The sequence below is a fragment of the Maribacter stanieri genome (genome assembly GCF_900112245.1).
Classification (GTDB): domain Bacteria; phylum Bacteroidota; class Bacteroidia; order Flavobacteriales; family Flavobacteriaceae; genus Maribacter; species Maribacter stanieri.
Genome location: NZ_FOYX01000003.1, coordinates 230,687 through 346,029 on the forward strand (window position 1 = coordinate 230,687; position 115,343 = coordinate 346,029).

At 33.6% G+C, this 115,343-nt stretch carries 100 protein-coding genes and 1 tRNA gene (2 of these 101 running past the window's edge); 29 read left to right on the top strand and 72 right to left on the bottom strand.

Annotated elements, in window-relative coordinates:
* Together BM296_RS14830 and BM296_RS14835 are read right to left on the bottom strand one after the other, a co-directional pair.
* Positions 1–468: the 5' portion of an MBL fold metallo-hydrolase gene (locus tag BM296_RS14830; RefSeq protein WP_091904102.1), read on the bottom strand. It extends 354 nt beyond the left edge of the window; the window shows 468 of its 822 coding nt (coding positions 1–468); the start codon lies at positions 466–468; its stop codon lies beyond the left edge, outside the window.
* 10 nt (positions 469–478) lie between these two features.
* Positions 479–937, bottom strand: a complete 459-nt coding sequence (locus BM296_RS14835; RefSeq protein ID WP_091904103.1) for a GNAT family N-acetyltransferase — start codon at positions 935–937, stop codon at positions 479–481.
* Positions 938–1,089: 152 nt separating this feature from the next.
* Here BM296_RS14835 and BM296_RS14840 point away from each other — a divergent pair, with 152 nt between their 5' ends.
* On the top strand, positions 1,090–1,977 hold the full coding sequence (locus BM296_RS14840) for a DUF8428 domain-containing protein (RefSeq protein ID WP_027066541.1): 888 nt from the start codon (positions 1,090–1,092) through the stop codon (positions 1,975–1,977).
* 70 nt (positions 1,978–2,047) lie between these two features.
* Here the strand turns inward: BM296_RS14840 and fumC are convergent, their stop codons facing one another.
* On the bottom strand, positions 2,048–3,448 hold the full coding sequence (gene fumC, locus BM296_RS14845) for a class II fumarate hydratase (protein ID WP_091904105.1): 1,401 nt from the start codon (positions 3,446–3,448) through the stop codon (positions 2,048–2,050).
* Positions 3,449–3,620: 172 nt separating this feature from the next.
* Between fumC and BM296_RS19450 the strand changes: the two genes are divergently transcribed.
* Entirely contained in the window at positions 3,621–3,794 is a 174-nt protein-coding gene (locus tag BM296_RS19450) for a hypothetical protein (protein WP_091904107.1), read from the top strand.
* A 64-nt stretch (positions 3,795–3,858) separates the two neighbouring features.
* Here BM296_RS19450 and BM296_RS14855 read toward each other — a convergent pair whose 3' ends face one another.
* The 7 genes from BM296_RS14855 to BM296_RS14885 form a co-directional block, all read right to left on the bottom strand.
* Entirely contained in the window at positions 3,859–6,351 is a 2,493-nt protein-coding gene (locus BM296_RS14855) for a TonB-dependent receptor (RefSeq protein WP_027066543.1), read from the bottom strand.
* A gap of 4 nt (positions 6,352–6,355) precedes the next feature.
* Complete coding sequence (locus tag BM296_RS14860) at positions 6,356–6,871, bottom strand: hypothetical protein (protein ID WP_051638292.1); 516 nt, start codon at positions 6,869–6,871, stop codon at positions 6,356–6,358.
* 86 nt (positions 6,872–6,957) lie between these two features.
* Positions 6,958–7,302 carry an arsenate reductase (glutaredoxin) gene (gene arsC, locus BM296_RS14865; protein WP_091904109.1) on the bottom strand — a complete coding sequence of 115 codons (345 nt, stop codon included), beginning with the start codon at positions 7,300–7,302 and terminating at the stop codon, positions 6,958–6,960.
* 66 nt (positions 7,303–7,368) lie between these two features.
* A protein-coding gene (gene prfB / locus BM296_RS14870) for a peptide chain release factor 2 (protein WP_143099084.1) occupies positions 7,369–8,470 on the bottom strand; the annotation gives its coding sequence in 2 pieces (ribosomal slippage) (positions 7,369–8,403 and positions 8,405–8,470; 1,101 coding nt in all).
* A gap of 64 nt (positions 8,471–8,534) precedes the next feature.
* Complete coding sequence (locus BM296_RS14875; RefSeq protein ID WP_091904110.1) at positions 8,535–9,386, bottom strand: transglutaminase-like domain-containing protein; 852 nt, start codon at positions 9,384–9,386, stop codon at positions 8,535–8,537.
* A 29-nt stretch (positions 9,387–9,415) separates the two neighbouring features.
* On the bottom strand, positions 9,416–10,363 hold the full coding sequence (locus tag BM296_RS14880; RefSeq protein ID WP_091904112.1) for an alpha-E domain-containing protein: 948 nt from the start codon (positions 10,361–10,363) through the stop codon (positions 9,416–9,418).
* Positions 10,364–10,372: 9 nt separating this feature from the next.
* Complete coding sequence (locus BM296_RS14885) at positions 10,373–11,836, bottom strand: circularly permuted type 2 ATP-grasp protein (RefSeq protein ID WP_091904114.1); 1,464 nt, start codon at positions 11,834–11,836, stop codon at positions 10,373–10,375.
* A 194-nt stretch (positions 11,837–12,030) separates the two neighbouring features.
* Here BM296_RS14885 and BM296_RS14890 point away from each other — a divergent pair, with 194 nt between their 5' ends.
* A complete protein-coding gene (locus tag BM296_RS14890) occupies positions 12,031–14,439 on the top strand; it encodes a zinc-dependent metalloprotease (protein WP_091904116.1) in 2,409 nt (802 codons plus the stop codon).
* A gap of 21 nt (positions 14,440–14,460) precedes the next feature.
* Positions 14,461–15,483, top strand: coding sequence for a threonine aldolase family protein (locus tag BM296_RS14895; protein WP_091904118.1), 1,023 nt, complete (start codon positions 14,461–14,463; stop codon positions 15,481–15,483).
* Here the strand turns inward: BM296_RS14895 and BM296_RS14900 are convergent.
* Positions 15,469–15,795, bottom strand: a complete 327-nt coding sequence (locus tag BM296_RS14900) for a YegP family protein (protein ID WP_027066552.1) — start codon at positions 15,793–15,795, stop codon at positions 15,469–15,471. The two genes, BM296_RS14895 and BM296_RS14900, sit on opposite strands and share 15 nt — an antisense overlap.
* Before the next feature lie 183 nt (positions 15,796–15,978).
* Here BM296_RS14900 and BM296_RS14905 point away from each other — a divergent pair, with 183 nt between their 5' ends.
* Positions 15,979–17,079, top strand: a complete 1,101-nt coding sequence (locus tag BM296_RS14905; RefSeq protein ID WP_091904880.1) for an OmpA family protein — start codon at positions 15,979–15,981, stop codon at positions 17,077–17,079.
* A gap of 414 nt (positions 17,080–17,493) precedes the next feature.
* Here the strand turns inward: BM296_RS14905 and BM296_RS14910 are convergent, their stop codons facing one another.
* Both BM296_RS14910 and BM296_RS14915 read right to left on the bottom strand, forming a co-directional pair.
* On the bottom strand, positions 17,494–17,946 hold the full coding sequence (locus tag BM296_RS14910) for a thioredoxin family protein (RefSeq protein ID WP_091904885.1): 453 nt from the start codon (positions 17,944–17,946) through the stop codon (positions 17,494–17,496).
* Positions 17,947–17,987: 41 nt separating this feature from the next.
* Positions 17,988–18,314 carry a YbaB/EbfC family nucleoid-associated protein gene (locus tag BM296_RS14915; protein WP_091904120.1) on the bottom strand — a complete coding sequence of 109 codons (327 nt, stop codon included), beginning with the start codon at positions 18,312–18,314 and terminating at the stop codon, positions 17,988–17,990.
* A gap of 125 nt (positions 18,315–18,439) precedes the next feature.
* Between BM296_RS14915 and BM296_RS14920 the strand changes: the two genes are divergently transcribed.
* The 3 genes from BM296_RS14920 to BM296_RS14930 all read left to right on the top strand — a co-directional run bounded on the left by BM296_RS14920 (position 18,440) and on the right by BM296_RS14930 (position 22,994).
* The gene (locus BM296_RS14920) at positions 18,440–20,497 is read left to right on the top strand and encodes a S9 family peptidase (protein WP_091904122.1); all 2,058 of its coding nucleotides are present in this window, start codon (positions 18,440–18,442) and stop codon (positions 20,495–20,497) included.
* Positions 20,498–20,575: 78 nt separating this feature from the next.
* Positions 20,576–21,616: a cysteate synthase gene (locus tag BM296_RS14925; protein ID WP_027066557.1), complete on the top strand. Its 1,041-nt coding sequence runs from the start codon at positions 20,576–20,578 to the stop codon at positions 21,614–21,616.
* Between the two features lie 118 nt (positions 21,617–21,734).
* Positions 21,735–22,994: a cysteate-C-fatty acyltransferase gene (locus BM296_RS14930; RefSeq protein ID WP_027066558.1), complete on the top strand. Its 1,260-nt coding sequence runs from the start codon at positions 21,735–21,737 to the stop codon at positions 22,992–22,994.
* Positions 22,995–23,061: 67 nt separating this feature from the next.
* Here BM296_RS14930 and BM296_RS14935 read toward each other — a convergent pair whose 3' ends face one another.
* A complete protein-coding gene (locus tag BM296_RS14935) occupies positions 23,062–24,180 on the bottom strand; it encodes a GTP cyclohydrolase (RefSeq protein ID WP_091904124.1) in 1,119 nt (372 codons plus the stop codon).
* Between the two features lie 88 nt (positions 24,181–24,268).
* Entirely contained in the window at positions 24,269–25,354 is a 1,086-nt protein-coding gene (locus tag BM296_RS14940) for a transporter (protein ID WP_091904126.1), read from the bottom strand.
* 143 nt (positions 25,355–25,497) lie between these two features.
* Here BM296_RS14940 and BM296_RS14945 point away from each other — a divergent pair, with 143 nt between their 5' ends.
* Genes BM296_RS14945 through BM296_RS14960 form a run of 4 tightly spaced genes read left to right on the top strand, consistent with a single transcriptional unit; the run spans position 25,498 to position 30,888 of the window.
* Entirely contained in the window at positions 25,498–25,695 is a 198-nt protein-coding gene (locus BM296_RS14945; protein WP_316930013.1) for a DUF4834 domain-containing protein, read from the top strand.
* Between the two features lie 32 nt (positions 25,696–25,727).
* Complete coding sequence (locus tag BM296_RS14950; RefSeq protein WP_091904128.1) at positions 25,728–28,163, top strand: YfhO family protein; 2,436 nt, start codon at positions 25,728–25,730, stop codon at positions 28,161–28,163.
* Complete coding sequence (locus tag BM296_RS14955) at positions 28,163–29,434, top strand: glycosyltransferase family 4 protein (RefSeq protein WP_091904130.1); 1,272 nt, start codon at positions 28,163–28,165, stop codon at positions 29,432–29,434. Before BM296_RS14950 ends, BM296_RS14955 begins: the two co-directional genes overlap by 1 nt.
* A complete protein-coding gene (locus tag BM296_RS14960; protein ID WP_091904132.1) occupies positions 29,434–30,888 on the top strand; it encodes an oligosaccharide flippase family protein in 1,455 nt (484 codons plus the stop codon). The genes BM296_RS14955 and BM296_RS14960 overlap by 1 nt, the downstream gene beginning before the upstream one ends.
* On the opposite strand, the gene BM296_RS14965 is transcribed toward BM296_RS14960, so the two are convergent.
* Positions 30,889–31,926 (bottom strand): AI-2E family transporter, encoded by a 1,038-nt coding sequence (locus BM296_RS14965; RefSeq protein ID WP_091904134.1) that lies wholly within the window; start codon positions 31,924–31,926, stop codon positions 30,889–30,891. It abuts the gene before it with no gap.
* A 132-nt stretch (positions 31,927–32,058) separates the two neighbouring features.
* Between BM296_RS14965 and BM296_RS14970 the strand changes: the two genes are divergently transcribed.
* Positions 32,059–32,928, top strand: coding sequence for an RluA family pseudouridine synthase (locus BM296_RS14970; RefSeq protein ID WP_091904136.1), 870 nt, complete (start codon positions 32,059–32,061; stop codon positions 32,926–32,928).
* A 73-nt stretch (positions 32,929–33,001) separates the two neighbouring features.
* Here the strand turns inward: BM296_RS14970 and BM296_RS14975 are convergent, their stop codons facing one another.
* Together BM296_RS14975 and uvrA are read right to left on the bottom strand one after the other, a co-directional pair.
* Positions 33,002–34,216, bottom strand: coding sequence for a hypothetical protein (locus tag BM296_RS14975; protein ID WP_091904138.1), 1,215 nt, complete (start codon positions 34,214–34,216; stop codon positions 33,002–33,004).
* Between the two features lie 151 nt (positions 34,217–34,367).
* The gene (uvrA, locus tag BM296_RS14980) at positions 34,368–37,148 is read right to left on the bottom strand and encodes an excinuclease ABC subunit UvrA (protein ID WP_091904139.1); all 2,781 of its coding nucleotides are present in this window, start codon (positions 37,146–37,148) and stop codon (positions 34,368–34,370) included.
* 242 nt (positions 37,149–37,390) lie between these two features.
* Between uvrA and BM296_RS14985 the strand changes: the two genes are divergently transcribed.
* The 3 genes from BM296_RS14985 to BM296_RS14990 all read left to right on the top strand — a co-directional run bounded on the left by BM296_RS14985 (position 37,391) and on the right by BM296_RS14990 (position 39,182).
* Entirely contained in the window at positions 37,391–37,972 is a 582-nt protein-coding gene (locus tag BM296_RS14985; protein ID WP_027066571.1) for an RNA polymerase sigma factor, read from the top strand.
* A 74-nt stretch (positions 37,973–38,046) separates the two neighbouring features.
* On the top strand, positions 38,047–38,190 hold the full coding sequence (locus BM296_RS19455) for a hypothetical protein (RefSeq protein ID WP_177214965.1): 144 nt from the start codon (positions 38,047–38,049) through the stop codon (positions 38,188–38,190).
* A gap of 410 nt (positions 38,191–38,600) precedes the next feature.
* On the top strand, positions 38,601–39,182 hold the full coding sequence (locus BM296_RS14990; protein WP_027066572.1) for an RNA polymerase sigma factor: 582 nt from the start codon (positions 38,601–38,603) through the stop codon (positions 39,180–39,182).
* Positions 39,183–39,413: 231 nt separating this feature from the next.
* Here the strand turns inward: BM296_RS14990 and BM296_RS14995 are convergent, their stop codons facing one another.
* Positions 39,414–40,076, bottom strand: a complete 663-nt coding sequence (locus BM296_RS14995; RefSeq protein ID WP_091904141.1) for an endonuclease III domain-containing protein — start codon at positions 40,074–40,076, stop codon at positions 39,414–39,416.
* Between the two features lie 55 nt (positions 40,077–40,131).
* Between BM296_RS14995 and bcp the strand changes: the two genes are divergently transcribed.
* Positions 40,132–40,584, top strand: a complete 453-nt coding sequence (gene bcp, locus BM296_RS15000; protein WP_091904143.1) for a thioredoxin-dependent thiol peroxidase — start codon at positions 40,132–40,134, stop codon at positions 40,582–40,584.
* A 77-nt stretch (positions 40,585–40,661) separates the two neighbouring features.
* Here bcp and BM296_RS15005 read toward each other — a convergent pair whose 3' ends face one another.
* On the bottom strand, positions 40,662–42,116 hold the full coding sequence (locus BM296_RS15005) for a nucleotidyl transferase family protein (protein ID WP_091904145.1): 1,455 nt from the start codon (positions 42,114–42,116) through the stop codon (positions 40,662–40,664).
* Positions 42,117–42,286: 170 nt separating this feature from the next.
* Between BM296_RS15005 and BM296_RS15010 the strand changes: the two genes are divergently transcribed.
* Together BM296_RS15010 and BM296_RS15015 are read left to right on the top strand one after the other, a co-directional pair.
* Complete coding sequence (locus BM296_RS15010) at positions 42,287–43,063, top strand: MBL fold metallo-hydrolase (RefSeq protein ID WP_091904147.1); 777 nt, start codon at positions 42,287–42,289, stop codon at positions 43,061–43,063.
* Positions 43,064–43,065: 2 nt separating this feature from the next.
* A complete protein-coding gene (locus tag BM296_RS15015; protein WP_091904148.1) occupies positions 43,066–43,581 on the top strand; it encodes a hydrolase in 516 nt (171 codons plus the stop codon).
* On the opposite strand, the gene BM296_RS15020 is transcribed toward BM296_RS15015, so the two are convergent.
* The 5 genes from BM296_RS15020 to BM296_RS15040 all read right to left on the bottom strand — a co-directional run bounded on the left by BM296_RS15020 (position 43,578) and on the right by BM296_RS15040 (position 48,888).
* Entirely contained in the window at positions 43,578–44,237 is a 660-nt protein-coding gene (locus tag BM296_RS15020; RefSeq protein WP_091904150.1) for an alpha/beta hydrolase, read from the bottom strand. The two genes, BM296_RS15015 and BM296_RS15020, sit on opposite strands and share 4 nt — an antisense overlap.
* A gap of 3 nt (positions 44,238–44,240) precedes the next feature.
* Positions 44,241–44,570 carry a hypothetical protein gene (locus BM296_RS15025; RefSeq protein ID WP_027066579.1) on the bottom strand — a complete coding sequence of 110 codons (330 nt, stop codon included), beginning with the start codon at positions 44,568–44,570 and terminating at the stop codon, positions 44,241–44,243.
* 2 nt (positions 44,571–44,572) lie between these two features.
* Positions 44,573–45,832: a dihydroorotase gene (locus BM296_RS15030; protein ID WP_091904152.1), complete on the bottom strand. Its 1,260-nt coding sequence runs from the start codon at positions 45,830–45,832 to the stop codon at positions 44,573–44,575.
* A 25-nt stretch (positions 45,833–45,857) separates the two neighbouring features.
* A complete protein-coding gene (locus BM296_RS15035) occupies positions 45,858–47,774 on the bottom strand; it encodes a BatA domain-containing protein (protein ID WP_091904154.1) in 1,917 nt (638 codons plus the stop codon).
* Positions 47,775–47,880: 106 nt separating this feature from the next.
* On the bottom strand, positions 47,881–48,888 hold the full coding sequence (locus BM296_RS15040) for a glycosyltransferase (protein ID WP_091904156.1): 1,008 nt from the start codon (positions 48,886–48,888) through the stop codon (positions 47,881–47,883).
* A gap of 158 nt (positions 48,889–49,046) precedes the next feature.
* Between BM296_RS15040 and BM296_RS15045 the strand changes: the two genes are divergently transcribed.
* Positions 49,047–49,131: transfer RNA gene (locus BM296_RS15045), tRNA-Ser, on the top strand.
* Between the two features lie 112 nt (positions 49,132–49,243).
* Here the strand turns inward: BM296_RS15045 and BM296_RS15050 are convergent.
* Together BM296_RS15050 and BM296_RS15055 are read right to left on the bottom strand one after the other, a co-directional pair.
* A complete protein-coding gene (locus BM296_RS15050; protein WP_091904158.1) occupies positions 49,244–50,755 on the bottom strand; it encodes a reverse transcriptase domain-containing protein in 1,512 nt (503 codons plus the stop codon).
* 474 nt (positions 50,756–51,229) lie between these two features.
* Positions 51,230–51,862 carry a hypothetical protein gene (locus BM296_RS15055; protein WP_091904160.1) on the bottom strand — a complete coding sequence of 211 codons (633 nt, stop codon included), beginning with the start codon at positions 51,860–51,862 and terminating at the stop codon, positions 51,230–51,232.
* A gap of 215 nt (positions 51,863–52,077) precedes the next feature.
* Between BM296_RS15055 and BM296_RS15060 the strand changes: the two genes are divergently transcribed.
* A complete protein-coding gene (locus BM296_RS15060) occupies positions 52,078–53,409 on the top strand; it encodes a GAF domain-containing sensor histidine kinase (protein ID WP_091904162.1) in 1,332 nt (443 codons plus the stop codon).
* Here the strand turns inward: BM296_RS15060 and BM296_RS15065 are convergent.
* From BM296_RS15065 to BM296_RS15120, 12 genes are all read right to left on the bottom strand, one after another.
* On the bottom strand, positions 53,381–54,415 hold the full coding sequence (locus BM296_RS15065) for an adenosine deaminase (RefSeq protein ID WP_091904163.1): 1,035 nt from the start codon (positions 54,413–54,415) through the stop codon (positions 53,381–53,383). The two genes, BM296_RS15060 and BM296_RS15065, sit on opposite strands and share 29 nt — an antisense overlap.
* A 125-nt stretch (positions 54,416–54,540) precedes the next feature.
* On the bottom strand, positions 54,541–54,924 hold the full coding sequence (locus BM296_RS15070) for a DUF3037 domain-containing protein (RefSeq protein WP_091904165.1): 384 nt from the start codon (positions 54,922–54,924) through the stop codon (positions 54,541–54,543).
* Positions 54,914–55,693 carry a HipA family kinase gene (locus BM296_RS15075; protein ID WP_091904167.1) on the bottom strand — a complete coding sequence of 260 codons (780 nt, stop codon included), beginning with the start codon at positions 55,691–55,693 and terminating at the stop codon, positions 54,914–54,916. The genes BM296_RS15070 and BM296_RS15075 overlap by 11 nt, the downstream gene beginning before the upstream one ends.
* A 44-nt stretch (positions 55,694–55,737) precedes the next feature.
* Positions 55,738–56,073, bottom strand: coding sequence for a hypothetical protein (locus tag BM296_RS15080; protein ID WP_143099085.1), 336 nt, complete (start codon positions 56,071–56,073; stop codon positions 55,738–55,740).
* 17 nt (positions 56,074–56,090) lie between these two features.
* Positions 56,091–56,768 carry a hypothetical protein gene (locus BM296_RS15085; protein WP_091904171.1) on the bottom strand — a complete coding sequence of 226 codons (678 nt, stop codon included), beginning with the start codon at positions 56,766–56,768 and terminating at the stop codon, positions 56,091–56,093.
* Positions 56,769–56,879: 111 nt separating this feature from the next.
* Positions 56,880–57,617, bottom strand: a complete 738-nt coding sequence (locus BM296_RS15090; RefSeq protein ID WP_091904173.1) for a YoaK family protein — start codon at positions 57,615–57,617, stop codon at positions 56,880–56,882.
* Positions 57,618–58,134: 517 nt separating this feature from the next.
* The gene (locus BM296_RS15095) at positions 58,135–58,572 is read right to left on the bottom strand and encodes a hypothetical protein (RefSeq protein ID WP_143099086.1); all 438 of its coding nucleotides are present in this window, start codon (positions 58,570–58,572) and stop codon (positions 58,135–58,137) included.
* Positions 58,573–58,641: 69 nt separating this feature from the next.
* Positions 58,642–59,877, bottom strand: coding sequence for an NADH:flavin oxidoreductase/NADH oxidase family protein (locus tag BM296_RS15100; RefSeq protein WP_091904178.1), 1,236 nt, complete (start codon positions 59,875–59,877; stop codon positions 58,642–58,644).
* Positions 59,878–60,048: 171 nt separating this feature from the next.
* Positions 60,049–60,516, bottom strand: a complete 468-nt coding sequence (locus tag BM296_RS15105) for a type II secretion system protein GspG (protein ID WP_091904180.1) — start codon at positions 60,514–60,516, stop codon at positions 60,049–60,051.
* A 34-nt stretch (positions 60,517–60,550) separates the two neighbouring features.
* Positions 60,551–61,828, bottom strand: coding sequence for an APC family permease (locus BM296_RS15110; RefSeq protein ID WP_091904182.1), 1,278 nt, complete (start codon positions 61,826–61,828; stop codon positions 60,551–60,553).
* A 224-nt stretch (positions 61,829–62,052) separates the two neighbouring features.
* Positions 62,053–62,703, bottom strand: a complete 651-nt coding sequence (locus BM296_RS15115; protein ID WP_091904184.1) for a peroxiredoxin-like family protein — start codon at positions 62,701–62,703, stop codon at positions 62,053–62,055.
* A 323-nt stretch (positions 62,704–63,026) separates the two neighbouring features.
* Entirely contained in the window at positions 63,027–63,707 is a 681-nt protein-coding gene (locus tag BM296_RS15120) for a hypothetical protein (RefSeq protein WP_091904186.1), read from the bottom strand.
* A gap of 317 nt (positions 63,708–64,024) precedes the next feature.
* Here BM296_RS15120 and BM296_RS15125 point away from each other — a divergent pair, with 317 nt between their 5' ends.
* Complete coding sequence (locus tag BM296_RS15125; RefSeq protein ID WP_091904188.1) at positions 64,025–64,561, top strand: DinB family protein; 537 nt, start codon at positions 64,025–64,027, stop codon at positions 64,559–64,561.
* Between the two features lie 69 nt (positions 64,562–64,630).
* Here the strand turns inward: BM296_RS15125 and BM296_RS15130 are convergent, their stop codons facing one another.
* The 6 genes from BM296_RS15130 to BM296_RS15155 all read right to left on the bottom strand — a co-directional run bounded on the left by BM296_RS15130 (position 64,631) and on the right by BM296_RS15155 (position 69,306).
* The gene (locus tag BM296_RS15130; protein WP_027066646.1) at positions 64,631–65,020 is read right to left on the bottom strand and encodes a nuclear transport factor 2 family protein; all 390 of its coding nucleotides are present in this window, start codon (positions 65,018–65,020) and stop codon (positions 64,631–64,633) included.
* A 68-nt stretch (positions 65,021–65,088) separates the two neighbouring features.
* Complete coding sequence (locus tag BM296_RS15135) at positions 65,089–65,928, bottom strand: MBL fold metallo-hydrolase (protein WP_245787031.1); 840 nt, start codon at positions 65,926–65,928, stop codon at positions 65,089–65,091.
* Positions 65,929–66,068: 140 nt separating this feature from the next.
* On the bottom strand, positions 66,069–66,647 hold the full coding sequence (locus tag BM296_RS15140; protein WP_091904192.1) for a Crp/Fnr family transcriptional regulator: 579 nt from the start codon (positions 66,645–66,647) through the stop codon (positions 66,069–66,071).
* Positions 66,648–66,882: 235 nt separating this feature from the next.
* The gene (locus tag BM296_RS15145) at positions 66,883–68,010 is read right to left on the bottom strand and encodes an epoxide hydrolase family protein (protein ID WP_091904194.1); all 1,128 of its coding nucleotides are present in this window, start codon (positions 68,008–68,010) and stop codon (positions 66,883–66,885) included.
* A gap of 254 nt (positions 68,011–68,264) precedes the next feature.
* On the bottom strand, positions 68,265–68,741 hold the full coding sequence (locus BM296_RS15150) for a cupin domain-containing protein (RefSeq protein WP_091904197.1): 477 nt from the start codon (positions 68,739–68,741) through the stop codon (positions 68,265–68,267).
* 145 nt (positions 68,742–68,886) lie between these two features.
* Positions 68,887–69,306, bottom strand: coding sequence for a winged helix-turn-helix transcriptional regulator (locus BM296_RS15155; protein ID WP_091904199.1), 420 nt, complete (start codon positions 69,304–69,306; stop codon positions 68,887–68,889).
* Positions 69,307–69,401: 95 nt separating this feature from the next.
* On the opposite strand from BM296_RS15155, the gene BM296_RS15160 reads away from it, so the two are divergent.
* A complete protein-coding gene (locus tag BM296_RS15160; protein ID WP_143099087.1) occupies positions 69,402–69,845 on the top strand; it encodes an SRPBCC family protein in 444 nt (147 codons plus the stop codon).
* A 270-nt stretch (positions 69,846–70,115) separates the two neighbouring features.
* Here the strand turns inward: BM296_RS15160 and BM296_RS15165 are convergent, their stop codons facing one another.
* The 7 genes from BM296_RS15165 to BM296_RS15195 form a co-directional block, all read right to left on the bottom strand.
* Entirely contained in the window at positions 70,116–70,841 is a 726-nt protein-coding gene (locus BM296_RS15165; protein WP_091904203.1) for a DUF6090 family protein, read from the bottom strand.
* Positions 70,842–71,047: 206 nt separating this feature from the next.
* Entirely contained in the window at positions 71,048–71,527 is a 480-nt protein-coding gene (locus BM296_RS15170; RefSeq protein WP_091904205.1) for a hypothetical protein, read from the bottom strand.
* 17 nt (positions 71,528–71,544) lie between these two features.
* Complete coding sequence (locus BM296_RS15175) at positions 71,545–71,991, bottom strand: hypothetical protein (RefSeq protein WP_091904207.1); 447 nt, start codon at positions 71,989–71,991, stop codon at positions 71,545–71,547.
* Between the two features lie 213 nt (positions 71,992–72,204).
* The gene (locus BM296_RS15180; protein ID WP_091904209.1) at positions 72,205–72,879 is read right to left on the bottom strand and encodes a hypothetical protein; all 675 of its coding nucleotides are present in this window, start codon (positions 72,877–72,879) and stop codon (positions 72,205–72,207) included.
* A gap of 220 nt (positions 72,880–73,099) precedes the next feature.
* Positions 73,100–74,671, bottom strand: a complete 1,572-nt coding sequence (locus BM296_RS15185) for an Ig-like domain-containing protein (RefSeq protein ID WP_091904212.1) — start codon at positions 74,669–74,671, stop codon at positions 73,100–73,102.
* 274 nt (positions 74,672–74,945) lie between these two features.
* Positions 74,946–75,572, bottom strand: coding sequence for an HmuY family protein (locus BM296_RS15190; protein WP_091904214.1), 627 nt, complete (start codon positions 75,570–75,572; stop codon positions 74,946–74,948).
* Between the two features lie 37 nt (positions 75,573–75,609).
* Complete coding sequence (locus tag BM296_RS15195) at positions 75,610–77,727, bottom strand: TonB-dependent receptor plug domain-containing protein (protein ID WP_091904216.1); 2,118 nt, start codon at positions 77,725–77,727, stop codon at positions 75,610–75,612.
* A gap of 114 nt (positions 77,728–77,841) precedes the next feature.
* Here BM296_RS15195 and BM296_RS15200 point away from each other — a divergent pair, with 114 nt between their 5' ends.
* From BM296_RS15200 to BM296_RS15215, 4 genes are all read left to right on the top strand, one after another.
* A complete protein-coding gene (locus BM296_RS15200; protein ID WP_091904218.1) occupies positions 77,842–78,747 on the top strand; it encodes a DUF6607 family protein in 906 nt (301 codons plus the stop codon).
* 4 nt (positions 78,748–78,751) lie between these two features.
* Entirely contained in the window at positions 78,752–80,254 is a 1,503-nt protein-coding gene (locus BM296_RS15205) for an ankyrin repeat domain-containing protein (RefSeq protein WP_091904220.1), read from the top strand.
* A gap of 51 nt (positions 80,255–80,305) precedes the next feature.
* Complete coding sequence (locus BM296_RS15210) at positions 80,306–80,791, top strand: DUF2271 domain-containing protein (RefSeq protein WP_091904222.1); 486 nt, start codon at positions 80,306–80,308, stop codon at positions 80,789–80,791.
* Positions 80,792–81,026: 235 nt separating this feature from the next.
* Entirely contained in the window at positions 81,027–83,222 is a 2,196-nt protein-coding gene (locus BM296_RS15215; protein WP_091904224.1) for a PepSY domain-containing protein, read from the top strand.
* 351 nt (positions 83,223–83,573) lie between these two features.
* Here the strand turns inward: BM296_RS15215 and BM296_RS15220 are convergent, their stop codons facing one another.
* The 10 genes from BM296_RS15220 to BM296_RS15265 form a co-directional block, all read right to left on the bottom strand.
* Entirely contained in the window at positions 83,574–85,544 is a 1,971-nt protein-coding gene (locus tag BM296_RS15220) for a heavy metal translocating P-type ATPase (protein ID WP_091904887.1), read from the bottom strand.
* A 44-nt stretch (positions 85,545–85,588) separates the two neighbouring features.
* Positions 85,589–86,005, bottom strand: coding sequence for a Fur family transcriptional regulator (locus BM296_RS15225; protein WP_027066666.1), 417 nt, complete (start codon positions 86,003–86,005; stop codon positions 85,589–85,591).
* A gap of 395 nt (positions 86,006–86,400) precedes the next feature.
* On the bottom strand, positions 86,401–87,372 hold the full coding sequence (locus BM296_RS15230; RefSeq protein WP_091904228.1) for a succinylglutamate desuccinylase/aspartoacylase family protein: 972 nt from the start codon (positions 87,370–87,372) through the stop codon (positions 86,401–86,403).
* A 175-nt stretch (positions 87,373–87,547) separates the two neighbouring features.
* A complete protein-coding gene (locus BM296_RS15235; RefSeq protein WP_091904229.1) occupies positions 87,548–88,567 on the bottom strand; it encodes a glycoside hydrolase family 43 protein in 1,020 nt (339 codons plus the stop codon).
* A gap of 2 nt (positions 88,568–88,569) precedes the next feature.
* The gene (locus BM296_RS15240; RefSeq protein WP_091904231.1) at positions 88,570–90,021 is read right to left on the bottom strand and encodes an MFS transporter; all 1,452 of its coding nucleotides are present in this window, start codon (positions 90,019–90,021) and stop codon (positions 88,570–88,572) included.
* A gap of 23 nt (positions 90,022–90,044) precedes the next feature.
* Positions 90,045–91,199, bottom strand: coding sequence for an endo-1,4-beta-xylanase (locus BM296_RS15245; protein WP_091904233.1), 1,155 nt, complete (start codon positions 91,197–91,199; stop codon positions 90,045–90,047).
* A gap of 207 nt (positions 91,200–91,406) precedes the next feature.
* The gene (locus tag BM296_RS15250) at positions 91,407–95,567 is read right to left on the bottom strand and encodes a two-component regulator propeller domain-containing protein (protein ID WP_091904235.1); all 4,161 of its coding nucleotides are present in this window, start codon (positions 95,565–95,567) and stop codon (positions 91,407–91,409) included.
* A gap of 65 nt (positions 95,568–95,632) precedes the next feature.
* A complete protein-coding gene (locus BM296_RS15255; protein ID WP_091904237.1) occupies positions 95,633–97,804 on the bottom strand; it encodes an alpha-glucuronidase family glycosyl hydrolase in 2,172 nt (723 codons plus the stop codon).
* A 465-nt stretch (positions 97,805–98,269) separates the two neighbouring features.
* On the bottom strand, positions 98,270–99,781 hold the full coding sequence (locus BM296_RS15260) for a RagB/SusD family nutrient uptake outer membrane protein (protein WP_091904239.1): 1,512 nt from the start codon (positions 99,779–99,781) through the stop codon (positions 98,270–98,272).
* 20 nt (positions 99,782–99,801) lie between these two features.
* Positions 99,802–102,801: a SusC/RagA family TonB-linked outer membrane protein gene (locus tag BM296_RS15265; RefSeq protein WP_091904241.1), complete on the bottom strand. Its 3,000-nt coding sequence runs from the start codon at positions 102,799–102,801 to the stop codon at positions 99,802–99,804.
* 391 nt (positions 102,802–103,192) lie between these two features.
* Here BM296_RS15265 and BM296_RS15270 point away from each other — a divergent pair, with 391 nt between their 5' ends.
* Together BM296_RS15270 and BM296_RS15275 are read left to right on the top strand one after the other, a co-directional pair.
* Positions 103,193–105,331: a thioredoxin domain-containing protein gene (locus BM296_RS15270; RefSeq protein ID WP_091904243.1), complete on the top strand. Its 2,139-nt coding sequence runs from the start codon at positions 103,193–103,195 to the stop codon at positions 105,329–105,331.
* A 124-nt stretch (positions 105,332–105,455) separates the two neighbouring features.
* Positions 105,456–106,649 carry a DegT/DnrJ/EryC1/StrS family aminotransferase gene (locus BM296_RS15275; protein ID WP_091904245.1) on the top strand — a complete coding sequence of 398 codons (1,194 nt, stop codon included), beginning with the start codon at positions 105,456–105,458 and terminating at the stop codon, positions 106,647–106,649.
* A gap of 4 nt (positions 106,650–106,653) precedes the next feature.
* On the opposite strand, the gene ribB is transcribed toward BM296_RS15275, so the two are convergent.
* From ribB to nhaC, 10 genes are all read right to left on the bottom strand, one after another.
* Complete coding sequence (gene ribB / locus BM296_RS15280; RefSeq protein ID WP_091904247.1) at positions 106,654–107,790, bottom strand: 3,4-dihydroxy-2-butanone-4-phosphate synthase; 1,137 nt, start codon at positions 107,788–107,790, stop codon at positions 106,654–106,656.
* A 2-nt stretch (positions 107,791–107,792) separates the two neighbouring features.
* Positions 107,793–109,232, bottom strand: a complete 1,440-nt coding sequence (locus BM296_RS15285) for an LptF/LptG family permease (RefSeq protein ID WP_245787032.1) — start codon at positions 109,230–109,232, stop codon at positions 107,793–107,795.
* A gap of 74 nt (positions 109,233–109,306) precedes the next feature.
* Positions 109,307–109,951 (bottom strand): outer membrane lipoprotein periplasmic chaperone LolA1, encoded by a 645-nt coding sequence (locus BM296_RS15290; protein WP_027066679.1) that lies wholly within the window; start codon positions 109,949–109,951, stop codon positions 109,307–109,309.
* Between the two features lie 13 nt (positions 109,952–109,964).
* A complete protein-coding gene (locus tag BM296_RS15295; RefSeq protein WP_027066680.1) occupies positions 109,965–112,337 on the bottom strand; it encodes an FtsK/SpoIIIE family DNA translocase in 2,373 nt (790 codons plus the stop codon).
* A gap of 63 nt (positions 112,338–112,400) precedes the next feature.
* Positions 112,401–112,766: a diacylglycerol kinase gene (locus BM296_RS15300; RefSeq protein ID WP_027066681.1), complete on the bottom strand. Its 366-nt coding sequence runs from the start codon at positions 112,764–112,766 to the stop codon at positions 112,401–112,403.
* Positions 112,767–112,781: 15 nt separating this feature from the next.
* Complete coding sequence (gene tpx / locus BM296_RS15305) at positions 112,782–113,285, bottom strand: thiol peroxidase (protein ID WP_027066682.1); 504 nt, start codon at positions 113,283–113,285, stop codon at positions 112,782–112,784.
* Between the two features lie 121 nt (positions 113,286–113,406).
* Entirely contained in the window at positions 113,407–113,664 is a 258-nt protein-coding gene (locus tag BM296_RS15310; protein WP_027066683.1) for a DUF6952 family protein, read from the bottom strand.
* A complete protein-coding gene (locus BM296_RS15315; RefSeq protein WP_027066684.1) occupies positions 113,645–113,959 on the bottom strand; it encodes a thioredoxin family protein in 315 nt (104 codons plus the stop codon). The genes BM296_RS15310 and BM296_RS15315 overlap by 20 nt, the downstream gene beginning before the upstream one ends.
* 69 nt (positions 113,960–114,028) lie before the next feature.
* Positions 114,029–114,673: a peroxiredoxin gene (locus BM296_RS15320; RefSeq protein ID WP_027066685.1), complete on the bottom strand. Its 645-nt coding sequence runs from the start codon at positions 114,671–114,673 to the stop codon at positions 114,029–114,031.
* 217 nt (positions 114,674–114,890) lie between these two features.
* On the bottom strand, positions 114,891–115,343 hold the 3' end of the coding sequence (nhaC, locus tag BM296_RS15325) for a Na+/H+ antiporter NhaC (RefSeq protein ID WP_027066686.1). It continues 1,032 nt past the right edge of the window; 453 of the gene's 1,485 nt are visible here — the last part of the coding sequence; its start codon lies beyond the right edge, outside the window — the gene reads right to left on this strand; it ends in the stop codon at positions 114,891–114,893.

The window sequence follows — 115,343 nt, forward strand, 5'->3', positions numbered from 1 at the left end:
CATTGGTATGGCTTCAATGGTAATATCGATTAATTCTTTACTTGTGCCATTCTCCATAATCTCTAATTGTTTGGAATATTTTTTAGGTAACTCATCTGCAACAGCCTGTGGTACTACAAATGTGGCATTAGAGGTGTCTAGAGCATCTAGGGTTTCAACATTTAAATGGTCGCCATGAATATCTGTTATTAAAATTAAACTAGGTGTCTTCTGCCCTTCAAAAGCTGCTTTTCCGCCAGTTGGGTCTATGTATATTACAACATCGTTCCACTCAATAACTGCCGTCGCATGTTCAATTGGTTTAATTACAACATCATCTGTCTTGCGTTGGTTCTTCATACTTGTCGCTGACATATTTTCCTCAGTTTCTGTTGAAGTATTCATATCACTGTCAGATTTCTTTTCCTCTTTACAAGAAAAAGATAGTGCACCTATGAATAGTAAAACAAGTAATTCTTTTATTTTCATTATAGTATGTTTAAAGTGTTAGTTCCATTTTAATATCTGATCTAAGATACTCTAAATTATCCTCTAGTGGAACATTAATAAATCCGTATTTCTTATATATATGCAGTGCGGTGTCAAGTTTAGTGCTCGAATATAATTCAAGGGTATCCCAATTTTTGTTTTTTGCAAAATCAATGGCGTACATTAATAATTTTTGACCGATTTGTAAACCGTGATGAGATTTGTTGACTGCCATTTTTCCTAATTCAAAACGCATATCGGTTTTTTTGATTAAAGCAAAGCACCCTACGGGTTCATTCTTCCATAATCCCATAAAAATATAGCCTCCTTTATCAATAATAGAATATTGGCTAGTTTCTAACAGCTCTCGATCTTTATCTTCAACTATAAAGTATTCGGTAATCCAAGCTATATTAAGATCTTTAAAGTTTTGAGTATATTTAGTCTCAAAAGGTACGATAGTAAGCATGAGTTATATTTGATATATTAGTGCCTCCTAAATTATATCATATTATATAGTATTTACTATGATCAATTATTTATTTTAACACCAAGAAATCTAAAATTTGAATTACCACGTATATAAACTGAACAAACAGACACTTTATTAAATTTAAAATTATGACTGAAACAAAAAACAACAATGGTTTAAAAGTTTTGACCGCTCTTTTAGGTGTTGTGCTTTTAGGAACTATCATTTATACAGTAAGTCTTTACCAAGATAAAAAGAAGACTGAAGTTGTTCTTTCTAAGGAGAAAGAATTGGTAGTTGAAGATTTAAATAGCTTAAAATCTGAATATGATAAAGCTATTTTGGAAAGTAATGCAACTAACGAAGAGTTGGTAAGTGCAAGAGATAATATTGCAAAATATATTGACTCTGTAAAAACGATGAAAGCTGACATTGGATCTTTATCAAGATACAGAAGACAAGTTGGTGTTCTTAAAGCTGAAAGAGAGCAGTTATTGAAACAAGTTGATTCTTTAACTCGTTCTAACTCTATGATCGCTATGCAACGTGATAGTACTTATGTTGAATTAGAAAAGCAAACTGTTTTTAATGATTCATTAGTAGTACAAAATACAAACTTAGCTCAGGTAGTTGAAAAAGGTTCTGCTTTAAACTTATCTAAGTTTAATGTTGATGCTGTAAAAGAGCGTAACAGTGGTAAATTAGTTTCTACACAACGTGCTAAGGCAACTGACAAGTTTAAAATTTGTTTTACTGTTGCTGACAACGTAATTGCACAAGCTGGTGATAGAGAATTTTTCTTAGAAGTTTTAGATCCTCAAGGAAATGTACTTGGTGGTAGTAATTCTATGACAAATGATAATGGAGCTTCTATTACTTACAGTAAGCAAACTGGTTTCTACTATGAGAACAAGTCTTTAGATGTATGTGATTATATTAGTAAGCCTTCTGGAGATTTCAAAGATGGTAACTACATGGTTAACGTTTATGATGATCAATTAAAATTATTGGGTACTTCTAAATTCATGTTGAAGTAAGATTACCTTATTGCGTATAAAAAAAATGGCGACCAATTGGTCGCCATTTTTCATTTCTATTATTTTTGCTTTAGTCTTTTAAACTACCTACCATATTTTCCGGTTTAACCCATTCATCATAATCTTCAGCTGTAACATAGCCTAGATTAACAGCTTCTACTTTTAAGGTTGTACCATTTTTATGAGCAGTGTTTGCAATTTCAGCAGCCTTGTAATACCCTATTTTGGTATTCAACGCGGTAACCAGCATTAATGAGTTATTCAATAATTGTTTAATAACTTCATGATTTGGTTCTATACCAGCAGCGCAATGTTCCTCAAAACTTACACAAGCATCTCCAATTAATTGAGCCGATTGTAAAATGTTAGCGGCCATCATCGGCTTGAATACGTTCAGCTCGTAGTGTCCTTGAGTACCCCCAACGCTTATAGCAACATCGTTACCCATTACTTGAGCACATACCATGGTAAGAGCTTCACATTGTGTAGGGTTAACTTTTCCTGGCATAATTGAACTACCTGGTTCGTTTGCAGGGATAATGATTTCGCCAATACCAGAACGTGGACCAGAAGCCATCATTCTTATGTCATTTGCAATCTTGTTCAAAGAAACTGCCAATTGTTTTAATGCACCGTGACTTTCAACAATTGCATCATGGGCAGCTAATGCTTCAAATTTATTTTCTGCTGTAATAAAGGGTAACCCTGTAAATTCAGCAATATATTTAGCAACCAATACATCATAGCCTTCTGGTGTATTTAAACCTGTACCAACTGCTGTACCACCAAGAGCCAATTCACTTAAATGTGCCAGTGTATTGTTAAGTGCTTTTAATCCGTGATCTAGTTGCGATACATAGCCAGAAAATTCTTGACCTAAGGTTAGGGGAGTAGCGTCCATTAAATGGGTACGACCTATCTTAACAACATTTTTAAATTCTGCAACTTTTCTATTAAGTGTGTCTCTTAGTTGAGTAACACCTGGTATAGTAACTTCTACTATTTTTTTATAGGCAGCAATGTGCATTCCAGTAGGAAATGTGTCGTTTGATGATTGTGATTTGTTTACATCATCATTTGGTTGTATGGTCTTTTCACCTTCGCCAATTAATTTACCAGCTATTTCATGGGCTCTATTAGCAACAACTTCATTAACGTTCATGTTACTTTGTGTACCAGAACCTGTTTGCCAAATTACCAATGGAAATTGATCATCAAGTTTGCCTTCTAAGATTTCATCACAAACTTGTGCAATTAAATCTCTTTTCTCTTCAGCCAACACACCAAGCTCGCAATTTGCATAAGCTGCAGATTTTTTTAAATAAGCAAAGCCGTAGACGATATCTAAAGGCATTGATGCAGAAGGACCAATTTTAAAATTATTACGCGAACGTTCTGTTTGTGCTCCCCAGTATTTGTCTTTAGGTACTTCAACATTACCCATGGTATCTTTTTCGATTCTGAACTCCATAATCTTATAATTTATATGAATCTTAAGTTAACTTATTAATATTGCCTCAAAAATAAGGTTTACATTTATTTTTATTGTGACAACTTTGTTGTGAAAAGTAAAATTAATTTTGCAGAACGTTTGCAAAAAATAATTCGTTTATGGTATCTTTGTAATATATAAGTAAAAGGATATGTTTGATTTTGACCAATATTTAGGATTTTTAGCGTTTTTAACCATTTTAACCATCGGTTTTTGGTTAATGATGTTTTTGTTATTATTTGTTGTCCCTTACTGGTTAGGTGGTAACATTATAGAATTATTGAAAGAAAGACGCGACAAGAAAAAAGCTGCACGAGAAGTATAGAAAAAGATAAGTATAAAAAAAGAAGCCAATTGGCTTCTTTTTTTATGTCTTGTTTTAATTATTTCTATCCTTCAATTTCTTCGCCACCTTCATCTCCGCCATTTCCTCTAGAACCTTTATTACGTTCTTTTGGTTGGTTGAAACGATATACAAAGCCCATGGTTATTTGTCGTCTTCTCCATTGAAACTCACTATCTGAAGTAAAAAATTCTGTTTCTGTATAAGAGCTTCTTTTTCTAGAGTTCAATAAGTCACTTACGTTTAACGACAGTGTTCCATTGTCTTTCATTATATCTTTACTGAAAGCTAAGTTTAAAGAGAATATACCACTATTTTCGGTCTGTGCAGTTGATGACGGACCTCTATAAAAAGCATTCGTTTGCCAATCTATCTTTTCTGGTAAAGATACCTTAGAGCTGAACCTTGCAAACCAGCTGTTATTTGTAGTTCCATAATCTACATCGTTAAATATGCCTTCTGTTGAAAACCTGAAAAAGTTGAAACTGGAATTTAATCGTAACCATTTAGTAGGACTGTACATCATACCAGCTTCTGCACCAATTCTGTTGTTAGTAGAAAGGTTAATAGGAATGGTTCTAATGATTTCAATACCATCAGTAGTAGTTTGACCTGTCTCTTCCTGTACACGCTCAAAAGAGTCTGTTTCTCTTTGGTAGTAGATTGATGAGGTTAGGGTTATTTTATCCCATCTTTTTAAATATCCTAAATCAAAGGCATTGGAAAATGCAGGATTTAAATCTGGATTACCTTGAAAGATGTTTGTTCTACTTGACCTTGACGGAAAAGGATTTATGAACCAACCTCTTGGTCTGTTTATCCTTCTGTTATAACCCAATGAAATATTCTCATTTTCGGCTAATTCATATATAAAATTAACGGTAGGGAATAAACCTAAATAGTTCTTGTCAAAATTGACATCAACATCAACGCCTAATTGTTCTTCAAGTTGACTGGTATCAAACTCAGAATCTAATTGACCTTTTAATTGCGTATTTTCTAATCTAAGTCCAAGTAAAAATGAAAACTTTCCAATTTTGTTTCCGTATTGGGTATATAAAGCATTTACATTTTCATTGTAAGTGAATTTATTGGTCAAGTCTTCATTGATGTTAAATTGACCTGTAGCTTGGTTTAAAGAATCTAATCTATAGTCCGTAACCTCTTCTTCAAATGTGCCTCTGTAACCTATTTCAAATTGGGCATCTCCCATAGGCAATACATAATCTGCTTGAACTAAGTACTCATTTTGTAATTCAGTTTCAAATACATTCTCTAAAACAATTAAGTTCTCATTAGGGATAGTATTGTTTTCCTCAATGATAGATGTTTTTGTCTCTTCTCCCTTAGAGTATTGAAGGTCTACCGTTAATTTCTGACCATCGTCATTTAAATTATTAACGTAGTTAAGTGAAAATTGATAATTATCATCATCTTCATTCTCATCTTCAGTTCTAAAGGTCTCGCTATTTAGAGAATTACTAATAAATCTCTTGTTGGTGTTTTCGGTACCATCTTCACTTTTAGATGTTCTATAAAAAACACTTCCTGTTAAGGAAGATTGTTCGGTGAGGAAATATTCTAAACCTAAGTTGGTGTTGAATCCTTTACGTAATCTACTGTATTCTCTATCTTCAAAAATTCTGTCAAAAGAACCTGAAGAATAAGTGTTATCGAAAAAGGCATTTCCAGGGGCATCTCTGTAGCTGTATCCTGTAGTATTAAATAAGTTGAATTTATCTGTACGCAAATTTGCGTTAACAGAAATGCCACTATTAACAGGATAGCCAATAGTTGTATTTACAGATCCATTAAAACCGAGAGTTTTTTCTTTTTTAAGTATAATGTTCAAAATACCAGCAGTACCTTCAGCATCATAACGTGCAGAAGGACTAGTAATAACTTCAACTTTTTCAATTGCATCTGCTGGTAGTTGCGTAAGGGCATCTGTTGATCCAAACCCTGCAAGTGCTGATGGTTTACCATTTATTAATATTCTAACATTTTCGTTACCACGTAAGCTAATAGCTCCTTCAACATCTACATCAACAGAGGGTACATTGTTTAGCGCATCTGTAATCGTTGCTCCACTATTGGTTAAATCTTTACCAATGTTATAGATTTTCTTATCTAACCTAACTTCTACGGTAGTTTTTTCGCCAACAACTTCTACAGCTTCTAGCTGAGCAACATCTAAAGCAAGTTTTATGGTACCTAAATCTGTAGACTCACTTAGAGTTTGATTAGGTAATTTATATGTTTTGTATGAGATGTATTCAATGGAGATATTGTATTTGCCAGCTTTTGCTTCAACTTCAAAATTTCCATCTATATCAGTAATACCACCTGTAATTTGATCAGGATTGCTTACACTTTGTAGAACTAATGTTGCGTATTCCAAGGGAAGGTTATCATCTTTATCTAAAACCTTTCCGGTAATAACAATTGGACCTCTTTCCCGGTCTCCTCCCGGTCTTTGACTATTTACGTAATTAAATGATAGTGCTAGGAGTAGGAGTAAAGGGAAAAGTTGTTTCATTAAGTCAGTTTTTGGATTTCTTTCGTTTTTCTTTTTTCTTCTTTTTATTCTTCTTCAAAGTTTTTGCAACACCATCTTTTTGAAGTGCTACAAATGCTTCGTACTTTTCTATTGGCAGACCTGCTTTTAATTCAACATCTTGCCTTTTTGTAATATTCTCATAAACTTCAGCCATTTTTTCTGGTGGAAGTTTTAATATTTGAGCTTCTATTCGCTCTTGCACATACTTCTTTAAAACAGAGCTTAATACAGCTTGTTCAAAATCATTTAATGCAAGCGCTTCGGTAATTCTAGGCATTTCGCCATCAACCAGTTCCTCTGCGGTTTTTGGTTTAGGTTCTTCAGCTGGTGTTTGGGCATCTGGAATAGAACTTCTTTGTCTACTGCCGTAACCGTAGCCACCTCTAGATCCATATCCGTTATTCCCATAACCATATTGTGCATAAATTTCAGAACTTCCTAATAGAATTAATAGCAGTACTAAAAACTTTAGACCGCTATATTTTATTACTTTTTTCATATGATTAGATTATAAAGTTATACTATGGTTTAACTGTAAATGGTTAATTCTTTGTTAAGATAATTATAAGGAAATTATAATAAATTCTACTTTAATAAAGAATTTATGTTTGATGCAGGTCTCCCTATCACAGCGCTATTTCCGTTAATTATAATTGGTCTTTCAATTAACTTAGGATAAGTAATCATTGCATCAATTAATTCCTCATCATTTAACGGTGAATTTTTGAATTTTTCTTTCCAAATTGCTTCAGATTTACGAACTAGATTTATTGGTTTAATGTCAAGACAACTTATTACATTTCTTAACTCATCTTTTGTAGGTATATCTTCTAAATAATTTACTACTTCAAATTTCTTGCCAGAATTTTCAAGTACTTTAAGTCCTTCTCTAGATTTGCTACATCTAGAATTATGATATATTTTAATCATGATATGTTTTTGTTTTACATATAGACATTCCTACTCATGAATATTCATGAGTAGGAATGTCTTGTTTTATTCTTCTTCTTTCTGTCCCATCATCATTAGAAAAGCTTTTAAAAACTGATCAATGTCTCCGTCCATAACGTTATCCACATTACCCGTTTCTTGACCTGTTCTAACATCTTTTACTAATTTGTATGGGTGCATTACATAATTTCTAATCTGTGAGCCCCATTCAATTTTCATTTTAGAAGATTCAATTTCTTGACGGGCTTCCATTTTTTTCCGAAGTTCAATCTCATACAATTGAGATTTTAGCATTTTCATAGCTGTAGCTCTATTGTCATGTTGACTTCTACTGTCTGAACATGAAATTTGAATTCCAGAAGGGTGGTGTGTCAATTGAACTTTTGTTTCTACTTTATTTACGTTCTGTCCACCAGCGCCACTAGACCTTGCGGTAGTAATGGTAATATCCGCAGGGTTTACATCTACTTCTATACTATCATCTACTAAAGGATATACATATACGGACACAAATGATGTATGACGTTTTGCATTACTATCAAATGGTGAAATACGTACCAGTCTATGCACGCCATTTTCACCTTTTAACCAACCGAAGGCAAACTCACCATCGATTTCTAATGTAACAGTTTTAATACCCGCAACATCACCTTCTTGGTAGTTAAGTTCTTTGATTTTGTATCCATTCTTTTCTGCCCACATCATATACATGCGCATAAGCATGGCTGCCCAGTCACAACTTTCGGTACCACCTGCACCTGCTGTAATCTGCAGTACAGCCGGTAATTCATCACCTTCCTCTGAAAGCATGTTCTTGAACTCCATTTTTTCAAGAGTACTTACCGCTTTCTCATATTGACTCTCTACTTCGGCTTCGGAAACTTCCCCTTCTTGCTGAAACTCTATAAGAACTTCTAGCTCCGCAACTAAAATTTGGGCAGCATTATAGTCGTCTACCCATTGTTTTTTAGACTGGATAAACTTCATATGAGCTTGAGCTTCTTGAGGATTGTCCCAAAAATCGGGAGCCAAGGTTTTCTCTTGTTCGTTTTCTATTTCTATTAATTTGGCATCAATGTCAAAGATACCTCCTTAACGCACCAAGGCGATCTATAAGACCTTTGTAATGGTCTATATTAATGTTCATACAATTCTATTTTAGGTAAAAATAATACTCTTTTGAATACTTTGAGAAGTTAATTTGGGAATCCCTATTGCTGACTTTGAACCATTACTGTGTGCGTGGTTTTATTTTGTCCTCCAGTATGTATAATACCCTTTAAGGGTGAGCAATCATTATAATCTTTTCCATGGCATACTTTAATATGATTTGTGTTTGCCAAAATATTATTGGTTGGGTCAAAACCTTTCCAGCCAATACCAGGAATATAGCATTCTACCCAAGCATGCATTTGAGAGTCGCCCATATAACCACTGTTTTGATTCAGATAACCAGATACATATCTTGTGGGTATACCGTTTGTTCTTGCCAACGCACAGAATAAATGTGCAAAATCTTGGCAAACCCCTTGTTTATTCAATAGCAAATCTTTTAATAGTGTACCTACTTTGGTAACGCCGGTTTTAAATTGAATGAATTTATAAATCCAATGATTTAAATTTTCAAGATTTTGAAAAATAGAAACAGTAGTATCGAATTTATAAAGCAGATCTTGGATGCTATTTAATTTGGTATATATAGTTTGTTTTAAAAAACGCTCGTGAGTTATTTTAAAGTCGAAATGCTCTAGTTCATTGTATTCAACTGATAAGTCTGAATTTATATTAAAATCATAAGGATCAATTTCTTCCTTCTTGAATTTGAATTTCGCTTCAAAAGAAATTTGCTTGAATTTTTTCTTCGGATGAACTCTTAAGGTCTTAAAGCCAAACCCGTTAATAGAGAATTCAGTATTGGCATAAAGTGAATTGGAAAATTCAATTTGCACCTCATGTTGACTCTCGTTTTCAAAGGGAATTATTAAAAATTGCCAATGTGCATCATGTACCCAATCGTCATAAATATTTTCGGCCTTATACGTTACTTCAAAATCTCTTGGCATAGTCTTCAAAGATACCTTTTTTAACTTGTCTAATAGTTAAAAAACTCCTCATCTACCTTGTCACTAATGTCCACAAGACTTTTAAGAATATTCTCTATAAATGATTTAATATCCTTGTCTATTTCTTCAATGTATTTAAACTCATATTCAGACCTGACTCTGCCAATTAAAAAAGCAGTTGAATCTTTATTATATCGCTTTTCGGGGTTAAGCATCCTTACATGCTGGTTAACCTGATTTAAAGAGTTCATTACAGATCGCGGGCAATTTGGATTAAGAATTAGAAATTCTAAGGTAGAAATGCTTGTTGGGGTCTTTTTATAATATCTACGCATCATATCATAAGACTCTGCACATTTTAATAATGTTGTCCATTCGAAACTCTTACTGAACCTATCATTTTCCTCACCTTGAGAAAGCAATGCATCATTGAATTTAGCATTGATCATTCTTGTAATTTGAGTGGCTCGCTCAATATTTATGCCCATTGAAATTACAGCATATGTAGCATCATGTAACAATGTTCCGCGTATTTTTCCTCTTAAGATATCTGTCATTTCAGCTACATGGGTTGTGAAATCATGCAATCCGTTCTTAACAAAAACATCTTTATTGTAATTGATTACGAAATGATAAAACTTGTTGATGGCCTCATAGAGTTCTGTTGAAATTAAATCTCGAGCACTATTGGCATTTTCCCTTGCGAATTTAATATTGTTGATAATTGATGCGCCATAGGTTGGGTCCAACCCAATTTTATAAAGTACGTCTTCTTCTTTTAAAAATTTATCCGCATCTTCTTCTGGATCTCCTACCATAAATAGCATAGACCTTAGAACAAATTGTCGGTCTTGAGATTTAAGATTGGGTGCGTCTAAAGAAGAGAAATAATTTACGTTTAAATATCTTGCTACGTGTTCTGAACGTTCTATATAACGTCCCATCCAAAATAGGTTATTTGCTACTCTTGCTAACATATAGTTTCTTTATTTTTTTAGGACCCAAGTATCTTTAGATCCGCCTCCTTGAGATGAGTTTACAATTAAATTTCCCCTTTTTAAGGCTACACGTGTCAATCCACCCTTTAAAACAAATTCTTTGTCCTTTCCTAGAACCGTAAATGTTCTTAAATCAACATGTCGTTGTTCAAAAGATTCGGTGTCGTCTATATACGTAGGGTGCACCGATAAGGACATTATGGGTTGTGCAACATATTTTCTTGGACTTTCCTTAATTTCAGCTTTTACTTTTTCTATTTCAGCCTTGGTAAGAATATTTCCTATGGAAATTCCATAACCTCCAGCTTCATCAACTGGTTTAATAACAAGTTCATGAATATGTTCTAGCACGTATTTTAATTCGTCTGGTCTACCACAGTGATAGGTATGTACATTATTTAAAATAGGCTCCTCGTTAAGATAGTATTTAATAATCTGAGGCATATAGGTATAAACAGCTTTATCATCTGCTACACCTGTACCTGGTGCATTGGCCAAAGTAACATTTCCTTTTTTATATGCGGCGAACAATCCAGGGACTCCAAGAACGGAATCTGGATTAAATTCTAAAGGGTCAATAAATTGGTCGTCAACCCTTCTGTAAATAACATCTACTTTTTCTGGTCCTTTTATGGTTTTCATATAAACGAAATCATTCTCTACAAACAGATCACGACCTTCTACAAGTTCTACACCCATAGTTTTGGCTAAATAAGAATGTTCATAGAAAGCGGAATTGTACATACCTGGCGTAATAACTACAACGGTTGGTACATCTACACCCTTAGGCTTAACAGATTCCAATAGCTCTAATAAGTTTTCGGCATAATTAGTTACTGTATGGGTTTGGTAGTGATTAAATACACCAAAGAGTGCTTTTTTAAGCGCAGTACGGTTACAAATAACATAACTTACTCCAGATGGGCACCTTATATTATCTTCAAGAACGTAATACTTGCCGTCTTTGTGTTTTATGACGTCTGTGCCAGAAATATGGTTGTAAATGCCACCTGGCGGATTTACACCGTTCATTTGATCTAAGTAATTTGCAGAAGACGTAATTAAATCTATAGGTACAACCTTATCCTTTAGAATTTTCTTGTCATGATAAATATCCCAAAGAAATAAATTAAGTGCTTTACTTCTTTGTATAGATCCTCTTTCTATAATATCCCATTCCTCTTGATCAATTATTCGAGGGAATAAATCGAACGGAAAAATCTTTTCCTGCACATTGTTTTCTCCATACACTTGAAAAGTAATTCCTTGATTGAAAAAAGAAGATTTGGCTTTATTGTTTAATGAAACATAGTCATTGATTGAATGTTCGCCGTAAAGGTTGAATAGCTTTTGATATACCTCCTTTATTTTTCCATTCTTATCATAGATTTCGTCAAATAAATCTGGATTTCTTTGATAAGAAGAAAATATTTGATTTTCAATGTTGGTCATAGATATTCTTTTGTTAAAAGGTACATGATAAAAACCAATAAACAAATGTCATTTTTACAATAATCGGTAGTATTTTTCTTTATTCTATAATAATTCAATAGCTTTTTTAACAAGTATGGTATTTATAATTTAGTTCATGGTTACTGTTTTTCATTCGTTAGTTTTTCTATACTTTTAGGGAAAACTAATAGAGAATGAGAAAGAATTATGTACTTCTAGTTGGGTTGGTAATACTGTCCTTTAATATGTTATCTGCTCAGTTCAGCGATAAGAAGAAAGATTTTGTAAAGTATGAGGGACTTTATGACTTTTACTATGATGAGAATACGGACAAGATTTATCTTGAAGTTGATAATTTAAATAAAGAATTTTTATACGTATACTCTTTAAGTAGTGGTATTGGTAGTAATGATATAGGCTTAGATCGAGGTCAATTAGGAGATGAGCAAGTAGTATTTTTTAAGAAAGCTGGTAACAAACTATTGTTGGTTCAACCGAATATGAAATATAGGGCGATTACCGATAATGTATTAGAACGTAAATCTGTAGAGCAAGCTTTTGCTAAATCAGTTTTATTCGGTTTTCCTATTGTAGAAGAGAAAGGCGGTACGTATGTTATTGATATTACCGATTTTTTAATGCAAGATGCTCACGGTGTGTCTAACCGTTTAAAAAGAACAGAGCAAGGTTCGTATAGCTTAGATAAATCTAAAAGTGCATTTGCATTAGATAGAACTAAAGCATTTCCTAAAAACGTGGAATTTGATGTTACCATGACTTTTAAGGGTGAAGCAAAAGGAGCGTATATAAGAAGTGTATCCCCAAATGCTAATTTGGTTACTGTAGCTGAACACCATTCTTTTATAGAGTTGCCAGATGATAAATATGAAAAACGTGTGTTTGACCCAAGATCAGGTTCTTCTCCCTTTAATTATTACGATTACGCAACGCCGGTAGAATCTAATATTTTAAAGCAATTTATTAGAAGACACCGTTTAGAGAAAAAAGATCCAACAGCAGCAATTAGTGAAGCGGTTGAGCCAATTATTTATTATTTAGATAATGGTACGCCCGAACCTGTACGTTCTGCACTTTTAGAAGGTGGTCGTTGGTGGAACCAAGCTTTCGAAGCAATTGGCTATAAAGATGCTTTTCAATTAAAAATGTTACCAGACGATGCTGATCCTTTAGATGTTCGCTATAATGTTATTCAATGGGTACACCGTTCAACCAGAGGATGGAGCTATGGTAGTAGTATAACCGACCCAAGAACTGGCGAGATCATGAAAGGTCATGTAAGTTTAGGTAGTTTAAGAATTCGTCAAGATTTCTTAATTGCCCAAGCATTAGTGAACAAGCCTTTTGCTGAGCGAGATGATAACTATCAGCCAATGTTAGAAATGGCAATTGCCCGTATTCGTCAGCTATCAGCTCATGAAATCGGACATACTTTGGGTTTTGCACATAATTATGCGGCGAGTACGACTGATAAGTCATCGGTTATGGATTATCCGCATCCGCAGTTTTCATTAATAAATGGTGAAGTTGATTTTGCAAAAGCCTATGAAGTAGGAATAGGGGATTGGGATAAGGTTACAGTGGCTTATTCATATCAAAATTTTAATGACGGTGAAAATGAAAAAGAAGGTCTGAACAAAATTTTGGATAAAGCCAAGGCTGATGGACTACGTTATATTACAGATCAAGATGCACGGCCACAAGGTAGTGCCCATGTATTGGCTCATCTATGGGATAATGGAACTGATGTTAGTAAAGAATTAAATGATATGCTGAAGCTGCGGAAAGTAGCTATAGCTAATTTTTCTGCAGATAATATTCAAGAAGGTACGCCGTATTCGGTTTTAGAAGATGTATTTGTACCACTTTATTTCTTTCATAGGTACCAGACGGAAGGTGTAGCGAAGGTTATAGGAGGGTTAGAATATAACTATGCCATAAAAGGTGATGGACAAGAAGTTGTTGCTATTGCAGATAAAGCAATGCAAGAAGAAGCGTTAAAAGTTGTTTTAAAGACTTTAGATGCAAATGAAATAGCAATACCTAAAGATAAATTAAGCTTGTTTCCACCACGTGCTTTTGGTACGCCTAGAACAAGAGAATCTATTAATGGTAAAACTGGAGTTTCTTTTGATGCGCTTTCTGCCGTTGAAACTGCCTCAGATATGACGTTGACGTTTTTATTACATCCAGAGAAAGCATCAAGATTAATTCAACAAAAAGCAATTGCTATAGATAATGTTGGTTTAGATGAGGTTTTAGATAAATTGATTGCAGCCACTATTAATAAGAAGCAGAAAGATGCTTATTTAAGTGAAGCCCAGACCATTATTAATTTTAGAGTGTTATTTCATATAATGAATTTGGCAGGGCATACAAACGTTCATCCGCAGGTAAATGCGATTGCTTCTCAAAAATTAAATGAGTTGAATATTCAATTGATTAAAGATTCTGGCTCAAATGCAATTAGTGCAGAAATGGTTAAAAGAATTAAAACATTTAGAGAGCATCCAGAATTGTTCAAAGTAATACCTTCGCCTAAGATTCCTGATGGTTCGCCAATTGGAATGAGTTGTTTCCATTAATTCAATTTTTACAGTTTATCTATGCAAATTAATCTTATCAGTGATACGGTAACTAAACCTACTGCAGGTATGCTAGACGCAATGATGTCGGCTGTTGTTGGTGATGATGTTTTTAAAGAAGATCCAACAGTTAATGCTTTAGAAGAAAAAGCAGCTAAACTATTTGGAATGGAATCTGCGTTATTTTTTCCTAGTGGTACCATGACCAACCAAACTGCAATTAAATTGCACACCCAGCCTGGCGAGCAGTTAATTTGCGATAAGTATGCACATATCTATAATTATGAAGGTGGCGGAGTAAGTTTTAATAGCGGTGTTTCTTGTAGGCTTGTAGATGGTGATAGAGGTACAATGACTGCATCTCAAGTTGCGTCTGTAATCAATCCTCCAGATTTTTATCATAGTCCATTAACAACTTTGGTATGTGTTGAAAATACTGCCAATAAAGGAGGTGGTACATGTTGGGATTTTAATGAGCTTAAAAATATTAGAAAAATTTGTGACGAGCATAAATTAGGGTACCATTTAGATGGTGCTCGTTTGTGGAATGCCATGGTCGAAAAAAATGAAACAGCACTGCAATACGGTCAACTTTTCGATACAATTAGTGTTTGTTTAAGTAAAGGATTAGGTTGTCCTGTAGGTTCACTGCTTTTAGGAAGTAAAGAGCAAATGGATAAAGCTATTCGTATTCGTAAAATATTTGGTGGTGGTATGCGCCAATCTGGATTTTTAGCTGCAGCTGCAATTTATGCCTTAGATAATCACGTAGATAGATTGGCAGAAGATCATAAAAAAGCGAAAGAAATTGGAAAAACGCTAGCTGCTAAATCATTTATAAAAAAGGTAGAACCTATTGAAACGAATATTGTCATATTTGAGATAGATGAAACTTTTATGACAAGTGATCAGTTCGTAAATAAATTGAAGGAAAAAGATATTCTGATTATTGGAATGGGGCAAGGTAAACTAAGAATGGTTACTCATTTAGATTATACAGATGATATGCATGAAGAATTACTAAAACAATTACTGTCTATCTAGTTTTGTTACTTTATCAATACTATTAGAAATATTTAAAATTCCATTTTCCATACCGGCTTCAGAGGAGTACAATCCACTGGAGCCTATTATTTTTCCAAAAGAATTTTTTAATTCTACAAGAAACTTACCATCGGTGTTTGTTCTACGTTCAAAGAATTTTCCGTTGGAATCTTTTAGCGCCTTAATATCTTTTAAAGTCTTATCTAGCTCATTTTCACTGGTAAAGGTTATACTTTCCAATAAAGTTTTACCATTATTAGACTTCAGCATAAACTGAAATGACCCTCCCTCTTTTTTATTGATTTTAATCATATCATTAAAGATAATTAATTATTTCTCTGCTTTTTAGTGACTTTTCAATTAATACTGTGTCTTAATCATTGAGGCAGTTGTTGAGGTTTCAAAATAAACTTTATCTCTTGGCTGAAACGACAAACTCAAATGTTCAAACAAATAAATATAAATAACCAATTATTAATTTTAAACACTATCAAAATGAAAAAAGTATTATTTCTAGCAGTTGCATTCACAGCTTCTTTTGCAATGGCACAAGATTTGCCATCAAACCCAGAACCTGGTAAATGTTATGTACGTTGTACCACTCCTGATGTTTATGTAAATGAAGTAACTACCGTTACAACTAATCCTTCTTATAAAGTTTTAAAGACGGTTCCTGCTACTTTTAAAACGGTTACAGAGCGTGTACTAGTAAGACCAGAAGAAAAAGTTCTTACAGTTGTTCCTGCAAAGTGGGGTACTGAAACTGTAACTTATGTATCTAAAGGTGGAGGAAACTCTTTACAGGTTATACCTGCTTCTTTTGCTCCAAGTACACAAACTTTAGAAATTAAGCCGGCTTACGCACAATGGGAATTGGGTGTTGCAGCTCCTGATTGTGAGTCAGGTAATCCAGATGATTGTAGATACTGGTGTTACAAAGGTTATCCTGCACAATTTGAAACAGTTTCAACTCAAGTTCTTGCAAATGCCGCTTCTACAACTAGTACTCCATTAGGTTCTAAAAATGGTTCGTATACTAAATCAGTATTAATTTCTCCTGCTACTGTAGTTGAAAAAATTATTCCTGCTGAATACAGAGAAATTACTAAAACAGTTTTAGATAAAGATGCTTACACAGTTGAGGAATTAGTTCCTGCAAAAACTACTACTATCTCTAAAGAAGTTTTAAAAGAAAAAGGTGGTTTAACTACTTGGAAAGAAGTAGAATGTGCTTTAGTTGAGTACCAAGCTTTACCTATCAATTGGGAGTCTGGTAGCGCAACGTTAACTGCAGAAGCTAGAAACTTAATCGATAACAGATTGTTGCCGGTATTGGCTCAAAACCCTGGAGTAAAAGTTGAATTAGCTTCTCATACAGATTCTCAAGGTGGTGCAGCTTCTAACCAAGATCTTTCAGAAAGAAGAGCTAAAGCAGTTGCAGATTACTTAATTACTAAAGGTGTTAACTCAAGTCTTTTAGTAGCAAATGGTTACGGTGAAACTAAATTATTAAACAGATGTAAAGATGGTGTTTCTTGTACAGCAAGAGAGCATGCAGTAAACAGAAGAACTCAATTTAGATTAATCAATAACTAGTATTTAGTACATTGAAATTATAAAGGGCTTACATAAGTAAGCCCTTTATTTGTACACATGTTTTAAATGGTAATCAATTATTGTGTAAAATTAAGACATTAGTGTTCTTGTTCTATATACTTGATCCTATTGATTAATAATAATGTAATGATAGCTATTCTAGCGGGGAAATGTCATGGCTTATAAAGCACATCTTTTACAAAAGTGATGTTGTTATTAGCTGGTAACTGTTTATATGGAACAAATAGTAGTATTAAACGTAGTTTAGGCATATTATGAATTATGCATTGGTACATGGTTTTAATTACAGTTTGAATGAATTATAATCAGTTAAATTTTTAAAAATAAAACTCTAAATCAAAAAGAGGGCTTACCTATTGTAAGCCCTCTTTTTATTCGTTAAACTAAATTAGTCTATTTATTCTTTTCTAGTAGTTTAATATGTGAATCAATAACACCGTTCATACTATAGCCCGATAGTTGATCTAACTCTTTTCCTTTATCATCAATAACCTTTAGCAAAGGAAAAACTTTTTTCTTATTTAATTTGGTAAGCAATTCCTTGTTATGGGTCATTTGTTTTTCAGTCAACAAGTCTCTGTTTCTTGGAACATCAATATAAAGAAGAATGTAATTGCTTGATAATTCTTGAAACTCACTTGTGTCAAACAAATCAGTTTTAAGCATTTTACAAGGTGGGCACCAATCGCTCCCTGTAAAATAAACGAGTACATTTTTATGTTGTTTTTTTGCTTTTGAAATAGCAGTATCATAATTAGTAAGCCATTTAGAATCATCTACGGTATTAAAATCTGCTTGTGCAGAAGCTAATAACGGGATCATCAGAAAAAAAACAAAGTACTTCATAATCATTATTTTAAAGGTTAATTGCAAATAACCTGCCAATCTTACTTAAATAACGAGTCCATTCCTGGAATATTGGGCATGCCTTCTTTTGCAACGGCTCCAAGTTCAGTTTCATTAACTCTAGTTGCGTTTTGTATGGCTTTGTTTAAAGTTAAGATTAAGTAGTCTTCTAATTGCTCTTTATCTTGTAAAAGACTGTCATCTATTGCTATTTTCTTTATTTCTCTGTTGGCAGTAATAGTCACAGCAACGAAACCATCATTAGATTTTTCTTCTAGTGTTACCGTATCTAATCTTTTTTTTGTTGCTTCAACTTTTTGTTGGGTCTCTTTGAGTTTTCCCATCATGCCCATCATATCTCCAAACATAATTTCATTTTTAATTTAGGATGTAAAAATACTAAAAATACGAGTATTTCAGTTTTTGCTTCCAATAAAATGGGGGTCTATGAATTAAGCTTATTTTTGCTTTCTTATTTTATAATGAAGTTTGTATGAGTATTAAACATCCGCCAAAGGCGAAAAAAATCCCGAAAGAATTAGTTATTCATAATGATGTTCGGGTAGATGATTATTATTGGCTAAATGAAAAGGAAAACAAAGATGTTATCTCATATTTAGAGGCAGAGAACGATTACTACAATGCTTTAACAGGACATACTAAAGATTTTCAAGAATCTCTTTTTCAAGAAATGAAAGGGAGAATTAAAGAGGATGATTCTTCTGTTCCTTATAAATTGAATGATTATTGGTACAGTACTCGTTATGTAATAGGAGGGGAGTATCCTCTTTATTCTAGATTTAAGCATAGTTTAGAAGCTACTGAGGAAATTATGTTTAATTGCAATGATATGGCAAAAGGACATGATTATTTTAGTCTTGGTGGTATCGCAATAAGCCCAGATAACAAACTTGCGGCTTTTGGAGTAGACACTGTTTCTAGAAGACAATACACCTTACAAATCAAGAATCTTGAAACAGGTGCAATTTTAGAAGATAAAATTGAGAATACAACTGGTGGTGGCGTTTGGGCGAATGATAATGAAACTTTATTTTATACAAGAAAAGATCCAGTAACGCTACGTTCAGATAAAATTTATAAACATAAATTAGGAACACCAACCTCTGATGATGTGTTGATTTTTCATGAAAAGGATGATACGTTTAGTACATTTATTTACCGTACTAAATCTAAAAAATATTTGGTAATTGGTTCTTTTAGTACATTAACTTCTGAATTTCAGATACTATCTACTGATAATCCTGATGGTAAGTTTGAGGTTTTCTCTCCCAGGGTAAGAGGTTTGGAGTATACTATTTTTCATTATGAGGATAGTTTTTACATCTTAACGAATAAGGATAAGGCAGAGAATTTTAAGTTGATGCGCACATCAGAAGAGAAAACATATTCTGAACATTGGATAGAGTTTATTCCCCATCGTCAAGAAGTGCTTCTAGAAGATATCGATATTTTTAAAGAGTACTACGTATTATCTGAACGTGAAAACGGACTCAATAAAATTAGAATTGTTAGGTGGGATGGTGCTGAAGAATATTTTTTACCATTTAAAAGTGAAACCTATACTGCTTATGTTGGCAGTAATCCTGATTTTGATACAGAGATTTTAAGGTATTCTTACAACTCGATGACAACGCCAAGTTCTGTTATTGATTTTAACATGAGAACTAAAGCGAAGGAAGTTAAAAAGGAACAAGAAGTTCTTGGTGGTAAATTTGATAAAGAAAATTATAAAGAACTTCGTTTATGGGCAACTGCTAGAGATGGAGAAAAAATACCAATGTCGGTCGTTTATAGAAAAGATACGATATTAAATAAGGATACTCCTATTTTGCAATATGCCTACGGATCATACGGTTCTACTATAGACCCTTATTTCTCTACTGTTAGATTAAGCTTGTTAGATAGAGGTTTTGTATTTGCTATTGCACATATTAGAGGAGGCGAATATTTAGGTCGTAGATGGTACGAGACTGGTAAATTACTTAAAAAGAAAAATACATTTACAGACTTTATAGATTGTTCTAAATATTTGATAGAACAAAATATGACGAGTGCAAATCATTTATACGCTATGGGTGGTTCTGCCGGTGGTTTATTAATGGGAGCTATTATAAATATGCAGCCAGATATTTATAATGGTATTATTGCTGCAGTGCCGTTTGTGGATGTTGTAACTACGATGTTGGATGATTCTATTCCGCTTACTACTGGCGAGTATGATGAGTGGGGCAACCCAAACGAGAAAGAATATTACGAGTATATGAAGTCCTATTCTCCTTATGATAATGTAATTGCTCAAGAATACCCTAACATGTTAGTTACAACAGGTTTGCATGATTCTCAAGTGCAATATTTTGAGCCTGCAAAGTGGGTGGCTAAATTGAGGGAGTTAAAAACGGATAACCATTTATTGTTATTAAATACCAATATGGAAGCAGGTCATGGCGGTGCTTCAGGTAGATTTGAATCTTTGCGAGAGGTAGCAAAGGAATATGCCTTTCTTTTAGATTTGGAAGGAAAAATCGCATAGTGGAAAAAAAATGGTAACTTTGCCTCGGAAATTTTAACAAATTTCGATTTTAAAAATAACTAAACATTGATCCCCCTTATGAAAAATGAGATCAGGGCTTACAACAATATTTTAGAACTAGTTGGTAATACTCCATTAGTTAAATTAAATAGAATAGCAGAAAACCTTACAGGTAATTTTTACGCCAAGGTAGAAGCATTCAATCCAGGTCACTCTTCTAAAGATAGAATTGCGATTCATATTATTGAGCAGGCAGAGAGGGCGGGTTTACTGTCTGAAGGCAGTACGGTAATAGAAACAACTTCAGGTAATACCGGTTTTAGTATTGCAATGGCTAGTATCATTAAAGGGTACGATTGCATTTTGGCGGTTAGCTCTAAATCATCACCAGACAAAATAGATATGCTCCGCTCTATGGGCGCTAAAGTATATGTTTGCCCAGCACACGTAAGTGCAGATGATCCAAGATCTTATTATGAGGTGGCTAAGAGATTACATAAAGAAACAAAAGGCTCCATTTACATAAATCAGTATTTTAATAAACTGAATATGGAGGCACACTATAAATCTACAGGTCCTGAAATTTGGGAACAAACAGGTGGACAAATAACACATTTAATTGCTTGTAGTGGTACAGGTGGTACAATTTCAGGTACTGCTCGTTTTCTAAAAGAACAAAACCCTAATATTAAAGTTATTGGTGTTGATGCTTTTGGTTCTGTATTGAAAAAATATCATGAAACAGGAAAGTTGGATACCAATGAAATTTACCCTTATAGAATAGAAGGGTTAGGTAAAAACTTGATTCCTGGTGCTACGGATTTTAGTGCTATAGATGAGTTTATCAAAGTAACCGATGCTGAAAGTGCACATACTGCAAGAGAAATTTCTAAAACAGAAGGTATTTTTGTTGGTTATACAAGTGGTGCGGTAATGCAAGCTATTAAACAATTAGATGAATTAAATACATTTAACAAGGATAGTAATGTTGTATGTATTTTTCCAGATCATGGCTCACGTTATATGAGTAAAATTTACAGTGATCAATGGATGGAAGATCAAGGTTTCTTGAATAATAATACAGTTGAGGAGACGCAGGAAATTCAATACATAAAATAATTAGTATTCAAAATATTATATAAAAAAAGTGGGTTTATAGCCCACTTTTTTGCATTGTAAATAATTTATGAATTTTTATCAAATTTATTTACTTTTGCAGACAGATCCAAATTAAACAATGAAAGACTTATTTGATAGAATTTTAGCGAATAAAGGCCCTTTAGGTAAATGGGCTTCACAAGCAGAGGGATATTTTGTTTTCCCTAAATTGGAAGGTCCTATTTCTAATAGAATGAAATTTCAGGGAAAAGATGTTATCACCTGGAGTATCAACGATTATTTAGGCTTGGCGAATCTTCCTGAAATTAAGAAGGTTGATGGAGAGGCGGCTGCTGAATATGGTTCTGCATACCCAATGGGTGCAAGAATGATGAGTGGTCATACGGAGTTTCATGAGCAATTAGAGCAAGAGTGTGCCGCTTTTGTTGATAAAGAAGCTTCTTATTTGCTGAATTTCGGGTACCAAGGTTTTATGTCTGTTATTGACGCCCTTGTTACTAAAGATGATATTATAGTTTACGATGTAGATTGTCATGCTTGTATTATTGATGGTGTGCGTTTGCATATGGGTAAGCGTTTTACCTTTGTTCATAATAATGTTGAAAGTCTAGAAAAAAACCTTGAGCGTGCTACCAAAATGGCAGAACAAACTGGTGGGGGTATATTAGTTATCTCTGAAGGTGTTTTTGGTATGCGTGGCGAACAAGGCATATTAAAAGAGATCGTAGCTTTAAAAGATAAGTTTACTTTTAGATTGTTGGTTGATGATGCACACGGTTTTGGTACTTTAGGTGCAACGGGTGCAGGAGCAGGTCAAGAACAAGGTGTACAAGATGGTATTGACGTTTACTTAGCTACGTTTGCTAAGTCTATGGCAAGTATTGGTGCATTTGTTGCTGCTGATCAAGAAATCATAGATTACTTAAAATATAATTTACGTTCGCAAATGTTCGCTAAGTCATTACCAATGGTTTATGTGAAGGGAGCATTGAAGCGTCTTGATATGTTACGTACCCAACCAGAGCTTAAAGCTAAACTTTGGGAAAACGTAAATGCGTTGCAAAACGGATTAAAAGAAAAAGGTTTTGATATTGGTACTACTACAAGCTGTGTTACACCAGTTTATTTAAATGGTAGTATTCCAGAAGCTATGGCTTTGGTAAAAGATTTACGTGAAAATCATGGTATTTTCTGTTCTATCGTAGTTTACCCAGTTATACCTAAAGGATTAATTCTTTTACGTTTAATACCAACGGCAACACATACTTTGCAAGATGTAGAAGAAACGTTAACAGCATTCTCTTCTATTCGTGAGCGTTTACAAAACGGTACATACAAAAGATTGTCTGCGGCTGTAGCTGCTGCAATGGGAGAATAAAAGCTCCATGATATTATAAAAAGCCCGGAATCTAATTTTAGATTCCGGGCTTTTTATTTATGCTTTATTAAAGTGATTTTCTATAGGTTCTTCTTCGTTTGTAAACCACAGGGTCAAAGTGCTTCCACATTTGTTTTATAGCAATATTTTCTTCTAGCTCTGGTGTTCTGTAGCACATATCAATTCCTTTATCCGTAAAGGTTTTGTGGTACTCATTGAAAATAACAGCTGTTACTCCTTTGTTTTGGTATTCTGGGTCTATGCCAATAAGGTAGAAAATAACATCTTTGCTATTTTTTTTGGCTTGTAGCAAATGGAATAACCCGAACGGAAATAATTTACCTTTAGCTTTCTGTAATGCTTCAGAGAAAGCAGGCATTACAATGGCAAATGCAATTAATTTATCTTCTTTATCCTTTACAAACTTTATGTATTCAGGATTTATAAAACTTATGTATTTCTTCTTAAAATAAGCTTTTTGTATTTCTGTAATAGGTACGAATGAAGAAAGGTTTGCGTATGTTGCATTAAAAAGGTCGAACATCTCGTCTGCCATAGGCATCACCTCTTTTGTTTTGGTAAAGTTTACTTCTTTGAGTCCGTAACGTCTTTTTACCAAATCATTCAATTTTGTAAAAAGTTTAGGGTCTGCATTTTTAGCCGGAAACTTATTTTCCATGTATTCCTTTTCCTTTACAAAGCCTAAATTTTCATAATGATCTTTATAGTAAGCGTGGTTGTACCATGTAATCATAGTACCAATATGGTCAAAACCTTCCACGAGAACTCCTACTTTGTCCAGGTTAGAAAAGCCTACGGGCCCTTCCATATATTCTAGGTTGTGTACTTTGCCTATTTCAGCAACTTTGTCCAATAAAGCTTTTGATACTGCGGGATCGTCAATAAAATCGAACCAACCAAAACGCATTTTTTTTACATTTTGCTGATTTATTTCTAGGTGGTTGATTACCGCAGCTACACGACCAACTATTTTGCCCTCAACCATGGCAAGAAAAAACCATGCTTCAGCATCTTTAAATACAGGATTTTCATCCCTGTCAAAGCTCTCTAATTCATCATTGATGATAGGAGGTACCCAATACTTGTTATTTTTGTATAGGGAGAAAGGAAAGGTTACAAAGCGTTTTAAATCTTGCTTTGTTTTGGCTTCATGTAGTGTGATCATTGAACTTCTTTAGAAGTGCCAATATTAGTAATATTAATCAACAAAGTAAAGTAGTTGAATGTGAAAAATAGAATGTGAAAGCTAAGAGTTAAAAGTCTATCTCGCTACTATCTTTCTTTTTCTTCTTTTCTGCTTTTTTTAATTTCTTAAGTTGCTTTTTTGAAGGACCTAAGTCAATATCTTCAGCTCCGTTACCTTTTTCTTTGTCAGCCTTCTTTTTCTTTTTCATGGCCTTCTTATCTATAGCTCCGCCATTTTGATCAGCTTCCTGGTCTTCAATTGGTTTAAGACTATCCTTGTGAAAATCCATACGGTAAGATCCACCTAATCCAAAGAATATACGAGAAGGTGTGTTTTTTAAACTGGCACCCATATTAAAATCTAACTGCAAATTTTCTTTAAGTAAATGAGCTATACCGCCACGTATTAATAAATCTGCATATCGATCGCTTTGTATGCCTTGGTGCTCAACAAAAACACTCCATTTTGGATTTCTAAATGCATGTGATAATGAAATGGTGTAACTCAATTCTGGGTCATCGGTACTTATTCTATCATATGCAGTATTTGTAATTAAAACAAATCTTGGAGTTATACGACTTTGGGTAGCGATCATACCTCGGTAAGACAGTGTTGGTTCTCCAATATAGAAAGGGTTGTCTCCTAGCACAAAATTTACACCTCCGTAAAGAGAAACGGCTGGTAAAAGATTTTTAAACTGGAATTTATTATTAGCTCTCCAGCTATAAAGATTTGGTTTGTTGGCTTCAGGGTTTTTGAAAGGGTCATAAACGAGAAACTTTAGTCCTAATCGATTTCTTGAGAAATCTCTTCTTTTGGCTAGTAAATCAAAATTGGAATAGGTGATGTTTTGATCTTGAAATGTGCCTTCATAATTCAATTCTAATCTTTCAAACAAAAGTCCGTAGCGTAACGAAATATCGGTGCCCCAAATATCAGATTGGGTGTTTAATAGACTATGGTCTTGTTGTTCGTAAAACAAGCCCATTTCTGCCTGTACTACATTTTTTCCAACGGCATAAGCACTAACAGAAATTCCTGGTCTATTAGAATTTATAACATCTGTATATTGAGAAATACCTACCAGAGGTAGAAGAAAGATGAAGCTTAATACGTATTGATATGATTTAGTGTAGGCAAAAAGACTATTCATGAACACGATTTTATATTTATTTTAATAGTATGATTCTTTATATACAACGTGATAATTGTATTTTTGATATATATAAGTTGTAATAAATGGCTTTTTTAAAAACTATATTAATTATTCTTTTGGTGTATTACTTGCTAAAATTTTTGGCAAAGTTATTTGCGCCGAAAATATTGAATTACGCAGCAAAGAAAACCGAATCGCATTTTAGGCAAGCGTTTGATAATCAACGCCCTTTTGAAGAACAAGAAGAAGAGAGTGTTATTATCAATAAAAAACCGTCAAGAAAAAAGGCAGATTCTGAAAAAGTAGGTGAATACATTGATTTTGAAGAGCTAGACTAGTTATCTTTGTAAAAACACTACTTATTTAGCAAATGAAGCAAGGCTTAAAATTCTTTTTCATCCATTTTTTTGTTGTCGTATTTTTTATCATTGCTGCATTGGCATACTTTAGTCCTGTTCTTCAAGGGAAAGTGATGTATCAGCATGACATTGCCCAGTATACGGGAATGGCGAAAGAACAAAATGATTTTAGAAAATCTAAAGACCAAGAACCATACTGGACAAATAGTGCCTTTGGCGGTATGCCAACTTATCAATTAGGGGCAAATTATCCACATAACTATATTAAAAAATTAGACCGTGTCATTCGTTTTCTACCAAGACCGGCAGATTACCTATTTCTGTACTTCATAGGTTTTTATATTTTACTCTGTTGCTTAAAAGTTGATTATAAACTAGCAATAGTAGGGGCCTTAGCTTTTGGGTTTTCTACCTATCTTATTATAATTTTAGGTGCTGGGCATAATGCCAAGGCACATGCTTTGGCATATTTACCTGTTCTGTTAGCTGGTATTGTGTTAGTTTTTAGGAAAAAATATCTCTGGGGGTTTGTGTTGACTGCATTGGCCATGGCTTTAGAAATTACGGCCAACCATTATCAGATGACGTATTATTTCATGCTTTTAGTAGTAGTGTTAGGTGTAGTCTATCTAATTTATGCTATAAAGGAGAAACAGCTAAAACATTTTTTCATCTCAGTAGGTATTTTATTGTTAGCGGTAACTTTAGGTATTGCAGCTAATGCTACAGGGTTAATGGCTACTAAGGAATATGCCGATTGGAGTACACGTGGTAAAAGTGAATTAACAATTAATCCAGATGGTTCACCAAAGGAAGATACCGGTGGTTTAAGTAAAGGGTACATTACCAATTGGAGTTATGGTATTACAGAATCATTGAATTTATTTGTTCCTCGTTTGTTTGGTGGAGGAAGCCAAGAAAATTTAGGCGAGAATTCTAAGTCTTTTAATTATTTAATTGATAAAGGTTTGCCAAGATCTAGTGCTTTAGATTTTGTAAGCGGGCTACCTTTATACTGGGGTGAACAACCAGGTACCTCTGGACCAGCATATCTAGGAGCCGTAATATTCTTCCTGTTTATTTTAGGTTTATTCTTGGTGAAGGGAAAACATAAATGGTGGTTGTTATTTGGGTCTCTACTTTCATTGGTATTATCGTGGGGTAAAAATTTCAGTATTCTTACTGATTTTATGATCGACTATTTTCCTTTGTACGATAAGTTTAGGGCAGTATCTTCTATACAGATTGTCTTAGAATTATGTGTGCCAATTTTGGCTATTCTTGCCTTGAAAAAGTTGTTTAAAGATAAAGTGGCACAAGCTGATAAAATGAGGTCTTTGACTTTGTCTGCCGCAATAATTTTAGGTCTAGGTGTTGTGTTGTTCATTTTTAAAGGTGCTTTTCATTTTGTAGGCGCTGCTGATGATAATTTGCGAATGACCGGTCTGGAGCAGTTGCCAGAAATGCTTCGCTTGGATCGTAAGAGTGTTTATACTAGCGATTTATTACGTTCGTTAGCTTTTGCGCTAGGTACTGCATTGTTGATTTGGTTGTATCTGAAAGAGAAATTGAAAATGAATTTCTTGATTATTGCCATCGGGGTTTTAGTGGTGGTGGATTTAGTTGGGGTAGATTTACGATACGTTAATAATGACAATTTTGTGTCTAAACGTAAAATGTTAGAGCCTTTTCAAGAATCTGCAGCAGATAAAATAATAGCCAAAGATAATAGCGTGTTTCGTGTCTTTGATCAGACAGATGGTTTTGATTCTGCAAAAACAGCATATTTTCATCAAAGTATAACTGGCTACCATGCGGCTAAGCCAGCGGGTATGCAAGACCTTTTCGATTTTCATGTATATAATGGTAACATGTCTATTCTGAATATGATGAATATTAAATATGTCATCAGAAAAGATCAGGAGGGGAATTCTTTTCCGATTGAAAATCCTAATGCTAATGGAAACGCTTGGTTTATTTCACAATTGAAACCGGTGGTCAATGCGGATGCGGAAATTATGGCTTTAGACAGTTTGGATACCAAAAATGTTGCGGTTATTAATTCTTCTAACTTTAAAGATATTTCACCGTTAGAATATCAGGTAGATTCAACGGCGTCTATTTCTTTGGTAGACTATGAACCAAATCACTTGACATATTCATCTAAAAATAGCAACGAAGGCGTGGCAGTTTTTTCTGAAATGTATTATAAAAATGGATGGAACGCTTATATAGATGGAAAACAAAGTGATTATTTCAAAGTCAATTATGTACTAAGAGCACTTAATGTTCCTTCTGGAGAGCATAAAATTGAGTTTAAGTTTGAACCTAACGTAGTTGTTGTAGGTAGTAAAATTACCTTAGCTAGTACTATTTTATTAGGTCTTGTTATAGTCGGCGGATTAGGTTTTTCTTTTTTGAGGTCTAAAAAAGAAGAAGAAGTATAATGAGAAAGGTTTTGGTCATTACTTATTATTGGCCACCTGCTGGCGGACCGGGAGTTCAACGTTGGCTCAAATTTGTAAAATACCTTAGAGACTTCGGTATTGAGCCTGTTCTTTATATTCCTGATAACCCACATTATCCTTTATTGGATGAATCTTTTTTGCAAGAAATTCCTTCTGATTTAATTATTTATAGGCATAAAATAACAGAGCCATACCGTATAGCTTCCTTGTTTTCAAGTAAGAAAACAAAGCGTATTAGTTCAGGAATTATTCAGAGTAAAAATCAGTCTTTACTTGAAAAGCTTTTATTGTGGGTACGTGGAAATCTTTTTATACCCGATGCACGGAAATTTTGGGTGAAACCTTCGGTTAGTTTTTTAAAGGAGGTTTTAGATAAAGAAAAAATAGATACCATTATTACTACAGGGCCGCCACATAGTGTACATCTAATTGGTTATTATTTAAAACAAGCTCGGACATTAAACTGGATTGCCGATTTCAGAGATCCATGGACAACCATAGGTTATCATAAAAAACTTAAACTGACTTCATCTTCTGAAGAGAAACATAAAAAATTAGAGTCTGATGTTTTAAATGCTGCGGATAAAATTATTGTTACTAGTAAGACCACAAAAAAAGAATTTAAAAATATAACTTGTCAGCCAATACAGGTGATAACTAATGGATTTGACAACGTTGAAGAGACCAATTTTAAGCTTGATTCCAAATTTACTATTTCACATATAGGTTCCTTATTAAGTGGTAGAAATCCTATTAAGCTATGGAAAGTCTTATCTGAATTGGTAAGAAGTAATACTGATTTTAAGAATAAGCTTTGTATTCGGTTTGTTGGCGTAGTTAGTAATGAAATACTGGCTACTTTGAAAGATTTGGGTTTGTATGAGTTTATTGAAATTGTGGGCTACGTTTCTCATCAAGAGGCATTAGCTTATCAAAAAACTTCTCAAATATTATTATTAGTTGAAATAGATTCGCAAGATACCATTGGTATAATTCCCGGTAAGTTATTTGAATACATGGCAGCGAAACGACCAATTTTAGGGGTTGGTCCTAAAAACTGGGAAGTGGCTAGTATAGTTGAAGAAACTAAAACTGGACACATATTTGACCATTCTAATGATATTGCTTTGAAAAACGTACTTTTAAAATGGTTTGAACAATTTCAAGTGGGTAAGTTGCAAATAGACTCAAATGCTATTGAGCAATATAGTAGAAGGGAGCTTACCCGAAAATTAGCTGAATATATTTAATGGGAATCGTACTAAAACAGTCATTGAACAACACTATTGTAACCTATATAGGTTTTGCAATAGGTGCTGCCAATACCTTGTTTTTATACACCAATTTTATGCAACCAGATAATTATGGATTAATACAGGTTATCTTATCGGTGTCTGCAGTTTTAACACCAATTTTGGCTTTTGGTGTTCCAAATAGCTTGGTTAAATTTTATTCGAATTTTAAAAACGAGGAGCGTCAAGATTCATTTTTGACATTAATGGTTTTACTTCCTTTGGTTCTTATTATACCTATTGCAATTGTAAGCTATATAGCAAATGATGCTATAGGTAACTTACTTTCAAGGCAGAATGCTATTGTCCGTGATTATGTTTGGCATATTTTTTTAGTAGGTATGGCTATGGCATATTTTGAAGTGTTTTATGCCTGGGCTAGAATTAGAATGAAATCGATGTTTGGTAATTTTATGAAGGAGATTTTTTGTAGAGTTGGTCAAACTATATTATTGATACTTCTATGGGTTAAGGTAATCGATATTGATTTTTTTATAAATGCATTGGTAGGCTTTTATTTAGTACGTACCATAATTATGAAAATCTATGCTTATAGTTTACGGAAACCACATCTAAATTTTAAACTGCCTTCTAACTGGGTAACTATTGTAAAATACAGTGGATTAATAATTCTTGGCGGATCCACAGCAATCGTTTTAATGGAGGTCGATAAGGTAATGTTGAATAATTTTTTAGAACTGGAAAATGTGGCATTTTACGCTGTTGCCGGTTTTATTGCTTCAACTATAGCTGTGCCAACAAAAGCAATGCATCAAATTACCTATCCACTTACAGCTAAATACTTGAATGAGAAAAATAAGTCTGCCCTTAAGGAGCTATATCAGAAAAGTTCATTGACACTATTTATTGTCTCGGGGATTCTTTTCCTACTTATTTTATTGAACCTAAATGAACTTTATGAGTTACTTCCTCAAAAATATTCTGGTGGATTTATGATTGTGTTTTGGGTAGGGTTGGTTAAGGTGTATGATGCACTTTTAGGTAATAATAATTCTATTTTATTCAATTCTGATTATTACCGTTCTATCCTTTTTTTCGGCGTATTATTGGCTGCTTTAGCAATTGTTTTTAATCTTTGGTTAATTCCTAATTATGGCATCAATGGTGCGGCTATTGCTAGTTTTAGCGCTTTCTTTATTTACAATACTCTAAAATTAGGGTATGTAAAACTTAAGTTTAAAATACTTCCATTTACCAATGAAACATTTAAAGTTCTGGCATTGCTTATAGTAGTTGGTGCTATATTTTCTTTTGTTTCTTTCCCATTTCATCCCATTATAAACATTGGTCTAAAAAGTATACTAATGATTGTTGTGTATGTAGGTATTCTGTATCGTTTTAAAATATCAGAAGACGTGTATGGTGTTTTGAATAAATTTCTAAATCGCTAATTACATTTGATTCGTGCTTTTTTGTGGTGCTTTTTGAAGACCGTATTGTTGTTTGTAAATTTTAACGATTATTAAAAATAGGTTTATAATCAGCGGACCAAAAATAAGTCCAACAAATCCAAACAAAGGGATACCAATTAATACTCCAATTAATGTAATTAGCGGATGTGTGCTATCTAGTTTTTTTAGTACAAATAAACGAATTACATTATCGGTCATGCCTACTACAAGGATGCCATAGAGCAAAATTCCCCATGCTTGAAAATCTTCGCCACTAGCAAGGCTCAATACAAATACTGGAAATATGCCAATGAATGTACCAATGAATGGAATCATTGATCCTATGGTTACGATTACAAACCAAAAAAGCGGATTTTCAATTCCGAAAATATAAAATCCTATAAGTGCTATGAAACCTTGAGCTACAGCAACTAAGGGTATTGCAATGGCATTTGAACGAACAACATTGTCTATTTCTTTACCTAATGTAACCAAATTTTTATTACTTAATGGAATGTATTCTAAAAGCGATTCTTTTAATTGTTTTGGACTCTTTAGCATGTAATAAAGCAGAAATAATAAAATCCCTAAAGAGATTAAAATGTTGAAAGTACCACTTGCAAAACCTTGTAAGTTATCTGTTAACCAACCAGAAGCTTGTTCTGGGTCAATAGCCGATGAGATATCGTATTGAACATATTTTTCTAGCTGAAATAATTGTTCTTTAAAAGCTTTGGTTACTTGTTCAGATTTATCGGTAAAGTTATCTAGTTGTGAGCTTAACATAAATGCAGCACCTGTTATTGGAACAAAAATGCCAACGAAGGAAGCAAAAATCAATAGCATTGAAGCCCATGTTCTTTTAACCCCTTTGTTTATAAGTTTTAGCATCCACTTTCTAAGAACTACATATAAAGTTAATGCTCCTAAAACACCAGAAATATAAGGAAGCATATACTTAATAATTAGCCCTCCAAGAAAAATTATCAATGTCAGTATAATCAGTTGCCTTAGTATTTTATGATTTATTTTTTTCATGATGATTGTTTCTTGGAGTTCAGAAAAGTAGACCTAAACGTTCACCCTCATTAACTCACTTCAATTTTTTAGTAGTTCAAAAATTAATAATGTAGAAATCGATTAAAACCTTACTAACTTTGATGTATTGGTATGCAGATAAAAGAAATACATATTGCTGATAAGAATACTGTACCAACAAGGTTGCAAGAGTATGGAGTAGGGGTGTTTCAAAAAATAGCTACTAAATCTGCTTTAAAAAAAGCCATTAAGAAACAGCACGTATTTGTTAATGGTTCTATTGCAACAACAGCAATAGTAATTGTTAGTGGTGATATTATAGAATATTATCATCCAGCAATAAGTGTGGCTAAAACAAGACTTAAGCTTAATCTAGAAATAGTATACGAAGATGATTATTTGGCAGTGATTAATAAGCCTGCAGGTATACTTGTTAGTGGAAATGGATTCAAAACCGTTGCAAATGCTTTGGTCCAAAATTTAAAGGAAAGCTTGGCTAAAGATGCTGTAAATCCCCAACCAGCACATCGTTTGGATTATGCCACTACTGGATTGCTTTTGGTGGGAAAAACGAATAGTGTAATTACTGATTTAAATAGACTATTTGAGCATAAGAATATTAGTAAAACCTATTTTGCGATTACTATAGGAGCTATGAATACTACCGGAACAATAGATTTGGATATAGATGGTAAACCCGCAATTTCTACTTTTGAAGTTGTTGAAACGGTAAAATCTGAACGATTTACTTTTCTCAACTTAGTTAGATTGAACCCACAAACTGGTAGACGTCATCAATTAAGAAAACATTTGTTGGGTATAGGAAACCCTATATTAGGTGATGCTAGCTATTTTTTAGAAGGTCTTCAATTAAAAGGAAAGGGCTTGTATTTACATGCACAATCCATTGAGTTTAACCATCCTGTAACTAATGAAAACTTTCACGTTGTTTTAGAACTTCCTAAAAAGTTTAAAAAACTATTCCCTAAAAAGGATAAATGATTAGTACAAAGAAAGCGCCGTAATGAACGTATTCATTACGGCGCTAAACAACTAACCAACCTAAAAACTATTTTTAATTTCTTCTACTACTTCTAGTAGCCGTACTTGTTCTAGAGCTTGAGCTTCTAGATGGAGCTTTACTAACCTTTCTAGAATTTGAACTTCTACTTACCGTACTTGTACTTCTAGATGGACTTTTAGTCGCTGTTCTAGCGGTAGTACTACGTTGCGTTCTTGTATTCGTTGCAGTTCTTGTATTTGAACTTCTGCTAACTGGTTTCTTATATGTTGTAGTACTTCTTTTTACAGTTGTACTTCTTGGTGTTTTTATTACTTCTCTTTTAGTAACCGTTCTACTTGGCGTACTTCGAACTGCCGAGCTATTACCACGTTTTACCGTGCCATTGTTAGATGAACTTCTAGTTACTGTTCTACTTTGTGTAGATCTACCGCTATTGGCGTTACTACGTCTTACTGTTGTAGACCTGTTGACAGTAGAACTTCTATTAGTTCTTGTCGTATTATTAGAAGCAATTGTTCTATTATTTTTTATAGCATTATTTCTTTTTGCTACACTTCTATTACTTCTATAAGAATTGTCTCTTACTGCTACACGTTTATCGTTTCTGTAAATAGTAGATCTGTTATTTCTAATTTTATTATATCTATGTTGCTTACCAACTGATACATAAGATTTTCTATAATTGTTTCTATAAGGACTGTAATAAGAATATCTAACTGGTGTATAATATCTTCTGTAAGGACTGTTATATACGAAACTAAATCCTATTGCCGGTCTAACAAACCATCTGTGAAAAGGACGGTATACATAATTTCTATTATATACATTAATATATCCTGTATGGTAATCATAGAACCCATTGTTATTGTAGTACACATGCATATTACCTACACTACGTACTCTATTATTTGAGTAATTAATATCTACATCACCAATTTCGCTTACACGACCATAGTAGTCATAAAAAATAGGCACATTCTCTACCTGAATTACTGCACCATAATCATCGTATTGAGCAAATGGACTATAATCATAACCAGAATTAAATGTTACTCCATTTTTTCTACCGGTTACTTGGTTTTCGATATAGAAATCAAATTCACCATCTGGATAAACAGAAAAAGTAATTCCGCTTTCTATAAAAATAAAAGAGTTATCGTATCTATAAGTATTGCTATTTGCAACCTTATCTTCGCTAATACCTGAGGCGAAAACACCTGTGGTGCCTAAAATCATCGCTGTAAAAAGTAGTACTAAGTTTTTCATAATATAAGGTTTAAATCTGCCCCTTGAGCAGTTGTTCTAAATGTAAATATTTACATTCCTTTAGTGTATTACAAACAGCGTGCCAAAAAAAATACCCATTGATTATTTTGTTAATAATCAATGGGTTATGTATTTTTTGTGGGTGTTTAAATTACATTAGTTTCTCTTTTAAGTAACTAGCGGTATATGATTTTTTATTTTTTATGACCTCTTCTGGAGTACCTTCCGCTAATAACTGACCGCCATTTTCTCCACCACCTGGTCCCAGGTCAATTATATAATCGGCACATTTTATTAATTCAATATTATGTTCTATTACAACAATAGAATGTCCTTTTTTAATAAGGGCATTAAAAGACTTTAATAATTTTTGAATATCATGAAAATGTAACCCAGTAGTTGGCTCATCAAAAATAAAAAGCGCTTTGTCTTTTGTGCTTCCTTTAATTAAGAAGGATGCCAATTTAATACGTTGGGCTTCACCACCAGATAGGGTAGAAGATGACTGACCTAAGGTTACATAGCCTAAACCTACATCTTGTAACGGTTTTAGTTTAGTAACTATCTTGGTTTGCTCTCCAGTTTCAAAAAACTGAATGGCATCATCAATAGTCATATTAAGAACATCATCAATATTTGCATTATTGAAGGTTACTTCAAGTACTTCCTTTTTAAATCGTTTACCACCACAGGTTTCACATTCTAAATGTACATCTGCCATGAACTGCATTTCTACAGTAATTTCACCTTCTCCTTTACATTTCTCGCAACGCCCACCATCTACATTAAAAGAAAAATGCTTGGCTTGATAATTTCTTATTTTGCTTAATTTTTGATTAGCATATAGGTTTCTAATATCATCATATGCTTTTATATACGTAACAGGATTAGAACGAGAGGATCTACCAATTGGGTTTTGATCAACAAATTCTACATGTTTTATATGCTTAAATTTTCCTTCTACAGCGGAGTGTTGACCTGCTTTTTCTCCGTATCCTCCTGTTTCTTTTAAGATAATAGGATATAAGAGCTTTTTAACCAAGGTACTCTTACCACTACCAGATACTCCTGTAACCACCGTTAGCATATCTAAAGGAAAGGTTACATCTATATTTTTAAGGTTATGCTCGCGAACACCTTTTATTGTAATATGGTTTTTAGAAGTTCTACGCTCTTTTGGAACCTTAATCTCCATTTTACCATTTAAGTATTGCGCAGTTAAAGAATTAGATTTTAATATCTCTTTAAGTGTTCCTTGAGCAACTACCTCACCACCATTTGTACCAGCTTCAGGACCTATGTCAATAACCACATCTGCAGCCTTCATGATATCTTCGTCATGTTCTACTACAATTACGGTATTACCTAAGTTTCTTAAGGATATTAAAACTTCAATAAGATTTTCTGTATCTCTTGGGTGTAAACCAATACTTGGTTCATCTAATATGTACATAGAGCCTACTAAGCTACTGCCTAAAGATGTTGCCAAATTAATTCGTTGACTTTCCCCACCAGATAAGGTGTTAGATTTACGATTAATTGTTAAATAGTTTAAACCAACTTTATCTAAAAATCCTAATCGAGTATTTATTTCTACTAAAAGCCTTGCTGCTATAGTAGCGTCATTATCATTTAGTTTAAGGTCATTAAAGAAAACAATTAGTTTTTCTATAGATAAACCTACCAAAGAAGAGATTGATGCACCACCTACTTTTATATAATCTGTTTCTGGACGTAAACGTTTACCGTTACAAACATTACATTTGGTTTTGCCTCTATATCTAGAAAGCATCACCCTGTTCTGTATTTTATAGCTTTTCTCCTCTAACATTCCAAAGAATTTATGCAACCCTATAAAATGGGCATTCCCATCCCATACTAGTTGCTGCTGTTCTTCAGTAAGTTCATACCAAGGTTTATGAATTGGGAAATCATATTTGTAAGCAGAGTTTACCAACTGATCACGGTAAAAACTCATGCTCTCGCCACGCCAAGGAAAAATAGCATTCTCGTATACGGATAATGCTGTATTGGGTACTACTAAATCTTCATCAATACCTATAACATCACCATAGCCCTCACACTTAGGGCATGCACCATAAGGATTGTTAAAACTAAAAAGGTGAACATTTGGCTCAAGAAAAGACATGCCATCCAACTCAAATTTATTACTGAAAGGAGTTTGTTTGCCGTCTTCTAATTGCTCAATAATACATTCTCCTTTACCTTCAAAGAATGCTGTATCTACTGCATTTGCTAAACGATTATAAAAATCTTCATCGTCTTTGGTTATTATTCTGTCAATAACCAGGTCAAAATTTTTACCAATATCTTCTGGAACCTGATCAATACGTAAAACTTTGCCCTTATACTTAATTCGAGCATAACCTTGTTTAGAAAAAAGTTCTAATGATTTTAATGCATCTCTATCTTCGCGTATGGTAATAGGTGCCAAAAGTAAAAGCTTGGTCTGCTCATCATATGTTTTTACATGATTTACTACATCTGTAACAGTATGTTTTTTTACTTCTTTCCCAGAAATAGGAGAGAAGGTCTTACCAATACGAGCATATAATAGTTTTATATAATCATATATCTCGGTAGTGGTACCAACTGTAGATCTAGGATTGGTAGAGTTAACCTTTTGCTCTATGGCAATTGCCGGGGCAATACCTTTTATATAATCGACCTTTGGTTTGTCTAATTTTCCTAAAAACTGTCTTGCGTAAGAAGAAAGACTTTCTACATAGCGTCTTTGACCTTCTGCATATAGTGTGTCAAAAGCTAAGCTAGATTTACCAGAACCAGATAAACCTGTAATTACTACGAGTTTATTTCTAGGGATAACGACATCTATATTTTTAAGATTGTGCAGTTTTGCACCCTTAATTATTATGTTTTCTTTCGGATTTACTTCGGCTAATGTAGGCATACAAATATCTATGATTACAAAGATACGCTTTGCCTTTTTTCTGAACTAAAAAATGAAGCTTATCTAAATATTGTGTAAGAAACTTTCACATTTTTATAAGACTATTTATTTTTTTATATCTTTGGGATCTCATTAAAATTCAATTCGCCTATAACGCAACATTACTTTTTTAAGTTAGAATTTAACCACTGGACCCTTATTCATTGAATTTGGGGCTGCATTTTAACCCTATAAGTAACGTTATGGTAGTACAAGTTGAAGATTCCCAATTAGTAAAACAATACATTCAAGGAGACGAAAGAGCGATTGAAGCCCTAATCAACCGTCATAATTCTCGTTTAACAGGTTTTATCTACTCCAAAGTAGGTGACCGTGAACTAACCGAAGATATTTTTCAAGATACATTTATGAAAGTGATACGTACCTTAAAAAGAGGTGCCTATAATGAAGAAGGTAAATTTTTACCTTGGGTTATGCGTATTGCCCATAATTTGGTCATTGATCATTTTAGAAAACATAATAGAATGCCAATGTATAATAGTAAAGAAAGCTATAATATATTTTCATTACTAGGTGATGACCGCTTAAATGCTGAAAAACAATTGATTAAAGAGCAAATAGATTCAGATTTGCTACGTATGATCAAAGAGTTACCAGAAGATCAGCAAGAGGTTTTAGAAATGCGTATATATAAGGATATGAGTTTTAAAGAAATTTCTGATAATACTGGTGTGAGTATTAATACTGCTTTAGGTAGAATGCGCTACGCTTTAATTAACCTAAGAAAGCTTGTAGAAGCCAATAGTATAGTTTTAACGAATTAATTGGTTACAGGTCGAGTGGATCTACTATCTTCATACATGTGTCGTTCTTTAGATGAACCTAAACAACTAGTAACATGGAAAAATTATACACGAAGAATAAAAGTAAGAACACATTAGTAAAAGCAAAACCTGAAACAATTCAGTTTTTACTTTCTTATTCTAAATCTTTGAATATCACAGAAGCAGAAGGATTGCAGTTTGAGAGTAATTTAAACTAATAGAATCTTTACCAATATATAAACCCTTAGGCATTGCCTAAGGGTTTTTTCGTTTCAACCGCGCTTGGTTCTGCTAATTTTAGTTTGTTTACACTTTATTTATTGTAGGATAAGATGGTTTTTAATACCATTATATATATAGGTATTCTATTGTAGTGTCAATATTTAAGGGCATTTGGCGCATTCTGGGTGGTTTTATCCTTTCCTACAATTTTTCAACGGAACTATCTGAAATTCTTTTTATTGTGTGGAAATATACTTTTTCGATGTTTCACATCATAAATACGCAGTTTGACAACATACTTTTTTTAGCAGCCCCCCTTTTCTCTAGTTTTATATCAGAAATAAAAAACAAACCAATTAACTAAAAAGATTTTCCCAATCTTAACCAATTAAAGAAAGTAACTCGTATGAAACTACAAATTGAAGACTCAGAATTAGTTAAAGATTATATCAGCGGTAACGAAGGGGCCCTTGAAATTTTAATTAACAGACACAATCAACGTATTACTAGTTTTATCTATTCTAAAGTTTTAGATAGGGATATCACAGAAGATATTTTTCAAGACACTTTTATTAAGGTAATTAAAACCTTAAAAAGAGGTAAGTATAGTGAGGAAGGAAAATTTTTACCATGGGTAATGAGAATTTCTCATAACCTTATAATAGATCACTTCAGAAGAAACAAAAGAATGCCAATGTTTGAAGGCAGCGATGACTTTAATATTTTCTCTGTAATTGGAGATGATAAGTTAAATGCCGAGAAACAATTAATAAAAAATCAAATAGATACTGATTTAAGACAATTGGTTGAAGAATTACCAGATGATCAAAAAGAAGTTCTTTTAATGCGTATCTATAAAGATATGAGTTTCAAAGAAATCTCTGAAAACACTGGGGTTAGCATAAATACTGCATTAGGGAGAATGCGTTATGCTTTAATTAATCTTAGAAAAATCATTGAAAAAAACAATATAGTTCTTACGAATTAATTTAGGGTAGAGAGCAGAGTAAACAATATTTCCAAATTTGCGTCGTTATTTTAGTGTAACAACGTAGGAAGTATGGAAAAAATTTACTCAAATTACCAAGAACAGACCGGATTTAACAAAGTTTGTCCGAAGACAATCAACTTCTTATTGAGCTATTCACAAGCTTTATTTGAGTTTGAATACGAAGATTTAGAATTCGAAACATTTTTGAATTAATTAAAAAGCCCGCTTTTAGCGGGCTTTTTTCTTTTTATAGTAATTATTAAGTACGGTTTTTCTTCCAATTGTTTTTGTGATAATATCTTTCTCTAAATCCCACCCTCTTGCAGGGGAATATTCTCTACCATACCATATTATTTGTAAATGAAGATCGTTCCAAATTTCTTTTGGGAATAATCTCTTAGCATCCTTTTCTGTTTGCACTACGTTTTTGCCGTTTGTAAATCCCCATCTATATAACAATCTATGAATATGGGTGTCTACAGGAAATGCCGGTATACCAAAAGCTTGTGATACAACTACGCTAGCAGTTTTATGACCTACGGCAGGAAGTTCCTCTAAATATTCAAGTTCTTTGGGTACTTTGCCATTATGTTTATCTATTAATATTTGTGACAACCCATGAATTCCTTTTGCTTTCATTGGTGATAACCCAACGGGTTTAATAATTTCCCTTATTTCATCTACACTCAATTTAATCATATCATAAGGGTTATCTGCCCTGGCAAATAGAAGAGGGGTAATTTTATTAACCCTAACATCTGTACTTTGTGCTGACATTAAAACTGCAATTAATAAAGTATATGGATCTTTATGATCCAGAGGCACAGGAATTTCTGGATATAGTTCTTGAAGCTTAGAAATTGTAAAAGCTATTTTTTCGGCTTTCGTCATTAATTGTTTAATTTTGATTGAAATAATTTAAACACAAATTTATAAAACTTCATTTATGAATACGTTAAAAGTTGGTGATAAAGTCCCTCCATTTTCTGTTAAAGATCAAGATGGAAATACAGTTAGTTTAAAGGACTATCAAGGAAAAAAACTTATTGTTTTTTTCTATCCTAAGGCAAGTACACCGGGTTGCACTGCTGAGGCATGTAATTTAAGGGATAATTATAAAGAATTGCAATCTGAAGGCTATGAACTTTTAGGGGTTAGTGCAGATTCTGAAAAAAGACAGGCGAAATTTAAAGAGAAATATGAATTTCCATTTCCATTATTAGCAGATGAAGATCATACAGTAATTAATGCATTTGGTGTTTGGGGACTAAAGAAATTTATGGGTCGCGAATATGATGGTATTCATAGAAAAACTTTTGTGGTTGATGGTGAAGGAATCGTAACTAAAGTAATAGATAAGGTTAAGACAAAAGACCATGCTGCTCAGTTATTAGGCTGATATTGAATAAATTGTAAATAAAAAACGTCCATTTTTAATGGACGTTTTTTATGTTTTATACTATAGCGGTCAACAGTTTATTCAGTCTCGTGCTCTTCGTTTTTTCTTGTGAACAATTGCTTTTGTTTAATAATTTCAGCAATTCCTTCAGGAAGCATTTTTTCCCATCCTTCATCATTGTTCATTAATTTTTTAAGAACATCTCTAGAGAAAATATGCATAACATCTGGTTCGTAATCTATGATGTCCATAACCTTGCCGTTGTACTTAAAGAATTTGTACAATTCTTTCATACGTGGGTGAACCTTAACGTTATTACTAGTCATTATTTGACCGGTATCTGGGTTTTTCATTGGGTATAGATACACTTGTAAATCTTTAAAGAAAAGCTTACCAAAAGCTTCAAGTATACCACCACTCAAATGACGATAGTATTTTTCATCGAATATGTCTACAAGGTTGTTTACACCCATGGTAAGACCAATTCTATTTTTAGTATAATTATTAAAATACTCTACTAGTTTGTAATACTCTTGAAATTTAGAAATCATTACAGAATGTCCTAATGAACAAAGTAATTCTGCCCTATCCATAAAATCTTGCTCATCTATTTCTCCAGAGGCTTTTAGGTTAGATAGTGTTATTTCAAAAATAACAATAGTGTTGTTTTGATCAACGCCTTTATCACGAATGAAAATATCATAAGATTTTTCAAACATATCTAAGTTTACTTTGGTTACCGGTCTAAAACTACCACGTAATGCCAAAATATTCTTTTTATAAAGAACTGCTGCAGGTAAAAGATTATTTCCATCAGGACCGAACATAACAGCATCTGTCATGTCATTTTTAATAAGTTGAAGACTCATCAAACGGTTATCTACTTCTTTAAAGTTTGGCCCAGAGAAATTGATCATATCAATCTCTAATGTATCCTTATCTATATGGTCATACAGATATTTCAACATTTTCTTAGGTTTATGGTACTTGTAAAAGGCACCATAAATTAAATTAACACCAAGAATACCTAGCGTTTCTTGTTGTAGCCTTGCTTCATTTTGCTTAAAACGAATATGAAGAATTATTTCATCATAATCTTTCTGCTTTGGGTCTAATTGATATCTAATGCCGATCCAACCATGACCTTTGTAACGTTTAGAAAAATCAATGGTAGCAACTGTGTTGGCATATGAAAAGAACAACCTGTCTGGGTGGTTGTCGCGACTAATACGCTCCTCCATTAATTGCATTTCATAGTCAAGCATGGTTTTAAGTCTCGCTTGGGTTACATATCGCCCATCCGTCTCAACACCATAAATAGCATCACTAAAATCTTTGTCATAAGCACTCATTGCTTTAGCAATTGTACCAGATGCACCACCAGATCTAAAGAAGTGACGGGCAGTTTCTTGACCGGCGCCAATTTCAGCGAAGGTTCCATATATATCTGGGTTCAGATTTATACGTAGGGTTTTTGCTTTTATAGAGGGAATGTTTTCAAAGACACTATCTCGTTTTAATACCGATGCCATTTTTTACCTGTTTATCTTTTAACAAAGTTATAAAGAATGGTTGTTACAAAGGGCAATAGCGGCAAAAAAATGGCATAAGTTTCGGTTATTGTTTTTATTCCCTTTTAATTAGAGTGATCTTATAATTTTCAGCCACCTATTTTATTAAAAAGGAATTAAATTTGTAGCACATGATTAATAATTTAAGTGTCACTTTTTTAGGAACGGGAACTTCTCAAGGTATTCCAATTATTGGAAGCACACACCCGGTATGTTTAAGCGATAACCCAAAAGACAAAAGGCTTAGGGTATCAGTTTTACTTTCTTGGAAGGAATTTAACTATGTTATTGACTGCGGACCAGATTTTCGTCAGCAAATGCTTAGGCACAATGTAAAACACCTCGACGGCATTTTATATACACATGAACATTCAGATCATACTGCTGGTTTAGATGATATTCGCCCCTTTTTCTTTAGACAAGGTAATATTCCAATTTATGCCCATAAAAGGGTTGTAAAGTCTTTAATAAAACGATTTGATTATATTTTTGAGGAGAAAAATAGATATCCCGGAGCTCCATCCGTTGATATAAATTTTGTTGAGAATAATGAACCCTTTCTTATTGGTAATGAAATAGTTACTCCAATTAATGTGTTGCATAATAAATTACAGGTATTTGGTTACAGGGTGGGGGACTTTACATATTTAACTGATGTAAAATCTATAGATCCAATAGAATTAGAAAAAATTAAGGGTTCTAAAGTTATAGTAGTAAATGCATTACGAATAGAACCACATATCTCTCATTTCAATTTAGACGAGGCTCTTGCCTTTATCAAAGAAGTAAATCCAGAAAAAGCATACTTTACACATATTAGTCATTTACTTGGTTTTCATGACGAAGTAGAAAAAATGCTGCCGAATAATGTACATTTGGCATACGATAATTTAACAATCACCATTTAATTATGAAGAGTAAAATATTTCTTTACCTATTTTTATTTGTATCCTTAATATGCCTGTATTTAATGGTTAGCAGTAGTAATATGGCTAAAGCTTATTCTCAAAAAGCTGAAGCTAAAACAGAAAAAATTACAAGATTAGAAAATCAGGTAGAAGAATTAAAAGATTCAGTCCAAAAATCTTCTCTAAAGGTTTTGGATATGCAATATTTCTCTTTGGAGAATAATGATGATGCCCTTGCTTATTTTGAGGAATTGAACTTACAAAACCCTGCGGCTTATGTTGCAGATAAATTATTGGAGACCAATGCTCAAAAGGGGGATAACCCGTTAGTACCTTATGAGGGAATGCAGAATGATTTTAAAATCAATAAAATTAAAGTTCTAAACCATAAATGGATTTTAACAGATTTCTCTGACGGAAAATATTGGGGAGAATTATTAATAAAATACGAAGTAAAAGATGATCTAGGGGTAGATTTTACCTTAATAGACCACCTATTGTACACGCGTAGTAATTAGATTTTATCTGTAATCCATTTTTTAAGTGAATAGAAATTCTGCGGAGCAACTCCATGACCTGCAGGAAATTCTTCATAGACATGTTTTACACCCAAATTCTTTAAAAGCTCTGGTGCTTTTCTAGCCCAATCTACCGGTATCACCTGGTCCATATCACCATGCGAACAATAGAAATTTAGGTTGTCGAAATTGTTTTCCTCATATGAATCTACCAGTATTTTTTCATTGATATATCCACTTAGCGCAATTACATTCTTTACTTTGTCAGGATAAGATAATGCAACTGCATAACTAAGAATTGTGCCTTGGCTAAAACCTAAAAGGTTTACGTTACTTTCATCCAAGCCATATGTGGAGCAGGCTTCACCAATAAAATTTTTGATTTTATCACGAGATTCAATGGCTTGCTCATCATCACTCCATTTGCCTTTTTCATCATCAAAGTTAATTGCATACCATGCATAACCGTAAGGTTGCAATATATAAGGTGCGCGTACCGCTATAATGCATAATTCTTCTGGTAATTCTGGAGCAAAAGAAAAAAGATCCTCTTCATTACTACCGTAACCATGCAGCATAAAAAGTACTGGTGGTTTTTTGTCGGTTAGGCTAGAAGGTCTAATAATGTGTTCTAAAGATAGGGGAGCTGTTGTCATTGTTTATTTAATAAAAGTGAACCATTTTTGAAAAGATGGACCTACTATTGGTACTATTTGTTCTTTGTTGCTTAAGGCGCCAATAAAACCATATATCCATAATACTATGTAACAAAGGTATAACCCATAAAGGGCGTATTGATTGAACCAAACACTTGAAAATAAAGCAAAGCCATGAAACATCAAGTGTAGACCAAAAGCTTGGCGTGTGTGTATTCTTGCAAAACGATACTGTGGCTCATTATTCATTGAAAGCGCTATAATTGCACCAATAATGGTCAAATAGGCTATGATAGCCGTAGTTTTTCCTGGTATGTCGGGAGATTTCTCCATTGTTAATTATTTAATACTAATTGATTGTTTGCAATAGTTCCAACTACTTTTCCTTTCATTTTTTCACCTATTGCAATGGCATTTTTGCTGGAGCTAATAATATGTTGTTCTGAGAATTCGAAAGATTCCTCTGTAGTAAAAAGAGTAAGATTAGCTTCTTGACCAACCTCTAAATTTATTTCTTCCATACCAAAAATGGACCTTCCTTTGGTCAGTAATAAAACGGATTCTTCAAATCCTAATAGATTATTTAGAATTCCGAATATGCTTTCTAAACCTATAGAACCAAAATCGGCATTGTCAAATTCAACATGTTTTAGTTCAACATTTAAAGGGGTGTGGTCAGACGTTACTAAGTCTATAGTACCGTTTTTAACTCCTTTTTGCAAAGCCTTTACATCCGCTGCAGTCCTTAATGGGGGCATTACTTTATATTGTGTATCAAAATCTTCTAGCGCATCATCTGTAATTAAAAGATTATGTGCTGCTACACTGCAAAAAATTTGTAGTCCTTTTTTCTTGGCATCTGCAATTAACTTCACAGAGTTTGCAGTAGAAATTGTGGGTATAAAAAGTTTGCCACCTGTATATTCTAAGATGAATAAATCTCTTGCAACCTGTAATTCTTCAGCTAGGGCTGGTATTCCTTTTAAACCTAGTTTAGTACTTGTAATGCCTTCATTCACAATTCCTTTACCAGATATACTTTTATCCAACGGAAAAGAAAATACTAATCCTCCAAAATTTTGAGCGTACTGTAAGGCTATTTTTAAAAGATTGGCATTAGACATTGGGTGCTTAAAGTCATAAAAACCTTTAGCGCCGGCATTTTGCATGTCGTACAACTCGGCAAGTATTTCTCCTTCGCCTTTTACAGTAAGGTTTCCAAGCGGGTGTAAATTTGTGAGTTGTTCTTTCGCAGCATTTTTTAAGTAAACTATATCTGAAGATGAATCTGGCGTTGGGTGGCTACTGGTATTTAAAATAATATCTGTAAATCCGCTTTTCGCAGCTGTTAGCAATCCGTTTTCTATAGTTTCTCTTTCTTCATAGCCCGGTTCACCAAAACTAACACCACTATCAAACCAACCAATTGAAACATGTAGATTTTTTATGTCTATTACTTTTGTTTTACCTGTAGGCTCAATGTTTGTTTCAATAGCATCTATAACTCCGTTTTTAATAAGAATATCCCTCTTTTTTAAATGAAGGTTTTTTGTATTCCCATTTACTATAGTTACTGATTTTAAGAGTGTGTTCATAGGTTTACGGGTGGTTCGTTATTAGCTATTTTAAGAATTTTTGAAGTGCCGTCTCAATTAAAACAAATGCGAATGCTAAAATAGCAAACCATTTCCAAAACTCGTTTATAGCATTGTTTTTTTGACTTTCTAAAAAGTAATCTGATAATGACGTTTGATTGTTATTTTCTGGAAGTTGAGCATAAAGTAATTCGCTCTCCTTTCTATTATTATTAAAACTAATGTTTCTTAAAGTTTGCTCATTATGCTTCACTCTGTAAATACCAGCTGATTTGGGGTTTTCAGTAAAATTTATCTGTACTTTTTTAGGAAGAACTCGTTGTTGTGGTATAAATTCATTTTCCTTGTCTGCTATTTTTATAATATCATCTTGCTGCAAGGTAACCGGTAGCTCAATTTCTACATTATTTCCAATTGTAACATACAATGGGGGAAGTTTTAAACTATTCATTCCCATATTATAAAAAGCAGGAACTATGAGTGGTGAATTCTTAAAATTAGAATTATCATTATTGATTGCAGCGGCAAAGAAGAAAGCATTTTTACCACCTAACAAGAAAGGTTCTTTATTTTGAAATTCTAAAGCTATTGGCGCTTTAGTTTTAAATTTAAAACGTTGGTTTACCGATGGGAATTGAAAATCTGTGACCTTCTTGTCAAATACATTTACAAATAATGGATGCTCAGTTTTTACAGTAGCAATTGACATTTTTTGCGAGACTTCGTTTACATATTGGCTACTATAGAATGATGAAGCCAATTCGTTATAGGATTCAATTTCACCATCAGTAGATGGGATTAAAACAAAACTGCCACCATTGTTGCTCAAAGTTTTAATAGCTGTTATTAAAGAAGTAGGAAGTTTTTGAACCTCGTTAAGAATTACTAAGTCTTGATTCTCAATAGTACTGTAGTTTAATTGCGCTAAGGTGCTTGTAGAGAAATCAAATTCGTCTTCGGTATAAATACGTTTTAAAAAATCTGATGATGAATTACCGATGACCAAAACTTTGATTTTTGATTTCTCATCAATGTTAAAATAGAATTGGTTGTCATAGTCCAACCCTGTATCGCTAATTGCTACTTTCCCTAAAATAACCTCGTTCGTATTTATGGTAAAGCGAACTTCAGAATTTTTGGTGCCATCAAACTTTGCTGCTGTTTTTGCTATAAGTTTATCATTGTTGAATAAAGAAACCGGTATGGTTTCTTCTTCAGAATTTGTTGACAATAACGCCACAAGTTCTATATTTTCATTATTTCTTTCTGCAATGAAAACAGAATCAATAGCGGTATTGAGCAGTATGGTGTTTGATGGTTTTATAAAACTAATATTAATGTTTTTGGTGGAGTCGATAGCTGTTGGATTACCCATACGTTGCTGAAAATCAGATATAATCACCAAGTTTTTTTGTGCTGCTGCATTATCTGAAAAGTATGTATTAGCTTTTAAAACAATTTCAGCAATTGCTAATTGCTCTGCGGCTACAGAAAGATTCAGTAATTCGTTTTGAATGTCTTTTACTTCAACATCTTTAAACACTTGTTTATTAGTAAACAAAGTAAACCTTTGCTCATTAGGTAAGTATTTGATGAAATCTTGAATGGTGTTTTTGAAAAGATTTACATTTTCAATTTGCCCGTTCATACTAAAAGAATCGTCTAAATAAAAAACAGTTTCTTTTTCTTGAAGTGCGGTATCATTTGCTATAAACGGTTGTGCAAAAGCAAAAACCAACGCAGCTAACAAACCCATTCTAGTAAATAGTAATAGCCATTTTTTTAGGGAGCTACTTTTTCTTGACTCTGAAACAACTTGTTTTAAGAACTTTACATTAGTAAAAGGCGTTTTCTTAAATCGACGTAATTGAAAAAGGTGAATTAATATAGGAATGAGTAGTAGTAAAAGACCCCAAAGTAGTTCTGGATATTTAAATTGCATTCCTTATTGTGATTAGGGCAAAGATAATTATTTTGAATTTAGAAGCTTACGAGAATTGAACTATTATTTATTTGATTTTTATAGCGTTTTAAAACTAAGATAATCGCTAGCAGAAAAAGAAATAATCTTTAGCTGAAGTGTTATTTAATTCTGTAAAAAATGAGTGAATACTTAACTGTTCTTCTTCATTGGCCACGGTAATTATTGTTTTTGAATTCTTAATATCTTTCAATATCGAGAAGTGTTTTAACTGTACTCCATAAATGTCTTTTCCTATTTTTTTGGGATTGTCACAAACCCAATGAAAAGGAATCTTTTTTTGGACTAAAGTATTGGCTATTTTTTTGCCTTTTTTACCTGCACCCCAAACTACAATTGCGTTAGTGGATTGGTATTCTAATTTTAGGAAGTAGTGTAATTTTATATCCAGAAAATAATTTTGAGCGTAGTGCTCACTTGTTCTTGAGGTTCGGTTATCATAATCTCGCCAATAGTGTAGGGTAGAGGTGCATGGTATACATGTTAGTTCCTTTTCGTAAAAGCGAAATGCAAGATCGTAATCTTCTGGGTATCTATCTGGGGTAAACGCGCCACAGTTATCAAAATCAGATTTATGAACCATCCAACATGGAGATGGTATAACACATTCTTTATATATTTCTTGAAAGTTTGTGCCTGTTTTCGTTAAATTGTTTAGCCATTTCTCATATCTGTCATAACCATCGTTAACGCCATGTTTTGAAAAATACTTGACTTTTCCAACGGCAAGACTACCTTTTCCATTGTCTATTAAAGAATGTAACATTATTTGTATTCTGTCTGGAGTCATATGGTCATCGGCATCCATTCGGGATATGTATTCCCCTTTACAATGTTTATAAGCTTTTCTAAGTGCGGTTATAATGCCAGATTCATCATTAGATAAGACTTTAAAACGTTTGTCTAAAGTTGCAAATTTAGTGGCAATTGCTAGGCTATTGTCTACAGAACCATCGTTAACGGCAATCACTTCCCAATTTTTATAGGTCTGGTTTTGAATAGAATTGAGACATTCTTCCAAATAATCTTCAACATCTTTAAAAGGAATTAGTATGCTTACTAACGAATTTACCATGACGGAAAGGTAATAAATAACTGAAATTCAATCTTTTCAAATGATTCTTTATTCGACAGAAATAAAGAGTTTAAAAATAAATAAGAAAAGGCTTTATTAGATAAGAAATCCTTTATATATTTGCACCCGCATTCAGGGAATACCTGATAAGGCACTCAGGAGAAATGGCAGAGTGGTCGAATGCGGCAGTCTTGAAAACTGTTGAGGGTCACACCTCCGGGGGTTCGAATCCCTCTTTCTCCGCAGAAAAGCCCCGTAAACATAATGTTTACGGGGCTTTATTTTTGTTATTTCCAATATGTTAATTTCTCCATTTTATAATTCATAACCTTCAGGAGATTTCAAATTAGTTTTATTATAATTCAGGAGTATTATCAAATTTAAATTTCATCATGTATTTTTTCAATATTATCATATGTTTTCTCAACTGTCTTTTTATTTCTGGTGCTTCCATAATATCGGATGCTCTGTAGGCATACTTTATAAAATTACCTCTATACTTTCTAGAGAATTCTTTTTTTATTAGTTTACCTTCATGAAATATAACTTTACTGGCAGGTAATTTTCTAGATTTAATACCCCTGAAGCTGTAAAGTCTATATATTTTTCTTTTAAAAATTATGGCTTCCTCTGTTAAATTTTTTTGTTGTACAGACTCTATACGTTTTGCTTTTATGGAAATGCTCTCTTTCATTTCACGATAAAATCGAGAAACATTTGCGGATTTTATTAAAGTCTTATATCCGTAAAAGTCAAAGCCAAGATATTGTAGAAAGGAGTTTGGAATAAATTTATCTCCATTAATTTTGAAACACTCTAGTCTATTTTCAATAGTTTTAAACCTGAATTTTTCAGTTTTATCCTTAGATATTGTTAATTTAATTTTACTTATTTCTTCTAATACAATATTTTCAGTGAAGTCGATATCTTCATTATTGCAGATAACAACTAAATCATCTGAATACCTACGATAATAGCAATTTTTATTTTTGACTAATTTTTCAATTATATTTTTATCAAAAGGAAGCATATATAGATTAGCTAACATTGCGCTTATTGGAAGTCCTTGGGGAATTCCAGAAATAATACCATCTCTTTTTTTTTGATTTTTATATACCTGAATTTCTGCATTTTTAAAATCTTGATAATTTTCAAATAGTTGAAATTTGCCTTTATTTCTAAGTAAAGCTATCTTCTTTTCATCCAGGTTACCCTTATATCTAACTCGTAAATCATCGTAATAAAAATAACTGTAATTTGTGATAGATTTAAAAACAGCATAGTGGTCTTTAGGTAATGTTTTTGTTCCTAAAATTGAACTCCAAACAAATTTTAATTGTGAATGGTTTAAGGATGGAAAGAAATTTTTTATATCAAAAGCTAAAACAGTACAATCTTTTCTTTCCTTTATTTCATAAAAGACATCTTTGGCAAAATCAACGTTATACTTAAAACGTAAATTATCATGGCTTTTAATTTGCCTATATGCTGTTATACTTTCGTTGAGGTTTTTGTCGGCTTTTAAGTAATCTTCGTATTTCGGCTGTATTATTTTGTGGGAATAGTAAGAATAGATATGTGAATCAATATGTGTAGAGTACATAATAGGTCGCATTTTAGTATTGGCAATTATTTGACCTTTGTCATCTACAGCTTTATGTGATCTTCTTCCTAATTCATTTGAATACTTGTACCTCCTGTTAAATGTTTGCTTTAAAATAAAAGGCGAAAATTTATGAGCTTTAACCTTCTCTTTATTTGATATATAGTTTGAGACCTTCTCTTTATCTTTCTTTTTAATTTGGTTGGTTAAATGGAGATAGCCTCGGTCTTTGAACCAATCTTTGGTTGATAAAGTATTCTTCATAATTTAAAAAAAAGGAAGTCCTTAAAGCTAGTTAACTAAAAGTTCATAACACTATTAAAACTTAGTTGTACCACTAACCGAATTCTCGGTTCACTTTGCGTTGTTACGGTATTTGATACACCAGATAAGTAAAGTCATAATGACACGTATAATCTCTAAACCTTCAAATAGTATGAAAATCTATCGAACATCCTTATATACTTTAATTCTGTTGTTAGTACCTTGGACAGTAAATGTTGAATCCATCGATGGAGTTGACATTTACTGGGCAATGGTACAATAAAATCAATCTACGTATGTATTATCCCTTTTATAATAAAGGTCTGATTGATTGGAATATTAATTCACCACGATACAGTAAATGACACTTTTATATGTAAAGGACTTCCTATTAATTTTATAAAATTAATAAATTTCAGTTTTAAAAACTGTTTTAAATGCATATTTACTTTTGGTATATTTCCTTGTCATTTGTTAAGAATTCACTTGGTAAATATTCTTCCGAAAATTTTTCTTGATAAGCATTATACCATATGACTTTATATAATTCTGTGGGTCACCACTCTTTTCACTATATTTATCTGTGTTTTCATTACTTTTAAATCCACTTAAAATGAAAGCTGGTGTTGTATGTGTCATAGTGGTTCTTGTTGTAGATTTAAAATCATGACCAGCACTTTTAAATTTTTTCCTTTTTTCAAGTTTGAAGGTTTTGAAAAAAACTCTTTTGCCAAATTCATATTTAGATTTATTGTAATTAATTGTTTCATCAATTAATTTTATATGGTCATTTTGCTGTTCTGTGTCTTTATTATGAAAAATTATTTTTTTTAAAGGAATTAAAAAATCTTGAAATAAAAATTTTTCTTCAAAAACCATTCTGTGCTGATTAAAATATGTACACAAGTATTTGGTGTTGCTAGAAATTTTTGCTTCTGATTTTTCTTTGCTATAAAGCACTTTCTTCTTTTCATAGTGAATTTCTTTTATGCACATGAAAGGAGGTATTTGGTTAACATAAACATCCATCTCTCCAGATTCTTCGAAAGCTAGTGGATGTGATTTTAAAGTGACTATATCTCCTATCTTAAAAATTAATTCTGACATTTATAAACCGATTAAAAGTTAAGTTAACAAGTTAAATATTTATATTAAGTTTATATTACGGGAAACCGTATTGCTATTCTTTAAAAAATACAATTCATTCCCCAGCTCTATATTTTCTTAGTTTTTTTTAATAGGATTATATTATATTTAGGATATCAAAAGCAATAGGCGTATTTTATTTGTTGCTTTTAAAAACCCCTTCTCCTAGATAAATTATGATAAAAGCTAAAATTCATGAAAGAGAAAAAGAAAGACTTGCTCTTCTTCAATCTTATTCTATTTTAGATACGCTGCCAGAAAAGGATTATGATAATCTTACCAAGCTTGCAGCAGAAATTTGCCAAACGCCTATTTCATTAATTACATTACTTGACGATAAAAGACAGTGGTTTAAATCTCATTACGGTTTAGAGGTTTCAGAAACACCAATAGAAGATGCTTTTTGTGCTCATGCTATAACTGGGAATGATCCTATTTTTATCACAAAAGATGCTCGAGAAGACAATCGTTTTCATAAAAATCCTTTAGTGACCGGTGAACCCAATATTGTTTTCTATGCAGGTATTCCTTTAAAAAATGCAAATGGGTTGCCATTAGGTACATTGTGTGTCATAGATGATAAACCCAGAACATTAACAGAGAGTCAGAAAGAGTCTCTTAATGTTTTATCTGAACAGGTAATTAATTTACTGGAACTCAGAAAAAACAAATTAGAATTAGAGCGGGCCCATAAAAAATTGAAAAAGTTCTCTAAAAAATTAGAGCGAAAGGTTTTTCAACGTACCAATCAGTTAGAGATAAAGACAATCAAGTTAGAATTGATTAATAATGATTTAGAGTCATTTAACCATATCTGTAGTCATGATTTGCAAGAACCGTTGCGAAAGATTCAAATGTTTATCTCTCAAGTAAGTGATACTGAATTTGATAATTTATCTGAAGAAGGTAAACATAAATTAGAACGCATAGATTTATCTGCGGCACGAATGCGTAATCTTATCCAAGACCTTTTAGCCTACGGTTCTACAGAAACTATTGACAATAGTTTAACTACGGTTTCCTTAAAAAAACTTGTTGATGAAGTTAAAGATGTTTTAAGCGAAGAATTAAAAGAGCACAAAACAGTACTTAGGGTTCAAAAGGATTGTGAGATTACGGTTAGACCTATTCAATTTAAACAGTTGTTGTTTAACCTATTTACGAATGCTATTAAATTCTCTAAAAGAGAAGACAAACCTGTTATAAAAGTTTCCGGTAAAATTGTTGAAGGGTCAGATTACCCTGAGCTTGAATTGGCTGAAGAAAAACGGTATTCTCGTATTCTGGTCTCCGATAACGGTATTGGTTTTGATCAGAAATATGAAAGAAAAGTATTTGAAATATTTCAACGTTTGCATAGCGATGAAGAGTACCAAGGTACAGGTATTGGACTAGCCATTGTAAAAAGAATCATAACCACCCATAACGGACAAATTAGAGTAGAGAGTTCACTTGGTAATGGTGCTACTTTTGAAATTTTTATTCCCCTTGCAGATCAAGCGATTTAAAATATTCTATTACGTCCCCAATATGTTTTTTCTTAGACGATTCACTCAGCCAGCTTGCTTCAAAACCATTAATGGCTAGTTGTTGTATTTGCTCTAAAGTTAAATTCAAAGCTTTAGCGGTCTCATAATAGTTTTCATTCATATAGCCTCCAAAATATGCGGGATCGTCAGAATGTATGGTTGCCATAATTCCTTGATCAAGCATTTTTGCTACAGGATGTTCGTTCATGTGCTGTATCACCTTTAAGGCTACATTACTTGTAGGGCACAGGGTTAAAGCAATTTTCTCGTCAACCAATCTTTTAACTAAAGCTTCATCTGTTAAACAGCGGTTTCCGTGATCTATGCGTTCTACTTTTAAAATATCTAATGCTTCCCAAATATATTCTGACGGACCTTCTTCTCCTGCGTGAGCCACTAATTTATACCCTTGTGCTGCAGATGCCTTAAACACTTTTTCAAATTTACTTGGCGGATTTCCCATTTCTGAAGAATCTAAACCTACTCCATCTATAATATCTTTATATGGTAGTGAAGCTTCTAAGGTCTCAAAAGCGGCCTCTTCGCTTAAGTGTCTTAAGTAGCTCATAATAAGCTTAAAGGAAATATTTAACACACTTTTTCCTTTTTCTAAAGCGCGATAAATTCCCTTAATGACTACATCAAATGATACTCCTCTATCCGTATGAGTCTGTGGATCAAAAAATACTTCTACATGCACAACATTCTGGCTATGAACTTTTGTTAAGTATGCCCAGGTTAAATCAAAGAAATCTTGCTCATGTAATAACACTTGAGCACCAGCATAATAAATGTCCAAAAATTCTTGTAGGTTATTGAACTTATAAGCTTGTTTTACAGATTCAATAGAATCATAGGGTAAAGTAATTTTGTTTCTCTTAGCAATTTCAAACATCAATTCTGGTTCAAAACTACCCTCTAAATGCAAATGGAGTTCTGCTTTAGGGATACCTTGAATAATCTTTAGAAGTTCAGTTGATTGCATATAATATGTTTTGATAAAAGTTATTCTATTTTTTATTTTAGGACTTTGTAAATCTAAATAAAAAATAAGCCAAATACGTTTGGTTTAAAATTCGTAATTATATCAGTAGAAGAATATAAGTATCCTTACAATACATACTTATTAAATATGTCTTCTAGTTCTTTTTCTGGATTGGTACTTATGCCTGATCGTGTTGTTGAGCTTTGTATAACCGTACTTCTACAAGCAGTCAACCATCCAAAACGATCAGATAAATCTAATTTACCTATAGGTCCGCCTTCAGCATTTCCTTCGCAAATCAGTTTCCAAGCTTTTAAATATTCATTCAAAATTTCGTATTCTATTTCTGGAGTAAAAGCATTTAGTTTGGCTTTGTCAATATGATATTTGATGTCTAAAAACTTGGTTCGTTTACAGAATAAAATCACACCTACATTAAAGAATTCTTCTCTTTCTACTTTAGGTACAATTTTTACTATCGCAAATTTGAATGTATGTCTATTTTGCATCTTCAGCTTCTTTAACTAATACATCGATCATTAATAGCTTAGCGGTTATAAATTGAATATAGGCTGCTCTTTTTGCATCGGCACCCAAACTATCAGATTCACTTGTCAACCAATCTTCAGGAATTTTAGATACAATTTCTGTTACTTTTTCAAGGGTTATGAATTTTTGAATTTCAATAGCCGCATCGGGTAGGGTAGTTGCTTGTTGCAATAGTACATGGTCTTTTATAAATGGAAACGTTCTTGTTAAGTGACTTTCCCAAGTATCCCAATTATGATGAAAATAAAAGCTTGCTCCGTTATCGATAACCCATAGTTCATTATGCCAGTACAAGAGATTGGCATTTTTAGCAGTACGATCTATATTACTTATTAAACTGTCTAAAACCACAACCTTTGAAGCGGTCATGGGATCAGCTTTAGAAATTAAGGGATCAAATGTAATGGCGCCCGATAGAAAATGTAAACCCAGATTAAGCCCAACACTAAATTTCAATAAATCTTGAATTTCTTCATCAGGTTCGGTCTGTCTAAAAGAATCTTCTAAATTCATAAAGACCAATTCAGGTACTTTTAAACCAATGGCACGTGCCAATTCTCCACCAATAAATTCAGAGATGAGCGATTTTTTTCCTTGTCCCGATCCTCTAAATTTCAGTACGTATAAAAAATCATCATCTGCTTTAACGATGGCAGGCATAGAACCACCTTCTCGTAAAGGCTGTAAATATTGAACAACATCTACTGTTCTAATATCAATTGTATTCATAATGCTAAGATAGAATTTGTATTCTTATCAAAGCGTATGTGTACTTAAATGACATCTGCAATTTCCTCTAGGAAATAATGTGTTGCCCCAATTATTATGGCTAATCCGATAATTACAGACAAACGAATTAGAGTTGCTTTACTGTGGTCTTGTAGTTTTTTATTTAGATATAATATATCTAATAAAATAAAGGCAAAGGCAATGATAGCGCCAATTATAGCACCAACATACCACAACACAAAATCATGAATACTATTTAAAAATGTAATTCCACTGCTGTCAGATGTAGAAGCTGGTCCAAGTACTATACGCATATGTAAAAAGCCTAAGAGGATTGCAACAATAATCCAACCAAGGTAATTTAGTATTCGTTTAGTCATATTAAATTGCTTTGTTATTACTCTTCTTTATTTTCCAGCGGAGAAATCATAATATGAGCTCTGTGCGTACCAGGATTCATGATCCAAGGGTGATTGGGTGCGGACGGAGTTTCGGGCAATCCAATAGATGCTGAAGTTGCAAATGGCGTGTATATAACATAACGTAGCTTTGCGCCATCTACTTTAGAGGTCTCAGGGCCGTAACTTGTATTAGGGCCATAATAAATATGCAATGCAGAACCTTGAGTGATTTTTATTTTACCAGATTTAACTTCTGCTTCACGAATAGCAAATATTTCATCTGCCGATTTTCCTTCTGCTCTTAAAGCTCTTCCTCTAGCCATAAAAGGTTCTAAGTCTTTATGATAACAAGCAGCATTAAAACCATCTTTTTTAGGGTCATCTGCAAGTACAATATATTCACTATCTCCTTCTTTTAAAGTGACAAATTCACCAGCCATATTATAACCTATGACTTTACTTGTTGCCCTACTTTCTGCGGGAGCAGCCATTAATGCAGTAGCAATAAGGTCTTCATCTGTTTCTATAGGCTTTAATTGCTTGTCAATTTTTGAAACAACTTCTTTCGATTTTTCATTTTCAACGTTTTCTGTTGAAGCTGATTTTGATTTATCTGATGTATTGCAAGAAATTAGTAATCCGCCAAAAATTAATGCTGAGAGTAGTTTTTTCATGAGTTCTGGTTTTATGTGCTAATTAGAGAAAATTAAGGTTTGCTTAATCCCATTAAAAATACATAAACCATTTATAAAAGACTGGTAATTTGATTGATAACTATACGGACATTATAAATTACGTTGATTGTATTTTCTCTTGGTACGTATTAATTTATATTTAAAATCATCATAGAATAAACTTACCAGTAAAATAGCTGCAGCTAGAATTAATGTGTGTAATTTAAAATTGAGATTTACATAGATTATACCCCCTATGATTCCTCCGAGAAAGAAGAAGCAAATAATATATAAACGGAGCTTAATATTAGACTTTAATTTATCTCTATTTGGATGTCTTTTTGGGAAAAATAATTGAGATAGTTCAATGCCCAAATCTGTAAATAATCCTGTAAGGTGAGTAGTTCTTACTACGGCATTAGAAATTTTAGTCACAAAAGAATTCTGAAGTCCCATGGCAAATAATAGAGCACATACAATTATATCAGAATAGTTTATTTCCACCAGAGCACCAATGATAGCAATAGTTATTAGAACAAGACATTCAATGATTGTAGGTAGCACAAAAACATTCATTTTTTTATTTTCTTTATATTTTTCAATTAGAAAACTGGATAGAAATGAACCAAATAGAAATGAAATAATATATAGAAAGTAAATTGTTCCTTTCCAAAATTCGAAATTGAATACATCGCTCATAAACAACGCAAAATGTCCAGTGACATTAGTAGTTAGCTGGTTGTAAGCCAAAAAGCCTGTAACATTTACAATACCCGCAACAAAAGATAAAATGGTGGCAATTTGCAGATTGTGTTTTAATTTTCTGCTTTTGCCTTGATGTCTGAACATTATATTTTTAATTAATTAACTACCAAAAAAATATGCTTGGCAATCCTACTATTTTATGTTTAGCGTTTTGAAAAAGGAGTACTTTTCATGTTTAGTTTATTCAATACATAAATACTAAGACTATGTATAGAAGGGCAGTAAAAAATAGTATTCTACAAAGTTAATATTGTTTGTCTATTTGGTTTAGTTAATCTGCAATAATTCAGAATAAATATTATCTAATTACTTGTTTTAGTAATGTATTTTCTATTCAAGTTATCTGTAGTGGATTTAAGAGAATAAACTGTTTATTTAATCTTTAGAAACAATTAAGATTATTAACCAAATGCATGCTACAATTGATAGTAGAAATCCAAATAAGTATATGGCTGTATTAATTGGATGTCCCAACTTTGTGGTAAAGCCAATACCGGCTAAAAAACAACCATAAATTATTAGTATTAGAGATACAATAATTTTAGACTTCTTATTCAATTTCAAAATACTTTGTATCGTAGAAATAATGAGCTGATTTTGTTTATTCCTTATTTTTTTTATTGATTTTCATTTCAATAGATGCAGATGTATTTGCGTAATTATCCGATAGAATTAAGAGTGTGTAGTTTTCAAGGTCAATAGTGAAATTATCATTTTGCTTAATCTCCGAGCTATAAAAATTAAAGGTGTTTTTGTTGCCTTTGATATCAACTTGTAAAGTATATTGAACATCAGAATAATGGTCTCTATTCTCATATTCTGGCAGGGCATCATAACCCCATTCCTTCATAAAATCTAACAATTCAATTTTTACATTTTCTTCATTGGTTCCAATTGTAAAACTTTTTTTGGTAGAGGATAAGGTAAAAGTATCCCCAAAGGGTGTCTCTATGTTTTCCATGTTCTCTTGTGCATTAATATGTCCCTGCATTAATGAAAATACCATGAACAGAACTGTGTTAATTATTTTAAATTTCATTTTTCAGAATTTCAATATGTCGTTTTAACCGATTTATTTCTAAACTATTAGGCGAACAGAGAGTTGTTTTTATCCTTTGCTAGGTATTGATTTTTTACTTTTTAGTTTGTGCTGTACAATTAACCATAAATAGTTAAAAAAGACAGTCCATGGACTAAGATTAGGATTCGGTTTTTTACCTTGTCCTAGATGTTTTATTTGAGATTCATACCAAATAATATTCATCATACCATCAATTGCTTTTACTCCTGACTTTTTAATGGTTGTTACAAAATCTAATCGACTTTCGTTTAGTATTTCATTTGCTATATTAGGGTATACTGCAAAAGGTCTGGCAATTCCAATAATATCTAATTGATTAGAAGCAACAGCATCTTTCATTACCGAAGTTGTACGAAAACCTCCTGTTAACATTAAGGGAGTGGTTGTTATCTTTCTAACCTTTTCAATATAATCAATAAAATACGCTTCTCTTTTTAATGTACTTTCTTTACGCTTCCCCATCATAGCTGGAGCTTCGTAGGTTCCGCCAGATATTTCTATTAAATCTATTCCTTCCTTTGAAAGTATTTTTACAACCTCCATAGATTCTTCTTCCGAAAACCCTCCTTTTTGAAAATCTGTTGAGTTTAATTTAATTCCGATAGGAAAATCATCTCCAACGTATGCTCTTATTTTTCTATAAACTTCAACAACAAACCTAGCTCTATTTTCTAGGGACCCTCCCCATTTATCTTCTCTAATGTTTGTGTAAGGCGATAAAAACTGACTCACCAAATAACCATGTGCGCCGTGAATCTGAACTCCTGAAAAACCAGCTTCTTTTAAGATGATAGAAGTATTAGCGAAGGCTTCAATAATGTCTAAAATTTCCTTTTCGGTTAAAACCTCAGGCACTTTTTTTGTAGCATTTTTTCTTCCTCCAGACTTCAAAGGAATAGCAGAAGGTGCTTTTAAATTGCTATTGATCAGCTCCATAGCCTGCCTGCCAGGATGATTTATTTGAGCCCATAATTGTGTATTGGTACCATCTACGCTCTGTGCCCATTCCTTAAGAAGATTAAGATTTTGTCTATCTTCAACAACTACATTTCTTGGTTCACCAATAGCATTTGAATCTATCATGATATTACCGGTAATTAATAATCCGGCTCCACCTTTAGACCATACTTTATATGCATTAATAAGAGTAGGGGTTGGCTCATGATATTTATTCGATAAATTTTCACTCATTGCAGATTTAGCAATTCTATTACTTAGAATTACGCCACTGGGTAATATCATTTTGTCCTGTAATGCATTCATAAAATTTGTTGTAAAAGTTTTTAGATAAAATGATATCTATTAAAAGATGGTTTTGCATAATGTGTACACAAAGAAATCTTTAGTTTATGCTTCACTACGAAACTAAGACTTTGTGTTATTAAATAGCTTTAAAGTTTGCATTTCATTGAGGTTACCTATAATACTCCTGATTTATTTTAAAATAATATCATCTTTCGTTTCAAATTGCCCGTCTTTTCCGGCAGATTTAATGGAAAAGCCAATGCCATTGTTTTGATGAGTGTATTTGTATGGTCTGTCCCAAGCATCTGTGTTCCAACCTTGACGCTGTGGATTATTGCCAATTATTTCATTTAGTTCGGTAGGGTAGTGGTCGTACTTTATTTTCCACTTTTCTATCCAATCGGTGATTTCTATTAATTCTTTTTTTGTTTTTTCAGGATAAATAGAAGTGTGCTGATAAATAATAAAGGCAATAACACCAATGCTTACAGTGAATATTAAACAAATAGTTATGATTACACTAGGTTGTAATAGATACTTTTGAAAAGGTCTTTTTTTACCATCTTCTTTTTCAATTAAACTAATGCGCTTTTTGTGCTTATAATCTTCATGAATGAGTCCAAATTCAGCTAATGTTGATAGTATTATTTCTATCATTGAATTATTTCAGATTTGGTTTACCCTATCGGTTTTATTTCTTTTCTGCCTTCTTATAAATCCATTCAACAATAAAGCAAAATACTATAATAGCTAGTGATATAATTACACCGACAAAATTTGAAGTGTACTGTTGATTAATTAAGATTACTGTAGCAACCATACATAAAACAAAACCTATTATTGGAATTGTTTTATTGCTTCCTGTTTCTTTAGATAATCGATAACCAACTAAATTAACAACGGCAAAAATCAGTAAAAAGCCAACACTACCTGCTGTTGATATGCTTTCTAATTGAAGAACGTTTACCAAAATTAATGTAGCAATTGCCGTAATTAATAATCCTATGGGCTGATTCCAAAGTTTTGCCAAAAAGTGATGTGGTAATTCATCGTCTTGTGCTATTTCATAATTCACCTTACTTCCACCGTAAAGAGAGGCATTAATTGCAGAAAAAGTGGAAATTAGGGCAGCGACTGTAATTATAGAAAATCCTATTTTTCCTAGCATTGGTTTTGCCGCCTCTGCTAATACATAATCTTGTGCAGTTGCAATTTTTGAAAAAGGGAGTGAACCTACCGTTACAAAAGCGATTACGATGTATAACACAATAACGAAAATTACAGAATAGTAATAGGCTCTTGGTATATTTTTTTCAGGATTTATAATATCTGGTGCTGCATTTGCAATGAGTTCAAAACCTTCATAAGCGACGAAAATAACCATGCCCCCAGCAAATAATTTGATAGGAGCTTCCCATTGAGAAACTGCTAATTGAGCCACGTTGGGGTTTCCAATTAAACCATAAGCACCAATAAAAATGAAGGAAATAAGAATTACCAATTTAATAATTACTGCGTAAGATTCTATTTTGCCTACAACGGCAATGCTATAGTAATTAATTGCTGTTGCTAAAACAATAATTGCGCTTGCATAAATATGAGAATCAATTACTTTGTCTTGTGTTAGCTCTAATAAATTTGGAGCATAAGACCCAAATGCCGAAGCATAAAGAGAAAGCATGATGATATAACTAATCCATAAAAGATTATTAATGGCACCGCTAAAGACTGTTTTTCCGAAACCCTGATTAATAAATTTAACCGTACCTCCTCTGTCCGGATATTTCTTTGATAGCTTAACATAGCTGTAAGATGTTATTAATGCTAGAATACCGGCAAATAGAAAAGCGATTGGTGTTCCACCTTTTGCTAAGGATACAGCAAGACCAAGGACAGCAAAAATACCACCGCCAACCATACCCCCAATTCCTATGGAAATAGCTTCTTTTAAACCTATTTTTTTATTCATTTGATATTCAATTTTTTATGATTGAAACATAACAGCTTATGTAGTGCCATTTTTTGGATGTAAACAAAAATAGCAGAAAAGGACTAATTCTAGAATTATGCTCTTCACTGCTATTTTATATAAATGATTTAATCCTAATCCTCGGTAAATAATTAATCTAATCAGAAGGCTGAATAACTTTTGAAGAGAATAAATAATCGTAGTAATTGAGTACTAGCACATTTTTAAGATAGCCTTTTTAAGGCTTCAATAATTTCTTCTGGTTCTGAACGGGTTCTATAATCAACATTAACATAGTTCCAGGTAACTACTCCGTCTTGCCCTAATATAAATGTTGCCGGAATTGGTAATACGTTACCGTTACCATTATTTACTATTTCTAAATCTAGCTTTCTATCTACTCGCATATGTTCTGCCAAAAACTCTGGCACTTGCCAAGCAACACCATATTGTAAAGCAACTTTTGCGTCTTGGTCAGACAAAACAATAAAGTCCATCTTACTAATTTCATCTTCTGTCAAAGACCCATCTGGTACTTGTGGGCTAATGGCAACTAATGTAGCGCCTAATGCATAGATATCATCTAGTCTTGCCTGCAATGCTCTAAGCTGTAAGTTGCAATAAGGACACCAATTACCTCTATAAAAAGTAATAACAACAGGACCTTTCTTTAATAATGATTTTAAAACAATTGATTTACCCTCAGCATTAGGCAATTCAAAATCTGGAGCTTTCTGTCCAATTTTTATAGCATCTTTTCCTTTTTCAAATGCTTTTTCTTGTTCAATGATAGCATCAACACCATTCATGAACTCTGGATTGTTTTGTCTTCCAGATTCAATTTTAGCGTCAGTTAACTCTCTTAATTTTTTCATTTAATGGTAAGTTGTTTCTATGTTCTTTTTCTGAATGTCATTTTTTCAATTCGACTCATCTATATCTTCAATAAAATTATTCTTGAAGAAGTTTTTATCTGGTTCTAAGATATTCAATATTGGCGGCTATTATCCCGTAATCATACATTTTAATAAAGGTTTAATATGACTTAGGTATGTCAAAACTGACTATTTTCTTTCTTGAATTGATTTCTACAGTAGTCTCTTCTCCAATAATTTCAAAAACTAGGTACACTATTGAAATTATAGCCTTTGGTAACGTTAGTTAATCCTTTTAAATCCCTCATTTTTCAATTTCCATTTCACAACATTTTTCTCATGTCTGTAAAATCCAGAATCATTTCCTTCGCCATAGCTATTATATGATAGTATTTTTGCTCCAGCGAATATTTTAAATCAATTTTTGCACCTCTGTTTGCGTCTATGGAGAGGTAAGCTTTATCATTGAACAAAGCTTCACTTTTATATAGAGAACCATTTTTTATTTCATAAATTTTTGCTGTTGCATAATGTGTTCCTTGACAATAAGTGCCCCAGCCTAGAATTAGGTAATAGGGTTTATTATCGATATCTATCATTTTTAAATCCGTAATAAAAATATCTCCACCATCTGTTTCATTTAAATCTATAAAATTTATATCCCCGGATGCTGTTTTAAATTGGGCATAAATTACTGAACGATGACAGCAGCCAGTATCTAGTACAGGCCAACTATAGGTCTTAAGTAAGTTATTTGAAGTTTTTCTTATATCTATATGTTTAGATAAGCTATCATAAGGGTTGGCAAAGCTAGAAGTGTCTTTTAAATGTTCTAAGAATCTTTTTTTTATAAATGGAAACATATTGTAGGCAAGTTCATAATCAACTTCCATATAAGCGTTAAAAGAACTGGATAGTAATTCATCAGAATAATTATCGTTCGTTTGTCCTAAAAGCGAATTACTTACAAGGGTTATTAGAACTAAAAATTTGAATTTACTCATTTTTTATAACGGCGATTTGCTATGAACCGTTGCACGTACGAAGGCGGATCGTGTTCGTTTGGTTTTTACATTAAACTTTTGCCATTAGTAAGCCTTTTAGAAATAATCAAGAAACTTCGCCTGCCGGAAACGTAAAACCTAGCTTGTTTTTTTCTTTAAAAGTAAGAAAAGTTTCGATTTTTGTCGATTCGGCAACAATGGTTTCGAGTAGTTTTTATAAAACATGATTACATAAAATAGATTCTTCAAATACTATTTTTTATAAGCTATTTAATAGCTTATATATATCTTGTAGAATTCTTTAATTCTTTTTATTTATGAAAAATTTAGTTTTAATAATAATGGTCATTTTTTGTACGGTTATGACTTATGGGCAAACTGAAATTGTTCCAAAAACCCCCTTCACTAAAACATATTTAGCTGTTTGGCTTGCAGCTAGTGAACACTCATTAGATGTAGCTAAAGCAATGCCAGAAGAACTGTATTCGTATAAACCAACTGCTGTAAGTAAGTCTTTTGGCGAACAAATGGTACATATTGGATACACGGTGGAGCTACTTACAAAACGTTATGTACAAGGAATGGAAGTAAAACCCAATACACCTGATGCTTCGAAGATGACGAAGGCTGAGATTATTGAATTGTTACAAAATGGGTTTGCTTATACTACGAATGTAATCGGCACCATAGAACAAGAACAATTAGATGAGTCTTGTGTAATGTATCATAGTGGTAATACTGTGAGTAGGGCTTTTGCCTTTTTTTATGTACAAGATCATATAACCAACCACAGGGCCAAAGCTAATTTATATCTTCGAATGAATAATATACAACCACCTGAATATACTTGGTAAGCACGCTGCATATACTCATAGAAGTTCGGTTTTATTTGATAAATTATATACGGTGTTAGGTGTAATGTTTTAACGTATTACTTCGTCGACCAATTTACTGTCCACAAACTGCTCAAAACTGACAATTTTGCCATTGTTTAGTTTCCAAATATGGGCAACTCTTGCTTCAAAATACTTGTTCGTTTTTTTATAGGTGCCCGAGTAAGTGCCATAGGCAACTACTTTGTTTTCATTTGCAATATAATCTTCGGGCAAAAATTTATAATCAATCCACTCGCTACCTAAACGCTTAAAAACATTTTCGGTAACACTTTCTAAACCAATATAAGTTCCTGCATAAGGAAAGCCTTTAGCTTCTGTCCAACTGATATTTTTAGCAACATGTTTGGCTAAATTTTTACCGTTTTCTTCTGAAGTTTTACCTTCATAGGTACTTTTTATTATTTCTAAATTTGTCATAGCTTGTTGTTTAAACGAACAACTTGACACTACTAAAAGCAATGTCAAGTTGATAATTGTTATAGGTTTTACCATTTCATTTCTCCTGTGTTCACTTTTGCTCCTAGCATTAAAGCTGCTTCAAAAGTTAAATTTGGATATTTTGATTTTATCGTTGCTATTAACGCTTCAGAAGTTGTGTTGCTTTTTAAGGCTTCTTCATAAAATTGAATGTAATTCTTCGTATGGTTTACAGCATCAATAGTAAAATCTGAATTTGTATTTGCGTGTGCAGGAATTACTATTTCAGGTTTTAAATCACTTATGATATTTAAGATTGATATCCAGTTATTACGTGCCTCTGTTGTTTGTGCATCTGCCATCCATAAATTAAATGTTGTGCCAAAAACATTAATTCCGCCTAAAGCTGTTTTAATTGATGGAATCCATAAAAAGGTTCTTTTTGGGAATTCGTCTAATCCAATGATTTCTAATTTTTCGCCTTCTAACTCAATAGAATTTCCTTTTAAAACTTGAGGTAAAATAACATTAGATGTGATTTTATCGCCTAATCTTTCGCCCCAAACTTCCAATTTTTTTTGAGCGGTCGCTTTAATATGTTCTACTGTTGCAGGCGATGCATAAACCGTCACTTCTGGGAAATATTTTTTGAATATTTCTAATCCGAAATAAAAATCAGGGTCACCATGAGAAACATAAATAGTAGTTAAGGTTTTTCCTGAGTTTTTAATTTCTTGAGTGACTTTTTCTGCCTCTGCCAACGTAAACTGTGCATCTATCAGTACCGCATCGTTTTTACCTGAGATAATTACAGATGCCACACCAAAACTATTTTCTGATGCGTTGTAAACTTGAAGTTTAAATTTGTTAGTTTCTATTGTTTTAAAATTTTGTTCTTGTGCGTTCATTTTGAATAAAATTAAAATTGTGAATAATGCTGTTGAAATAATCGATTTCATTTTTTGTGTTGTTTTTAATGATGGTACAAAGATGCAATGGGTACCTAACACAAAACATTGAACAAGTTCAATAAATGAATTCTTAACAATTATTTACTAGCGATTTTTCGTCTTATTTTACTCAAAAATTCGTGGCTTATGCCCAAGTAAGCGGCTATCTGAACGTTGGTTAATTGTTGAAAGAGGTTGGGATATTTTTCAATAAAGTCCATATAGCGTTGGTCGGCAGTTTTACTCAAATTATCTATCATTCTTCGTTGTAACGCGATATGCGTTTTTTGAGTCATGACTCTAAACAGTTTTTCTATTTTGGGAATGTTATTATAAGCAAATTCTTTATCTTTTTTTGAAATTAATAATACTTCACTATCCTCTAATGCTTGAATGTAAAGTTGTGAAGGTTTTTCATTGGTGAAACTGTCTATATCAGTAATCCACCAACTTTCTTGAGCAAAATAGAGTACTTGTTCAAAGCCATTACTGTCTATATGATATACTCTGAAAAGTCCTTTGATAACAAAGCCTTCAAACTTGCAAATTTCTCCTTCTCGCAAAAGGAAATTTTTTTTATGGACTTCTTTTTGGTTGAATAAGCTAAAAAAGCTATCTAACTCTTTTTTAGAAAGCGTAATATGGTTTAAAATATTTTGTATTAGTAACTCTTTCATATTCGAGGGATTTGTACATTATGCCCAACGCTTAAGCTAAGCGTAGTGCGTAGGCAAGGAAACTTTTCGTTTTCGTCTACACACGAATCTAAAGCTTATCGTTTAGTTTTATTTTTCTTGTCCAAAGTTAAATTCATAAGATTTAGCAACATTATAAATATACTCAGACTTTAGCTTTTAAACCTAAAGTACCCATTACGTTTAGGTTTGTTGTGCTTAATGTTCTCTACACAGTTTACTTCAATTTTTCAAAAAACCTTATCATATCATCAGCTAACAATTTAGGTTGTTCTAGCGCAGGAAAATGACCTCCTTTAGACATTTCTGTCCAATGAACTACGTTGAAGCCTTTTTCAATATAATCTCTTGGTGGTGTAGGAATCTCTTTTGGAAACTTTGCAAAACCAACTGGAGTTTTTATAAAATCATCTTTTTTAAATTTTAGTGGACTATTACTAATCTCGTGATACATTCTAATGGACGAATGTATTGTTTGAGTTAACCAATATAAAGTGACATTTGCCAGTAATTCTTGTTTTGTAAAGCTATTTTCAATATCTCCGTTATTGTCACTCCATGCGTTAAACTTTTCTATTATCCAACCACAAAGTCCAATTGGGGAGTCATTTAATCCATAAGCTAATGACAAAGGTTTTGTGCTATGAAGTGAAGCATAAGCCCCTTCTCGTTCATTCCACATTTGAGTAGCTTTTTGAAATTTCACGATGTGAGTTTCTATATTTTCGTTTTCTTCAGAATATGGTTTATAGGAATCGGATATGTAATTTAAATGTAATCCGATAATGCTTTTAGGATATTTTTGAGCAATTTTTATACTAATTCCTGCACCAATATCACCACCTTGAACTCCATATTTATTGTACCCAAGTTTAAGCATAAGTTTATGCCATAATTCTGCGTTATATCCATAATCACTTCCATTTTCCGTTGGTTTTTTTGAAAATCCGAAGCCAATAATTGAAGGTACAACCAAATCAAAAGGTGATTCTTCTGACTCTGTTAGATGTGGTATGATTTTAAGCATTTCAAGAAATGAACCAGGCCAGCCGTGTGTTATGATTATTGGGATGGCATTTTTCTTATTACTTTTTATATGAAGAAAATGGATTTGATTGCCATCAACATCTGCGATAAAATTCGGAAAAGAATTTATTTCTTTTTCTATTATTCTCCAGTCAAACTCTTCTAGCCAATAGTCAGCTAGTTCTTTTATGTAAGAAAGGCTTGTACCATACTTCCAATCTGAATTTTTAATTTCATCTGGCCACCTAACTTTTTTGATTCTATCATTTAAATCATCAAGTTCAGATTGAGGAATGTTTACCTTAAATTTTTCTATCATCTAGATTTTCAACATTTTGCACAACGCTTGAGCTATGAACAGTACGGGAGCAAACTAGAGTTTACTTTCCGCCAAGCACATAGTAAAATCTTTTTTTCTTTTCCTTGTTTAAAGCAAAAATTGAATATTTCGCTAACGCGTAATTTTCAATTTTGCGGACTTCATAAAAATACACAAACCTTTCGTTTAAGCCCGTAGCCCGTATTTATTATACGTTGTGTTGTACGCTGGCATTTACGTCTGAGTGCGTTATTTCAATTACTTTTTAGTTTTTCAGCTACTTCATCATAATATTCTTGTGTAACTACTTCAGTCCAAGAAGTTGGTTGTCCACCACCATATAAAGCCAAATATGTTACATCACTAAGCTTTGAAGAGGAATGCCAATGTTCGATATCTTTCTCACATTTAATTACATCTCCTTCTTTCAAAATAACAGGCTCATTTCCTCTCTCCTGATAATAGGCTTCTCCATCTACAATTATTAAGACTTGCGCCGTTCCATGTTTATGCCAGTCCAAGGTTGAGTTTGCTTTAAAAGTTGCTTTTGTAATATTATAACCCAATTCCTCATCATCGTGAATAATGGCAGTCAACCAAGCTTCTCCGATATAATGAGTATTTGGCGCTTTTGTTCCATCCGTTAGATATGAAAATACCTTGTAATCTGAGTTTTGGGAAAATACAGATACAGAGGTTAAAATTAATAGGAGGAAAATTAGTTTTTTCATTTTCTTAATGTTTAAATATTCCTTGTTTGTTCCGAATTTTCATGCTTGCGTACAGCGTGTTTACTTGCGAGGATTTTCCGCAGGAAAATCAGATGTAGCAAAACAGGACTAATCGCTGGTTTAAGCACAGAACCAAGCATTAATTTTATACTTTGTTGTGGGTAGTTTTTATTCGGTCAACTATTTCCGATGTCACTTTATTAAAATTAGAATTCACTTCATTTTTAAATTCACTATTAGCATTATTTCCATCAATATTGTTTGCTCCCCATTTATAAATTTCAATAACAATCGGAATTAAATCAATTCCTTTTTCTGTTAACGAATACAGATATGAAGATTTATTATTCCTATCAACTTCTTTTTTTACAATATCATTTTCAAGTAGTCGATTTAATCGGTCAGCAAGAATATTTGTAGATATTTTTTCAACTGTTACTAACTCGTTAAAGTGTCTGTTGTTAAAGAAAATAAAATCTCTTAAAATTAGTAAAGTCCATTTGTCTCCAAAAATGTCAAGCGATAAGCTAATTGGACAGTCCGACCTTCTTTCAATCTGTTTCATATGCAAATATATAAAAATGCACTTGTAAAATAAAAGTACTTTTATATATTTGCACTTGTAATTCGCAAGCACTATTAATATTTTAAAATTAAATTATGTCATACACAACAATGGTTTCTATTAATGGAACTACACAACAAGTATTCAATGCTATTTCACAACACGTCCAAAAATGGTGGGGAAATACAGATAATTCAGTTTCTTCAGTTGGTGATGAATTCACAACAAGTTTTGATAGTACTTATTGGAAGTTTAAAATCTCCGAATTTGAACCTAATAGAAAAATAGTATGGAAATGTATTGAGGCTAAACATATTCACAATGGTTATGAAGGAATTGAAAAAGAGTGGGAAGGAACTCTTGTTGAATGGGTTTTGGAAGAAAAAGGTCAAAACGAAACAATTCTAAATTTCGCACATAATGGATTAGTTTCTGAGTTAAACTGTTATGTAATTTGTTTTCCGGCTTGGGAAAGATTTGTAACTCAAAGTTTAAAGAGTTTTGTTGAAACTGGAACTGGAATGCCTCATCTTTCTTAAATTACCCACAACGCCTGAGCTATGAACAGTACGGGAGCAAACTAGCGTTTGCTTTCCGTCATGCACATAGCAAAATCTTTTTGTTTTGTTTTTTCTTTTCCTTGTCAAAGCTATCCCGACGCTTCGGGACAAAAGATTTAGCGACATCATAAAAATACACAAACCTTCCGTTTAAGTCCGATGCTCGTATTGTTTATAGGTTTTGTTGTGCTTTCGTTATATATTTTTATTTGTTCCTAAACCCTCAAGTTGTATTTTTTAATAATTATTTTATTCGTAAGCCAATATTGTTTCGTCTAGCATTGGAAGAATCTCCTGAATCTTTCTTGTCCCATTCTGCAATTGTTCTAATGTGCTTTCTTGGTTTTTGATGTTTGTTTTGAGAGAAGTAAGAAAATATTGGTCGGATTTGAGATGCTCATAGTCTGCAGGTACTCCTTGTTTACTCCAATTATAATCGAGAAAATGGTTGCGAACATAGGGAAGGTATACTGTTATGAATTCGTAGTCGTCGTCTGCGGTATCATTATTTATCCTTTTTGTAAAGTTGGTGTAGTAGTTTATCAATTCATTTCTGAGTTCTTGATTCTTTAACTGCTCTAATCCGAATCTCTTCATCAATTGATAACCATTGTCGACAAGAACTATTCGTCTGGCTATCATTACTCTTCCAAGATGGTACTCGATAGAGTCATATGGAATATTTCTACTTTCTAATTCATGGATGACTGTGTACTGGATATTGATATCCTCCGACTTTAAGATGCGAGTATCACGAATGCTAAGACTATCGCTAATTAGATTACTGCGTATCTCGTTTAGTGTTTTCAAGATTTCTCCGTCAACTTTCCCTTGTTCGTTCCAATTATTAATTTGAAGAGCTATCAAAATCCCAATAACCACAAGCACAATTTCTCCAACTGCATATTTAAAGTACTTTCCAGTTTTTCCATCTGAAAGTAGATTTTGCCTAATTTTTCTAAAGAATTTTATCATTTGGTAATTGGTTGGTCATAATGAAGCACAACGTCTGAGCTAAGCGTAGTGCGGTTTTAGAGAAGCGATTCCCATTGCGCCATAACCCGTAGCTAAAGCTTATTGATTAGTTTTATTTTTTATTTCTCAAAGCTAAATCCATAAGATTTAGCGACCTTATAAATATACAAGGACCTTTCGGTTTAACCCTAAAGTCCGCATTACATTTAGGTTTTGTTGTAATGCGTTTTTTCTTCATTCAAGTATTTTCGTAATTTTCTAAATAACATTTTCTCCTGAACTCTATAAATAAACCAGAACCATAAAAGTCCAAATGGAATCAACAACAAAAGATAAATTGGGAAGTCCGACTGAGTGGCAAGTCCAGCAACACACATTGTAGTCAGAATAATTAGAAAAAAATAAAATTCAATTCGCACCTTAGTTTTCAATAGCACGTGAGTTTTATATTCTCCCTTCCGTGTCAATTCCGCAAACCCTTTAATTCCATCCACAGCGGTTGGAAATCCTCTAAATATCAATGTGCCTAACGACCATTTTGCGAAAAACTCAAAGCGATTGTATTCTGACCATTTAGTCCTAAATTTCTTGTCATTATTTAAGTGAATCTTTTCATTTAATTCGTCGATAGTTCCATTAAAAATGAATTCTTCTTTGAGTAAAATTGGGTCCAGAAATTTTTCCATTAAGAATTAATTGAGTTTCATTCAATGATATTTCGATGAATAAAGGTGTTATAAATGTGAGTTTTATAATCGCGCTTATCAATGATTGTATCAATTTTTTTTTCAAAATCAATTTCAAAAACACCGTAGTCTGATTTAGCAATATGTACTTTAAATGATTCTTTTAATTTCAGTTTTTTCTTTTTAATGCTTTTTGCGGGTATCTGTTTCAGTTTATGAATTACACTATCATTTTTAATGAAATAAAAATAAACAATGTCAATTCTACCGGACTTTCCTTTTGTAACGTTTTCCTTTAATTTTTCAATCGTAGCAAATGTTTTAAAAGCTCCTTTCTTTAATTTATTTTGTCGATAAACTCGAACTCCATAAATAAGCAAAAAAAAGACTCCTAAGAGCGAAAGTGTTATTATCGGAGTTAGTTTAAATTTTATTTTCAATAGTTTTTCTTTACTATAAGCCAAAATGCATTACAACGGTTTAGCTATGAACAGTACGGGAGCAAACGAGCGTTTGCTTTCCGCCATGCACTTAGCGAAATCTTATTGTTTTGATTTATTTTTTTTTAACCAGAGCAAAATCCATAAGATTTTGCGGACATCATAAAAATACACAAACCCAGCGATTAAGCCCGAAGCCCGTATTGTTTATAGGTTTTGTTGTAACACGTTTTTATACTAAAAGTAGGCTTCATATCCATGTCCTCTTTCTCCCCACCATTTAACCCACTTTGCGCTCGAATATAGAATGTGAACTAAACTTTCGGGGCTAAGTTCATCTGCGTCGGGAGGATTTCTTACGTCTCTAAGGTGTTCTAAATTATTTTCTCTTGCATATGTGTTGGCTAGTGATAATATTCTATTTCCATAATCTATTGCCTCTTCGGAAAGCTTTGAGGAATAGGCTTCGTCAAATAATTCTGGTCCCATTATTTTTTCACAATCATCTAAAAATTTTCCTCGAAACACATGTGCTTCATCATGTAAAGCTATGTAAGTTGGTATTCCATCATGCAGTTCGACCAAATCAACTACCCAATAACCATACATCTCTTTCATGAACTCCTCGAGATTTTGACCTTTGTCCGTTCTGTTTTCAAAACTTTCTTTAGCCCATTCAGTTGCTTTTGTGTCGAATCCAACTCTTGGAGCATTCAGAGTTTCATATGGAGTAGTTGAAATTTCAAAAAAACGGTTTTGAACTTCAGTTTCATTATAGTTTTTCTTTCCTCTTATTTTGTCAAAGAAGGATAGTTTGGTTTTTTTTCGTCCGTCTAAAATTTCGAACAAGTCTTTGAACTCGTTTTCCATTCCTTTTTTAGGTTTATTTAGCGGTTTCCAATCTAATCCCATATTTTTTCTTAAATGTGTTACAACGACTGAGCTATGAACAGTACGGGAGCAAACTAGCGTTTACTTTCCGCCATGCACATAGCAAAATCTTTTTGTTTTGTTTTTTCTTTTTATTGTTTAAAGCAAAATCCTAAAGATTTTGTGGACTTTATAAAAATAAGCAAGCCCCGCGATTAAACCCGAAACCCGTATTGTTTATAGGTTTTGTTGGCAAAAGTTTTTAATCAGTGCATTGACCATTTTGTAAATCTTCTAAGGTAGGATTGTATAAGTTATCTGTAATAATATACCTATAATCACCAGTATTATTAATTGTACCGTTTTCAATAAAAGAATTTAACCCGCAATAGTCCGCAAGCATCGCATTTTCTTGTATGAACAATTGGTTAACGTAAATTAATTTATCTAGCCCATCTAGATTTGTTAAATCGGTATTTCGAATATTAAGGTCTGATGTAACCGTTTCTAAATTTTCCAAGAAATCTAGATTAGTAATAGCTTGTCCATTTACTCCAAAAGAACCTCTGATGGTATGAAAATTTTTAGAAACAAATTTCTCGATATCAGAATTGGAATCCATTAAAAGATTACCATCATATACACCTAAAGGTACTAATTCACTACAGGTACTATTGACAACTTCGGATTTAGTGGGATTAAATCTATTATAGCGTTGACCATTATGATAAAGATTGGCACCGTCATTTGTTAATAGGTCTTTAATACCACAATAGTCGTATAATGATACGTTATCCGAAAATCTTAATAAAGATGCCGATTTCAAATTTGATAAGCCATTTAAGTTTTCTAACAGTAAGCTACCACTTACATGCAGTTCAACACCCACGTTCTCTAGACTTGAAAGCCCATTTAAATTTTCTATTAAGGGACTGCCAAGCAAATCAAAATCAGTTCCAACACTTTTTAAACTTGAAAGTCCGTCAATATTTTCTAACAAAGCATTATTGTTAAATCGTACATTTTCTTTTACTTCAATCAGGTTTTCCAAACCATCAATTTTTGTTAATGAATTATTGGACAAAAAGTTAATGTAACCCTCTAACTTCGTAACACTTTTTAAAGCGTCAATATTCTTCAGAGCAGAATTTGAAACCATTTGAATAGAATTAATTACGTTTAGCTTTTCTAACCCATTCAAATTCTCTAAGGATGTAGTACTAAAAACCTCTAAAAAACCAACTTCAAGAATCTTGTTAAGGGGTTCTAAATCTACTATAGTCGATGCAATAGAAGTAACTTGTCCTATATTTAAGCCTCCAGTTATTGATGTATATCCTAACTTTCCAAAATGGTCTACTTCTTCTTGAGTATTTAAGACAATAGATCCATCATAAATGGGACTAACACCAAATCCGGTTATAGTTATAGTATCATTGCCACCTGTGGCATTGGATTCAATTTGTATTACATTACTATAGTCCAATATTTCAGTAGGACTAAAGGTAATAGTAAAATCTTTATTTGTATTGGGGGTAATAGTGGTCGAAGATATATCTATAGTGTAATTATCTGGAATAACAATGTTTGTGATATTTAAGTCTGAATTTCCAGTATTTTCAATATTAAAAACCTGTGTAGTTATAATATCCACTACAACATCTCCGAAATCAATTTCGTTTGATTCTTCATTTGTAAAGTTAATAATAGCAGTTTGCTCTATTACTGTTTCTGGCTCTCTGTCTATTTGTGTTGGAGTATTATCATCGTCTGAAGCGCAACTTGAAAAGACTAAAATATAAGCTAGTATTAGAATTGTATTTTTAATTTTCATTTGGGGTAGGGTTTGTTAATTAACGGTTTATTAACTTTTTTATTTTTTGGAGAAATTTTTGCCAACAATTAAATATATAACATATGTTATACATCCTGCCAATATGAGATATATAAAACATATGTTATATATATCTTTTATATCAGCAATATACCAAATTACATGTGAAGAAAACTCCTACTAGTTTTAAACTGTTTTAATATGTGTATTCACAAAGCAAAAAAAAGCCCGTCTTTACAGACGAGCATTTATAAACAACTTAAATTAAAATAAACTACTCAAAAGAAGTTTCCCCTATATTAGGGTTATATACATAATTAAAGGTGAAGTAAGGTGTTGCATCTGCAAACGCATCTGGTTCGGCAGGGGCGTTTTCATAGTAGCTAATAATCTCTACTTTGGCATAATTACCTTCTGTTGTTCTAATTACAAATATTTTACCTGGTATTGGTGTAATAACGTGTGATGGTGGTCCGGCGTAATTGTACCATCCATTGTCACTACCTGTAGGTATGGCAAATGCAGCATCGGCATCTTGGTTAAAAGATAGTCCGTCAGCTGTAGTTATGCTTGCCAATGTACCTGTTACTATGGCTACACCTGCATCTCCGTTGCGTACAGGTTCATCTGCAGTACCGGTTTCTGCGCCGCCGTTTATGGCTATGGTTGTTCCTCTAAAGGCTAAATCCCAATCTGTATCGCTAGTGGTAATTGCGCCTGTTTCAAAATCGAATTTTGCAAACTCCCCGCCAACAGCTTCTCCTTGTCCACCTGTTTGTGGTGCATATAGGTTGCTTACAGTTTCCGTTTGTATCGGTTCTGCTGGGGTGTTGTCATCGTCGTTACTGCAAGAGGCGAATGCCACTGCTAAAAATGCTACTGCTAAAATGTTCTTCGTCATGGTAATTGTAATTAAAACCTGCTCATTGTCAGGTGGGTTAGAATTGATAATTTAATTTTAGGTATCCTTGAATTCCCGGCATTGTTGGGATATTGTTATCGGTATAGTCCAAAAGATTATTGGCACCTACCTGTAGTGTAAAGTTGTTGTAGAATGTTTTACTGGCTGCTGCATTTACGGTAACAAAGTCATCTATAAAACTGCTATCGTAATTATCTATGAGTCCGTTGCCATTGGTATCAAACTGCGCATACTTACTACGGTATAGTAGGCGAATGTTTAGATTTGTTTTTGCAGTAGGTATATCATAGTAGATTTTAAAATTTGCATTGTGGCGAGATCTATTTACCAAACCAAAATAGTCGGTCTGTGATAATGCAATGGTCTGCCCATTATTAGGGTCGCGTACAAATACTTGGTTGTCTTTTATATCTTGTTTCTTCTGCTTGTCAAAAGCATACAATAATTGATAGCCAGCACTTATGTTTAGGTCATTACTTAGTTTGTAGGCAGAATTAATTTCGAAACCTGTGGTGTATATTTCATCAAAATTGACATAGCTAAACACATTTTGTCCGTTTGTTTTTCTTGCAATAATGCGGGTGTCTATTAAGTTTTTAAAATCGTTTCTAAAGAAATTGACTTCTGTATTTCCACGACCGTGTTTTAGATTGAAACCTAGGTTATAACCAATAGAGCTTTCTGCTCCTAGGGGTTTACTTAGGTCATCTTCGGTCACAACCACATTAAGTATTTGATCTTGCTCTTCTAGTTCTTTCAGTTTATCTAATGCTACGTTATACCCTAAGATCGTATAACCAACGGCGGAGTTTGTAAAATCAAAATACAGCTGTCTAAAATCTGGTGCTTTAAAACCGTAGCCTATAGAACCTTTAATAGATAGGTTATCGTTTAATTGATAGCGTAGTGCCAGTTTGGGACTAAATTGATTGTTGTATTCAGAGTGATTATCAAACCGGGCGCCTGCAATAACATTTAAGTTTTCTATTGGGTCAAAATCGTATTGCGCGTATGCATACTGGGAGCTGAAGTTTACGGTTTTATCAAAGTAAGTTCTATCCAATTCATCTAATTGAAGACCAATGCCAGCAGTTAAAGTTCCATTTTGGAACCCCGTTGTCTCTGTATTGTTTTCAGATGAAAATGTATAACTACCACGAACTTCTGGTCTAAATAATTTCTGGTTGAAATCACTATCACTTAAAATAGCTGTAGAGATAGGATCCGCCAATAATTCTGTAGCAATGTAATTAGTATAGTAAAGCTCGTAGGCCATGGTAAGATTTGGGGTCCATTTATGGTCTAATCTGGTATGCGCGTTCCATTCTTGTTCTTTAGTATCGCCTTGGTATTGAATGCTATCTAAGGTAAAACCGGCATCTTGGTTTTGATCATAAAAACGCCCAGAGGCAAACAGCGATAAATTGTCTTTAAAATCATAATACAATCGCCCGTTTAAGGTGTAGTTTGTAAACGGATTTACCGTATTACCTTCAACATCTTCATTAAGATCATACCCATTGCTAGAGAACCTATTGGCAAAGAACCCATAACGAAATTTTTTAAATGCTTGTTTTACATCTAGGTTAATGTCTTGCTGAGAAAAGCTTCCAATTCTGTAAGAGGCATTACCGGTCAACGCTTCTGTTTTTGGCTTTTCCGTAATTATATTGATGACTCCGCCTAAAGCTTCAGATCCATATAAACTGCTAGACGGACCTTTTACTACTTCTATCTGTTTGATGTTGCCCACGGTAAGCCTACTTAAATCAAAATTACCGGCACTTCTACCAACTAGGGGAACACCATCTATTAAAATAAGGATATAGTCTGATGCGATACCTTGAATCTGTACACCTTGAAACCCGCTTTCATCGGCTACGGTTATTATACCGGTCTGCTCATTCAATATTTCGTTTAAACGGACGCTACCAGATTTTATAATTTGTTTTTTACCCACTAAGGTTACGGGTAGGGGTAGCGATGATAATTGGCGTTCTGTTCTTGTTGCGGTTACAATTACTTCATCTAGTTGCTGGGCAAGGATAGAATCGGTCGGATTTTCAACTCGGGTCTGTGCTATGGTAAAGTAAGATCCTATAAGTAGTAAGCATGTGGTAAGTTGAAATCGCATTATTCTTATTTAGAATTATTCTTAATACGGAGCAAATATATAAACAATTCTTATTTAGAATAAATAAAAATAGTTATTTTTGGCCTCGAACCTAAAACATTAAATCATCAAGTAATGAGAACACCGATCACTATAGTAATGGCACTACTGGTTTCAATGAGTGCTTTTTCTCAAAAGGATAAAAAGAAAAAAGACCGCGAGGCTATAAAAAGCATGTGTGGTTGTTATGAAGTAACCTTCAATTTTGCAGAGACGTTTAATTATAGTTCAGATTCTTTGTATAAACCGTCTAAAACCAAAGTAGACATAGGTCTGGAATGGGCAGAATTGGTAACAGATGAGAATGATAAAATCTCTATTCAGCATTTACTACAAGTAGGTAACCCAGCAGAACCACATATAGTTAAACACTGGAGGCAAGATTGGTTATTTGAAAACACGGATTTATACTCTTACAATGCCAATAACAGTTGGACATTTACCAAATTGCCAGCAAATGAGGTGAAAGGGCAGTGGACACAAAAAGTATATCAAGTAGATGACAGTCCTAGATATGAAGGTTCTTCTACTTGGGTTCATGTAGATGGTAAGAGCTATTGGGAGAATACTGCCGATGCTCCCTTGCCTAGACGTGAGTATACTACAAGAAGCGATTATAATTTAACCGTTCGTGGAAATAGACAAGAGATTACTGATTATGGTTGGTTGCATGATCAAGATAATACCAAAGTAATACGTGAAGATGGTAAGCCAGATGTTATAGTTGCTAAGGAAAAAGGATATAATACCTATGTAAAGGTTGATGATAGCAAATGTGCGGCTGCTGCTAATTGGTGGAAAGAACATACTGATAAATGGGCAATTGTACGAAGTATATGGGATAATGTATACGGGCGTAACACTGATCTTTCTTTAGAAGAGAAGGTCGATAATAAAGTATTGTATAAATACCTTTTTGATGATGCTTATGATCAAGAAGGGGAAATTGAAGAAGTAATAGAATCATTTGTAAAGAAATAAGAATATGAAAACTGTAAAACTAATAGCCTTAACCGCACTGTTGTTTGTAAGCTTCACAGGTATTGCACAACAAAAGAATGAATTATTAAATCGCAAATTTTGGAAAAGCAATCCAGATGTTGCGGCCGTAAAACAAAAGATTGCAGAAGGAAACGATCCTACTGCGTTTGACGATAATGCTTTTGATGCTACTGCATTGGCAATTACCACTAAGGCAGATACCGAAGTGATAAAATACTTGCTTTCTTTAGAGGGTAATGGTGTAGATAAGAAAACCCATGACAGCCGTATTTATTTACACTGGGCAAGTTATTCTGGTAATGCCGAATTGGTGCAGTATTTATTAGATAACGGTGCTTCTGTAACCGCTTTAGATAGCCACCGTTTTACACCTCTTGCTTTTGGAGCAAATGCCGGACTTACAAATCCTGCAATCTATTCTGCTTTTGAGAAAAAAGGTGTGAATTTGGCTGAAGAGAAAAATGACCACGGTGCCAACTTATTACTAATGGCCGCACCTTCATTAAAGAGTGAAAAAGAATTAAATTTCTTTACGGGCAAAGGTTTGGCTTTAGGTAGTAAAGACAATGATGGTAACGGAATTTTCAATTATGCTTCTAAAAAAGGGAATATAGATTTTCTAAAATTACTTGTTGAGAAAGGGGTGGACTATAAAACACTGAACAATAATGGAGGTAATGCATTTATGTTTGCATCACAAGGTGGTCGTGGATTCAGTAATGGGTTACCGGTCTATACATACTTAAAAGGTCTAGGTTTGGAACCTAATATTGTTGAGAAAAATGGAAGTACTCCATTACACCGTTTAGCATTCAGTAATAAAGATGCTGCCATATTTGAACTTTTTTTAAATGCAGGCGCAGATGTAAATCAGGCAGATGAAAAGGGTAATACGCCATTCTTAAATGCTGCTACTAGAAATGAACTTGCCATGGTGCAATTATTATCTAAAGATGTAAAGGATATCAATACAGCTAATACTGATGGTGAAACAGCTTTAATGCTTGCTGCCCATGATAACAGTGTAGATGTAGTTGAGTTTTTATTGGAAAAAGGTGCGGACATTAATGCGCAAGATTCTAAGGGGAATACAGTTGCTTATTTCTTGGCAGAATCTTTCAGTAAAAGAAATGCAGATGCTTTTGATGCTAAGCTTGCTGTATTGAAAACAAAGGGATTAAAATTCAATACCGTTCAATCAGAAGGAAATACGCTGTACCATATCGCTGCTAGAAAAAACGATTTAGAATTGTTGAAAAGACTTTCTACTTTTGATATCGATGTAAATGCTAAGAATGATGAGGGCTTAACGGCTTTACATTTAGCGGCAATGAAAGCAGAGAATGATAAGATGCTTAAGTTTTTAATAGCTAACGGTGCAGATGCAAAGAGTAAAACCGATTTTGAAGAAACCGTGTACGATTTAGCAAGTGAAAACGAATTGTTACAGAAAGAGAATACATCATTAAATTTTTTAAAGCAATAAAGAAACCTGCTAGGTCCATTTAATATGCCCTGGTAAGAAAATAGATTACAGATGAAAAGAGTATTAAAATTTATACCGGCAATTGTATTGATCGGTGCGTTACTAACAGCATTTACTCCCGTAGAAAAAACAGCGGTAAAATGTCTTATTCAATTAACTAATTATTCTGGTGAAGGTGCCTACCTAATTGTATCCATAGTTGATGCCGATAACGAATATGTAGAAACCTTATATGTTCAAGGTAAAGACAGTGAGTGGTATAGTGAAATTACAGAGTGGTGGAAATTCTATGGTAAAAATCGCCCTAATATTGATGCTATTTCTGGTGAAACCATAAGTGGTGGCGAGCGTGCTTTGTCCGTATTACAGATCCCAAATGATAAAATTGACAAGGGTTATAATCTACGTTTTGAAACCTCAGTTGAGGATCAAGGGTATTATGCAGATGATATTCAATTTGCTTTGTCTACAGAGAATTTAAAAGCAAAAGTAGAGGGCAAAGGATTCATTCGTTACGTCCGCATGCTTCCTCAGTAATAATTTGTACTAGAAGACGTCTTTGCGAGGAGCTTTTCGCGACGAAGCAATCTGCTTAATTTAGGTAGCTTGTGGTTTTTTTGGTTACCAAGAAGTGGATTACTTCACTTTATTCGTAATGACATTTTTAGTTAATACGTTTATTTTACAATCAGAGTGTTATTTCCAGAATGTCATTTTATGATGTTCTGGAATTTTTTAAAGTATATAGCAATACAAAATTACAGTACTACTTATGACGATTTCTATTTGGCGCTATAGTCATCTTACACTTGCCTTAGTTTCTTCGCTATTTTTGATAGTTGCTTCTGTTACCGGTATCATTTTAGCGGTAGAACCAATTTCGCACCAAGCTAAGGGCTATGCCGTAGAAAATCTAGAAGAAGTCTCCTTGGCAACGACCATAGATGCCCTAAAGAATTCTTATGATGAGGTGTTAGGGCTGGAAGTAGAATCATCTGGGTTCGTTAAAGCTTCTGTACTAACTATGGACATGGAGACCTTAGATGTGTATGTAAATCCTGCAACGGGCGAGCAATTGGGCGAGGTAGAAGAACGACCTTATATTTATACATTCGCCACCAACTTACACCGATCTCTTTTTCTTAAAAGTATAGGCAGGTTCTTCGTGGGTCTAATTTCATTACTCTTATTCATTATAGCCGTTACAGGCTTAATTTTGTTAGCGAAAAGACAAGGCGGATTTCTAAAGCTTTTTTCAAAAGTTAAGAAAGATTACTTTGAAATGCGATACCATGTCGTTTTAAGTAAATGGTTCTTTATTCCTATTTTAATTCTGGCACTCACCGGAGTCTATTTATCTGCGGAGAAATTCAACTTGTTGCCCAATACGGTTGTAGCGCAACAACAATTTGCTATCAATGATAATGCTGAGGTTTATGAAACCATTGGTGATATTCCTTTTTTTAAGGAAACAATCTTAGCTGAAATTCGTCAGGTAGAATTTCCGTTTTCCGATGACCCAGAGGAATATTATCTCATTGCTTTACAGGATAAGGAAGTTCAGGTAAATCAGCAAACAGGTGAAATTGTTAGTAGTGGTGACTATCCCTTTGTGACTTTAGCTTCGAGATTAAGTTTAGTGCTACATACTGGTGAGGGCAGTGTACTTTGGTCTATCATTCTATTGCTTGCTAGTGCATCCATATTATTTTTTATGTATTCCGGTTTTGTAATGACCCTAAGGCGTAGAAAGAAAGGAAAGCGAATTGCTACAATGCCAAATAAGGATGAATGTGAGTTTGTTATATTGGTAGGGTCGGAGAGTGGTACTGCGTTTGACTTTGGGCAACGATTGTATAACGGATTGACAAAAGTTGGAAAGAACGTTTATTTGACGGAACTTAATACATACACCACGTACGCTAAGGCGACGAATATTATCGTATTTACTTCTACTTACGGTGAAGGAGAACCACCAACGAATGCCCGTAAATTTCCAGCAATATTTTCCACTATTAAACAACCGAATACGATTGATTTTTCAGTAATCGGTTTTGGCTCTTTGGATTATCCAGATTACTGCAAGTTTGCAATTGATATTGATAAGCAAATTGCCGATGCTTTAGATTTTAATAGACAATTGCCCTTATTTAAAATTAATAAAGCAAATTTTGAATCTTTTGAACTTTGGATGATTCAATTTGGTAATCAAGTAGGATTTACTATTCCAATAGAGCGTCCTGTAGTTAATAAAAAGAAATATAAGAAAGTAGATTTTGAAGTTTTAGAACGAACAGAGCTAAATATTGATGATACTTTTTTGCTGAGGTTACAACCAAAAACTAATATTGAATTTACATCTGGAGATTTGTTGGCTGTATTCCCAAATGGAGATGAAACGGTTAGGCAGTATTCAATTGCTAGAATTGAAGACGATATTCTATTGAGTATTAAAAAACATGAATTAGGAAGAGGTTCTAATTTTCTCTTCGGATTAAATGTTGGTGAAACTATTAGAGCTGCTATTGATAGTAATGAACATTTTCATTTACCCAAAAATGAAAAAAATGTAATTCTCATCTCAAATGGTACTGGTATAGCTCCGTTTTTAGGAATGATTTCAAAAAATACAACTCAAAATATATCCTTGTTCTGGGGAGGGCGTAAAAAAGCCTCTATGGATGTTTATAATTCTATTTTAGAAAAAAACTCATTAAATCATAAAAACATCAAGATATTTTCAACGTTCTCTAGAGAAGGCGAAAAGCAATATGTTCAAGATGTTATTAAAGAGCAAAAAGATTTGGTGCTACAAACAATTAACACTGGTGGTACCATTATGATTTGTGGTTCGTTGGCAATGCAGCATGATGTTCTTGATGTATTCGAAAACATGCTCCAAGACAATAAACTCATAACTTTTGAGGCTTTCGAAAAAAGCGACCAGCTGAAAACAGATTGTTATTAGCCGTCTTTGTGAGGAGCTTTTCGCAATGAAGCAATCTGCTAAATAGTGGCAGCATGTGAGTTCTCGGCTACCAACAAACAGATTACTTCACTACGTTCGTAATGACGTTTTGTGTCGAAATCGTCATTGCGAGGAGTTTTTCACGACGAAGCGATCTGTTGAATAGTGGCAGCATGTGAGTTCTCGGCTACCAACAAACAGATTACTTCACTACGTTCGTAATGACGGTTGAATTTTCAGTGTGTCACATTGAGCGCTATCGAAATGCAAACTTTGCGAGATGCTAGCTTGTAGGTTCTCGACTCCGCCTGCCCGACGAATAGGCGGGCTAGAATTAAGATTTTCACTAGTCTAATCCCAATTCATTTTTTGCAATCTAACGGCATTCAAAATTGCCAATAGCGCAACACCTACATCTGCAAAAACAGCTTCCCACATAGTAGCTAAGCCTCCTGCTCCTAAGGCCAGAACAATTACTTTCACTCCAAAAGCCAAAGCAATATTTTGCCACACAATACTACGGGTAGAATTACCTATTTTAATAGCTGTGGCGATTTTAGAAGGTTGGTCGTTCTGTATAATAACATCGGCTGTTTCAATAGCTACATCACTTCCTAGTCCGCCCATAGCAATACCTACATCACTTGCGGCAAGTACAGGTGCATCGTTTATTCCATCACCTACAAATGCTATCTTCATATTAGGTAGTTTCTTTAGTTTTTCAACTTCATCTAATTTTTCCTCAGGTAACAATCCTCCTTTTGCCCAATCAATGCCCAATTGTTTTGCAACCTTTTGTGTAATGGAATCTTTATCCCCAGATAGCATAATAATCTTTGTGACTCCGGCAGCACGTATATTTTGAATTGCTTGTTGCGCATCTTCTTTCAATTCATCCGCAATGGTGACATAACCTGCAAATTTTCCATCTATCGCGACCAAAACAATAGATTCAACAATGGTGTCAGTTTTCTTATGTACCTCAATTTGATTCGCCGTCATTAAGGCTTTGTTACCTACTAAGATAACTTTGCTATTTACGATTCCCTTTAATCCTTTACCTGCAATTTCAGATACATTTGTTGCTTTATATGCTTCGCCTTCTGGTTTATATTCCAAAATAGCTTTGGCAATTGGGTGTGTAGATTGCGTTTCAATGGCGATCAAGTACTTCATGAATTCATCTTTGGTAAAGATCTGATCTTTAACAAGATCCTTTATCTTAAAAACACCTTTAGTTACGGTACCTGTTTTGTCCATGACCACTGTATTTACCTTGGTCATCGTATCTAAAAAGGATGCTCCTTTAAATAAAATACCATTTCTAGAAGCAGCTCCTAATCCGCCAAAATAACCCAAGGGAATAGAAATCACCAAGGCACATGGACAAGAAATCACCAAGAATATTAAGGCACGATACAACCAGTCTTGAAACACATAATTTTCAACAAAAAAGTATGGAAGAAAAGTAAGTGCAATTGCTAGGTAAGTGACAATAGGAGTATATACCTTGGCAAATTTTCTTATGAACAGCTCCGTTTTAGATTTTCGTGCAGTGGCATTCTGTACCATATCAAGAATACGTGCAATGGAACTGTCCTTAAAAGCTTTGGTCGTTTCAATTTCTATAACTCCGTCTAGATTTATACTACCAGCATATACGGATTCTCCTTTTTTAAGGGAATCAGGTTTGCTTTCACCTGTTAATGCAGCAGTATTGAAAGAACCTTTTTCTGAGCGTAATACGCCATCTAGCGGGACTTTTTCACCTACTCTAATTTGTATTTTTTCGCCAATTTCTACTTCTTCTGGAGATACGGCAACAAAGCTATGATCACGGTAAACCAAAGCTTGATCTGGTCGTAGATCAAGTAAAGCTTTAATATTGCCCTTAGCACGTTTAACAGCAGCACTTTGGAACAATTCACCAACACCGTAAAAGAGCATTACGGCAACTCCTTCAGGATATTCTCCAATACCGAAAGCGCCTATAGTGGCAATACCCATTAGAAAGAATTCCGTAAAAAAGTCTCCTTTTCTTATGCTTTCCCAACCTTCTTTTAAAACAGGTAAACCTACAGGAATATATGCTATAATATACCAGGCTAAACGTATGTAACCATCAAAGAATGGAAACGACTTAAAATAGTCTAGTGCTATACCAATCATCAGCATTATAAAACTGATAATTGCAGGTAAGTATGTATTGATGGTGAAATTTTCGCCAGCTTCGTTGTGATTGTGCCCATTGTCATCATGGCAGTGTTCACAAGTGCTTTTGGAAGCGGTAAGGGATTTTAAATCTAATTTATTCTTTTTCATAATACCTGCAAGGTCTGAAAATGAATAGTGCAACAGAAGTGCATTTAATGTTCACTGCACAAATCGCAAATACCTTTAATAACCAAATTGGCATCTTCAGCGATATATCCTGATGGTAAATTAATATGCGGAATTTTATGTTCGGTCAAGCAGATCGTTTTGTCACATTGACTACAGTGAAAATGTAGGTGTAAATCTTGATCAATTTCGCAATTGCAACCAGGTTGACACAGTGCGAATTTTGAAATATTTGTACCATCATCAATTTGATGTACAATACCTTTTTCTTCAAATGTTTTTAATGTACGATATAAGGTTGTGCGTTCCGCTTTTTCAAAAGCATTTTCAATATCGGTTAACGCGACGGCAGTTTTTTTACCTGCCATAAATTTATAGATAAGTATGCGCATTGCAGTAGGGCGTACACTTTTATTATCTAATGTTTTTTCTATTTCAGTCATGTAAAAAAGCAGTTTAAAAATACCTTTAACACTAATGTAATCAATGTTTTAGAAGATTTCAACTTGAGAGGATCTTTAACTTTAAATTAAGCAATTTAGTCTAATGAATAGAGTTCGATTTTTTGTTATAAAGTGCTGAAAATTCGAATAATATGGTGATGAGGACTCAATTTTTAAGAATAAAGAGTTTCGGTTAGAAAATCGGTGAATTATATATTTTTTTTAACTAAAAAATGAAGGTGTTTTATCTGTAGTTGCTGCAATTTTCGAGTTGGTAGTTTGTGTTTTTGTTGAAAGGTTAATGATCCTTCAGTCAGTAAGATAGCGAATTTTAATTGCAGGTGATCTTTAACGTTTTGACCTTTAATTATTTAAAAATAAAATGGTTTTGAAGTCTATTCCACATCGTATGCAATATGGAAAATAGCGTCGCCTTGATTCACAATTGGTGATTCGTTGATGCAAATTACATATCCGGTTTCTTTGGCTTTTATTTTCTTTTCAAAATACCCGAACGGACCAGAAATGCTTCCGATTCCTTCTCCTTTTTTTACTGCTTGACCGATTTTGATTGTGGGGTGAAACATGCCCGAATGTTTTGCTCGAACCCATTTAGAAGCATGAACCAATTTCGGAACCGTTTCTTTTAATGCATAATGAGAAAGTTCTTCTTCGAAATTTCGCATGCCTAAATGATGCATCATTCTCAGCGCACCAACTATACCGGTATCGGTAATTTCTCTATCAATATGAAGTGATTTTCCGCCCTCGTATAACAGTACCTTTTTGTCGAGTTGATGTAGCGTTTCACGAAATGATTTTTCTCTTCCGGCAGATTTTACAATGAATTCTGCGCCAAATACTTTAGCTAACGCTAACCCGTCAACATCATCACTATCAATTCTAATCTGTGGAGCGTTAAAACGGCTGTCACCACCTGTATGGTAATCTATACAGTGATCTATAACCGGAGCGATATCTTTTACCAAATGATATGCAAAGCGGCTTGCTAATGATCCTCTTAAACTGCCAGGAAAAACTCTGTTTAAATCTCGACCATCTGGAAATTGACGCGTCTGGTTCAAGAACCCGAATATGTTTACAACAGGAATACAAATAACCATACCACATTCTGGACGGTTGAATTTTTTGGATACGATTTGCCTGACAATTTCGACACCGTTAATTTCATTACCGTGAATACCACCAGTAATTAATAGGGTAGGACCATCCTTTTTACCACGCTGTACAATCACCGGAACTTCAATTTTGGTTCTGGTGTGTAACTTTGCAATGTCTAAATTTAATTGGGCGCCTTTGCCTTTTTGTATGGTCTCCCCTAAAACGGTATATTTTTTATTGAACATTTCTGTTGGCGTAAGTTTATTTTTTTCTGTATAACTTAAATAGTTCCAATTTGTTATATCTCAAAGGGCGAAATTAGTGTATAAATTACTAGCCTTACTGTAAAAAGAAACACGAATAACGGAATCATTAGGACTCTGTTATTCGTGTTAAAAAGAAAATTGATGTGTTTATGAATTATAAACTATAAGGAGAAATAGTTTTAATATGTCCGTCTGCTTGGTGCTCTAATTCCACCATTTTTACAGATCGTAAATGGGTTACGCCTTTAGAAAGACTACTATCATGATAGAATAAATAGAATTTATCTTCTACTTGACAAATTGAGTGATGCGATGTCCAACCCACTACTGGTTCTAAAATTCTACCACCGTAAGTAAAAGGTCCGTATGGGTTGTCGCCAATAGCATAGCAAATAAAATGCGTATCGCCTGTGGAATATGAAAAATAATATTTGCCATTATACTTGTGCATCCATGATGCTTCAAAGAATCTACGGTCATTATCGCCCTCTAATAAAAGTTCGCCATTCTCATCAAGAATCTTGATTTCTTTTGGTTCTTCTGAAAATTCCAATAAATCATCGGTCATCTTTGCGACGATAGGTAATAGTGCAGGCTCATTAGGCTTGGGGAGTTCGTTATTGTAGTTATATACATTGTTACGGTATTTCTGTAACTGTCCGCCCCAAATGCCTCCAAAATACATGTAATAGCTTCCGTCTTCATCTTCAAAAACTGCTGGGTCAATGGTATAACTTCCTTTTATAGCTTCTGGTTCTGGGGTAAATGGTCCTGTAGGACTATCGGAAACAGCGACACCTATTTGGAAAATTCCATCAGATTTTTTAGCTGGAAAGTATAAGTAGTATTTTCCGTTTTTATGCGCGGCATCTGGAGCCCACATCTGTTTTTCTGCCCATGCAACATCTTTGACATGAAGTGCAACACCGTGGTCTGTGGCTTCACCACTTTCCCTATCTACGGAAATAACATGATAATCTTCCATAGCGAAATGACTTCCTAAATCATCAAAAGGAATATTAGATTCTATATCATGAGAAGGATATATATAAATTTTTCCGTCAAAATAATGTGCAGAAGGATCTGCGGTATAAATATGGCTAACTAAAGGTTGTGAAACTGCCTTTTCGTTCAGTTTATCAAAATCAATGTGGTCAATGCTATCTTCTGGCATACTTAAGCTTTTCTTCTAGTTATTAAATCTTGTTCTATTTGAGTTTCCATTTTTTTATTTATTTCATAAAGAAATAACAATGCTATTGCTATGAAAAATGAAATTGCAGGATATATGCTTACCAGCATTTTTGTTCCCTGTATGGCGCTTTCTGGTTGTATGATCGCATCTGTAGCTGCAAATTTCTTAGGTATATAGTCATAGATTCCTAATATCCAAGTAACTAAAGAGCTACCAATGGTTAAGCCCAATTTAAGACCTATCATCATTGCAGAAAATATAATTGCCGTTGCCCGTCTATTATTTTTCCATTCAGAGTAATCTGCTACATCTGCAATCATTGCCCATAGTAATGGGATGGTGATACCGTAAAAGAACCCGTGTAAAATTTGAGATAAGAACATTAGCTCTACAGAGGTTGGCGCAAAAAAGTAAAAAATTGCAATGAAAATAGTAGAGACAAATAGCGCTGCACCAAAAACATCTCGTTTACCATATTTATCCGCCAAGCCTTTGGATAAGGATATACCAACGATCATAAATATTATACCACCGGCATTGAACAGACCAAAACCTGCAGAAATTGGGTTGTCACCAAAGAAATCTACTCCTATACTGTTAAGTCCATTTAAAATAGGACCTATAAATTCTGCCAAACTTGTAGCATCTACATAGTTTTCAAAATAGTAAACATAAGAACCACCTTTCATCGCTAAAGTGATGAATACCAAAGTGGTTAATACCAACATTATAATCCAAGGCTTGTTCTTTACCAAATCACCTAAATCTTCTTTGAAGCTTGATTTTTGATCTATGGTGGGTATGACTCTCTCTTTGGTTGTAAAAAAGGTGATTAACAGCATTATCGTTCCTATAATTGCCAAATAGGTCATTACAATTTCAATACCTACCGCTTTGTCTCCGTCTCCTGCATATTGAATGATAGGCAACATGAATACTTGTACAAAGAATTGAGCGAACATTACCGCAACAAAACGGTATGATGAAATACTATTACGCTCTTTCATACTGCCTGTAATTACACCACTTAAAGCAGCATACGGTAAGTTGTTGGCAGCATATAATAATAAGAGTAGGGTATAGGTTACCGCAGCATAGACTACTTTACCAGAATAGTCAAAATTGGGAGTGCTGAAAGCTAATAGAGCGACAACACCTAATGGAATGGATGTAAACAAGATCCAAGGTCTAAATTTACCCCACTTACTTCTGGTTCTGTCTGCCAAGGCACCTACAATAGGGTTAAAGGCAAATGCAGCGACCATACCGACAACAAATATTATTAACGAGGCGTCGTTGGTTTCTAGACCGTAAATATCGGTATAGAAATAAGCTAGGTAGGTAACTAAGGTCTGGAAGACCAAATTGGCGGATAAGTCTCCTAAAGAATACCCTATTTTCTCCTTAAGAGATATTTTATGATCGTTGTTCATTTTGTGGTATTTGGTTCGTTTTATTAAAGTGCACTATCTTTTGCAACTTCGAGTACGCTGTAATAAGCTGGTTTTCTGTTGTATTCCCGGTCAAATAATAATGGGTAGTTAGTTCTATCTTCTATTGGCCAACTGTTTAACCATGATACACCGTCATTTATGCCCCAAAAAGTAACCCTGCTAATTTTATCGCTGTGTTTTTTAAATAAGCTGAAGATGTCTTTATAACGTTGGGCTAATTGCGTATTAACAGAGTCTGGTAATTCTTTGGTATAGGGATTCATGTGTTCACTACCTTCAAAGTTCTGACTTACTTCTGCACCTTCTAAGTCCCATGGATTTGGTAGTACCGTGATATCAAATTCCGTAATCATTACTTGAATGCCTAAATCTGAATACTCCAATATACTTGTTTCAATTTCCTCTAATGTGGGGTCTTTTAAACCCCAATGTGCTTGCATTCCAATACCATCAATTCTAGCACCACTTGCTTGTATGTCCTTAACTAACTTAATTGCACCTGCTCTTTTTTCTTGGCGGGTCATGTTATAATCATTGTAATAGAGCTCCGCCTTAGGGTCGGCTTCTTGTGCCCATTTGAAAGAATTGATCAAATAGTCTGGTCCTAGTTGTTTTAGAAACAATGAATTTCTTAAGGTGCCATCTTCGTTTAGCGCTTCGTTTACAACATCCCAACCATGTATTTTCCCCGAGTATCTAGCAGCAACAGTTTGAACATGGTTTTTTAAACTAGCAGATAGTTCTTCTTTTGACTCTATTTTTTCCACCCAGCCTGCAAGTTGACTATGCCAAACAAGGTTATGCCCTATAAAAGCAATATCATTTTTGGTGCTAAAATCTATATACTTATCTGCGGTCTCAAATTCAAACTTTCCCTGCTCTGGTTCCATATACATCCACTTCATTGAATTTTCTGGTGTAATGGTGTTGTATTCTGTTAGTACAATTTGTTCGCCAAGACTATCTTTTTTTGATACAAGATTGTCGTTAACCGCGCTACCAATTAAAAAATTACTTTCAAACGCCTCCTTAAGTGTGGGTTCTTTTTCAACCTTAGGAGTTGTCTTTTTTTCTCCACAGCCAATCATTAAAATTGAGGCAAGTATTAAAGTGAATTTAATGCTTGTTTTATGTTTAGACTTTAAATTTCTTTTCATAATTTTTGTTGTTGTTTTTGGATTTTAGTAGGAGCTTAAAAATACAATCTTGAACTAGTTTGTATTGTAATATTTGATGCATTAGATAGGAATCTTGTTGCATCATGGGATAGTGCGGCGGTCTAATTTGAATTTTAAGTAGATTCGGCTTTAAAAAACTAAGGAATTGACAATTAATAGCCTAAGCGAAAATCATATTCTCACTTTCTATGAATTCCCTTTTAATTCTGTTGGTAGTATGCCAAACTCATTCTTAAAACATTTGCTAAAGTAAGATGCAGATGAGAAACCAACTTTAAAACCAACCTCGCTAATAGATTCACTTCCGCTCTCTATCATTTGTTTGGCTTTTTTAAGTCTTATTTTTCTGATGAGTTCAGTGGCGGTCATCCCAGTAATGGCCTTTATTTTTCTATACAATTGACTTCTGCTTAAAGACATGTCATCAGCTAAATGTTCAACGTTTAAATCTGGTTCCCCTAGATTTTCGTTTACATAATCTAGCACTTTTTGCATAAAAGTTTTATCTAAACTGGTTGTGTTTTCAAGAAGGGTTATTTTATTTTCCTCATTGATGTTCTTCTCTATAAATTGTTGACGCGTTTCTATTAATCGCTTTATATATGATCTTAATAATTTCATTTCAAAAGGCTTATTAAGATATGCGTCTGCACCAGAATCAATGCCTTTTATTTTATCGCTGCTCATTGCTTTAGCGGTAAGCATTAAAACAGGGATATGACTCGTTTTTAAATTTTCTTTAATATGGGTGCAGAATTCAAAACCATCCATTTCTGGCATAATAACATCAGAAATTATTAAATCTGGAATTCCCTTAAGTGCCATTTGTAAACCGGTTTTTCCATTTTCAGCTTCTACAACAGTATAATCTGTTCTAAGTTTATTTTTTAAATAATTTCTAAGTTCAATATTATCTTCAACTACCAAAATGGTCTTTTTATTTTCAATATCCAGATTACTTATTGGATTAACTTTTTGGTCTTCTTCTAGATGTTCCTCTTTAATATCTAGATTTAAAACTTTACCTGAAGGAATGGATATTTCTGAAGAGTGAAAATGGTCTTTCCCCAATGGAAATAACAATGTAAATTTTGTACCTTGATTAACTTCGCTACTTACTTCTACGATGCCTTTATGCATCTGTACAAAACTTTGTACCAACTCAAGACCAATACCTGTACCTGAGCCGCCAAAATAATGCTGACTTTTATTTGTTGCTTGATAGAATCTTTTGAAAATATGTTCAATATCATCTTTGTTGATACCTGATCCCGTGTCTTCAATACTAATTTCTAATGCATTATGCATTTTAGAATCATCTAGTAAGGGGAAAACTACTTTGCTTTTATGGGAATAAATTCCTAACGTGATTACTCCACTTTCTGGTGTTGCCTTAAATGAATTGGACAACAAGTTGAAAATGACTTTTTCCAATAATCCTGGATCTCCCCAAAAATCCATTTCGTTATTGTCATCTGTTTCAGTGGTAAGCAGTATGTTCTTTTCAAAAGCCTCTTCTTCAAAGTGCTTGGCAATTTCCTTAACAAATTTATAAGCATCTATTTTTGAAGTGTTTAATGTCATTTTATGAATATGGAGTTTTCTAAAATCCATTAATTCATCAATAAGGGTTTTAAGTCTTTGGGCATTTCTGTAGATAATCCTATGCTTTTCTTTTAACCCTTTATTTAGTTTGTAATTATTAGTCTCCATAATATCCATAATAGGATTCATGATAAGAGTGAGGGGAGTCCTGAATTCGTGGGAAATATTGGTGAAAAATTGAATCTTCTTTTCGTTTAAAACCTCTTCTTGTTGCCGTTGTGATCTTTCTAACTGAATGATTTGTCTTTCTTCTCTTCGCTTACTCAGTATCCAATTAACTAATAAAATAAGACTAACAAATGCAATCATATAACCAATTATTGCCCATGTTGTAGCCCACCATGGCGCAAGTATCGTAATGGGTAATTCTAATGAGTTTTCTGTCCAAACACCATCATTATTGGAGGCTTTTACATGAAAAATATAATCACCAGGACTTAGATTGGTATAGGTGGCGGTTCTTGTATTACCCACATAGTTCCAGTTATTTTCTAAACCTTCCAGATAGTATGCATAATTATTGTTATTTGCTCTAGTGTAATTTATGGCAGCAAATTCTATTGTAAATACATATTGATTTGGTTTCAGCGTTACATGTTCTACTTCTGAAATGTTCTTTTGTATTGGAGAATCTTGTTCATTAGGTTTTACAGATTTGTTGAATAATTTAAAATCAGTAAAATAAACTTTAGGTTTATTTTCATTTTTAATAATATTATTCGGGTCGAAATAATCTATACCCTCATAATTACCAAAATATAACACTCCATCTTTATCTTTTGTAACAGCATTATAATTGAAGTTGTTTGCTAGTAAGCCATCATTTTTATTGTAATTGTTAATTTCATAAGAAGCGGTGTTTAGCATGGATAGCCCTGTATCTCCACTTACCCAAATATTGTTGTTCTCATCTTCTATAATTGAAGAAATATTTTCTAGATTAAGACCATTATCAGTATTGAACCATTTTACCTTGTTAGCATTGGTGTTTATTTTGCATATACCCTTACCATATGTTCCAAGCCAAATATTGTGATTGTGATCTTCAAATAAAGCTCTAGAATTAATGTTGTTTTGTACATCGTCTGAATTTGTAATAATCTCCTTGAAAACTTCTGTTTTATATGTATTATTTTCAGTTAAGTGCGTTTTAATGAGTCCGTTAGGGCTGCCTATCCAAATATGATCTTTATGGTCTATTAGTACAGTCCGTATATGTCTTTCTTTGCCTAATGACTTATTGAATGAGGCATTGGCATGGTTATTTATAATTTGAGACTTAGGATCAAAAGAGTGTAATCCTCCAAAAAAAGTTGATATCCATATATTACCATTAGAATCTTCGGCAAAACCAGTAACGCTGTTAGAGGATAGCGCACCTTGTGTATTCTCAATATTGTAGTTGATTATTTTGGACCTGTTTTTAGGTAGATAGTATATGCCTGAACTCCATGTTCCTGCCCAAATATTTTCATTTCTATCTATAAATAGGGTTTGAATATCTAAATTTTCAAGTGCCTTGTAGTTTTTGTTTTTATCGTTAGATAAATGGGTAAATTCTTGTGTTTCGGGATTATATTTATCTATACCGCCACCATCAATACCTATCCAAAAATTATTTTCATTGTCTTGAACTATTCCGGTTACAGATGGCGATTGGAGGGAGTTTACACTATATGGCAAGCTTTGAAGATGCGAGAATTTATCATATAACTTATCAAAGACTCCAATACCTTTATTATAATACCCTAGCCATATTCTCTCTTGGTCATCTACAAAAACTGACCATATTGAATTTGAACGAATACTATTGGGGTCAAACTTGTCATAGGTATAATTGTAGATGGTATTACCGTTACTATCAACAACAAAAACCCCGTCATTTTCAGTGGCGCAAATAATAGTATCATCTTTTAGTTTTTTGATATCAAATATTCGCTTATCGGTAAATGCAAATTGCTCTGAATAATACGAGCCCTCTTCTTGTTTTTTGAGTTTTAAAAGTCCCTTGGTATAAGTTCCCGCCCAAATAGTGTTGTCTGCATCTATTAATAAAGATTGTATCGCAAAAGAATCATTATTTAACTCCGTATTAATCTGTTGCTTACTTAATACTTTTTTATCCGCATTATAGATGAACAACCCTAAATTAGAACCAATCATCATATTACCATCTGGTAAGGGAATTATTGCGTTTATAACTGATTTAGAACCTTTAGATGAAGAATCGTCTTTAATTTCTTGTGCTATTAAAGATTTTTCGTCTAGAATAAATAAACCATGGGCTTGTGTACCAATAAACAAATTACCACTGCCGTCTTCATTTATAGAAAATATAGGTACGTTGTCTATGGTAGAATTAGCTTTTTCGCTTGTAATTCTTTCAAATATATCAAGAGTGCTATTGTATCGGTTTAATCCTTCTTGAGTACCTACCCAAATATTCTTATTAGAATCTAAAAAGATGGTGTTGATTATAGAACTATTAATAGAAGTACTATCGCTTGGGTTATGTTTAAAGGCTTTTAAATCGGTGCCATTATAATTATATAGACCTTCACCATATGTTGCTATCCATATTAAACCATCGTTATCTTGGAGTATTTCCGTGATGGCACTTTTGGGGATGCCATCATCAATGGTCACAAAATTATACCTATCCGATATCGTTTGGGCATTACCCGAAAAAGTTAATGCTATGAATAGGAGTAGAGTTAATATGTTGAGTAAGGTGTACTTCATAATAAACTAAAAATGTTTATCTAGTAGGTGCTAGTTTATGCTTTATATTATAGAGATGCTTTTATTTAATTCCAACTTGGTTTAATACCTGGTGCAAATGGAAATTTAAGGGATTGATAATATTCTAAGGAATGGGCCGGTTTTTCTACACCTTTAGGTAATGGTAAATTTGAAAAGGTTTGAAAATATAATAAACAGGCATCTCGCCACCATTTAGCTTCCTTAAGTTGAATTTGTAGAAGCATATGAACTTCATTGAATTGTTCTTCATTTAAAAATGGTTTTGCTGCTTCCCAAGTTTTGATCATATCATCAACTTGATCAACTCCTTCTTGATATTTTAAAGCTATTCCGTCCCAGAGAATTTCACCATTATTCAGCTTGTAATCCCAAGGTAAATGATGAAACCATAGCAAATATTCTTCAGGAATCGTATTGGTATTACTATACGCTTTTTCTAAAAAGGGAGCGTATTGTTCTAGAGCATTACTACCTGAAGTAGTACGGTCAAAACCAATACCGTTTTTATCTGCATTATGATAGTATACAGGGTTCCAATCTGGCCTACCCAAATCATCTACCCAAGGTCCTGGTCCGTAATGGTGACCGGTATCAAAAATGTGATGCAGTCCTAAGGGGTTCATATAGTTTACAACAGCCTCGCGAGATGTTAACATCATTTTTTTAATAGGTTCAACAAAGGCTTTGTCATTAGTATATGTGGTGCGTATCCATTCATCTGCAATTTGCCCTGAGTTTAGATTAGGGTCCCATGCTAAACGTCCAAAACCATACCAATTAGCTTGTGCAAAAGGGTGGCCTGTCCAATTTAAATCGGTTCCAATATTCGTTACACCAGCCATAGTTGTAAGTTTGTTTCCGTATAAGCTACCATCTATAATTTTAGCAATAGTGGATCCTGTTCCTTTTTGATAGGTATCTATATCTAAAATTTCTTCAAATAGTTTAGGTAAGAATACTAGGTGTGTACTAAACCCTAAATATTCTTGGGTGATTTGGAATTCAATGGCTAGAGGGGTTTTCTTGTAAGCACCAAACATTGGATGAAAAGGCTCTCTAGGTTGAAAATCTATTGGTCCGTTTTTAACTTGAACGATCACATTATCCTTAAAACTACCATCATAGGGCAAGAACTCGTCATATGCTTGTTTGGCTCTATCGGTATCGTCATGTTCAGAATATACAAAGGCACGCCAAATTACATTTCCTCCAAACGGCTTTAAAGCGGTTGCCATCATATTGGCCCCATCTACATGGTTGCGCCCGTAATTTTGTGGACCAGGTTGCCCTTCTGAATTTGCTTTGACCAAGAAGCCACCAAAATCAGGAATACGCTTATAAATTTCAGCTGCTTTATTTGACCACCATTCTTGCACGTTCTTGTCTAATGGATCGGCAGTTTCTAAATTTCCTATTTCAATTGGGGCCGAAAAACGAGCGGTTAAATATACCTGTATGCCATAACTTCTAAACACATTGGCTAAAGCTTCAACTTTTTCTAAATACATAGGAGTTAATACCAAGGCATTCGCATTAACATTAGTAAGTACTGTAGCATTTATGCCAATTGATGCATTGGCTCTGGCGTAGTCAATATAACGCTGGTCTATATATTCTGGTAATTTCTGCCAATTCCACAAAGAAAACCCTGCATAACCACGTTCAACACTACGATCTAAATTGTCCCAATGATTCAACATTCTCAACTGAATTTTAGGGCTATCCACAATAGTTTTGGCTGATATATTTTCATGCATTTGCATTTCTCGCAAAAACCTAAATGTTCCATACAATAATCCAATCTCTTCTTTTGAAGTTATTATGGTAAGTGGGGTATTGTTTCGTGAAATTGATTGTATTATAAAGCCTTCCTTATTTATGTTTTCTATATTTTTTTTAACGGCTAATTTTAAATCTTCTGGAAGATTATTGAATACATCAATAATTAATGTGGTTTCGCTAGTAATACTACTTTCATAGGTTACTTGTGTACCTAACATTTGAGGTAATGCCAATGATAATTCTCTCTTAGCATTTTTAATTATATCGCCTATGTTTGCTATGTATACTGCGTTTGTTGTTTTTGAATACGCTTGTGATAAATCGTGATTTTCTATTTTATTATATTTCAACCAAAGTTTATAATCATTAAGATTCTGACTTTGGGCAACAAGGCTTAAAAAGGAAATTAATATGAATACGGTTTTATGTTTCATGAATTATTGGTTTTTAGGCACATTACCTTTAAACTTAAGAATTATTTTGTTCAAAAGCAGTTTGCCAATGTGGTCTAGCAATTAGGGTGATCATTTGTAAATACCATGTAATTAAATCGATATCGCTGTTTATTGTGAAACTACTAGGGGCAGGAGATTAATGCTGTTAAAATTAGAGCCTTAAAATAATTACGATAACCTTTTCGTCAATTCCACTTTGTACGTTATAATAAGTAATTGTTTAGGTATTAAATGGTGGGGTAATTCTAATCCGTTTGATTAATAACCATAACCTTTTCTGCTTGGCTATCAAAAAAATGGGAAGTGTATTTCAAAATCTTTTAAATGAATTTCATAGATGTTAGTTTTTAGATTCTCAAAAAAAGTAAACGTAATATTAATTAAAAAAGCAGCATGCTTTCACATGCTGCCTTAATCAAACTAAACTAACTCAATATTAAAATTTTAGTAGCCAGGATTTTGGTCTGCTGCACTTAAGTTTTCGTTAGATGTTATTTCTCTATCTGGTATTGGCCAAAGCTCGTTTTTACCAGCTTGGAAGTTTGTTCCTGCCAATTCTGTAGAAGTCAGGTTCCATCTTAGAATATCGTTGAAACGAACTTGCTCTCCAGCTAACTCAACTTTTCTTTCATGAACGATAGCTTCAAAAACAGCTGTTTTAGAAAGTCCGTAAGCTAAACCGTCAAGACTAGCTCTTTCACGAACTTCATTGATTAAATCAATAGCATTATCTTGTGTGCCTACTTCATTTTCACATTCAGCCATCATTAATAATACATCGGCATATCGTAAATATTTAAAGTTAATGCCAGACTCTTGGTCTTCATTTGCATCTTTGTAGTAATTCTGATATTTTTTCCAAGCAACTTCTCTTTCTAATGGAATGTAAACTTCACCTTCAGGTATTACGTTTGGTGCTGGACCCGTTTTAACAGTACCAATAGCAGATTCTGAACCCTCATAATAAAAATTGCCATCGTATCTTAAATCACCGTCTTCAAATTCATTTTTTAAATCATCAGAAGGGTAGACGTTAAACCAATCATTAAAACCATATTCTTGACCTCTAAATGTTGCCTCATTAGGACCTGCCCCTGTTACAGAAGAATCCCATTTTGCACTAGCTCCTAAAGCATCATCATATTCAATTTCAAAAATTGATTCTATTCCGTGTTCAGTCTCTTCTTTGAAATTATCGAAATAGTCTGGCTCTAACGCGTAGCCGGTTAATTTTTTAAATTCAGCTAAGGCTAGTGCATGCTCGCCTCTATAAAGGTATACTTTACCTAAAAGTGCAATTGCCGCACCTTTTGTAGCCCTACCGTTAGCTTCTTCACTCTTATCAAGTAAACTTGCAGATGCAGACTGTAAGTCTGAAATGATCAAAGCATAAACGTCATCAGCAGAAGATTTAGCAATACCTTCTGTGGTAGTAGGTATTTCTGTAATCAAAGGCATATCACCAAATCTAGTTACCAGTAAAAAATTATATAAAGCCCTTAAAAATTTAGCTTCACCTAGAAATTTTTGTTTGGTAGCTTGACTTACTAAAGATTCATCTATAGCATTGATTCTCTCTTCGTTTCCGATAACAAAATTTGCTTTATTGATCCCTCTATAGCAACTCTCCCAATAATCTGCTATTGGCCCATGACTTGAGTCAAAAGAAAAATCTAGGTATTGTTTTTTGTCTGCTTCCAATTGTGGGTTACCTGCATTCTCATGAGACATATTATCTTGAGAAAAGAAGATGTGCCTAGAGTACAAACCTCTTGTTTGTAAGTTTGCATATGCTGCGTTTACGGCAGACTGCACTTGTGCTTCTGTCTTAAAAAATGTCTCTGGAGATAATCCGTTAGGATTAACTAACTCCAAGTCATTTTCGCTACACCCATTTATGATCACCATTGCGGTGAAGAGCGTAAACATTGAAAAAATTATTTTTGTTGTTTTCATATTTCTTTTCTTTTTAGCAATTAAAATGATACTTGTAATCCCATTAAATAGGTTTTAGGCTGTGGATAGGCACCTCTGTCAATACCATATTCGAATAAATCACCATTTCCTACTTCAGGGTCTAAACCAGTGTAATCTGTAATGGTAATCAAGTTTTGACCACTAACATAAATTCTGAATTTTGAGAATAATTCTTGACCAAAAGCGTCATTTGGTAGCGTGTACCCAATGGTTAAGTTTTTAAGTCTTGAGAAAGAACCATCTTCAACAAAACGATCAGATAGTTGAAGGTTTTGTGGTGCACCACCAGCTTTAGGAACTGTATTAGATGGGTTAGTTGGCGTCCATCTATCCAATACACCGACACCTGCATTAAATAATCTAGGCATACCTTCTAAATCATAAATATTGGTATTATAAATATCTCTACCATAGATACCTGTCCAGAACATGTTAACATCCCAGTTTTTATAATCTGCACTTAAGTTTAAACCATAAGTTAAGTCTGGAAGAGGATTACCTATGATAGCTCTATCCTCGGAGGTAATATCACCATCATTGTTTAAATCTTTAAATCTAATATCACCAGGTTGTACTGTAGTTTGACCAGGATTCGCTGTAAATACAGCATCTACTTCAGCTTGGTTTTGATAAATACCATCGGTAACTAATCCGAAAAAGTGAAATAATGATTCTCCTTCAGTAATTCTTGTAATATTTTGGTTTTCAAAATTACCACCATTTAGTTCATCAACACCACCTAAAGAAATTGCTTCGTTTGAGCTTGTAGATAAGTTTAAGTTTGCAGACCATTTGAAATCACCTTCAAAATCATTGTATCCTAAGCTTAATTCAAAACCAGTAGTTTCTACTGCACCTACATTTCTCACTTGACTACCTTCGTTAATACCTAAAGATGTAGAAGTAGGAACTCTAATTAATAAATCATCACTTTGGTTTTCATAGTATTCAAGCGCAGCTGTAAATTTATCGTTGTTGAAACCTAAATCAATACCTACGTTCAATTGTCTTGTTTCCTCCCATTTTAAATCTGGGTTTGCCAAGCCAAATGCAGTTGTACCCACGGCATTTGATCCTGCTATAGGATAAAGGAAATTATTTACCAATGTTGCACTATATAAGTAATTAGCGATTCTATCATTTCCAGAATACCCTAAACTACCTCTTAATTTCAAGGTACTTACATTAGTATCTACCAAGAAGTTTTCTTTTGCAATGTTCCAACCTAAAGCATAGGAAGAGAACCATCCCCAACGATTGTTAGAACCAAATTTAGAAGAAGCATCACGTCTTAAGGATACCGCAGCAATATATTTATCATCATAGTTGTAGTTTAATCTTCCTAAGAAACCTAATCTGTTGTATTCGAAAGAAGTACTTTGTAAACTAGAATCTTCATTAGATAACTCATCTATATTATCCGATACAGTGTTTCTACTGCTCGCATTCAAGCTAGTACCTTTGCTATCAAATTTCTCAGCTAATAATAATGCTTCAAAATTATGAACATCCGCTATCGTTTTGTTATACGTTAAACTGTTCGTATAAATTATAGTCTGACCTGCAGAAGTATTTTTGGTAATTGTTGCAAAAGCCTGTTGGTGTGTGGCACCTAAGCTATCATCATTGTAAGATGGTACAAATCTATCACTAGTGCCCTTGTAATAATCTAAACCTACTTGCGATTTAAATTTTAAACCATCTAAGATATCATATTCAGCAAAAATGTTTCCTACTAATGCGAAAGTATTATTAACGGCATTACCATGCTTTAAAATTCTAACAGGGTTTTCAGCATCCTGTCCGTCAGCAGCACTGTTAGGTCCTTGAAACCCACCTAGGTTATTAGAATTGTATACAGATAAATACGGTGCTGCTTTAATAGCGTGCTCTAATAGTGAACGGTCACCAACACCACCTGTTGGATCAGGGTTTTGTTTGTTAAAATTAACAGAGAAATTTTGTCCCAACTTTAATTTACCAAAAGTAAAATCGCTATTAGCTCTAAAAGAATATCTCTGAAATCCGGTTTCAATAATGATACCTTCTCTTTCAAAATATCCACCAGATATTCTGAAATTGCTAGTTTCACTACCACCAGAAGCAGCTAAATCGTAACTTCTAATAAGTCCGGTAGTATAGATTTCATCTTGCCAGTTTGTGTTAAGACCAGAAGCAGATGATGGAGTGTTTGGTACAATACCAAAAGCTTCATTGGCATATTGTAAATATTGCTCGGTATTCAATACATCATATCGCTGTGTATTTTGTTGAAAACCAGTATGCGCATTAAACGATAATTGAGTTTTACCGCTTTTACCTTTTTTAGTAGTAACTATGATTACCCCGTTAGAACCTTGTGCACCGTATACAGCTGTAGTAGATGCATCTTTTAAAACGTTTATGGTTTCAATATCATTTTGGTTGATACCAGAAAGGTTACCGACAATAACACCGTCAACAACAAATAAAGGTGAGTTATTACCAAAAGTACCAAGACCTCTAATAGTAATAGAAGGCTCTGTTCCAGGTGCGCCTGTATTTACTACAGATACACCAGCAGCTCTACCTTGTAATGCTTCTGTTGCATTAGCAACGGGTACAGCATTAAGATCTTCCGATTTTACACTGGAAATTGCTCCGGTTACTGCAGCTCTACTTTGAGCGCCATAACCTACAACAACAACTTCATCAAGTGCTTGGGCATCTATTTGCATAGAAACCGTGATAGAAGATTGTCCGTTGACAGAAATTTGCTGGGTAACGTAACCAATGTAACTAATGGTTATAGATCCATTAGACGGCACGTTCGCTAACGTAAAATTTCCATCGAAATCTGTTTGGGTACCATTTGTGGTCCCTGAAACCACAACGGAAGCCCCTGGAAGAGGTGCCCCGGTCTCGTCGGAAACAACACCTGTTACGGTAGTTGTTTGTGAGTAGGCAAATTGCCCCAACATTGCAATAATTGCAATGAATGTAATTTTGAGTTTAGTCATAATTAATTAAGTTTTAAGTTGTTATTTGATAGAATGTCCTAATGTTGTCTTTAAGAATATAATAAGTTCTGCTTATTATGTGTGTAAAATACATTTATTATTTTCTATCTCAACAAATATAAAAGGAGGCTTATATTGGCAGTAAAACATATGAAGCGAACACTAGTAAAAATGATGCAATTCGGGTTTAAGTATTGGTAATACGGCAATTATGATCCTTTATTATTGTCAAAATCTTATTTTTTGCTATAGGTAAATGGGTAATTCTTAATGTGAAATTTATTTTTATATGTTTTTGAATTTTTGGAATTAAGTGTATCTGTCCGTCAAGAATCTCTAAGTTGATAGGATTTATAAATTAAATATATCTTTGAATTTAGATTTTAGACTTATGAAAATTAATAGCTTGTTTCTTGTTTTTACTTACATACTAATTTTAGGGTCTTGTAAAAACCAGAATAAGACTGAAGATATAAATGGGGAATTCGGGAATCATGATTTTACTAACGATTTAATTAATGAAACTAGTCCGTATTTATTACAACATGCTCACAATCCTGTAGCATGGAAACCATGGTCAGATGATGCCTTCAAAAAGGCTGCTGATGAGAATAAACTAGTGGTGTTAAGTGTAGGATATTCAACCTGTCACTGGTGCCATGTTATGGAAGAGGAATCTTTTGAAGATGTAGAGGTTGCAAAATTGATGAACGATAAGTTTATTAGTATAAAAGTAGATAGAGAGGAGAGGCCAGATTTAGATATGGTGTATCAAACTGCCTTGCAATTGGTAAACGGAACAGGTGGTTGGCCAATGAACGCGATTATTATGCCAAATGGTAGCCCGGTATATTTAGGCACCTATCATGAAAAAGAAGATTGGAAGAATGTTCTTGTGAAATTTAGCACGGAATATGAAAAGAATCCTGAAAAAATGCAGGAGTACGCAACTATGCTAGCAGATGGTGTGCAAGAAGTTTATGAACAACCTGCCAATCAAATGGTAAATGCCATTACCACTGAAAAAATTGACAATGGTATCTCTGAATGGGCTACAATGTGGGATTCTGAATGGGGAGGTAATCTAGGTGAGCAAAAGTTTATATTACCAACAAATTTGATCATGTTATTAGAATATGCAGATTTACAGCAAGATAATAATGCTAAGAATCATGTTTTAAATACGCTGGAAAAAATTACGCAAGGCGGGATTTATGATCACGTTGATGGTGGTTTTTTTAGGTATAGTACAGATCAGACATGGAAAGTACCCCATTTTGAAAAGATGTTATATGACAATGCCCAAATGTTGAGTTTATTGTCTAAGGCATATAAACTTACCGGTAACGAAGATTATAAAATTAGAATTCAAGAGACATTTAAGTTTTTACAAACTGAAATGAGAAATAGTGATGGTGGATATTTTAGTGCTATGGATGCCGACACTGGTGGTGAAGAGGGTGTTTATTATGTATGGACTAAAGAAGAATTGCAATCATTACTTAAAGAAGACTATGAATTGTTTTCCACTTACTATAACATTCAAGATAATCAAGAATGGGAGAACGGGAATTTTGTTTTGAACAATACCATTTCAGCAGACGATTTTTTAAAGAAATATTCTGTAAATAAAGCAGAGTTAAAAGAGAAGCTTCAGCAATGGAAATCAATTTTATATACAGCTCGACAAAAAAGGGAAAAGCCAACAAAAGATTATAAAGTTCTGACTTCTTGGAATGCTCTATTAATTGATGGCTTATTAGAAGCATACAAAGCTTTTGGAACTGAGGAATATTTAAGTGAGGCAATCTCTATATTTAATTATTTAAAGGAGAACAACTATAAGAATAACGAACTAGTGCATTCATATACTAAGGATAGTAAACAAAAGGAAGTGTTTTTAGAGGATTATGCTTTTTTAGCCAAAAGTACATTTGGTTTATTTGAAGTAACACTAGATAAGGCATATCTAAAGTTTACTAAGGAATTAATGGATGTAGCTGTTGAAAAGTATAAAAGTGATTCTGAATTGTTTTATTATAATGTTTCTAACCATTTGGTGCCAAGTATCATTAATACTTCAGATGGTGTTGTGCCTTCTGCAAATGCCATAATGGCCCAGAACTTTTTACAAATTGGACACTTAGAGTATAATACAGCATATCTTAATAAAGCTGAAATAATGGGTTCTTTAATTACTGAAGATTTTGAAAAGCATGCAGTCAGTTATGGTGCATGGGGAACACTTTTGCAACAACAAGCATTTCCATTTTACGAAATAGTTGTGGTAGGTGACAATGCGAAAAATATTGTTGCAGAAATGAACAAGTTTTATTTGGTGAATTCTATTTTAGTTGGTTCTACCGTTGAAAGTGAGATATCACTTTTTAAAGATCGCTTTGTTGAAGATGAAACTTTCATTTATGTATGTCAGAATAATACGTGTAAATTACCCGTAAAAACAGTAGAAGATGGGTTTAAGCAAATGCGATCCTTTGGTTATAAGGGGTTTGTTGTAGAAAGCTTCTAGTTGATCTTTAACTAATTATAAGGACTCAACGTATATAATTTAGTAGGGATTCAAACAATGACTTAATCTTTGCTTTTACCAATATTTAATACAAGATTTGTAATACAATTTTAAATAAAAAAGAATGCCAGGTTTCGAGATGTTTGGGGAGAGTGAAAAAAAGCAAGTGCAAGATGTTTTAGATTCTGGTGTGTTAATGCGTTATGGTTTCGATGGAATGCGTAATAATCATTGGAAAGCTTTAGAACTTGAAAAAGCGCTTTCAAAAAGAATGGAATCGAAATACACTCAATTGGTAAGTAGTGGTACCGCAGCATTGACAGTTGCATTAGCAAGTGCTGGGATAGGAGCTGGGGATGAAGTAATTATGCCAACGTTTACCTTTGTAGCTAGTTTTGAATCTATTTTAGCCATAGGGGCAGTGCCAATTTTGGTAGATGTTGATGACACCTTAACACTAGATCCAGTAGCTGTAGAAAATGCGATTACCAGTAAAACAAAAGTTGTTATGCCGGTACATATGTGCGGTTCTATGGCAGATTTGAAAGCGTTGAAAGAGATTTGCACAAAACATAATTTATTGTTGTTAGAAGATGCTTGCCAGGCAATAGGAGGTAGCTATGATGGTAAGCCTTTAGGAAGCTATGGTGATTTGGGCTGTTTCTCTTTTGATTATGTCAAAACCATAACTTGTGGCGAAGGCGGAGCAATCATTACCAATAGTGAAAAATATAAGACGAATGCAGATCATTATTCCGATCATGGTCATGATCATGTAGGTAATAATAGAGGAGCGGAAACACATCCTTTCTTAGGGTATAATTTTAGAATTTCTGAGCTTAATGCTGCTGTTGGGTGTGCACAAATAGAACGTTTAGATGACTTTTTAGCTATTCAGAAAAGGAACTATAGTAAGTTGAGAACTTCGTTAGAGCCACTTTCTAATGTTTCTTTTAGAAGGGTACCAACTGGCGGAGTAGAAAATTATTCTTTCCTTTCCTTTTTCTTACCGTCAATAGAATTGGCAAAAGAAGCACATACCGCATTAGGAGAAGCGGGTATTGATGCTTGTTTTTATTGGTTTGATAACAATTGGCATTATTACAAAAAGTGGGAACATTTAACCCATAAGAAATCCCTTGGGAAACTTCCACAAGAAGTTATAGATCAATTACCTGATTATTCAAAATCTGATTTCTCAAAGTCTGATGCATGGATAGGAAGAACTATCTCTTGTCTTATAAAATTAAGTTGGACAGAAGATGAGGTAGCTAACCGTGCCGCTAAAATGAAAGATGTTTTAGAAAATTTTAACTAAAGCATTAATAAGAAACATATTCAACAATTTCTAGTCCGTAACCAACGATACCTACCCGTTTAGCTTGGGTGCTATTGGTCATGAGCTTCATTTTGTGAATGCCTAAATCATGTAATATTTGGGCGCCAATGCCAAAATCACGATTATCCATTTCAATTTTAGGAGCCTTGTGAATGCCTTGTTTTTGTAATTCTTTCAGTTCTTTTAATCTAGATAGTAGATTAAGTGATTCTGAATCTTGATTGATGAAAACAATAGCTCCTTTTCCTTCTTCGTTGATTTTATTGAACATATCCTCTAACTTCTCGTCTGGGTTATGTGTCAATGTTCCTAAAATATCATTGTTTATAAGGGTGGAGTTAATACGGGTCAATATTTTATCGGATGCTGACCAGTTACCCTTTGTTAAGGCAATATGAATATGATTGTTCGTAGTTTGCTTATAAGCTCTTAATCTAAATTCGCCAAAACGAGTGGTAATCTCAAAGTCGGTTTCTTTATCAATTAAACTGTCATGTTCCATTCTATAGGCAACAAGGTCTTCAATGGAAACAATTTTTAAATCGAACTTTCTGGCAACCTCCATCAATTGTGGCAAACGAGCCATAGTACCGTCCTCATTCATTATTTCTACAATAATACCCGCAGGTTGTAACCCTGCTAGTCGTGCAAAATCAATGGCGGCTTCTGTATGCCCTGTTCTTCTTAAAACGCCACCTTCCTTAGCTACCAACGGAAAAATATGTCCTGGTCTTGCTAAATCGTGCGGTTTAGTATCGTTTTCTGTTAATGCAATTACGGTTTTGGACCTATCACCAGCGGAAATACCAGTGGTAACACCTTTTCCCCTTAAATCTACAGATACGGTAAAAGCAGTTTCTAATGGATCAGTGTTGGTACTGACCATCATATGTAATCCTAAATCTTTACAACGCCCTTCAGTTAAAGGAGCACAAATAAGCCCTCTACCATGGGTAGCCATAAAGTTGACTGTTTCAGGAGTTGCTAATTCTGCCGCAGCAAGAAAATCACCTTCATTTTCACGATTTTCATCATCTACTACAATTATTACTTTACCGAGGCGAATATCTTCAATCGCTTCCTCTATGCTATTCAATTGTATTTTACTAAGATCTGTCATGGTTAAGAATCAGCTTTATCTTTTTTCTTAAATATTTTTTTGAAGAAATCGGCTATAAAACCGAAATCCATCATTCCTTTATCTTCTGTAGCCCTTTTTGTTAGATAAACACCTAACGGTAGCATTATTAGTGTAGCTAACCAAGCGCCCAACATTGGGTGAATATTGCCTTCTTTTGCATAATTACTGGCAAAAACTCCTATGAAATAATAGATTAGAAATAATACGATGGCGATAACCATTGGTAGCCCTAAACCACCTTTTCTTATAATTGCGCCCAACGGAGCTCCAACAAAAAACAAGATGATACAAGAGAAAGCCAAAGCATATTTATTGTGAAGCGAAAGAATATGCATATTGTATATTTTATATCGCTTTTGTAATTCTTCTTTTTTTCCGGTTAAAGAACCTAGAATACTACTGGTAGAATTTTTGGCACTACTTAAAACCTGTATTTGCTGCCAGTCAGGAAATATAATAAGAAAGTTCTCTTTTATGGAATCTTGAAAGGCAATATTGGCTTTAGACTTAATCGCCTTAGTTTCTATAATTGAGTCTTTTTTTCTGACCATATCGGTCTTTGTAGAATCATTGTTTTCTACCACTAAGGGAGTAAACATACCGGTTCTGCTTTCAATATTCTTTGAAAATGCACGTACTATTCTGTAATTATCGCCTCGTAAAGAATCAATATCTTTTGAAAGGCGAGAAATATTCTTCATTTTATCAGTACTAATGTCGCGCTCTTCTTCTAGTTCATCATTATTGATTTCAGGTATCTCAATATTCATGGTATACGTGTCGAAATCTGCTTGGGCAAAAGGGAATTTCATTTTGCTGTCATTACTTTTTGAAGTAACATCCTCATAATAATGCCCATCTTTTAATACCAATTGAATGATGTCAGATTCTTCACTACTGATCAATTCTCCCGTTTTAGATTTGATAACAGTGGTATTTAGGTTGTTTTTTGATTTGATATGAATGATAACATTCTTAAGAAAACGGTCGTTATCCCCATATTTCTCATCAACCTTAATATTCATTCCTTCAAAATCACTAAAAACACCTTCAGATACTACAGCTGCAGGTTTAACCTTTGCGATGTTTCTACGGAGATTATATATCTTTCGTTGAGATAATGGAATTACATTATTGGCAAAAAAGAAGGTAACCCCACCTAAAATCGTTACAAAAACAATTAAGCTTAGCATGGAGCGCTGCAAGGAAATACCTGACGCCTTCATAGCGGCGAATTCATAATTTTCTGCAATGGAACCAAACGTAAGTATGGAAGACAAAAGCACCGTAAGTGGAAGTACTTTTTCGGTAAGGTCTGGCATTAAATAAAACAGAAACTTACCAATAATTACAATATCTAGACCTTTACCCGCAAGGTCATCAATAAAAAGCCAAATCGTTTGAAATATGAAGATGAACATCAATATTACAAACGAGCTGATAAAATTAAAGACGAACCTGGATAGGATATATCGGTCTAGTATTCTCAATAGTTCTAATTTCTTAGAATGAAATAACCTTCATCCTTATATTTAGCTTCATCAAAAGTAAATAAGGTTTTGGACAAATCTTGATCTGTTTTAAAAGAATTAACAGTGATTGTTGTCTTAGTACCGTTCTTACCAGTTTCAATAAGTTTATAGATATGTTTAGTACCCATATCAATACCTAATAATCTAGATTTTATTTCAGTATCAGAATCTATAGGTGTCAATTTTACATACTGTACTTTTCTACCTTGTACATTTTGTAAAATATCCCAAGCATAATTGTGTCCTTCTTTGTAGAAAGTCAACATTTTAGAAGGTGTCATTGCATTTTCATCATCAGACTTATCTTCAATAGTTACTTCTTCATTTTCAGGTACAATAGTATATACTTTATTACCATCGAAAATTTGTTGAGATCCTAAATAGTTGAACATATATTTATTGCCTGCAAGAGTAACGTCTCCTCTTGTTTCTTGGTTAATACCAGCTTCTGCATTCTTTAAATCGAATTTAAAGTCAACAAAGATGTTATCATAACCCTGTACTTTGTTATAAACTTCGTCAAGTAAAGCTTTTGCTTTGTCAGAACCTTGCGCATTTGCAAAAGTTGCTGTGAACATAATCGTTAATACAATAATAATTTTCTTCATCTCTTTTTTAATATTATTCATTATCCAATATTTGTTGAAGGGCAACCATATCAGATACATATACCTGTCTAGCTTTACTACCTTCAAATGGACCAACAATTCCTGCCGCTTCTAATTGATCAATAATTCTACCGGCTCTATTATAACCTAGTTTCAACTTACGTTGAATTAATGAGGCTGAACCTTGTTGTGCAATTACGATAACTTCTGCTGCTTCACGGAACTTTGCATCCCTATCCGACACATTATTATCAAGACTCGTGCCAGAATCTTCACCTACATATTCCGGTAGTTCATGAGCATCTGGATAAGCTCTCTGAGCGCCTATAAATTCAACAATTTTCGCAACTTCTGGTGTGTCTACAAAGGCACATTGTATACGGGTAACATCATTACCTTGAGTAAACAACATATCACCTCTACCAATTAATTGGTCAGCACCTGCTGTATCTAAAATTGTTCTTGAATCTATTTTAGAAGTAACCCTAAAAGCTAATCTCGCAGGGAAGTTGGCTTTGATAATACCTGTAATAACGTTTACAGATGGTCTCTGGGTTGCAATGATTAAATGTATACCAATTGCTCTTGCCAATTGCGCAAGCCTTGCGACGGGCGTTTCTACCTCTTTGCCAGCGGTCATAATTAAATCTGCAAACTCATCTATAACTAGTACTATATAGGGCAAAAACTTGTGCCCGTCATTTGGGTTCAGTTTTCTTGCCTTGAATTTAGTATTGTATTCTTTTAAGTTACGAACCATCGCTAATTTCAATAGTTCGTATCTGTTATCCATCTCAATACACAGTGAATTTAGTGTATGAATTACTTTAGTGTTATCAGTAATAATCGCTTCTTCCGAATCTGGAAGTTTTGCCAGGAAATGACGTTCTATTTTATTGTACAGCGTAAGTTCAACTTTTTTAGGATCTACCAAAATAAACTTCACTTCAGCAGGATGCTTTTTGTATAGCAGGGAAGTTAATACTGCATTTAAACCAACAGATTTACCTTGTCCTGTAGCACCAGCCATTAACAAGTGAGGCATCTTAGCTAAGTCTACCACAAATGTTTCATTACTAATGGTTTTACCAAATGCAATTGGTAATTCCATTTCTGCTTTCTGAAATTTGCTTGAAGCAATTACAGAACGCATAGAAACGATAGATGAATTTTTATTTGGTACTTCTATACCAATAGTTCCTTTTCCAGGAATAGGGGCGATGATACGAATTCCTAATGCAGCCAATGACAATGCTATATCATCTTCTAGATTCTTAATCTTAGATATTCTAACGCCAGCTTCAGGTACTATCTCGTATAATGTTACAGTAGGACCGATAGTTGCTTTTATTTGAGCAATACCTATTTTGTAATTTTTTAGAGTATCAACAATTTTATTCTTATTTTCCTCTAACTCTTCTTGATTAATGGTAATACCACCTGTAGCACCATGTTGGTCTAAAAGATCAAGAGTAGGGAATTTGTAATTACCCAATTCTAGAGTAGGGTCAAACTCCCCAAAATCATCTACAAGCTTATTCGCAAGAATGTCAATTTCTTCTGGTTCTTCAATAACTTGTTCCACTTCCATATCCAAAGTTTCTTCGGGCTCTGGGGTGGTAATTTCAAAATCTTTGATTTTTTCCTCTTTTTCTAAATGAGGAATTTCTTCTTTATGAGTGTAGGTATCAATAATCACTGGAGCTTCCTCTTCTAGGGAAGTGGTAATTAATTCTTCCTCTTCTTTTTTCTTATTTGCTTTTCGTTCTTGGTTGGCTTTAAATTCTGTCGAAATAGCTTCTTTTCTTGATTTAAAGAAAGATGAAATTCCCTCTGGGGTAACTTCAAAAAGTCGTACCAAGATAAATATAAGTCCGAATACCAATAGTAAAAGCACACCAATTTTACCGGCATAATCTTGTAAGAAGTCATTCATTTCAAAACCAACTAAGCCGCCTAGTAGAGGACTGCTAGTAGCAAAAAAGCCTAACGCAATAGAAATCCAAACAACAAATAGTAAGCCCCAAATCCATTTTTTAAACAATGCTTTCATTGGTAGACCTAGAAATAGGTATATACCTGTAATACAAACAAGAAATGGAAATATTAGAGATGCCAATCCAAAACCTTTGTACATGAAAAAGTGGCTAATACTTGCACCAAATTTATTCAGTAGGTTTTTTGCTAATTCATTGCGGTCTTTAAATTCAGATAGTAAGCTTTGATCATCTTGCCAGTTAAAGTAAAAGGATATAAAAGAAAAGAAAAGCGCAATACTAAATAGCATTAACAAACTACCCAAAATGATTTTATTCTGTTTGGATAATTTAAATGATGTTCCTTTTTTAGTAGGTTTTGGCTTTGATTTAGTTGCCTTTTTTGCCATTAAAACTTAATTCTGATGCTAAATTACAAATTTACGATGAGCTACGTTATACCAAGAACTAACCTAAAGAATCTTTGGTAGGTAAATGATAAGGCCAATAATAGTAGAAGCAATAGAAACCAACATAACAGCCCCGGCAGAAATATCCTTAATAAATCCGATTTTGACATCAAATTCAGGTTGAATGTAATCTGCAATCTTTTCAACGGCAGTATTCATACCTTCAATACCTAAAACCATAGCGATGGCAAAAATTTGAAGTATCCATTCTGTTTGAGATATTTCAAAATAAAAGCCGGCAGCAGTCATTACAATGGCAATGAAAACCTGAATTTTTATACTTGCTTCAGTACGTATTAAAAGTATGGCTCCTTTAAAAGCGAAGCCAACACTTTTAATACGATTGACCAAAAAGGATTCTTTTGGCATGTGTGTTGTTTGTTATTAGTTCATTAAAGCCTCTAAAGCTGCTTTGTAATTTGGCTCTTCTGTAGTTTCTGCTACTTGCTCTGTATATAATACGTTTCCTTTTTCATCAACTACAACAACCGCTCTTGAAAGTAATGGAGCTAATGGTCCGTCTGAAAATGCTACGTTGTAACCTTTACCAAAATTACCATCTTTAAAATCAGAAAGCATTTCAACATTTTCAATACCCTCTGCACCACAAAATCTTGCTTGTGCGAAAGGAAGATCTTTAGAAATACATAATACGATTGTATTATCTAATTCTGCTGCTTCTTGATTAAATTGACGAACAGATTGTGCGCAAGTGCCTGTATCTACACTTGGAAAAATATTTAACACTACTCTAGAACCTTCATAGTCTGAAAGTTTAACAGTAGATAAGTCATTCTTAGTTAATTGAAATTCTGGAGCTTTTTCACCTGTTGTTGGTAGCGTTCCTATTGTGTGTATTTCGTTTCCTTTTAGTGTAACCGAAGCCATAACTTTTGTCTTTTTATAATTGAGAATGTGAAATTATAAAATATAAAGTTGAAATGAGTGGGAATAGGGTAAAAAAAAAGTCCTTTCAAATTTGAAAGGACTTTATAATTTTTTAAAGCTATTATTTATCTATAGAGCCTAAAACACGCTGCATAAATTGATTCATAGCATCTTTCTTTGGTGTGCCTTGCTCTATGCTGTTCGCAACCTCTATGGCACCGTACATATTAGAAATTAATTCGCCAATTACATCAAGCTCTTCATCTTTTAGTGAAGGTAACTCTGTTAGTGCTTCTAGAGTTTCAATAGTCTCTAGTACGAAATCGCTATCTTTTTCTTCAATGAACTCTGTCAGTAATTTAATTATGGGTAATCTCACTGATCAAATCTTTTAATAGGTCATACTTATTAGTTTGAACCTGATTTTTAATTTTCCCTTTCTCGAAAGAAGCGAAGGTAGGTAAGTTACTTACGTCTGCTAGCTTTCTAGATTCAGGAAATTTTTCTGCATCTGCTAAAACAAAAGTAATATTCTCATTTTGCGAAGCTTCTTTTTTAAACTTTGGCTTCATAATTCTACAGTTACCACACCATGATGCAGAATATTGTACAACTACATTAGGGTTATTGTCTATAATTTCCTGTAAATTATCTTGTTCTAATTCTAATAACATAATTAAAGTTATTTAAGGATTAATAAAATGAACATGAGATAGATTACCTCATGTTCATCAATAATTTTATTAGTTAGCGTGTGTGGAAAGGTAGCTAGCAACACCGTCTCTATTTGCAGACATTGCTTCTTTACCTTCTTCCCAGTTAGCTGGACAAACTTCACCTTTTTCTTGAACGTGAATTAAGGCATCTACTAAACGTAAATACTCACCAACGTTTCTACCAAGAGGCATATTGTTAATGCTTTCGTGTTGTACAACACCTTCTTCATCAATAATATATGTAGCTCTGTAAGTAACATTGTCACCTTCAACTTGAACTGTTTCTGTTTCTTCGTCGTAAACTTCGTTTTGGATATCTAAAATGCCTAAAACGCTAGATAGGTTACGGTTGCTATCTGCTAATATTGGGTAAGTTACACCTTCAATACCGCCGTTATCTTTACTTGTACTTAACCATGCAAAGTGTACTTCAGGAGTATCACAAGATGCACCGATTACTAATGTGTTTCTTTTTTCGAACTCACCAATAGCAGCTTGAAATGCATGTAATTCTGTAGGGCAAACAAAAGTAAAATCTTTTGGATACCAGAAAAGAACCACTTTTTTATTATTTTTTTGAGCTTCTTCTAATACGTTAAGTTTAAAAGTGTCGCCCATGTCGTTCATCGCGTTAACACTAAGATTTGGGAATTTTTTTCCTACAAATGCCATAATATGTTTTCGTTTTATAATTAATTATAAAGCAAAATTAAGACATGATAAGAGGTTAAAAGACTTTCTAAATTAGAATTTTCAATGGAAGAATAACTATTTTGAATAGCGTTTAGTTTACGCAACATTTTGTGTGAATGACATAAATTATCACCTACAAAATTGTCAAATTAACAAAGAAGTAGGTGTAAAGGTGAAAAGGCAAAAGAATTAAAATTTAGGATTTTTTTGAAGTCAGTCTTTTTATCTTAATATTAAAACCCGCAAATATGAAAGTCATAATTGGGCTCAACCAATTAAAGATAGCATACACAAAATACTCGGCTACACCAACACCTAACACACCGCTATGATATGCGCCACAGGTGTTATAAGGTATTAATACAGAAGTTACCGTTCCAGTATCTTCAAGTGTTCTACTTAAGTTCTCTGGAGCTAAGCCTCTATCTTTAAACGCTTTTGCAAACATTTTACCAGGTACCACAATAGCTAAATATTGATCAGAAGCTGTCCCGTTTAAAACAATACAGCTAATACCGGTACTAAAAAATAGACCGAATGTAGACTTGGCCATGCTAAGTAGAGATTTTGTAATTCTAGCCAATGCACCAATACCATCCATTATACCGCCAAAGAACATGGCGCAAATAATTAACCAAATGGTTCCAAG

What these genes read in the sequence shown, in the direction of transcription:
- BM296_RS15290 (WP_027066679.1), bottom strand. Translation starts at nt 109,951, where the DNA reads ATGAAGAAAATTATTATTGTATTAACGATTATGTTCACAGCAACTTTT.
- BM296_RS15065 (WP_091904163.1), bottom strand. Translation starts at nt 54,415, where the DNA reads ATGCAATCAACTGAACTTCTAAAGATTATTCAAGGTATCCCTAAAGCA.
- bcp (WP_091904143.1), top strand. Translation starts at nt 40,132, where the DNA reads ATGAATACGTTAAAAGTTGGTGATAAAGTCCCTCCATTTTCTGTTAAA.
- BM296_RS15155 (WP_091904199.1), bottom strand. Translation starts at nt 69,306, where the DNA reads ATGAAACAGATTGAAAGAAGGTCGGACTGTCCAATTAGCTTATCGCTT.
- fumC (WP_091904105.1), bottom strand. Translation starts at nt 3,448, where the DNA reads ATGGAGTTCAGAATCGAAAAAGATACCATGGGTAATGTTGAAGTACCT.
- BM296_RS15160 (WP_143099087.1), top strand. Translation starts at nt 69,402, where the DNA reads ATGTCATACACAACAATGGTTTCTATTAATGGAACTACACAACAAGTA.
- BM296_RS15270 (WP_091904243.1), top strand. Translation starts at nt 103,193, where the DNA reads ATGAAAATTAATAGCTTGTTTCTTGTTTTTACTTACATACTAATTTTA.
- BM296_RS15225 (WP_027066666.1), bottom strand. Translation starts at nt 86,005, where the DNA reads ATGACTGAAATAGAAAAAACATTAGATAATAAAAGTGTACGCCCTACT.
- BM296_RS15295 (WP_027066680.1), bottom strand. Translation starts at nt 112,337, where the DNA reads ATGGCAAAAAAGGCAACTAAATCAAAGCCAAAACCTACTAAAAAAGGA.
- BM296_RS14890 (WP_091904116.1), top strand. Translation starts at nt 12,031, where the DNA reads ATGAGAAAGAATTATGTACTTCTAGTTGGGTTGGTAATACTGTCCTTT.
- BM296_RS15030 (WP_091904152.1), bottom strand. Translation starts at nt 45,832, where the DNA reads ATGAACACACTCTTAAAATCAGTAACTATAGTAAATGGGAATACAAAA.
- BM296_RS14935 (WP_091904124.1), bottom strand. Translation starts at nt 24,180, where the DNA reads ATGATCACACTACATGAAGCCAAAACAAAGCAAGATTTAAAACGCTTT.
- BM296_RS15205 (WP_091904220.1), top strand. Translation starts at nt 78,752, where the DNA reads ATGAAAACTGTAAAACTAATAGCCTTAACCGCACTGTTGTTTGTAAGC.
- BM296_RS14920 (WP_091904122.1), top strand. Translation starts at nt 18,440, where the DNA reads ATGAGTATTAAACATCCGCCAAAGGCGAAAAAAATCCCGAAAGAATTA.
- BM296_RS14960 (WP_091904132.1), top strand. Translation starts at nt 29,434, where the DNA reads ATGGGAATCGTACTAAAACAGTCATTGAACAACACTATTGTAACCTAT.
- BM296_RS14995 (WP_091904141.1), bottom strand. Translation starts at nt 40,076, where the DNA reads ATGACGAAAGCCGAAAAAATAGCTTTTACAATTTCTAAGCTTCAAGAA.
- BM296_RS14930 (WP_027066558.1), top strand. Translation starts at nt 21,735, where the DNA reads ATGAAAGACTTATTTGATAGAATTTTAGCGAATAAAGGCCCTTTAGGT.
- BM296_RS15095 (WP_143099086.1), bottom strand. Translation starts at nt 58,572, where the DNA reads ATGAAATTTAAAATAATTAACACAGTTCTGTTCATGGTATTTTCATTA.
- BM296_RS15115 (WP_091904184.1), bottom strand. Translation starts at nt 62,703, where the DNA reads ATGAAAAAATTAAGAGAGTTAACTGACGCTAAAATTGAATCTGGAAGA.
- BM296_RS14990 (WP_027066572.1), top strand. Translation starts at nt 38,601, where the DNA reads ATGAAACTACAAATTGAAGACTCAGAATTAGTTAAAGATTATATCAGC.
- BM296_RS14840 (WP_027066541.1), top strand. Translation starts at nt 1,090, where the DNA reads ATGACTGAAACAAAAAACAACAATGGTTTAAAAGTTTTGACCGCTCTT.
- BM296_RS14875 (WP_091904110.1), bottom strand. Translation starts at nt 9,386, where the DNA reads ATGCCAAGAGATTTTGAAGTAACGTATAAGGCCGAAAATATTTATGAC.
- BM296_RS15235 (WP_091904229.1), bottom strand. Translation starts at nt 88,567, where the DNA reads ATGCCAGAAGATAGCATTGACCACATTGATTTTGATAAACTGAACGAA.
- BM296_RS15020 (WP_091904150.1), bottom strand. Translation starts at nt 44,237, where the DNA reads ATGACAACAGCTCCCCTATCTTTAGAACACATTATTAGACCTTCTAGC.
- BM296_RS14970 (WP_091904136.1), top strand. Translation starts at nt 32,059, where the DNA reads ATGCAGATAAAAGAAATACATATTGCTGATAAGAATACTGTACCAACA.
- BM296_RS15075 (WP_091904167.1), bottom strand. Translation starts at nt 55,693, where the DNA reads ATGAATACAATTGATATTAGAACAGTAGATGTTGTTCAATATTTACAG.
- BM296_RS15090 (WP_091904173.1), bottom strand. Translation starts at nt 57,617, where the DNA reads ATGTTCAGACATCAAGGCAAAAGCAGAAAATTAAAACACAATCTGCAA.
- BM296_RS14910 (WP_091904885.1), bottom strand. Translation starts at nt 17,946, where the DNA reads ATGAAGTACTTTGTTTTTTTTCTGATGATCCCGTTATTAGCTTCTGCA.
- BM296_RS15285 (WP_245787032.1), bottom strand. Translation starts at nt 109,232, where the DNA reads ATGTTCATCTTCATATTTCAAACGATTTGGCTTTTTATTGATGACCTT.
- BM296_RS15260 (WP_091904239.1), bottom strand. Translation starts at nt 99,781, where the DNA reads ATGAAAACAACAAAAATAATTTTTTCAATGTTTACGCTCTTCACCGCA.
- BM296_RS15055 (WP_091904160.1), bottom strand. Translation starts at nt 51,862, where the DNA reads ATGTCAGAATTAATTTTTAAGATAGGAGATATAGTCACTTTAAAATCA.
- BM296_RS15195 (WP_091904216.1), bottom strand. Translation starts at nt 77,727, where the DNA reads ATGCGATTTCAACTTACCACATGCTTACTACTTATAGGATCTTACTTT.
- BM296_RS15185 (WP_091904212.1), bottom strand. Translation starts at nt 74,671, where the DNA reads ATGAAAATTAAAAATACAATTCTAATACTAGCTTATATTTTAGTCTTT.
- BM296_RS15215 (WP_091904224.1), top strand. Translation starts at nt 81,027, where the DNA reads ATGACGATTTCTATTTGGCGCTATAGTCATCTTACACTTGCCTTAGTT.
- BM296_RS14950 (WP_091904128.1), top strand. Translation starts at nt 25,728, where the DNA reads ATGAAGCAAGGCTTAAAATTCTTTTTCATCCATTTTTTTGTTGTCGTA.
- BM296_RS14985 (WP_027066571.1), top strand. Translation starts at nt 37,391, where the DNA reads ATGGTAGTACAAGTTGAAGATTCCCAATTAGTAAAACAATACATTCAA.
- arsC (WP_091904109.1), bottom strand. Translation starts at nt 7,302, where the DNA reads ATGATTAAAATATATCATAATTCTAGATGTAGCAAATCTAGAGAAGGA.
- BM296_RS15150 (WP_091904197.1), bottom strand. Translation starts at nt 68,741, where the DNA reads ATGAAAAAACTAATTTTCCTCCTATTAATTTTAACCTCTGTATCTGTA.
- BM296_RS14835 (WP_091904103.1), bottom strand. Translation starts at nt 937, where the DNA reads ATGCTTACTATCGTACCTTTTGAGACTAAATATACTCAAAACTTTAAA.
- BM296_RS15135 (WP_245787031.1), bottom strand. Translation starts at nt 65,928, where the DNA reads ATGAACGCACAAGAACAAAATTTTAAAACAATAGAAACTAACAAATTT.
- BM296_RS15140 (WP_091904192.1), bottom strand. Translation starts at nt 66,647, where the DNA reads ATGAAAGAGTTACTAATACAAAATATTTTAAACCATATTACGCTTTCT.
- BM296_RS15255 (WP_091904237.1), bottom strand. Translation starts at nt 97,804, where the DNA reads ATGAAACATAAAACCGTATTCATATTAATTTCCTTTTTAAGCCTTGTT.
- BM296_RS15005 (WP_091904145.1), bottom strand. Translation starts at nt 42,116, where the DNA reads ATGGCATCGGTATTAAAACGAGATAGTGTCTTTGAAAACATTCCCTCT.
- BM296_RS15190 (WP_091904214.1), bottom strand. Translation starts at nt 75,572, where the DNA reads ATGACGAAGAACATTTTAGCAGTAGCATTTTTAGCAGTGGCATTCGCC.
- BM296_RS14940 (WP_091904126.1), bottom strand. Translation starts at nt 25,354, where the DNA reads ATGAATAGTCTTTTTGCCTACACTAAATCATATCAATACGTATTAAGC.
- BM296_RS15275 (WP_091904245.1), top strand. Translation starts at nt 105,456, where the DNA reads ATGCCAGGTTTCGAGATGTTTGGGGAGAGTGAAAAAAAGCAAGTGCAA.
- BM296_RS15220 (WP_091904887.1), bottom strand. Translation starts at nt 85,544, where the DNA reads ATGAAAAAGAATAAATTAGATTTAAAATCCCTTACCGCTTCCAAAAGC.
- BM296_RS14885 (WP_091904114.1), bottom strand. Translation starts at nt 11,836, where the DNA reads ATGACCAACATTGAAAATCAAATATTTTCTTCTTATCAAAGAAATCCA.
- BM296_RS15210 (WP_091904222.1), top strand. Translation starts at nt 80,306, where the DNA reads ATGAAAAGAGTATTAAAATTTATACCGGCAATTGTATTGATCGGTGCG.
- BM296_RS15300 (WP_027066681.1), bottom strand. Translation starts at nt 112,766, where the DNA reads ATGCCAAAAGAATCCTTTTTGGTCAATCGTATTAAAAGTGTTGGCTTC.
- BM296_RS15265 (WP_091904241.1), bottom strand. Translation starts at nt 102,801, where the DNA reads ATGACTAAACTCAAAATTACATTCATTGCAATTATTGCAATGTTGGGG.
- BM296_RS15025 (WP_027066579.1), bottom strand. Translation starts at nt 44,570, where the DNA reads ATGGAGAAATCTCCCGACATACCAGGAAAAACTACGGCTATCATAGCC.
- BM296_RS14880 (WP_091904112.1), bottom strand. Translation starts at nt 10,363, where the DNA reads ATGTTAGCAAGAGTAGCAAATAACCTATTTTGGATGGGACGTTATATA.
- BM296_RS19450 (WP_091904107.1), top strand. Translation starts at nt 3,621, where the DNA reads ATGTTTGATTTTGACCAATATTTAGGATTTTTAGCGTTTTTAACCATT.
- BM296_RS14905 (WP_091904880.1), top strand. Translation starts at nt 15,979, where the DNA reads ATGAAAAAAGTATTATTTCTAGCAGTTGCATTCACAGCTTCTTTTGCA.
- BM296_RS14925 (WP_027066557.1), top strand. Translation starts at nt 20,576, where the DNA reads ATGAAAAATGAGATCAGGGCTTACAACAATATTTTAGAACTAGTTGGT.
- BM296_RS15240 (WP_091904231.1), bottom strand. Translation starts at nt 90,021, where the DNA reads ATGAACAACGATCATAAAATATCTCTTAAGGAGAAAATAGGGTATTCT.
- BM296_RS15130 (WP_027066646.1), bottom strand. Translation starts at nt 65,020, where the DNA reads ATGACAAATTTAGAAATAATAAAAAGTACCTATGAAGGTAAAACTTCA.
- BM296_RS15245 (WP_091904233.1), bottom strand. Translation starts at nt 91,199, where the DNA reads ATGAAAAGAAATTTAAAGTCTAAACATAAAACAAGCATTAAATTCACT.
- BM296_RS15120 (WP_091904186.1), bottom strand. Translation starts at nt 63,707, where the DNA reads ATGAGTAAATTCAAATTTTTAGTTCTAATAACCCTTGTAAGTAATTCG.
- tpx (WP_027066682.1), bottom strand. Translation starts at nt 113,285, where the DNA reads ATGGCTTCGGTTACACTAAAAGGAAACGAAATACACACAATAGGAACG.
- BM296_RS15060 (WP_091904162.1), top strand. Translation starts at nt 52,078, where the DNA reads ATGATAAAAGCTAAAATTCATGAAAGAGAAAAAGAAAGACTTGCTCTT.
- BM296_RS14975 (WP_091904138.1), bottom strand. Translation starts at nt 34,216, where the DNA reads ATGAAAAACTTAGTACTACTTTTTACAGCGATGATTTTAGGCACCACA.
- BM296_RS15320 (WP_027066685.1), bottom strand. Translation starts at nt 114,673, where the DNA reads ATGGCATTTGTAGGAAAAAAATTCCCAAATCTTAGTGTTAACGCGATG.
- BM296_RS15315 (WP_027066684.1), bottom strand. Translation starts at nt 113,959, where the DNA reads ATGTTATTAGAATTAGAACAAGATAATTTACAGGAAATTATAGACAAT.
- BM296_RS14915 (WP_091904120.1), bottom strand. Translation starts at nt 18,314, where the DNA reads ATGTTTGGAGATATGATGGGCATGATGGGAAAACTCAAAGAGACCCAA.
- BM296_RS15010 (WP_091904147.1), top strand. Translation starts at nt 42,287, where the DNA reads ATGATTAATAATTTAAGTGTCACTTTTTTAGGAACGGGAACTTCTCAA.
- BM296_RS15080 (WP_143099085.1), bottom strand. Translation starts at nt 56,073, where the DNA reads ATGACTAAACGAATACTAAATTACCTTGGTTGGATTATTGTTGCAATC.
- BM296_RS14855 (WP_027066543.1), bottom strand. Translation starts at nt 6,351, where the DNA reads ATGAAACAACTTTTCCCTTTACTCCTACTCCTAGCACTATCATTTAAT.
- BM296_RS14965 (WP_091904134.1), bottom strand. Translation starts at nt 31,926, where the DNA reads ATGAAAAAAATAAATCATAAAATACTAAGGCAACTGATTATACTGACA.
- BM296_RS15145 (WP_091904194.1), bottom strand. Translation starts at nt 68,010, where the DNA reads ATGATAGAAAAATTTAAGGTAAACATTCCTCAATCTGAACTTGATGAT.
- BM296_RS15105 (WP_091904180.1), bottom strand. Translation starts at nt 60,516, where the DNA reads ATGATAGAAATAATACTATCAACATTAGCTGAATTTGGACTCATTCAT.
- BM296_RS14955 (WP_091904130.1), top strand. Translation starts at nt 28,163, where the DNA reads ATGAGAAAGGTTTTGGTCATTACTTATTATTGGCCACCTGCTGGCGGA.
- BM296_RS15035 (WP_091904154.1), bottom strand. Translation starts at nt 47,774, where the DNA reads ATGCAATTTAAATATCCAGAACTACTTTGGGGTCTTTTACTACTACTC.
- ribB (WP_091904247.1), bottom strand. Translation starts at nt 107,790, where the DNA reads ATGACAGATCTTAGTAAAATACAATTGAATAGCATAGAGGAAGCGATT.
- BM296_RS15250 (WP_091904235.1), bottom strand. Translation starts at nt 95,567, where the DNA reads ATGAAGTACACCTTACTCAACATATTAACTCTACTCCTATTCATAGCA.
- BM296_RS15180 (WP_091904209.1), bottom strand. Translation starts at nt 72,879, where the DNA reads ATGGGATTAGATTGGAAACCGCTAAATAAACCTAAAAAAGGAATGGAA.
- BM296_RS15040 (WP_091904156.1), bottom strand. Translation starts at nt 48,888, where the DNA reads ATGGTAAATTCGTTAGTAAGCATACTAATTCCTTTTAAAGATGTTGAA.
- BM296_RS14900 (WP_027066552.1), bottom strand. Translation starts at nt 15,795, where the DNA reads ATGATTAAAATCAATAAAAAAGAGGGAGGGTCATTTCAGTTTATGCTG.
- BM296_RS14860 (WP_051638292.1), bottom strand. Translation starts at nt 6,871, where the DNA reads ATGAAAAAAGTAATAAAATATAGCGGTCTAAAGTTTTTAGTACTGCTA.
- BM296_RS15110 (WP_091904182.1), bottom strand. Translation starts at nt 61,828, where the DNA reads ATGAATAAAAAAATAGGTTTAAAAGAAGCTATTTCCATAGGAATTGGG.
- BM296_RS14895 (WP_091904118.1), top strand. Translation starts at nt 14,461, where the DNA reads ATGCAAATTAATCTTATCAGTGATACGGTAACTAAACCTACTGCAGGT.
- BM296_RS19455 (WP_177214965.1), top strand. Translation starts at nt 38,047, where the DNA reads ATGGAAAAATTATACACGAAGAATAAAAGTAAGAACACATTAGTAAAA.
- BM296_RS15200 (WP_091904218.1), top strand. Translation starts at nt 77,842, where the DNA reads ATGAGAACACCGATCACTATAGTAATGGCACTACTGGTTTCAATGAGT.
- BM296_RS15100 (WP_091904178.1), bottom strand. Translation starts at nt 59,877, where the DNA reads ATGAATGCATTACAGGACAAAATGATATTACCCAGTGGCGTAATTCTA.
- BM296_RS15050 (WP_091904158.1), bottom strand. Translation starts at nt 50,755, where the DNA reads ATGAAGAATACTTTATCAACCAAAGATTGGTTCAAAGACCGAGGCTAT.
- BM296_RS15230 (WP_091904228.1), bottom strand. Translation starts at nt 87,372, where the DNA reads ATGTTCAATAAAAAATATACCGTTTTAGGGGAGACCATACAAAAAGGC.
- uvrA (WP_091904139.1), bottom strand. Translation starts at nt 37,148, where the DNA reads ATGCCTACATTAGCCGAAGTAAATCCGAAAGAAAACATAATAATTAAG.
- BM296_RS15165 (WP_091904203.1), bottom strand. Translation starts at nt 70,841, where the DNA reads ATGATAAAATTCTTTAGAAAAATTAGGCAAAATCTACTTTCAGATGGA.
- BM296_RS15085 (WP_091904171.1), bottom strand. Translation starts at nt 56,768, where the DNA reads ATGAAAAAACTACTCTCAGCATTAATTTTTGGCGGATTACTAATTTCT.
- BM296_RS15170 (WP_091904205.1), bottom strand. Translation starts at nt 71,527, where the DNA reads ATGGAAAAATTTCTGGACCCAATTTTACTCAAAGAAGAATTCATTTTT.
- BM296_RS15070 (WP_091904165.1), bottom strand. Translation starts at nt 54,924, where the DNA reads ATGCAAAATAGACATACATTCAAATTTGCGATAGTAAAAATTGTACCT.
- BM296_RS15125 (WP_091904188.1), top strand. Translation starts at nt 64,025, where the DNA reads ATGAAAAATTTAGTTTTAATAATAATGGTCATTTTTTGTACGGTTATG.
- BM296_RS15015 (WP_091904148.1), top strand. Translation starts at nt 43,066, where the DNA reads ATGAAGAGTAAAATATTTCTTTACCTATTTTTATTTGTATCCTTAATA.